Source organism: Micromonospora sp. WMMD712, assembly GCF_029581295.1.
Taxonomy (GTDB): Bacteria; Actinomycetota; Actinomycetes; order Mycobacteriales; family Micromonosporaceae; genus Micromonospora; species Micromonospora carbonacea.
In genome coordinates this window covers 880,672-996,014 of record NZ_CP120743.1, presented here as the reverse complement: position 1 = coordinate 996,014, position 115,343 = coordinate 880,672, and the positions used below count along the sequence as shown (strand labels likewise).

Below are 115,343 nucleotides of genomic sequence, written 5' to 3'. Positions count from 1 at the left end.
CATCCGGATGCCGACCATGGACGGGGTGGAGGCCACCCGGCGGATCTGCGCCGGCCGGCCCGGCGACGGGCCCCGGGTGCTGGTGCTCACCACCTTCGACACCGAGGCCGACGCGTTCGCCGCCCTCCAGGCCGGGGCGAGCGGCTTCCTGCTGAAGAACGTGCCGCCGGAGGAGCTGCTGGCCGCGATCCGGGTGGTCGCCGAGGGCGACTCCGTGGTGGCCCCGTCGATCACCCGCCGGCTGCTGGACCGGTTCGCCGACCAGCTCGGCCCCGGCCCCGCCGCCGACCCCCGGCTGGCCCAGCTCACCGAGCGGGAGCGCGAGATCCTGCTGCTGGTGGCGCAGGGCCTGTCCAACGCCGAGATCGCCGCCCGGGTGCACGTCGCCGAGGCGACCGTGAAGACCCACGTGGGGCGGATCCTGGCCAAGCTGCGGCTGCGCGACCGGGTGCAGGCGGTGGTGCTGGCGTACGAGAGCGGCCTGGTCACCCCCGGCGGCTGAGGAGCGGGTACGCCCCAGGTCGTACGGGGCCGGGCCGCGGGGACGCCTCCGGGCGCAGGCGGGCCGGGCGCACGGGTGGACGCGGCGGGCCGGCGTCGCCCATAGCGTCGACGGTGTCCGCAACCACCACCCGCACGGGGAGCACCGACGTGTCCGTACCACCTCCCGCGTTCGCCGCCGCCGGCGTCGCGGTCACCGCCCGCGGCCTGCGCAAGGAATACGGCGTCGGCCCGGCGCGGGTCGTCGCCCTCGACGGCGTCGACGTCGACTTCGCCGCCGGCCGGTTCACCGCCATCATGGGCCCGTCCGGCTCCGGCAAGTCCACGCTCATGCACTGCCTCGCCGGCCTCGACCGGCCCACCGCCGGCACCGTACGCATCGGCGACGCCGACACCGGCGGCCTCGACGACCGGCGGCTCACCCTGCTGCGCCGCGACCGGATCGGCTTCGTCTTCCAGAAGTTCAACCTGCTGCCCGCGCTGACCGCCGAGGAGAACGTCGTGCTGCCGCTGGCCATCGCCGGCCGCCGCCCCGACCCGGCCTGGTTGCGCCAGGTCGTCGCCGCCGTCGGGCTGACCGACCGGCTGCGGCACCGGCCCGCCGAGCTCTCCGGCGGCCAGCAGCAGCGCGTCGCCGTCGCCCGCGCCCTGATCACCAAGCCGTGGGTGATCTTCGCCGACGAGCCCACCGGCAACCTCGACTCCCGCTCCGGCGCGGAGGTGCTGCGGCTGCTGCGCGAGGCCGTCGACACCCTCGGCCAGACCGTCGTGATGGTGACCCACGACCCGACCGCCGCGGGCCACGCCGACCGGGTGGTCTTCCTCGCCGACGGCCGGCTGGTCCGCGAGCTGGTCGCGCCGACCGCCGAGGCGGTCCTGGACGCGCTCGCCCGCCTCGATGCGGCCCCGGCCGGCGCGGCGACGGGGGTCCGGCGGTGACCGGGCTGACCCTGCGCACCATGCGCGCCGACGCGCTGCGGCTGCTGCTGTCGGCGCTGGCCGTGGTGCTCGGCGTCGCGTTCGTCGCCGGCACCCTGATCCTCACCGACGGGATGAAGCGCGGCGCGTACGAGCGGGCAGGCGTCTTCGACCGGCACACCGACGTCGCCGTCAACGCCGGGGAGGACCCGATCCCGCCCGCCCTCGTGGAGCGGGTGCGCGCGGTCGACGGGGTGCGCGCCGCCGCCGGGGAGCTGACCGGCAGCGGCGGGGTCGTCGGCTCCGACGGCCGGCCCGTCCTCGGCTACGCCGTCGTCGCCGCGATCCCCACCGAGGCGGCCCTCCAGTCGTACGACGTGGTGGCCGGGCGGCTGCCGCAGCGCACCGGCGAGGTGGTCCTCGACGCGCCGACCGTCGCCGAGGAGGGGTTCGTCCTCGGCGGGCCGGTGCGCGTGGGCGGCAGCGGGGGCGCGGCCCGCGCGTACACCCTGGTCGGCACGGTCGACGTGGCCGGCACCGCCCGGGACGTCGGCGGGCCGTTCATCGGCCTGGCCGGGCCCGACGCCCTGGCCGTGACGCAGCAGGAGGGCTACGGGCGGATCATGGTGGCCGCCGCGCCGGGCGTGCCGGCGGCGGAGCTGACCGGGCGGGTGGCGGCCGTGGCCGGCGGCGGCGTGACGGTGCAGGACCGCCGGGCGGTCCTCGACGCCGCCGTCGACGACGCGGTCCGCGACCTGAGGCAGTTCAACCTGCTCCTGCTCACCTTCGCGGCGGTGGCCGTGGTGGTGGCCGGGTTCGTCATCGCCAACACCTTCGCCATCGTGCTCGCCCAGCGCACCCGGCGCACCGCGCTGCTGCGGCTGGTCGGGGCCACCCGGGGGCAGGTGCTGCGGGCGACGCTGCTGGAGGCGGCGGCGACCGGACTGGCCGCCTCGGCGCTCGGGGTGGCGGTCGGCGCGGGCGTCGCGGTCGGCCTGGACGCCCTGCTGGCCGCGTTCGACGTGCCGATGGCCGGGGCCGGGATCGCCGTCACGGCGTCGACCGTGCTGGTCTGCCTGCTGCTGGGCACCGTGCTCACCGTGGCCTCCGCCGCCGTGCCCGCCTGGCGGGGCTCCCGGGTCGCGCCGGTGGCCGCGCTCACCGACGCGGCGGTGCACGCCACCCGCGGGGCCGGCCGGGTGCGGCTGGCCGTGGGCGCGCTGGTCCTCGCCGCCGGGGCGGCGGCGCTCGGGTCGGCCGGCGTCGTCGGCCAGCTTCCGCTGGTCGCGGCCGGCGGGGTGCTGGCGTTCTTCGGCATCGTGCTGTTCGGGCCGGTGCTGGTGCCGGCGCTGGTGCGCCTGCTGGGCGTCCCCGCGCGCCGGCTGTTCGGGGCGACCGCCGGCCTGGCCGTGGCGAACGCCGTGCGCAACCCGCGCCGGATCGCCGCGACCGCCACCGCGCTGGTCATCGGCATCGGCCTGGTGTCGGCGTTCGTGGTGGGCGCGGGCAGCGCCAAGGCCAGCATCGAGCGGGTCGTGGACCGGGAGATCGGGGTCGACGTCGTGGTCGTCGGCGTGGGCGGGAGCCTGCCCGGGCCGCTGGTCGACGAGTTGGCCGCCCGCCCCGAGCTGGGCGTCGTGCACGAGCTGCGCGGCCGGGTCAGCGACGGGGTCGAGCTGCGGACCGCCCACCCGGCGCTGGTCGGGCGCACCCTGACGGCCGTGGACGCCGGTGACGCGGGCCGGCTCGGCCCGGGCCGGGTGCTGGTGCACCGGGAGCTGGCCCGGGCGCGGGGCTGGTCGGTCGGCGACACCGTCACCCTGGCCGGACAGCCGTTCACCGTGGCGGCCGTCGTCGCCGCCGGGTCGGCGTTGGCCGGTGGCTCCGTGCCGGCCGGGCACGTGGTCGACGTGGTCGACGCCGACTTCTCCCGCCTCTTCCCGGCCGAGCGCGGCCATCTCGCCGAGATCGACCCGGCCGCCGGGGTGAGCGCCGAGCGGGCCCGCGAGGTCGTCGAGTCGGTGGTGGCCCGCTACCCGACGGCGAACCTGGTGGACCAGGCGACGTACAAGAAGTCGCTCACCGGCACGATCGACATGGTGCTGGCGTTCGTCGTCGCCCTGCTCGGCCTGGCCGTGGTCATCGCCCTGGTCGGCGTCGCCAACACGCTCAGCCTGTCGGTGGTGGAGCGCACCCGGGAGAACGCGGTGCTGCGCGCGGTCGGGCTGACCAGGGGCCGGATGCGGGCGATGCTCGCCGTGGAGGCGGTGCTGACGGCGCTGGTCGGCGCGGTGCTCGGGGTGGGCCTCGGCACCGGGGTCGGCGCGGGCGCGATGGCGGTGGTCACCCGGCTCAGCGGCGAGTTCACGCTGGTGCTGCCGTGGGGACGGCTCGGGCTGGTCCTCCTGGTGGCGGTGCTGGCGGCGTTGGCGGCGTCGGTCCTGCCGGCCCGCCGCGCCCTCGCCCGCCCGATCGTCGCCTCCCTTGGCGACTGAGCGTCAGAGGCGTTCGACCGTCGGGCCGTGGCAGCGGTTGCGGGTGTCGAAGACGTACCGGGCGTGCCGCACCACCAGGTCGTAGTCGAGGCAGTCGTGGTCGGTCACCACCACCACGGCGTCGGCCGCGCGGATCTCGCGTTCGGTCAGGCCGACCACGACCACGCCGCCGGGCAGGTGGTGCGGCTCGGCGTACGGCTCGACCGCCCGGACCTCCGCGCCGAGGTCCTGGAGGCGGCGGGCCACGTCGACGGCGGGGGAGTCCCGCATGTCGCCGGTGTTCGGCTTGTACGCCAGCCCGAGCAGCAGCAGCCGGGCCCCGCTGACCGCCCGGCCGGCCCGGTTGAGCCCGTTCATGATCCGTCGGACGACGTGCTCGGGCATCTCGTGGTTGACGTCGTTGGCCAGCTCGATGAACCGGAACTGCCGGCCCAACCGGCGCTTGACCTGCCAGGACAGGTAGCACGGGTCGATCGGCAGGCAGTGCCCGCCGACGCCGGGGCCGGGGCGGAACGGCATGAACCCGAACGGCTTGGTCTCGGCGGCCTCGATGGCCTGCCACACGTCGATGTCGAGGTGGTGGCTGAGCATCGTCAGCTCGTTGATGAGCGCGATGTTGACCTGGCGGAAGGTGTTCTCGATGAGCTTGGTCAGCTCCGCGACCCGGGTGGAGTCCACCGGCACGGTCCGCTCGACCAGCCGCCGGTAGAACGCGTCGACCCGCTCCCGGGAGGCCGCGTCGACGCCGGAGACCACCTTCGGGGTGTTCTCCAGCTTCCACACCGGGTTGCCGGGGTCGATCCGCTCCGGGCTGTAGCCGAGGTGGAAGCCGCCGGGGGCGGTCAGCCCGCTGGCCGACTCCAGCAGCGGCCGGAGCAGCTCCTCGGTGGTGCCGGGGTACGTGGTCGACTCCAGGATCACCGTGCAGCCCGGCCGCAGGTACGGCCCGATCCCGCCGCCGGCCTGCTCGACGTAGCTCAGGTCGGGCACCCCGTCGCGCAGCGGGGTGGGGACGGTGATCACGCAGATGTCGAAGCCCTCGGCGTCGGCGTACTCGGTGCTCGGGCGGTATCTGCCGCTGCCCAGTGCCCGGCCGAGCCGGTCGGCGGGGATGTCCTCGACGAAGGACTCGCCCGAGGCGAGGCGCTTGACCCGGTCGGCGTTGACGTCGAGGCCGACGACGGCCATGCCCGCCTCGACGGCGCGCATGGCCAGCGGCAGGCCCACGTATCCCTGGCCGATGACGACCAACTTCTCAGCGCTCACCCGGGACTCCCGCAGCAGACGACGGAACGTACATCATCGTCAGCTTAAGTGAGCTTCTGGGTTTTAAGTCCGATTTGATGAAGGTGGGGCCGGTGGGGTCGGCCCCACCGGCCGGATCCGGCGGACCCGGCCGGGTCAGTCCCCCTGGGCCGGCGGGTCGGCCGGGGTGCTCGCGGTGGTCGGCGGCGGGTCGGCCGGGGTGCTCGCGGTGGTCGGCGGCGGGTCCACCGGCGTGCTCGCCGTCGTGGGCGGCGGGTCGACGGGCTTGGTGGGCGGCGGGCCCGTCGGTTCCGGCGCGGGCGACTCGCTCGGCTGCGGGGTCGGCGTCGGGGTGACCGACGCCGAGGGGCGGCCCCCGCCCGGCCGGAACGTGCGGTCCGGGTCGCCCGTGGCGTCCTCGGTGGCGGCCGGGTCGTCGGAGCCCTGCGTCGGGTCGGCCGCCGGGGCGGTCGGCCCGTAGTTCGTGGCGGGGGCGTTGGCGTTCGTCGCGGCACCGAGCGCCGCGGCCAGCGCGATCCCGGCGACCGCCACCGCCGCGAGCGCGCCGATCAGGGTGCCACGGCGGCCCGGGCGGCCGGTGAGGGTGCGCACCGGCGCGGCCGTCGGCCGCACCGGCGGCAGGTCGTCGCGGGTGCTGTCCAGCCTGTCCCGGGCAGCGGGCGGCCGGCGCGTCGACACCGGCACGGTGCTGGTGGGCGCGGAGCTGTCGGCGATGGTGGCCCGCGCGGCCTCCGCCATCGCCGCGCCGGTCGCGTACCGTGCCGCCGGGTCCTTGGCCAGGGCGCGGGACACCAGGTCCCGCACCGGCCCGGGGATGTCGGCCGGCAGCTCCGGCGGCTCGTCGTCGAGGTGCCGCACGGCGACCTGGAGGGGGTTGTCGCCGGTGAACGGCGGCCCGCCGGTCAGGCAGCAGTAGGCCACCGCGCCGAGGGCGTAGATGTCCGTCGCCCCGGAGACCGGTCGGCCCGCGGCCTGCTCGGGGGCCATGTAGAGCGCGGTGCCCGGCACCGCGTTGGTGCTGGTGATGCTCGTGACGTTGGTCGACCGGGCGACCCCGAAGTCGACCAGGACGACGGTGCCGTCCTCCTGCACCAGCAGGTTGCTCGGCTTGACGTCGCGGTGGACGATGCCGCCGGCGTGCGCCGCGTGCAGCGCCTGGGCGGCCTGGGCGACGATCGACATGGTCTCGGCCACGCCGAGGTGCCCCGCCGCCTCGATCCGCCGGGACAGCGGCTCGCCCTCGACGAACTCCATCACCAGGTAGTCGGCCCGCCCGCCGCTGGGCAGGTCGTCCTCGCCGCAGTCGTAGACCTGCACGATGCCGGGGTGCCGCAGGGCGGCCATGATCCGGGCCTCGGCGCGGAACCGGGCGATGAAGTCCGGGTCGGAGACCAGCGCCGGCAGCAGGACCTTGACCGCGACCCGTCGGCCGAGGACCTGGTCCGTGGCCCGCCAGACGTCACCCATGCCGCCGGTGGCGACACGGTCGTCCAGGCGGTACCGACCGCTGAGCACGACTCCCGAAGACAACACAGCAATACCGTACCCAGAGCGAGCCCGGCTCACCTCCTGCGCTCCGGCCGTGCCGGGCGGGCCGAGGGGGTGGCCGGGGCGGCCGGGCGGCCCGTCGTCCGGGTGGCCCGTGATCGACTCGCGACCGCCCGTCACGGGTCGGCCGGGACGATGGCATGGCCTGGCCGAACGGCGGGGGCCCCGGTGGGCCCGTCCGGCCCGCGTCGTCGGTGGCGTCCGCGGCCCGCTTCGTGTCACATCGACTCGCCGGGTCCACCGCTTGATAATTCTCACTCTTTCTGCGGGACGCATCGCCTTGTCCGCCCGGCACCCCGCTCCTAGCGTTAGCGCGGCTCGGGCCAGCCAGGCTCCCCGGACGGGTCACGCCCGCCGACGGCCGCGCCGGGTGGTGACCGCACGCGCCGCCCGGGCGCGTACGGTGTCGGGCGTGATCAGGGTCAGCGGGGGGCTGATGGTGCGGGAGGAGGTCCGACCGCCGGGCCAGGACGGTGCCGTGCGTGTCTCTTCCGACGGGCCACCCGCCGCCCCCGGCCGGTGGGAACGGCGTACCCATGACGAGTGAACTGAACGAGGCGGTCGTCGCGGCGCAGGCCGGCGACGAGGACGCCTTCCGGTTCCTCTACCGCAGCCTCCAGCCCGGCCTGCTGCGCTACCTCACCGCGCTGGTCGGCGCGGACGCCGAGGACGTGGCCTCGGAGACCTGGCTGCAGATCTCCCGGGACCTGCCCACGTTCACCGGCGGGGAGTTCCGGGCCTGGACCGTCACCATCGCCCGGAACCGGGCCATGGACCACCTGCGCCGGCAGCGCCGCCGGCCCTCGCTGCCCGTGCCGGTGCAGGCGCTCAGCGACCTGGCGGGCGACGCCGACACCGCCGAGCGGGCCGGCGAGACCCTCGGCACCGAGGCCGCGCTGGCGCTGATCGCCACCCTCCCGCCCCGGGAGGCCGAGGCGGTGCTGCTGCGCGCGGTGATCGGCCTGGACGCCGAGAGCGCCGGGCGGGTGCTCGGCCGGCGGGCCGGCGCGGTGCGCACCGCCGCCCACCGGGGGCTGCGCCGCCTCGCCACGCTCCTCCAGCGCCAGGACCCGACCCCGGAGGCCGCCCCGCCCGCGCCGTCGCCCCGCCCCCGCCCCGGCCGGCCGGCGTCCGGCGCGCCGTACGTCGAGCAGGCGGACGGCTGACGTGAGGGGAAACCGATGAGCTTCCGGCAGCCCGACCGGCCGGACCTGCCCGCCGACCGGGCGGAGTCCGACCGGCTCCTCGACGCCGCGCGCGATCCCCGCGCGGGCGACGCCGGCCGTCCCGCCGACCCCCTGACCGACCTGCTCGCCGCGGCGGCGGCCCCGGCCCGCCCCGGCGAACTCACCGGTGAGGAGGCGGCGCTCGCCGCGTTCCGGGCCGCGCGCGCCGCGCCGGCGTCCGCCCCCGCGCGCCCGCCCCGGCGGCGTGCCCGGGGGATCGGGGCGGTCGCCTGGATCGGGGCGGTCGCCGCCACCGCGACCGCCGGTGTCGCCGTCGCCGCGGTCGGCCTGGACCGCCCCGACGACGCCCCGCGCCCGCCCGTCCCGGGCACCGCGCCCGCCGACCCCGGCGTCTCGGGACCCACCGGGGCGGGACCCACCGGCTCGGGGCCGACCGGCGGCTCCTCCGCCCCCGGCGGCGGGGACGCCACGCCGGGCGACGCCGGGCCGGGCGCGTCCCCCGGGGCCGCGCCGCCGCCGACGCCCGGCCGTACCCCCGGGCCGGACGGCACCGGGGCCGCCGCGAATCTGCCGGGGCTGTGCCGGGCGTACCTGGCCAAGCCGGCCGCGCAGCGCGCGAAGGCGCTGACCACCCCGGGATTCGCGCCGCTGGTCGACGCCGCCGGCGGTGCCGCCGAGGTGGAGGGCTACTGCCGACGCCTGGTCCCCGACGCCGGTCCCGCGGATCCGCCGGCGGCCCGCCCCACGCACACCGGTCGACCGGCGTCGAAGGCCACCCCCGCCCCGGACCCCGCCGACCAGGACTGATTCCCGAAACACCTGTTACGGCAAGGCGAGCGGAATTCGTCTGCTAGACAGAAGATGGTCGCAGCGCGGACGCCGGGGCCGGGAAGGGTCAGGCCGTTCCGCCCCGACCGAGGGAGGATCGTCTCGTGGTCACGTCACCGGAGCTGGACCGGACCACCCCGCTGCGAGAGGTGGACGACGCGGTCCGGCACATCGCCAGGATCTGCTTCAAGACCGGCCCACCGACCCGCACCGGTGTCGAACTGGAATGGACCGTGCACGACGCCGCCGACCCCACCCGCCCCGTGGACCGGGAGCGGCTCCGGGCGGCCCTGGGGCCGCACAGCCCCACCACCATCCACGACCCCAGCCCCGCCGCACCGCTCCGGCACGGCAGCGCCGTGACCGTCGAGCCCGGCGGGCAGCTCGAGATCTCCACCGCGCCGCGCTCCTCGGTCGCCGCGCTGGTAGACGCCACGAACGCCGACATCGCCCAGGTCACCGACCTGCTCGGGGCCGCGGGCCTGATGCTCGGGCGCACCGGCATCGACCCGTGGCGGCCGCCCCGGCCGGTGGTCGACACCCCGCGCTACCGCGCCATGCGGTGCGTGTTCGACCGCCACGGCCCCGCCGGCCGGACCATGATGTACAGCACCGCCGGGCTCCAGGTCTGCCTGGACGCCGGCGAACCGGACCAGGTCGCCGCCCGCTGGGCAGCGGCCCACGCGGTCGGTCCGCCGCTGCTCGCCGCGTTCGCCACCGCCGACCGGCACGCCGGGCGGCGCACCGGGTGGGCGTCCGCCCGGATGGCCGCCTGGCTGGCCATCGACCCGGCCCGCACCCGCCCCGTCTGGTCGCCGCAGCGCCCCGACGCCGACCCGGTCGCGGCCTGGACGGCGTACGCGCTGGCGGCCCCGCTGCTCTGCCTGCGCGACGACGCCGCCGACTGGACGCCGCCGCCCGGGGTGACCTTCGGCGACTGGATCGACGGCGCGCTGCCCAGGCCGCCCACCACCGACGACCTGGACTACCACCTGAGCACGCTGTTCCCGGTGGTGCGTCCCCGTGGCTACCTGGAGATCCGCTACCTCGACGCCCAGCCGGGGCCGGACTGGCGGCTGCCGCTGGCGGCGCTCGCCGCCCTGCTCGCCGACCCGGCCACGGTGCGCCGGGCCACGACCATGGCCACGCCGGTCGCTGACCGGTGGCACGAGGCGGCCCGGCACGGCCTCGGCGACCCGCCGCTGGCGCGGGCCGCCGTCGGCCTGCTCGACCTGGCGCTGGCCGCCCTGCCCCGGCTGGACCTGCCGGCCGACCTGCACGACGAGACGACCCGGGGACTACGGCGGCGGCTGGCCGCCGCGGAGAGGGGATCGCGGTGACGACCATCCACGAGCTCGGCGCGGAGCAACTGCGCAGCCGCATCGCCGCCGAGCTGGCGCGCGCCCGGGCCAGGACCGCCGGGCTCACCGAGGCCGTCGACGACGCCGACCTGCTGCGCCAGCACTCGCCGATCATGTCCCCGCTGGTCTGGGACCTCGCCCACGTGGGCAACCAGGAGGAGCTCTGGCTGGTCCGGGACGTCGGCGGGCGGGAGCCCGTCCGCCGGGACATCGACGACCTGTACGACGCGTTCAAGCAGCCCCGCCGCGACCGCCCCGCGCTGCCGCTGCTGCCGCCCGCCGAGGCCCGCGCCTACCTGGCCACCGTGCGGGACAAGGTGCACGACCTGCTCGACCGGGTGCCGTTCACCGACCGGCCGCTGGTCGCCGACGGGTTCGCCTTCGGCATGATCGTCCAGCACGAGCAGCAGCACGACGAGACGATGCTCGCCACCCACCAGCTGCGCGTCGGCCCGCCGGCGCTGCACGCCCCGGACCCGCCGTCGCCGCGCGTGCGGGTGGCCGACGAGGTCTTGGTCCCGGCCGGGGAGTTCACCATGGGCACCTCCACCGACCCGTGGGCGCTGGACAACGAGCGCCCCGCGCACCCGGTGGACCTGCCCGCGTACGTCATCGACGCCGCACCCGTCACCAACGGCCGCTACCGCGAGTTCATCGCCGACGGCGGGTACGACGACCCGCGCTGGTGGAGCGAGGCCGGCTGGGCGCACCGCACGAAGGCCGGGCTGGCCGCCCCGATGCACTGGCGGCGCGACGGCGACGGCTGGGCGTACCAGCGGTTCGGCCGGTGGTCGCCGGTGCGCGACGACGAGCCGGTGGTGCACGTGTGCTGGTACGAGGCGCAGGCGTACGCGGCGTGGGCCGGCAAGCGGCTGCCCACCGAGGCGGAGTGGGAGAAGGCGGCCCGCTGGGATCCGGCCACCGGCCGGTCCCGCCGCTTCCCGTGGGGCGACGAGGAGCCGACCGCCGAGCACGCGAACCTCGGGCAGCGGCACCTGTGGCCCGCGCCGGTGGGCGCGTACCCGGCCGGGGCGTCGCCGCTGGGCGTGCACCAGCTCATCGGCGACGTGTGGGAGTGGACGTCCAGCCCGTTCCGGGGGCACCCGGGGTTCGCCGCGTTCCCCTACCGGGAGTACTCGGAGGTGTTCTTCGGCGACGACCACCGGGTGCTGCGCGGCGGCTCCTTCGGCACCGACCGGGCCGCCTGCCGGGGGACGTTCCGCAACTGGGACTATCCGATCCGGCGGCAGATCTTCAGCGGCTTCCGCTGTGCCCGCGACGCCCGACCCGACGAGTCGGGCCGGTGAGGGCCGGTCACCCCGGGGCCGTCTGATGTGCCGGCACCTGGCGTACGTCGGGCCGCCGGTGAGCCTGCGCGCCCTGCTGTACGACCCGCCGCACTCCCTGGTGCGGCAGTCCTGGGCGCCCCGGGACATGCGGGGCGGCGGGACCGTCAACGCCGACGGCTTCGGCGTCGGCTGGTACCCGCCCGGCGGCGGCGAGCCGGTGCGCTACCGGCGCGGCACGCCGATCTGGGGCGACGCCACCCTGCCGGGGCTGGCGGCGGCGACCACCAGCGGCGCGGTGCTGGCGGCCGTCCGGTCCGCCACGGTCGGCATGCCGGTGCTCGACACCGCCGCCGCCCCGTTCGCCGAGGGGCCGTGGTTGTTCAGCCACAACGGGGTGGTGCGCGGCTGGCCCGACGCGGTGGCCGGGCTCGCCGGCCGGCTGCCCGTACGCGACCTGCTGACCCTCGACGCGCCGACCGACTCCGCGCTGCTGTGGGCCCTGGTGCGGCACCGGCTGCGGGCGGGCGAGGACCCGGCGCGGGCGGCCGCCGCCACGGTGGCCGGGGTCGGGGCGGCGGCCCCCGGGTCCCGGCTCAACCTGCTGCTCACCGACGGGCGCACCGTCGTGGCCACCGCCGTCGGCCACGCCCTGTCGCTGCGGCTGGCCCCGGGCGCGGCGCTGCTGGCCTCGGAACCGCACGACGACGACCCCGGCTGGCAGGCGGTGCCGGACGGGCGGCTGGTGGTGGCCACGGCGGCGGGGGCGCGCGTCGACGCGCTGCCCGCCGGCTGAGCGGCGACCGGCCCGCACGGTGGGGAACGACACGACCGACGGAGGGGACACCCGATGAGCGCGGAACCGCTGGAGATCTACCTGGAGGAGCAGGACCTGGGCCGGAGCCTGCGCGACGACGTCCGCACGGGGCTGACCGCGCGGCCGAAGTGGCTGCCGCCGAAGTGGTTCTACGACGCGCGGGGCAGCGAGCTGTTCGAGGAGATCACCCGCCTGCCGGAGTACTACCCGACCCGGGCCGAGCGGTCGGTGCTGGCACGGCGGGCCGGCGACGTCGCCGAGCTGACCGGGGCCAAGACCCTGATCGAGCTGGGCTCCGGCTCGTCGGAGAAGACCCGGCTGCTGCTGGACGCGTTCACCCGGCGCGGCGGGCTGGGCACGTTCGTGCCGCTGGACGTCTCGGTCAGCGCGCTGCGGCAGTCCACCGAGCAGATCGCCACCGACTATCCCGGCCTGCGGGTACGCGGCATCGTCGGTGACTTCACCCGTCACCTCGACCGGCTGCCCACCGGTGGCCGGCGACTGGTGATCTTCCTCGGCGGCACGATCGGCAACCTGCTGCCGGCCGAGCGGGCCGGCTTCCTCGCCGCCATGCGTGCGTCCCTGGAGCCCGGTGACTGGCTGCTGATCGGCACCGACCTGGTCAAGGACCCGTCGATCGTCGTCCCCGCCTACGACGACGCCGCCGGGGTGACCGCCGAGTTCAACCGCAACGTGCTGCGGGTGGTCAACCGGGAGCTGGGCGCCGACTTCGACCCGGACGCGTTCGCGCACGTCGCGCTCTGGGACCCGGAGCAGGAGTGGATCGAGATGCGGCTGCGGGCCGAGCGGCCGGTCCGGGCCCGGGTGCTCGACCTCGACGTGGAGTTCGCCGCCGGGGAGGAGCTGCGGACGGAGGTGTCGGCCAAGTTCCGCCCGGCGGGCATCGCCGGGGAGCTCGCGGCCGCCGGCTTCACCGCCCGGGAGTTCTGGACCGACGCCGACGGGCTGTTCGGCGTCACCCTGGCCCGCGCCGACTGAGCAGCGGGTTCCGCCCCGCCCCGGCGGCCGGGCGGCGGGCCGGTGGGGTAGGGTGGGGGCGCGAAGGGGAGTAGCCCCCAATGTCGTGGTCGACACACTGGTGCGTTCCGCATCCGGCCACGCGGCCCCACCCTCCGGTGGGGCGGGCGAGACCTTCGACCCAGGCTGTCTACAACAGCCGGGTCGAGGGCGCCCCACACCCCCCGGCCCGGTGTCATCGGGAAGGGTGTCATGGAAGGTTTCCTCGTCGCGCTGGCGGTCAGCTTCGGCGTCATCTTCGTCGCCGAGCTGGGCGACAAGTCCCAGCTGATGGCGCTCACGTTCGCCACCCGGTTCAAGCCGATCCCGGTGCTCGTCGGCATCACGGTCGCCACCGCCGTCGTCCACCTGGCCTCGGTCGCCATCGGCTACGGGTTGGGCGCCGCACTGCCCACCGGCTGGATCTCGCTGGTCGCCGGCCTCGCCTTCCTCGGCTTCGGCGTCTGGACGCTGCGCGGGGACAAACTCACCGAGGAGGAGAAGCGCAAGGCCGAGCGCGGCGGCAGGTCGGCCGTCGTCGCGGTGGGCGTGGCGTTCTTCCTCGCCGAGCTGGGTGACAAGACGATGCTCGCCACCATCACCCTCGCCACCAAGTACGGCTGGTTCGGCACCTGGCTCGGCTCCACCCTCGGCATGGTGGCCGCCGACGCGCTGGCGATCCTGGTCGGGCGGCTGCTCGGGCGGCACCTGCCCGAGCGCACCATCCGCTACGGCGCGGCGATCCTCTTCGCCATCTGCGGCCTCTGGCTGATCTTCGAGGCCGTCGCCGAGCTCTGACCGACAGGGCCGTCGCCGGGCGCCGAGCTGCGGGGCCGTCGCCGGGCTCGACCGGCGGCGGTGACTACCCGCCGGCGCGCCGGGTAACGGCCCCGGGTGAGCTGGGACGACATCCTGCGTACCGGCGACCACCTGGCGGTCGCCGTCGTGGAGGTCGCCGGCGCGGCGGTCATCTTCGTCGGCGCGGTCTGGGCGGCGCTGCGGTTCGTGGTCGAGGGGCTGCGGCACCGCAGCGCCGCCGTCTTCACCCCGATCCGGTTGACCCTCGGCCGGTTCCTCACCCTCGGGCTGGAGTTCCAGCTCGCCGCGGACATCCTGCGTACCGCCGTGTCGCCGACCTTCGACCAGATCGGCAAGCTGGCGGCGATCGCCGCCATCCGGACGGCGTTGAACTTCTTCCTCCGGCGCGAGATCGCCCAGGAGAAGCGCCAGATCGACCCCGACCGGCCGGCGGACCCGGCGGCGGAGCCCTCCCGCGCGGCGCGGCCGGGGGCCCCGGCGTCGTCCGCCGCGGCCCCGGAGCCCGGGGGCCCGTCGTGACGGCCCCGCTGCCGTCGGTCGTCACCGCCGTCGCGCTGCTCGTCGGCCTGGCGACCCTGGCGGCCACCGGGTCGTGGCGGCGCGCGCTGCGGGTGCTGCTGGACCTGCTGACGGCGGCCGGGCTGCTCCGCCTCACCGGCGACCAGGGGTGGACGCAGCTGGCCGGGGCCGCCGCGATCGTGGCGGTGCGCACCGCGCTGTGGCGCGTGGTGGTGGCCACCACGCCGCCGGGCGGGACGGGGCGGCCCGCGGACCGCCGGGGCCGAGCGCGCTGCGGGGCGGACGATCACGCCTTACCGTGAGCGACAAGAGGCGATTATGGCGATATCTGGAGGGAAAAGGTATGAGTCGGCACGACGAGCCCAACGAGTACGGTTTCGCCGGCGGCGCCACCGCCCCCGAGCCGCCGGCCGGCGGCCGGCCCGACGAACAGGACCTCGCCGAGGAGGTGGCGGTGCCCGGCGACGACCTCACCGGGCCGGTCAGCGACGCGCTGAGCGAGGAGACGGAGCAGGCCGAGGAGGACGGGCCGGCCGGTCGCCGCCGCTGAGGCGTCGGCAGGGGGCGAGCCCGCCGGGCGTCGCCGCGAAGCGTCCACAGGGGTCGCCGGGAGTTCCCGGCGGCCCCTGTCCCGTCCGCGCCCGGCGGGACGCGGGGGACGGACGGGCGCGCGCCGTCGTCCGCCGTGCCCGCCCCACGTCACCTCGGCCGTCCGAACCGAGTTGGTTCCGGCGTGGGGAAGGACCTTCGATATCCGGTCGAGTGCCGATTTCATCCTTATTGCCGTCTTTGTGCCTTTGAATCCTCTACAGTCGGTTCGACCGGATGCGCTGGTGGGGCCGGCGGAATGAAGGGCCGCCCCGTGACTGCTGAGGGAGCTTTGGTGCTTGACATGTCGACCACACTGATCGGACGGAGGCTTCGCGCCTGATGGACGTTCGCGATTTCCTCCGGACCGTCCGGCGTAGCTGGTGGGTGGTCCTGCTCTCCGTCATGGTGGGCCTCGCGGTCGCCGCGCTGGTCACGGTCCGGACCGAGCCCCGCTACGCGGCCTCGGTGACCTTCTTCGTCACCACCCCCAACCAGGGCGTCACCGACGCCTACCAGGGCAACGTCTTCATGCAGCAGCGCGTCAAGTCGTACGCCGACCTGTTGCAGAGCGACCGGCTGGCGCAGAGTGTCGTCGGCAAGACCCCGCTCGGGCTGACCGCCGAGGAGGTGCAGGCGCGCGTCAGCGCCGCCGCCCTCCCCGACACCGTCCTGCTGCGCGGCACCGTCACCGACACCGACGCCACCCGCGCGCTGCGGCTGACCGAGGCGATCACCACCCAGTTCGTCGACCTGGTCAAGGAGGTGGAGTCCGCCGGGGAGGGGCGAACCCCGCCGGTCAAGGTCGAGGTGATCAGCGGCCCCCGGGTCGACTCCAGCCCGGTGTCGCCCAACCCGGCCCGCAACCTGGCCCTCGGCGCGCTCGGCGGCCTGCTCGGCGGCATCGCCCTGGCGCTGTTGCGGACGCGGCTGGACACCCGGCTGCGGGACTCGGTCGCCCTCCAGCGCGCCACCGGCAGCCCGCTGCTCGGTGAGATCCCGTTCGACGCCGCCGCCCGCACCGCGCCGCTGATCGTCGGCGACGCGGCCACCTCCCCCCGGGCCGAGGCGGTACGCAAGCTGCGGACCAACCTGCGCTTCGTCGACGTGCACGAGCCCGCCCGGGTGATCGCGGTGACCAGCGCGTTGCAGGGGGAGGGGAAGACCACCCTGTCCTGCAACCTCGCCATCGCCCTCGCCGAGGCCGGCTGGCGGGTCGCCCTGGTCGACGCGGACCTGCGCCGGCCCAAGGTGGCCGAGTACCTGGGCATGGAGGCCGGGGTGGGGCTGACCGACGTCCTGCTCGGCGACGTCAGCGTGGGCGACGTGGTGCAGCGGTGGGGCGACAAGTCCCTGCTCGTGCTGCCCGCCGGCTCGGCACCGCCCAACCCCAGCGAGCTGCTCGGCTCGAAGGCGATGGCGGACCTGCTGCTGGTGCTGCGGGAGTCGGCGGACATCGTGGTCATCGACACCGCGCCGCTGCGCACCGTCACCGACGGCGTGGTCGTCGCCGTCCAGGCCGACGGGGCCCTGATGGTCAGCCGCTACGGCCGCACCGACCGTGGTCAGGTCGGCGCCGCCGCGCAGGCGCTCCAGGCGGTCTCCGTGCGGCTGCTCGGCTGCGTGCTGAACATGGCCAAGCTCGGCCGCGCCGAGACCTACCAGTACGAGAGCTACCGGGTGGAGGTGCCGGCCGGACCGGTGGCGGCCCCGCCGAGCCACGCCGACGCCGCGCCGGCCGCCCGCAACGGGGCGTACCCCGGCCCCGAGCAGACGATCCCCGACCCGACCCAGGAACTCACCCGGCTGCCTCGATGAGCGCCGCAACCGGTGCCAGCGACCGCTCGATCTCCTGCGCGCAGCGCCGGAAGTCGGCTGGCCCGCCGCCGATCGGGTCGAGCAGGTCGTCCTCGTCCGGGGTGGCCGGTTGCAGGAGTCCCCGGGCCAGGGCGGCGGCCCGCACCGCCGCCCGCAGGGCGCCGACGTCCGCGCCGCCCGGCGCCCCGGCCGCCCCGGCGAGCCGCCCGAACTGCCGCAGGGTGAAGGTGCGGTGCAGGGCGGCGGGCAGGCGCGAGACGCAGACCGACCGCTGGCGTCGGGTGGAGGTCAGCACCAGCGCGGCGTCGGCCAGGTGGGCGGTGGTCAGCGCCCGGCTGCGGAAACCGGCCGGGTCGCGCCCCGTCTCGGCGGCCACCTCGGCCGCGTACGGGTGCATCGGCCGGCCGTCGACCGCGTCGGTGCCGGCGCTGGCCACCTCGACCGGCAGCTTCGCCATGAGCTGCGCGGCCAGGAACTCGGCCATGGGCGAGCGGCACAGGTTGGCGTGGCAGACGAACAGGATGCGGTCGGCCATCGGCGGTTCTCCCAGCGTTCCGGTCGCGGTGCGGCCCGTGGAATCGTATGCGCCCGTCGGCACGTTCCGTGTCCGCGCCACGCCGGTGCGTCATCACAGGGCGGGGAGGTCCCGGTGAGGATCGGCATCCTGTCCTACCACTTCCCGCCCGAGCCGGCCTTCGTCCCCGGCAGCCTCGCCGAGCAGTTGGCCGCGCGCGGCCACGAGGTCCGCGTGTTGACCGGCTTCCCGGACTATCCCGGCGGCCGGGTCTATCCGGGCTGGCGGCAGCGGTGGCGGTACGAGACCCGCAGTGAGCGGCTCACGGTGCGGCGGGTGCCGCGCTGGTCGGCCGGGGACGCCTCCGTGCGCGCCCGCGTGGCGGGATGGCTCTCCTTCGCCGCGAGCGCCGGCACGATCGGGCGGGGCCACCTGTCCGGCGTGGACGCGCTCTACGTCCACCAGCTTCCCGCCGCGACCTTCGCGGCGGCCGGCCTGCTGCGGCTGCTGGGCGCGGTCCCGACGGTGCTGCACGTGCAGGACGTCCACCCGGAGCTGGAGGCCCAGGGCGCGACGCCGACCCCCTGGTCCGCCCGGGTGGCCGCCGCGACCCGGTGGCTCTACCGCTCGGCCGACCTCGTCGCGGTCGCCGCGCCCGGCATGCGCGACCTGGTGGTCGCCGGCGGCGCCGATGCGGGGCGGGTGCGGCTGGTGCTCAACTGGACCGACGAGCGGCTGTTCCATCCGGCCGAGCCGACCCGGGAGGCGCGCCGCCTCGTCCGGGGCGACGGCCGCTGCGTGGTGATGCACGCCGGCACCATCGGCGCCCGGCACGGGCTGGACACGGCCGTGCGCGCCGCCGCGCCGCTGCGCGGCACGATGGACCTGGTCCTGGTCGGCTCGGGCCCGGACGAGGAGCGGGTCCGGCGGCTCGCCGGGGAGCTGGGCACCGACAACGTCCGGTTCGTCGCGCGGCGCTCGCCGCTGGAGATGGCCGACCTGTACGCCGCCGCCGACTACCAGCTGGTGATGCTGCGCGACCTGCCGGAGCTGCGCGGGACGGTCCCAGGCAAGCTGCAGGCCGCGTTCGGCTGCGCGTCGCCGGTGGTGGCGTCGGCGGGCGGCGACACCGTCGAGATCGTGGAGCGCGCCCGGGCCGGGCTCTCCTGCCCGCCGGAGGACTGGGCGACGCTGGCCGACCGCTTCTGGCTGGCCGCCACCATCCCGTCGGCGGCCCGGGTGGAGATGGGCCGCCGCGGCCGCGAGGCGTACCTGCGCGACATGTCGCTGCGCGGCGGGGTCGACGAGGTCGAGCGGCTGCTCCAGGAGGCGGTCGCCGCGCGGCGCGTGCGCCGCCCCGCCGAGCGGGTCCGCCGTTCGGAACCTCGGGCCTAAATCCACCATAACGGCGCGAAGCGGGTAAAGCACGTGCTAGAAAATGATGAATCGTCATTTCTGTCCGTTTTCTGAGTGGAGTTGGCGTTGACTGAAACCGAGCAGCCCCGCCACCGAGGGCGACGGTCCCGGCGGCGCGCCAGGGCCCGGGCCCGTCGCGCCCTGCTCGCCGGCCTGGTCGTCGGTTCGCTGGCGCTGCTGAGCGTCGGCTGGGTGGGCTTCCGGGGCTGGCAGGCCCGCACCCACCTGCTCAACGCCGCCGCCCTGGCCCAGCAGCTCAGCTCCGAGGTGGTGGGAGCCGACACCGAGCGGGCCCAACGCACCCTCTCGGCCCTGCAGGTGCAGGCCGGCGCGGCCCGGGACGCCACCGACGACCCGGGCTGGTGGGCCGGGCAGCACGCCCCGTTCGCCGGGGACGACCTGACCGCGGTGCGGCAGATCGCGGTGGCGATCGACGACCTCGCCCGGGAGGCGTTCCCCACCCTGCTGCGCACCGACCTGTCGACCCTGCTGCCCGGCAAGGGACGGCTGGACGTGCGCCGGCTGAAGGCCGTCGCGGCGGAGCTCACCGCCACCAACGAGGTGGTCCAGCGCACCCACGCCCGCCTCGCCGCCGTGCCCGGCGACACCCTGGTCGAGCCGGTACGCGACGCCGTGGCCGAACTGCGTACGCAGCTCGACCAGCTGGCCACGCTCACCCGGGCCGCCGACGGCGCCGCCCGGCTGCTGCCGCCCCTGCTCGGCGCGGCCGGCCCGCGCAGCTACCTGATGGTGTCGCAGAACCCGGCGGAGCTGCGCGCCACCGGCGGCATGTTCGGCGCGTACGCCGTGATCGAGGCCAGGGACGGCCAGCTCCGGATGGGCACCCAGGGCACCAGCGCCCAGCTGGGCCTGTTCGACCCGCCCCTGAAGCTCAAGCCGGAGATCCGCAACCTCTACACCGACCTGCCCGGCATGTACCCGGCGGACGTCAACCTGACCCCGCACTTCCCGACCGCCGCCGCGCTGTTCCGCCAGATGTACCGCAAGCGCACCGGCGAGACCGTCGACGGCGTCCTCGCCGTCGACCCGGTGGTGCTGTCCTACCTGCTCAAGGTCACCGGCCCCGTGCCGGTGCCGGGCCACACCACCCTGGTCGGCGACAAGGCGGTGCGGACCCTGCTCTCCGACGCCTACCAGCGGATGGACGCGGAGGAGCAGGACCAGTTCTTCGCCGCCTCGGCGACCGCCGCGTTCGACACCTTCTTCACCCGCGAGGTGGACCCCCGGGCCTACCTGTCCGCACTGGACCGGGCCATCACGGAACGGCGGGTGCTGTTCTGGAGCGCCCACCCGGAGGAACAGCGGGTCATCGAGGCCAACCGGCTCGCCGGCTCGCTGCCGGAGAAGGAGGACGTGCCCACCGTCGGCGTGTTCCTCAACGACGGCAGCGGCGCGAAGCTCGGCTACTACCTGCGGCCGGCGGCGACGCTGACCGTCGGGCAGTGCCGCCCCGACGGCCGCCGCGAGCTGCGGCTGCGCTTCACGCTGCACTCGACCGCCCCGCAGCGCGGGCTGTCGACGTCGGTGCTCGGCCTCGGCCTCGCCGGCGACCCCTACACCGCCCGCACGCTCGTCTCCGTCTACAGCCCGGCCGGCGGCGCGGTGCTGCGCACCCGGCTCGACGGCGAGGAGGTGGCCGTCGGCAGCGGCACCGAGCGCCGCCGGCAGGTCGTCGTCGCCAACGTCGAGGTGCGTCCCGGTGCCACCCGGACCGTCGAGGTCGACGTGCTGACCGGCAGGAACGGCAGCGCCAGCACCGACGCCGACCTCTGGCTCACCCCGACCGCCACCCCATGGACCACCCACATTGATTCCGCACCACACTGCGATTAGTAGGAGGGAACCCATCATGCGGCTATCCCGCATCATCATGGCGCTCACGATCGGCCTTGCCGTCGTGGCCGCGCCGACCGCGGCGGGGGCGGCGCAGCCGCAGCCGACACCGTCGCCGACCGGCTCACTACAGCCGACGCCGTATCCGCCACAGCCGCCGGTGCTGACGGTGAACCCGTCGACGATCTACGTTGGTGACACGACCACCCTCACCGGCTTCGGGTTCGGGCCGAACGAGGTCGTCGCCATCACCGTCACGATCACGCCGCTGGCCGCCGGCCTGCCCGGCGGGGCGTCGGCACAGCGCAGCGACGGCAGCACCGTGGCGATGGCACCGGTGGCGTTCCAGGCGGCTGCCCCGACGTTCTTCACGGTCGTGACCGACTCGGCGGGGAACTTCACCACCACCTACACGCCGGACACGCCCGGGCAGTACCTGTTCACGGCGGTCGGCCAGACCACGGGCCGGACGGCGAGCGCCACGCTGACCGTGCTCCCGCGGCCCCAGCCGTCGCCGTCGCCGACGTACCACCCGACGCACAAGCCCTGGCCGCCGCACGGCAAGCTGCCCGTGACGGGCGACAACCTGGGCACCCCGCTCGCGGTGGGCGGTGGGCTCGTCGGGGTCGGTGTGGTGCTGATGCTCGCCGGCCTGGCCTGGCGTCGCCGGTCACGCTTCGGCGGGTCGACGCGCTGACCACGCTGAGCCGGGCAGTGCCCGCGCAGTGAGGACGACGGTGCCCGTCCGGGGATCCCCGGACGGGCACCGTCGTCGTGCCGTCACCTCCGCGCGTGCCGGCCGGCCTTCCGGCCGGCCCGCGCGTGCCGGTGGTCGAACAGGGCGGCGACCAGGCCCAACGAGATGATCCCCATGGCCAGCAGCAGCGCGTGCCGCACCGCCGTCGCCCAGTTCCCGTCGCTGTCGGACAGCGCCGAGAACAGCACCGAGCCGACGGCGGCGATACCGGCCGCCGAGCCGATCCGCTGACCGGTCTGGAGCATGCCGGCGGCGCTGCCCGCCTGCGGCACCGGCACCTGGGCCAGGGTGAGGGTCTGGTTGGGCGTGATGACCAGGCCGCTGCCCAGCCCCGCGACCAGCAGCGGCACGGCCGTCAGCAGCGGCACCGACGTGCGTGGGTCGTCGCGCAGCACGAACACCACCGCGCCCAGGCCGAGCAGCACGACCAGCAGGCCGGTGGCGACCAGCGGGCGGCCGTACCGGTCGACGATCCGGCCGCCGATCGCCGACGCGGCGGCCGAGCCCAGTGCGAACGGCGTGATGGCCAGGCCCGCGACCAACGGCCGGTAGCCGAGGCCGTTCTGGAGGTAGAGCGTGAGGACGAAGAAGATCGCGGTGAACCCGCCGAAGTAGAGCAGCGCGATCAGCGAGCCCAGGGCGTACGAGCGGAAGCCGAACAGCCGCAGGTCGAACAGGGGCGGGCCGCGCCGGGCGTACCGGCGTTCCCAGAGCCCGAAGGCGGCCAGCACCACGAGCCCGGCGGGGACCAGCAGCCACGCCCACGGGCTGTGCCACTGCTCCCGCTGCACCAGCGGCAGCAGCACGAGCACGACCCCGACGCCGAGCAGCAGCACCCCGACCGGGTCGAGGCGCCGGCCCTGCGCCGCTCCCGCGGCTTCCGTGACCTCCGCCGGCTGCGTCGGCAGCAGCCGCCAGCCGAGGACGATCGCGACGATCCCCACCGGGACGTTGACGAAAAAGACCCACCGCCAGCCGTCCTGCTCGCCGCCGGCCTGGATCAGTAGCCCGCCGAGCAGCGGCCCGACCGCGGTGGAGACGCCGATGGTCGCGCCGAGCAGCCCGAACGGCCGACCGCGTTCGGGGCCCCGGAAGAGCTGCTGGATCAGGCCGGTGACCTGCGGGTTGACGATCCCGGCGGCCACCCCCTGCAACAGCCGGGCGGCGACCAGCCAGCCGGGGGACCGGGACAGCCCGGCCAGGGCGCTGGTCAGCGTGAACAGGGCGATCCCGACGACGAACGCGGTGCGCCGGCCCCGGGCGTCGCCGAACCGCCCGGCCGGCACCAGCACCAGCCCGAACGTGAGGGCGTAGCCGGACAGCACCCACTGCAGGTCGCTCGGCGTCGCGCCCAGCGCGCGGTCGATCGACGGGACCGCCACGTTGACGATGCTCACGTCCAGCAGGGTCATGAACGCCGCGACCAGGCCGACCCCGAGCGCCTGCCACCGGCGTCGGTCGTCGACCCGGCCCGCCGGCCGGCTCACGCCATCTGGCGGGCGCACCAGCGCGGGCCGAAGTCCAGCCCGGCCATGGGGGAGTCCTCCCGGTGCAGGAGGTTCTTCTCCGTCAGCAGCCGCAGGGGAGCGTGCACCTCCTCCTCGGTCAGGCCCGACTCCTGCGCGATCAGGTCGGGGTAGGGCACCTGCCCGCGGACCTCCAGCGCCGCCACCGCCTCGTAGACCCGCTCCTCGACCTCCGACAGACGCACCTGCTGCATGGCTTCCTCCTCGGTCACCGCCCGCGCGGCGGGCGGAGCTGCGCTGCGCGGTTACCCGCCGGTCCACCGTTGATGCCCGCCCGCGCCGCGGATTCGGCCCGCGTCGCGCCGTTGCGCCGCACGGCCCGGCGACCGGCCGTGCCCTAGGCTGCAACGGTGATCAACTGGGACCTTGTCGTCGTCGGCGGCGGCCCCGCCGGGCTCACCGCCGCCCACGTCGCGGCCACCGCCGGGCTGCGCACCCTGGTCGTCGAACGCGCCGCGCACCCCCGGTACAAGACCTGCGGCGGCGGGCTGATCGGCACCTCCCTCGCGGCCGTCGCCGGCCGGATCGACGTGCCCGCGCACGACCGGGTCGACCGGGTGACGTTCACCCGCGACGGCCGGCGCGAGTTCACCCGCCGGCACGCCGCCGGGCCGCTGATCGCGATGGTGCGCCGCGACGAGTTCGACGACCGGCTGCGGGCCGCCGCCGTCGCCGCCGGGGCGCAGCTGCGCGAGCGGGTCGCGGTCCGCGCCGTGGAACAGGACCCCGACGGGGTACGCCTGCGGCTCGCGGACGGCGAGGTCGTGCACGCGCGCACGGTGATCGGGGCCGACGGCTCCTCCGGGGTGACGGCCCGGCACGTCGGCGTGCGGTACCGGCAGGTCGACCTCGGCCTGGAGCTGGAACTGCCGGTGCCCGAGGCGCAACGGCGTCGCTGGCGCGGCCGGCTGCTGCTGGACTGGGGGGCGATCCCCGGCTCCTACGCGTGGGTGTTCCCCAAGGGCGACACGTTGACCGTCGGGGTCATCGCCGGCCGGGGCGCGGGGGAGCGGACCCGGGCGTACCTGCGCGACTTCGTCGACCGGCTCGGCCTGGCCGGGGTGGACCCGGAGCACGACTCCGGGCACCTGACCCGGTGCCGGGCCGACGACTCGCCGCTGCGCCACGGCCGGGTGCTGGTCGCCGGCGACGCCGCCGGCCTGCTGGAGCCGTGGAGCCGCGAGGGCATCAGCTACGCGCTGCGCTCCGGCGCGCTCGCCGGCGCCGCCGTCGTCGACGGCGACCTGGACGGCTACCGGCGGGCCGTGGACCGGGACCTGACGCCGTCGATGCGCGCCGGGCACCGGCTGCTGGAGGTGTTCTCCCGCCAGCCGGGCGTCTTCCACGCCCTGCTGGCCACCCCGGCCGGGTGGCGGATGTTCGTCCGGTTCTGCCTGGGCCGGGCGAGCTTCGACGAGACGCTGACCCGTGCTCCGGTGCGGGCGGCGCTGGCGCTGCTGGACCGGCTCCCGCAGGCGCGACCGGCGGGGCCGCGATGAGGCTCCTGGACTGAGCGGGCGGCCCCGACCCGACGGGTCGGGGCCGCCCGGCCCGGGGCGGAGCTCAGACGGTCGGGAACTCCACCGGCACGCCCGCCCGCACCAGCCGCCAGTTCGGCACGAAGAAGTCGGCCGGGTCGATGGTGCCCCGCTCCTGCGCCCAGTCGATGAGCAACTGCCGGATCTCCTGCTGCGCGTTGTAGACCTGCGGCTTCACGATGCCCGGGAAGTTGCCGCCGCCGCTGCGCCGGTAGTTGTTCACGGCGACCACGAACCGGGCGTCGTCGGCGACCGGGGCGCCGGTGCCGGGCAGGGCCAGGCGGGTGATCCGCTGGCCGACCGGCCGGCTGACGTCGATGTCGTAGTCGAGGCCGGAGAAGACGTCGTAGTTGTAGTCCGGCACGGCCGGGTCGCTGATCGTCGCCGGGTCCACCGGCGCGCCCACCGCGAGGGTCGTGAAGTACTTCGCCGAGTACTCCAGGTAGGCGCGGACCTCCGCGCCGGTGAGGACCACGGCCTCCAGGGTGTTGTCGTAGACGTACAGCCCGGCCACGTCGCGGATGCGCACGTCACCGGCGGGGAAGACCGCCGTGCGGCTGAACGGCGCGGCGATCGACAGCACCGGCAGGGCCGCGTGCTCCGTGCCGGCCAGCGCCGCGGTGACCACCTCGGTCTGCACGTGGTTGATGAAGTCCAGGATCGGGGTGTCCCGGTAGCGCGACTCGGCCGCCGACAGCTCCACGATGGACCGGGCGACGACCGTGTTGACGTACGACACGGTCTTGGTGTGCTGGCCGCGCACGGCCGCGAGCACCGCCGGATCCTCGACCACCGTGTTGGTGTTCAGCATGGTCGCGTGCTTCGACACGACCTTCCAGCAGCCCCGCTCGCGGGTGAGCGTGAAGTCCATCCGGGTCAGCCGCTGCCCCCACTTGGACGGCTCGGAGAGCAGCACCTGCGCGCCCGTGCGCGCGTTCGTCACGAACTTCTCGACGACCTCGTTGTGCGCGTGCCCGAAGAGGATCGCGTCGATGCCCGGGACCTGCTCGGCGATCATCGCGCACGGGTTCTCGTTCGGCAGCTCCGGGCCGTAGCTGGAGGTGCCGCTGTCGCCGCCGTGCGCCGAGACGATGACGAGGTCCGCGCCGCGCGCCCGCATCACCGGCACCCACCTCGCGGCCGTCTCCACCATGTCGCCGAAGACCAGCTTGCCCTCGACGTTGCCCTTGTCCCAGATCGCCACGCCCGGGTTGGTGAGGCCGAGGATCCCGACCTTCAGCTTCGGCGCGCCGTGCCCGCCGAGCCGGACCTCCTTGATCACGTACGGCAGGTACGCCGGCTTGCCCGTCGCCGCGTTGACCGCGTTCGCGGCGAGGGCCGGGAAGCCGAGCTGGCCGATCCACTTCGCCAGCAGCGGCAGGCCGTAGTTGAACTCGTGGTTGCCCAGCGTCACCGCGTCGTACTTCAGGATGTTCATCGCGTTCGCCATCGGGTGCGTCTCACCGGTGCTGGTGATCGGCTCCTGCTTGGCGTAGTACGTCGCCAGCGGGGTGCCCTGGATCGTGTCGCCCGCGTCGAGGACCAGGGTCGCCCGGCCCGCGCGCTCGGCGCGGATCTGGTTGACCAGGGTGGCCAGCTTCGCGACGCCGACGTCGTTGTGCTTGCTGTCGTCGTACTCGGCGTCGCGGTAGTAGTCCCAGTTGTAGACGTTCCCGTGGGTGTCCGAGGTGCCCAGGACGGTGAGGTCCCAGGTCTTCGGTCCCTTCGCCGTCTTCGGGTCCTTCGACCCGGCCGCCCGGGCCGGGGCGGCGGCGATCAGGGGCGCGGTCGCGGCGGCCGCCGCGACGGCCAGCACCTGGCGGCGCGAGGCGCCGGAGGAGGAGGTCATGAGGTGCCTTTCCAGAGGAAGGGATGCGCCTCGTGGGCGTCGCTGCGCACCATAACGAGCCCCCGTCACTCCCGCCACAGCGACCCGATCCGCCGCCGGTCCGCCGGGCCCCCGCCCGGCTGCGGGCCCGGCCGCCGGGCCCCGCGCGGCTGCGAGCCGGTCCGCCGGGCCCCGCCGCGGCGGGCGTCAGCGGGGCCAGCCCGCCAGCCGGGCCCGCAGCCGGGCGACCTGCGCCCCGTCCAGCCCGTACCGGGCGAAGCGACGGTCCGGCAGCCGGTCCAGGTAGTGACCGGCGGCCCGCACGTCCTGCGGATCCAACGCGGGGTCGAGCTGCCGGGCCAGGCCGAGCACCTCGGCGACCGAATAGTGGTCGAGCACCGCCGCCACGTCGATGAAGTCCCGGACCTCCCGCCGGTTGACCAGCGCCGCCGTCTTGTTGGCGACCAGGTCGCGGACGTCCATCACCGGCCCGAGGTCCATCACCACCGGGCTCCGGTTGCGGTCGAGCCGGCCCAGACTCAACCGGATCCGGCGCGGCCCCCGGCTCACCACGAAGTCCTTCATGTCCCGGTCGAACCCGGCGAACAACTCCGCGAGGTCGCTGTCCGGGTCGGCGTCGCTCACCTCGAACCCGGCGCGCTCCAACGCCGCACGCACCCCGGCCGCCGCCGCGGCCGCCGCCCCCTCGACGTCGGCGAAGAGGTCCACGTCCTCCGTCGGGCGGGAGAACAGCCCGTGCGCGGCCCAGGCGACGCCGCCGCCCAGCACGAACCGGTGCCGCCCGGCGACCGACAGGGCCACCCGGGCGACCTCGCGGTAGAAGTCGTCCGGCGGCGCGGCCCCGGTCACGCCGCCGGCAGGGCCCGGTCGCCGGTCAGGACCGCCGGCCCGCCGCCCTCGTGGCGCAGGACCCGGTGCCGGCGTTCCCACGCCTCGCGGACCCCCCGGGGCAGGTTGAGCAGGCACCACACCTGGCGCAACAGGTGACCGTTGACCAACTGGCGCAGGTCGGCCGCGCGGGTGGTCTCACGCAGGACGTTCTCGTACATCCAGAGCAGGTCGTCCGGGTCGCCGAGGTCGAAGGTGCGGTCCGCGCTCCACATCAGGCGTACGGGCAGCTCGACGACGCCCCGGGTCGGACCCGTCAGCTCGGTCAGGGTGGCGGCGACGACAGCGGGGCGGCCCGGGCGGGCCAGGAAGGCCCCGCCGGTCGCGGTGGGGGAGACGACGCCCTGCATGTTGTCAGGGTAACGCCTGGTCGGGCCGACGCGGCACGACCGCCGCCGGACGACCCGCGCGGCGGGCCCCGCCCGAGTGCCCGAACCGCCCCGTTGTGCGCCGGCCTGGCCGGCTTGATCGACTTCATGTCGGGCAGGTGGGGGTATCCCGCCCCGTTGATGCCCCCACCTGCCCGACATCCCGTCACCCCCCGGTCGGGAGGCAGTGACGTCCGGCGGGCTGTTGCGTTCTGTCTGGTATCGGGTCGCACCGCCTGGTCGGCCCCATGTCGGCGGGAGCGGGCTGATGACATGTGCCGCAGTGCTGATCGTGAGTCTCGTCGCCTGCGGCCAGTTGGCCGCCGGCCCGACCCGACTCGCCGAGCCGGTCCGATCCGAGGCGGGCGCGACGGTGTCCCGCCCGAGCGCGGGTGACGACTTCTCGTTGGCCGTGGTGCCGGGCTCGGCGTCGGTGGTGGCCGGGTACCTGGTCCAGGCCACCGTCCGGACGATCACCACGACCGGGGCGGCGCAGGCGGTCTCCCTCACCGTGGGGGGACTGCCCGCGGGGACGGCCGCGACCGTGGAGCCGGCGGTGGTGGCCTCCGGCGGGTCGGCCGTGCTGACCGTGCGGACCTCGGTGTCCACCCGCGCCGGCACGTACGACGTGGTGGTCGCCGCCGCCGGCGCTTCGGCCCGGCACACCGTCGTCTTCCGCCTGCTGGCGCGGGCCCCGGCGGTGATCAGGGCGGCTTTCTACTATCCGTGGTTTCCGGAGGCCTGGCGGCAGCAGGGCCTGGACCCGTTCACCAACTACGTCCCGGTCCGGGGCCGGTACGCCGTCGAGGAGCCGGTGGTGCGGGCGCAGGTCGCGGACATGCGGTACGGCGGCATCACCATGGGTGTCGCGTCGTGGTTCGGTCGGGGCACGGTGACGGACCGGCACTGGCCGGCGATGGTCCGGGCGGCGCAGGGCACCGGGTTCGTCTGGGCGCCCTACTACGAGCCGGAGGGCACGTCGGATCCGACGCCCGAGCGGATCGCCGACGACCTGCACTACCTGCGGGCCACCTACGGCGGGGAGGGCTCGGCGCTGGCCGTGCTGCCCGACCGGGGGATGCCCGTCTTCGTCTACAACGCGGGGGACGTGACGACCGCGCAGGGCTGCGCCACCGTGGACCGCTGGGTCCAGGCCCAGGCGTTGCTCCAGCGGCGGTTCGGGGAGACGGTGAACGTCAACCTGAAGGTCTTTCCCGGCTACCCGGGCTGTTCCGGCGTGGCGGGGGTGGCCGGGTGGCACCAGTACGGGCCGGCCCGGGCCGAGCACGACTTCAGCGGCGCCCCCGGTGAGGGGTCGTACACCGTCTCGCCGGGGTTCTGGAAGGCCGGACTGGCGTACGGCCAGTCGCCGTTCCTGTCCCGGGACCGGGCGCGCTGGCGGGCGGGGCTGGCCCGGATGAACGCCTCGGGGGCGCCCTGGCAGCTCGTGACGACCTACAACGAGTGGGGCGAGGGGACCGCGATCGAGAGTTCCCGGGCCTGCCGTGGCCCCGCCCCGGCGGGAACGTGGTGCGACTGGAGCGATGCCGGCCGGTCCGACTTCATCAGCGACCTGCACGACCAGTTGCCTCCCGCGAGGGACGCCGGGGCGGTCCCGGGGGCGGCGGCACCCTGACCGACCCCGTCCCCGTGCCGCGTCGCCGAAAAGGAATCAGATTCCTTTTCGGCGACGCGGCATTTCTGTGGAAGTTGCGTGAACCGCCGCGCCGGGAGCGGGTCGCAGAAATGCGTGACCTCGTGGTCGGGCCTTTTCCATGGGCTTGCCTCTCGTAAAGCGGACAACTGCCCGCGCATAATGGCTATGTCATTTTTTGGACTGTTCAGACATTGGACCACTCGCGGTCATTCCCCATAACCTCTCCCGTACCCGAGCGAACCTATGGGCCGACGATTCCGTCGGCTTCGAACCGCGTACGTGAATTGCATTCCTGTGCTCATACGCCGTTTCCCAATGACTGTGAATGGCTCCGGGCTGCTCGGGAACCGGAGGCTGGAGAGGTTTCCCATGATCGGACACGGGCCGGACGCCCGCGAACGGCAGGCCGTCGGAGAAGACGCGGTGCCGGAGCCACGCGAGCTGCGCGCCCCGGACGGTGCGCCGCCGCCCCGGCTGACCGTCATCGTGCCGACCCGCGACGAGGCGGAGAACGTCCCCGTGCTGCTGGGCCGCCTCGCCCCGCTGCTGACACCCCTGCGGGCGGAGGTGCTGTTCGTCGACGACAGCGACGACGGCACCGACCAGGCGATCGCCGCGGCGTGCGCCGGGGCCCCGGTGCCCGTACGGCTGCTGCACCGGCCGCCGGAGGCACGGGCCGGTGGCCTGGGCGGGGCCGTCCTGCTCGGCGCCCGGCACGCCCGGGGCGAGTGGGTCCTGGTCATGGACGCGGACCTGCAACACCCGCCGGAGTCGGCCGCGACCCTCGCGGCGGTGGCCATGCGGCACGACGTCGACGTCGTGATCGGCACCCGGTACGCCGGCCGGGGCTCCACCGCCGGCCTGGACGGGCCGCTGCGGGAGGCCACCTCGTCGGTGGCAACCCGGCTGGTGAAGACCATGTTCCCGCGCCGGCTGGCGACGGTGAGCGACCCGATGAGCGGCCTCTTCGCGTTCCGGCGCGCGGCCGTGCGGCTGGACCGGATGAACCCGCTCGGCTTCAAGGTGCTGCTGGAGCTGCTGGTGCGCCACCCCGGCGCGCGGGTCGCCGAGGTCGCGTACGAGATGGCGCCCCGGCACGAGGGCCGGTCCAAGGCGTCCCTGCGGGAGGGGGTGACGTTCCTGCGGCACCTGTCGCGGCTGCGCGGCCGGCGGCTGGTCGGGCAGATCCGGCGTCGCCCGCGCACCCCGGCGGACCGGCTGCGCCAGCTCGTCCGGATGGTCTGCTTCGGGCTGGTCGGGCTGTCCGGGATGGCGGTGAACACCGCGGCGCTCTGGTTCTTCTACGAACCCGCCAGGCTGCATCACCTCCTGGGCGCGGCGCTGGCCACCCAGCTGTCGACCTCGTGGAACTTCCTGCTGGTGGACAACCTGATCTACCGGCGCACCCGGGTCGGTTCCCTGCCGGCCCGGGCGGTGCGGTTCTTCCTGCTCAACAACGTCCTGCTGCTGTTGCGGCTGCCCGTGTTGCAGGCCCTGGTGTTCGCGGGCGTCGGGGTGCTGGTGGCGAACGCGGCCACCCTGGCGGCGCTGTTCCTGGTCCGCTTCCTGGTCAACGACCAGGTCATCTACGCGGCGCTGGACCGCGGCCGGCGCGACCCGGTCCGGCTGCTGATCGCCTCCGGCGCCGCCGAGGCGGTCACCCCGCCGTCGCGGCGGCGCTACCAGTACCTCAAGTACCGCTACGACGTGGCCGGGGTGGTGACCATCGGGTCCCAGATCATGCTGCCCGAGCTGGAGTTCTTCCGGGCCCAGTGGGTCGCCGACGCCGACGTGGACATCGCGGTGCGGGTCAGCGACGTTGGCGGGCGGGGCCCGCAGCGCCGCGCCGCGCTGACCCAGTACGCCGACCGCTCGGTGCTGCGCTACGAGGAGCAGCTCGGGCGGCTGGGCGCGAACTTCCGCATCCAGCTCGGCTCGCCCATCGAGATCCAGGTCGGCCCGCTGCTGGCCCGGTCCCCGCACGTGGTCTACACGAACATCGTCGAGGCGCTGCTGCGGTTCGTGATGGTCGCCCGGGGCCACATGCTGCTGCACTCGGCCTGCGTGACCCTCGACGGGGTCGGGGTGATGCTCTCCGCGCTCACCGACACCGGCAAGACCGCGACCGTGCTGCGCCTGCTGCGCGACCACGGCGGGCTGTTCCTCTCCGACGACATGACGATCGTGCGGCCCGACGGCACCGCGACCTGCTTCCCGAAGCCGCTGACCATCAGCGCGCACACCCTGCGGGCCGTGCAGGCGCAGGACCTGACGCCCCGGGAGTGGCGGCGGTTGCAGTGGCAGAGCCGCCTGCACTCCAAGGGGGGCCGGTCGCTGGCGCTGGCCCTGGCCCGGTTCAACCTGCCGATCATGGGCATCAACGCCGTCACCCAACTGCTGGTGCCGCCGCCCAAGTACAGCGTCGACCGGCTGGTGCCGTGCCGCATCGGCACCACCGCCCGGGTCGAGGAGCTCTTCGTCATCGAGCGCGGCCGGCCCGCGACGAGCGAGCTCGACCACGACGAGACGGTGACCCGGATGATCCGCAACACCGACGACGCGTACGGCTTCCCGCCCTTCCGGTATCTCGCGCCGTCGCTGGCCATCGACGGCCTGCACTACCCGGAGCTGCGCCTGCGGGAGCGGGAGATCCTGGCCGGCTTCCTGTCCCGGGTCCGCAGCCGGGTGCTCGTCTCCGACCGGTTCGGCTGGGCCGACGACATCCCCCGGCTGCTGCGCGGCGAGCGCGGCGCGGCGGCGGCCCCCGTCGTGCCCGCCCAGGGGTGGCCGCGCTGGAGCGGGGACCTGACGGTCGCCGGGGAGCCCGCGTGAGCCAGCCGGGCACCGCCACGGCCGTCGTGCCGGGCCAGCGCCGGGACCACCCGGACGGCCCGGTCCGCCGCGGGTTCCCGCCGCCGGCGGGGTGGCTGCCGGCCCTGACCCGCCGCCGGTGGGCGGTGGCCGCCGCGCTGGCCGCGATCGGCGGGCTGGCCCTGCTCGTCCGGTCCTGGCGGATCGACCTCTTCGGCTTCAACAGCGACGAGGTGGTCTACGCCGGGCAGGCCGCCTCCCTGGCCGGCAACCCCGGCTACACGGACCTGTTCCCGGTGTTCCGGGCGCACCCGATGCTGTTCCAGGCGGTGCTGTCGCCGCTGCTGCGGTCCGGCGAGGTGGGCATGGGCGGCCGGTGGTTCGTCGCCGTGATCGGGGTGCTCACCGTCCTGGCGGTGTACCCGCTGGGGGCCCGTCTCTACGGCCGGCGCGTCGGGCTGCTCGCCGCGCTGCTGCTCGCGGTCATGCCGTACCACGTGATCGTGACCCGGCAGATCCTGCTGGACGGGCCGATGGTGCTGCTCAGCACGCTGACGCTCTACTGCCTGGTCCGCTACGTGCAGCGGCAGGAACTGGCCTGGTACCTGGCCACCGCCGGGATGCTCGGGCTCACCATGCTGGCGAAGGAGACCAGCGTCGTGCTGGCCGGCAGCGTCTACGCGTTCCTGGCGCTGACCCCGCGCGTGCGGCGGCCGGTGCGGGCCACCCTGCTGGTCCTGCCGGCGCTGGCCGTGGTCTTCGCGGCGCACCCCGTCTCCCAGGCCCTCGCCGGTGGGTCGAACAGCGGCCGCAACTACCTGGTGTGGCAGTTGTTCCGCCGGCCCAACCATCCCATGTCGTTCTACCTGGAGACCGTGCCGGCGGCGCTGGGCGTGCTGCTGCTCGTCGCCGCGGCGGGCGGCCTCTGGTGGGCCCGCAGGCGCAACGGCTGGCGGGAGACGCTGCTGCTGTCCTGGATCGCCGTGCCGGTGGTGTTCTTCGAGCTCTGGCCGGTGAAGGGCTTCCAGTACCTGCTGCCGGTGGCGGTGCCGGTGGCGCTGCTCGGCGCGCGGGCCCTGCTCCTGGTGCCGGTGCCGGCGCGGCTGCGCTGGCCCGGCCGGGGCGGCACCGCCCGCCCGGTGCCGGCCCGCGCCGGCCGGGCGCTGCGGCTGGCCGCCGTCGCCCTGGTCGTCTCGACGCTGGCGGCCTCGTCCTGGGACGCGGTCAGCCACCAGGGCCGCTCGACGTTCCTCGCCGGCTCCGGCGGCGTGCCGGGCGGCCGGGAGGCGGGACGCTGGATCACCGCGCACACCCCGGAGGGCTCGGTGATCCTCACGCTGGGCCCCTCCATGTCGAACATCGTGCGGTTCTACAGCCGGCGGCAGAGCTACGGCCTGTCGGTGAGCCCGAACCCGCTGCACCGCAACCCGTCCTACGTGCCGCTGAACAACCCGGACGGGTGGCTGCGCAACAACAATCTGCACTACGTCGTGTGGGACTCGTTCTCCGCGCGGCGGTCCCCCTTCTTCGCCGACCGGCTGATGACGCTCGTCCGCCGGTACCACGGCCGGGTCGTGCACACCGAGTACGTCGGGACCGCCGACGCCTCGGGTCGCGTGACGCCGGTGCCCGTGGTGGTCGTCTACGAGGTGCGTCCATGATCCGTCCGACCCCCGTCCACCCGTCCGCCGCCGTGCCGCGGCGGGCCCGCCGGACGCCGCTCGTCGCCGTGCTGGCGGGCCTGGCCCTGGCGGCCTGGCCGTCGGCGGCGCTGGCCCGGCCCGCCCCGGCCCCGAGCGCCCCGGCCCCGAGCGCCCCGGCCCCGAGCGCCCCGGCCCCGGCGGCCCCCCGCACGGCCACGCCCGTCGAGCACTTCGTCTTCCTCATGCAGGAGAACCACACCTTCGACAACTACTTCGGCACCCGGCCGGGCGTCGACGGGTACCCGAAGGACGTCTGCATGCCGGTGCGACGGGGCGTGCCGGAGCCCTGCGTCACCCCGTTCCACATCGGCAAGCTAGGCGCGATCGACCTGGACCACTCCGCCGAGGCGTTCCGCACCCAGTTCAACGGCGGCCGGATGGACGGCTTCGTCGAGGGGGTGAGCAAGCAGGGCAAGGACGGCCGGATGGCGATGGCCTACTACGACGAGCGGGACCTGCCCTACTACTGGAACATCGCCGACGAGTACGTGCTGTTCGACCGCTTCTTCAGCTCCTCCAACTCCGGCAGCATCCGCAACCACATGTACCGGGTGACCGGCGGGCCGGGCGCCGCCGGCAAGGCCGAGACCATCCCGGCGCAGGGCTGGGGGGACATCCCCACCATCTTCGACCGGTTGGAGGCCGCCGGGATCAGCTGGAAGTTCTACGTGCAGAACTACGACCCGACGATCACCTTCCGGTCCCGGGTGGAGGAGGAGAACATCGACCGGGGCGCGCAGGTGATCTGGGTGCCGCTGCTCGCGTACGCCCGCTACGTCGACGACCCCCGGCTGTCCAGCAAGATCGTCGACCTGGACGAGTACTACACCGACGCCGCCCGGGGCGACCTGCCGGCCGTGTCGTTCATCGCCCCGGCGGGCAACAGCGAACACCCGCCCGGCAACATCGGCTCCGGCCAGAACCTCGTCCGGGCGCTGCTCACCCAGCTCATGCGCTCCCCGGACTGGCCGTCGTCGGCGTTCCTGTGGTCCTACGACGACTGGGGCGGCTGGTACGACCACGTCACCCCGCCCCAGGTCGACCGCTACGGCTACGGCTTCCGCGTGCCCGCGCTGCTGGTCAGCCCGTACGCCCGCCGGGGGTACGTCGACTCGACCACCCTCGACTTCACCTCCGCCCTGAAGTTCATCGAGGTCAACTGGGGGGTGCAGCCGCTGGCCAGCCGGGACGCGAAGGCGCAGACGTTCCTGGGCGCGTTCGACTTCGACGCCCCGCCGCGCCCCGGCGTGCTGCTCAGCGCCGAGCGGGTGCCGGTGGCGGTGCACCGCCCCGACCCCCGGCCGGTCTACGCCTCGTACGCCGTCGCGGTCGGCCTGGTCGCGGCGCTGGTCGCGGCGGCGGCGCTGCGCGGCCGGCGGAGGCACCGGTGACCGCCCGGCGGCTGCTGCCGCTGCTGCTGGGCGTGCTCGCGGCGCTGCTCCTGCCGACGCCCGCCGTGGCCGCGCCCGCCTCCGCGCTGCCCGGCACGTTGAAGATCCAGATGGTGCCGCCGATCAGGGGCGTGGTGGTGACGGTCGACGGCAACACGGCCCGCTCCGACCCCAAGGGGATGCTGCGCGTGCGGGTGCGCAACTTCACCGGCCTGGACCAGCGGTTCACGGTGGTGCCCACCGAGGTGGGCCCCGACCGCCGGGTGCTGCTCGACCGGTTCCGGGGCAGCCTCGACCACGGGGTGCACAGCCGCACCGTCGAGGTGGGGCTGCGCACGCAGCGCCGCGTCACGTGGCGCTACGCCGACCGCGACGGCGCGCCGGTCCCCGTCGAGCGGGTGACCGAGATGCGGCTGCGCAGCAACACCGGCGAGGTGATCGAGCTGACCGGGGCCGACCTGGCCCGGCCGCTCTGGGTCGCCGAGAGCCGCACCCAGCAGGGCCCCCGGGGGTTGGCCTCCAAGCAGCTCTACTACGTCGTCGACACCGTCATGGTCGACGGCACGTCGGTGGTGAACCGGGCGGGCCACAAGTTCGTCCCGTGGGAACGCCAGGACTGGCTGATCGAGCTGCTCTTCTTCAAGGTGTCCTTCTCCGCCGACGACATGTTCTTCGCCCGGCGGGCCGGCGACGCCATCCGGCTCACCCGCGCCGACGGGCGCGTGCAACGGCTGCCGTTCGCCGCCGACGGCAGCGTCCTGGTGCCCGACCTGCCCCGGGGCACCTACACGGTGACCGTGCTCGGCGGCGGGGTCTCCTTCGGGCGGCCGGTGAGCATCAGCCGCGACCAGCAGGTGACGCTCAGCGTGATCAGCCCCGTCGACCTTGCGCTGGTGGTGCTCGGCGTGCTCGGGGTGGCGGTCGGCCTGGTCCTGGCCGGCCGGCCGGCGCTGCGGCGGCGGCTGCGGGTCCGGCTGCCCCGCCGGGCGCGCGCGGCCCACCAGCGGACCGGCCGGTGGCGGCGGCCGCTGCGGCTCGGGCTGGGGTCCGTCCTGGCGGCGCTGCTGGTGGCCGCCGTCGTCGGGGTGGTCGCGTCGCGGCCCGCCCGGGCGGCGGACGGCGCCGCGCCGGCCACCCCCGCCGCCGCCCCGGTCCCCGTGTTCGCCCATTACTACATCTGGTTCAACCCGACATCGTGGAACCGGGCGAAGATCGACTATCCGCAGCTCGGGCGGTACTCCAGCGACGACACCGAGATCATGCGGCGGCACGTGCGGATGGCGAAGGCGGCCGGGGTGACCGGCTTCCTGGTCTCCTGGAAGCACACCCCGCAGCTCGACGACCGGTTGGCCAAGCTGGTCGAGGTGGCCCGGGCGGAGGACTTCCGGCTCGGCATCGTCTACCAGGGGCTCGACTTCAGCCGCAAGCCCCTGCCCCTGGCCACCGTCCGCGCCGACCTCGACCTCTTCGCCACCCGCTACGCCACCGACGCGGTCTTCGACGTCTTCGACAAGCCGGTGGTGATCTGGAACGGCAGCGACCGGTTCACCGCCGCCGAGGTCGCCGACACCGTCCGCGTCGCACGGCAGCGGCTGCTGGTTCTCGGCGCCGCCAAGTCCACCGAGGAGGTCGCGGCGTACGGCACGGCGCTCGACGGCCACGCGTACTACTGGTCGTCGGGTGACCCGGTCGACGGCCGCACGCAGAACCGGCTGGCGGCGATGTCCCGGGCGGTGCACCTGCACGGCGGGCTGTGGATCGCCCCGGTCGCCCCCGGGTACGACGCCCGCCAGCTCGGCGGGCAGCGGGAGGTGGACCGCCGCGACGGCGAGACGCTGCGGGCGTCGTTCGCCGCCGCGCGGCTGTCCCAACCCGACGCGCTCGGTGTGATCAGCTGGAACGAGTTCAGCGAGAACACCCATATCGAGCCGAGCGAGCGGTTCGGCGTGAGATACCTGGAGGTGCTGGCGGACCTGCTGGGCGTCGACGTCGACGACGACGTGGCGATGGACAGCCAGCAGGAGCACGACGACCACTGGGGCCTGCCCGCCTGGGGCGCCGTGGTGGCCAGCGGCGGCGTCCTCGCCGTGCTGCCGCTGTGGGTGTTCCTCCGCCGCCGGCGTTCGCCGGACGGCGCGGCGCCACCGGCGCAGCGCGGCGCCGACCACGACGTGGAGGCGCCTGTGGACAACTGACGGGGCGGCGTCCCGCCCCGGGCGTCGCCCCGACCTCGTGTACGGGGCTGGAGGAGTCATGACAAGTGAACACCGCAGGACTGCGGGCCGCGCCGTGGCGGTCCTGCTGCTGGCGGGCGCGGCCCTGGCGGGGCCCGCCGCGCCGGCCGCGGCGGCGACCCTGACCCCGGCGGCCGACGCCACCGTGGACGCCGACCACCCCGACCGCAACTACGGCACGGCCGTCTCGCTGCGGGTCGACGGCTCGCCGCGCGAGGTCGCCTACCTGCGCTTCGACGTCACCGGCGCCGGGGCGGAGGCGTCGGCGGTGCTGCGCCTGTACGCCGAGACGGCGAGCAGCACCGGGCTGAGCGTGCACGGCGTCTCCGCCGTCGACTGGCGGGAGGACACGCTGACCTACCAGAACGCCCCGCCGATCGGGCCCGCCGTCGCCAGCAGCGGACCGACCGCGGCCGACACGTGGCTCTCCGTCGACGTGTCGGCGCTGGTCGCCGGGGACGGGCCGGTGACCCTGGCGCTCACCACGACCAACGACACCGGATTCCGGCTCACCGGCCGCGAGGGCACGGACACGCGGATGCCTCAGCTGATCGTCCCCGCCCCGCCGAACCCGTCGCCGTACACGATCAGCCGCGTCGGGGACGCCACCTACCGCGCCGTCTCCCAGGTGACGGGGCAGACCTGGACGGGCAGCCTCAAGAGCGTGGTGGAGAGCGCGGCGGCCGACGTGAACCGGCTCGGCGGCGGCACGATCGTGTTCACCGCCGGCACGTTCGACCTGGGCACGGAGTTCTTCAAGCTGGTGGGGCTGCGCAACGTGACGTTCGCGGGCGCGGGGATGGACCTCACGCTGATCCGCAACTACAGCTCCGCCGCCGCCGACACCGAGCCGTTCAACACGAAAGGGCTGGACGGCGGGGTGGTCCGGGACCTCACCGTGTCGGCCGGCGGCCCGCCCCGCACCACCAGCGACGCCCTCGACTTCGACGACGGCAACAACATGCTGGTGGAGCGGGTGCGGGTGACCGCGTCCCGGGGGCGGGGCATCATCTTCGACGGCAAGAACCAGACCTGGACCTCGATGGGCAACACGGTGCGCGACTGCCAGGTCAGCGGCACCGCCAGCGACGGCATCGAGCTGCTGGCGACCAGCGGGGACACCGTCACCGGCTGCGAGATCACCGATGTCGGCGGGCACGGGATCCAGGTCAACCGGTCGTCGCCGACCGCCGACCAGCCGAACAAGACCGCCGACGACAACCTCGTCAGCGGCAACCGGATCGACCAGGCCGGGCAGGACGGCATCAACGTCGACGGCGGCGACGACAACCACATCGTCGACAACCATGTCGCCAACAGCGCCGACGACACCGCCGGCCGCGACGGCATCCGGATCACCACGGCCCCGGGGGTGCCCTGCTCCGGCAACGTCGTCAGCGGCGACGTGGCCACCGACTTCCAGGCCGTCAAGACCCAGCGGTACGGCCTGAACATCGCCTCCCCGGGCTGCGTGGCGACGGTCGTGGGGCCGGGCAACAACCTCGCCGGCAACCTGTCCGGGGCGATGCGGGACGCCGGCACCGGGACGGTCTTCCGGTAGCCCCGGGCACCCGCCGGGGGCGGGTCGGGTCCGCCGGGCCGACGGCGGCGGTGGACCCGGCCCGGCCTCACCTGCCGACGTACTCGCGCAGGTGGGTGGCGGTGCGCGTGTCCCCGTGGGCGACCAGGTCGGCCGGGGTGCCGGTGAACACGATCCGGCCGCCGTCGTGGCCGGCGCCCGGGCCGAGGTCGATGATCCAGTCCGCGTGCGCCATCACCGCCTGGTGGTGCTCGACGACGACCACGGTGTTGCCGGCGTCGACCAGCCGGTCCAGCAGGGCCAGCAGCCTGTCGACGTCGGCCAGGTGCAGGCCGGTGGTGGGCTCGTCCAGCACGTAGGTGTGCGCCTTCTCGCCCATGTGGATGGCCAGCTTGAGCCGCTGCCGCTCGCCGCCGGAGAGGGTGGTCAGCGGCTGGCCGAGACCGAGGTAGCCCAGGCCGACGTCGGCCAGGCGGTCCAGCACCGCGCGGGCCGGCCCGCTCGGGAAGAAGCCCTGCGCCTCGGTCACCGACATGCCGAGCACCTCGCTGATGTTCTTGCCCCGCAGCGTGTACGCGAGCACCTGCGGGGTGAACCGGCGGCCCTCGCACTCCTCGCACACCGAGGCGACGCCGGCCATCATCGCGAGGTCGGTGTAGACGACGCCGATGCCCCGGCACTTCGGGCAGGCCCCCTCGGAGTTGGCGCTGAACAGCGCCGGCCGGACCTTGTTGGCCCTGGCGAAGGCGGCCCGGACCGGGTCGAGCAGGCCGGTGTAGGTGGCCGGGTTGCTGCGCCGGGAGCCGCGGATGGGGGACTGGTCGACGACGACCACCCCCTCCCGGCGGGGCAGGCAGCCGTGGATCAGCGAGCTCTTGCCGGAGCCGGCCACGCCGGTGACGACGGTCAGCACGGCGAGCGGCACATCGACGTCGACGCTGCGCAGGTTGTGCAGGTCGGCGCCGCGGATCGGCAGGTGGCCGGTGGGCGTGCGGACCCGGTCCCGCAGCCGCGCCCGGTGGTCCAGGTGCCGGCCGGTCAGGCAGTCGGCGCGGCGCAGCCCGGCGACGTCCCCGGCGTAGCAGATCCGGCCGCCGTCCGGGCCGGCCCCCGGGCCGAGGTCGACCACGTGGTCGGCGATCGCGATGGTCTCCGGCTTGTGCTCCACGACCAGCACCGTGTTGCCCTTGTCCCGCAGGCGCAGCAGCAGGCCGTTCATCCGGGCGATGTCGTGCGGGTGCAGCCCGACCGTCGGTTCGTCGAAGACGTACGTGACGTCGGTGAGGCTGGAGCCGAGGTGCCGGACCATCTTGACCCGTTGGGCCTCCCCGCCGGACAGGGTGCCCGACTCGCGGTCGAGGCTGAGGTAACCCAGGCCGATCTCGACCAGCGAGTCGAGCAGCTCCCGCAGGTTGGCCACCAGCGGGGCCACCGACGGGTCGTCGATGCCCCGCACGAACGCGGCGAGGTCGCTGATCTGCATCGCGCTGCACTCGGCGATGTTGCGGCCGGCGATCCGCGCGGACAGGGCGGCCTGGTTGAGCCGGGCGCCGGCGCAGTCGCCGCAGGTCGCGAACGTGACCGCCCGTTCGACGAACGCCTTGATGTGCGGCTGCGTCGGCTCCTTGTCCTTGCTCAGGTAGAGCCGGCGGACCTTCACCGCCAGGCCCTCGTAGGTGATGGTGTGGTTGCCGACCTTCATCTTGGTGGCCGGCTTGTGCAGGAAGTCCCGCCACTGCTGCGCGGTGAAGTCCTGGAGCTTGACGTCGGGGTCGAACAGGCCGGAGCCGACGATGCTCTGCCAGTACCAGGAGTCGACCGCGAAGTTCGGCACGGTGATCGCCCCGTCGTTGAGCGAGCGCTCCACGTCGACGAGCTGGTCGACGTCGAGGTCGGAGACCCGGCCGAGCCCTTCGCAGGTGGGGCACATCCCCTCGGCGAGGTTGAAGCTGAACGCGCCGGCCGGGCCGACGTGCGGCTGCCCCAGCCGGCTGAAGACGATGCGCAGCATCGCGTACGCGTCGGTCGCGGTGCCGACGGTCGAGCGCGAGTTGGCCCCCATCCGCTCCTGGTCGACGACGATCGCGGCGCTGAGGTTGCGCAGCGAGTCGACGTCGGGCCGGGACAGGCTGGGCATGAACGACTGGAGGAAGGCGCTGTACGTCTCGTTGATCATCCGCTGCGACTCGGCGGCGATGGTGCCGAACACGAGCGAGGACTTCCCCGAGCCGGAGACGCCGGTGAAGACGGTGAGGCGGCGCTTCGGGATGTCCACCGAGACGGACGCGAGGTTGTTCTCCCGGGCGCCGCGCACCTCGATCATGTCGTGGCTGTCGGCGATGGACCGTGCTGGCTGCGTCATGCGAACCCTTCACGCGGGCGACGGGTGGAGTGGCCCCGGCCGGTGGTCGGCCCCGGGCCTGGTCGCTTCCATTGTCTCATTCGACCGACCGTGAAGACTTTTCTCGGCGCTTCCCGCGCTGGGGTGCGCCCGATGGTGGAAAAGTCTCAAAGCGAGGGCATCCGGAGCGGGTCCGGCCCCGGCGCACGCCGACGGGCCCCGCCCGGTGGGGGTCCACCGGGCGGGGCCCGTCCGATCGGGTCGGCCCGTCGGTCAGTTCAGGCCACAGGTGGCCAGGTCCAGGCGGGGGTCGGGGCGCTGGCCGGTGACCCGGCCGATGTCGGTGGCGATCCGGTTGAGCACCGCCACCCGCTTGTCCTTCAGCGGGCCGAGGATGGCGTTGTTGACGAAGTTCGGGCCGCCCTCCGGCCGGACCGCGAGCTGGGCGAGGCGGGCGTCGGCCTCGGCGATCTGCTGGTCGAGCTGGTTCAGCTCGCCCTGCACCTGACCGGCGGCGGCAGCGGGCACCGCGCCGAGCTGGTTGCGCACGTTCGGGCAGTTCACCGTCTGCGCCGCGCCGGCGTTGCCGCCGGTGTTGCCGTTGCCCGCGTTGTTGCCGGCCCCCGCGTTGCCGCCGTTGTTGCCGGTGTTGCCGTTGCCCGCGTTGTTGCCGCCGGTCGCGTTGCCGCCCGCCGCGTTGCCCGCCCCGGCGGCGTTGAGGCCGCAGGTGGCGAGGCCGGACAGGTCGGGGCGCTGCCCGCCGGCCCGCGCGATGTTGATCGCGATCCGGTCGAGCACGGCGATCCGCTTGCTCCTCAGCGGGCCGAGGACGGCGTTGTTGACGAAGTTCGGGCCGCCCTCGGGCTTCACGGCGAGCTGGGCGAGGCGGGCGTTCGCGGCGGCGATCTCCCGGTCCAGGTTGGCCAGCTCCTGCTGGACCCCCGCCGCCGCGCCGGCCGGCACGGCCGGCAGCTGGCCGCGCACGTCGGGGCAGTTCACGGTCTGCGCGCCGCCGGCCGCGACCGCGCCGTCGCTGCCGGCGTTGCCGTTGTTGCCGCCCGCGTCGGCCGGGGCCGCGCCGTTGCGCAGCGTGCAGGTGGCGAGCTGGTCGAGGCCGGCCGGGGCGGTGCCGCCGACCCGGGTGATGTTCAGCCGGATCCGGTCGAGCACGGCGCGGCGCTTGCCGGCGATGTCGTTGAGCTGGCCGTTCGCGGCCCCCGGCTCGCGGGCCAGCCGGGCGTTGACGTTGGCGATCTGGGTCTCCAGGTTGCGCAGCTCCTGGTCCACTCCCGCCTTCGCGGCCGCCGGCACCGCGCCCAGCTTGTCGGCCACGGTCGGACAGGTGACCGACACCGCCGTCGCCGTGCTCTCGCCGGCGTTGGCCAGCGACAGCCCGGCACCGAGCGCCAGTGCCGCGAAGGCACCGACCCCGCCGAGCTTCAGGACGGCATTCTTTCGCGTGCGCCTGACCATGCACCTCTCCTTGTCCTGACCGCCGCAGCGTCCGGGGTCAATTTCCGAACGCGTCGCCGACGGTGTGCCGTGACGATTGAAGGAAACCGGAGACCGGCCGGTGGGAACGGCGTCACGCCCGTTCCCGGAATTGTTCCGGACGGTTACACGGACAGGCGGATACGTCGTGACCGACCCGGCATGGCGGTCGTGGACGACCCGTTTTCCTTCGCCCGTGAGTACGGATCCTCCGCAGCGATAGTTCAACCCATTCCCGGGGAGTTTTCGACCCCCGCCGGCCCGCCCGGAGCGGAACCGGGAACGCCCCGGCTCCGGCCCTGGTCCGCCGGACAGCGACCGGTCGCACCGTTAGGGTGCAGGGCATGAGAGCTCCGGTGCTGGCCCTCGCCGCCGCCGTCGTCGTCGTCGGCACGTCCGGGGCGCCCGCGCCGCTCACCGCCCACGCGGCCCCCCGGGCCGCCGTGCCGGCCGCCCCGGTGCCCTGCCCCAAGGCGCGGGCGCCGCAGGTGGAGCGCTCCCCACGGCCCACGCCCCCGCCGTCGGTGCCGCTGCACCGGACGGTGGGCGGCCCGGCGCTGGCGACCCCGGCCCTGGTCGCGCCGTCCGGCGCGCCCGCGCCGCCGCCGGTCACCGCGACCTCCTGGCTGGTCGCCGACCTGGACACCGGGGCGGTGCTCGGCGGCTGCGGCCCACACGAGTACGCCACGCCGGCCAGCGTGCAGAAGCTCCTGCTGACCGCCGCCGCGCTGCCGAAGCTGGACCCGAAGCAGACGGTCACGGTGACCCACGAGGACCTGGACATCGCCCCCGGCAGCTCGGCGGTTGGCCTGCTGGAGGGCGGCCGCTACACCGTCGAGACCGTCTTCCTGGGGCTGCTGCTGCAATCCGGCAACGAGGCGGCCAACGTGCTGGCCCGGCTGATCGGCGGCCCCGACGGCGCGGCCGGCGGGGTGCGCGCGATGAACGCCGAGGCCCGCCGCCTCGGCGCCCTGCAGACCCACGCGGTGACCCCGTCCGGCCTGGACGGGCCCGGCCAGTTCACCAGCGCGTACGACCTGGCGCTGATCGCCCGGGTCTGCTTCGCCGACGCCACCTTCCGCCGGTACACGCTGACCGAGCAGGCCCGGATCCCCGACCAGCCCGCGCTGCGCCGCAAGGGCTTCCAGATCCAGAACGAGAACCAGCTCGTCTACCGCTACCCGGGCGCGCTGGGTGGCAAGACCGGCTTCACCGACTACGCCCGGCACACCTACGTCGGCGCGGCGCAGCGCGGCGGCCGGCGGCTCGTGGTGACCCTGCTCGGCGCCGAGCCCCGGCCGATGCGCGGCTGGGAGCAGGGCGCGGCGCTGTTGGACTGGGGCTTCTCGCTGCCCCGCGACGCCTCGGTGGGCCGCCTCGTCGCGCCGGGGGAGACGGCCGCCAACGGCGCGCCCGTGGCGCCCCCGACGGCCGGCGCGCCGGTCACCCCCGAGCCGCGCGCGGTGGCCGCCCACCGGGCCGTCCCGTCGGGCTGGGCGGCGACCTGGCCGTTCGCCGCCGCTGCCGCCGCCGTGGCCGGCCTGCTCGCCGTCGTGCTCCTGCGCCGCCGCCGACGCCGGGCCTGAACCGCCCGCCCGAGGCGACGCGCCGCGGCAGGGCGGGAGTCAAGCCGCGCCGAACGGGTAAGCGCGCGCGGTGAACGCGCAGCACCGGGGGACGATCGTCGTCGTGTCGGCGGACGTGGGGGCCGGGCACGACTCGGCCGCCGCCGAGCTGACCCGTCGGCTCGCCGACCGGGGCTTCGCGGTGCACCGGGTGAACTTCCTCGACCTCCTGCCCCGCCCGGTGCGGTCGATGTTCCGCGAGGCGTACCGGGGTGTGCTGCGCTGGGCGCCGTGGGGATACGACGCGCTGTTCGCCATCACCGGCCGGTCCCGGCTCACGGTGGCCGTCCTGCGGGGCGCGCTCGCGCCGCTGCGGGGACGCGCCCGGCGGGCCGTCCCGGCCGGCACCCGGGCGGTCGTCACCACGTACCCGTTCGCGAACCAGCTCCTGGGGCCGTTGCGCCGCAGCGGGGTGCTCCCCGTCCCACTGGTCACCTACGTCACCGACTTCGTCGTGCACCCGACCTGGGTCGCGCCCGGCGTGGACGTCTACTGCACCCTGCGGCACGCCCGCCACCAGCCGTCGGGAACCGGCGCGACGCTCGACGTCCGCACGGTCTCACCGCTGGTCTCGGCCGACTTCCCGGCGGCGACGCAGACCACCCGCCGCGCGGCCCGGCGGCGCTTCGGGCTGCCGGAGCGGGAGCGGCTCGTGCTGATCGTGGCCGGGGCGTGGGGGACGGGCGACGTCGAGGCGACCGTCGCCGCCGTGGACGCGGCCGACGGGGTGCGCACCGTGGTCGTCTGCGGCCGCAACGCCGACCTGCGCCAGCGGCTGCGGGGGCCCACCCGGCACGTTCTCGGCTGGGTCGACGACATGCCCACGCTGATGCGGGCCGTCGACGTGGTGGTCGAGAACGCGGGCGGGCTGACCTGCCAGGAGGCGCTGAGCTGCGGACTACCGGTGATCACCTACCGTCCCCTGCCGGGACACGGCCGGGCCAACGCCGCGATCCTCGCCGCCGCGGGACTGACCCGGTGGGCCCCGTCCGCCGAGCAGTTGCGGCGGGCGCTGGCCACGCTGGCCACGCCGGATCCGCCGTCCGTCGGCGGGTGGCCGGGCGGCTGGGCGGACCCCGCCGCCCTGGTGGCCGACGAGGCGGGGCGGCAGACCGGCGCGGGCTGCGCCGCGTACCGCAGGAGGAGGGCCGTGCTCGACGCGGTGGACGAGGCGGTCGGCGTGCTGGCCACGGTGCTGCCGTCGATCCGGTGGGTGGGCGGGCGGTGACCGCGCCGCGCGGCCGCCGCCGCTGCGCCCTCGCGCTGGCCGGCGCGGCCGCCGTCGCGGTCACCGCCCACGCCGGCCCCGCGACCACCGCCGTGGGGCCGGTGCGCCGCCGGTTCCTCCCCCGGCTCGACGGGGCGGGCCCGCCCGGACGGATCGCGCTGACCTTCGACGACGGGCCCGACCCCGAGTCCACCCCGCGCTTCCTCGACGTGCTCGCCGCGCACCGGACGCGGGCCACCTTCTTCGTGCTCGGCACGATGCTCGTGCGGTCACCCTGGCTGGCGGCGGACCTCGTCGCCGGCGGGCACGAGGTGGCCGTGCACGGCTGGGAGCACCGCAACCTGCTGGGCCGGGGCCCGCTGGCCACCTACCGGGACCTGGCCCGCACCCGGGCGCTGGTCGAGGCCGCCACCGGCCGGGCCCCGCGCTTCTTCCGCCCGCCGTACGGCGTGCTGACCGGCCCGGCGCTGCTGGCCGGCGCGCGGCTCGGGCTGACCCCCGTGCTGTGGAGCCGGTGGGGGCGCGACTGGACGGCGGCGGCGACCCCCGACTCGGTCTTCGACACCGTCGCCGCCCGGCTGGCCGGCGGCGACACCGTCCTGCTGCACGACGCGGACTGCGCCGCGGCCCCCGGGTCGTGGCGGGCCACCCTCGCCGCGCTGCCCCGGCTGCTGGCGGAGTGCCGCCGCCGGGGCTGGACGGTGGGCCCGCTCGGCGCGCACCTGGAACCGGCGCGGTGAGCCCGCCGGCGGCGCAGGGGCGCGTGTCGCCGTCGACAGGAGGGCGACCTGATCCATAGACTGCGATCTTTCTGGAGTCACGAGCCCAGGAGGACGTCACGTGTCGAGGTCATCCCGCCGGCGGCCGGTCCCGCCGCCCCCGGCCCGTCCCCGCCGGCCACGGGCGTTGTCCCGGCTCGCCGGGGTCGCGCTGCTCGCCACGGGCCTGGTCGGCGGCAGCGCCGCCGTCGCCGTCGCCGCGCCGCCGTCGGCCACCGGGCGCGCCGTCGCCGAGCCGCCGCCGCAGACGACGCCCGGGCCGTGCGCGTACACCGAGACCCCCGACGAGCCGCCCGCCCGGCCCGTCCCGCTGCCGCCCGACCCGCGCCGGACGCCCGACCACGGCACCGTTCGGGTCACGCTGCGCACCAACCACGGCCCGATCGGGCTGACCCTCGACCGCGAGCAGGCCCCCTGCACCGTGCAGAGCTTCCTGCACCTGGCCCGGCACGGGTTCTACGACCGCACGCCGTGCCACCGGCTCACCGCGTACCCGACGCTGAGCGTCCTCCAGTGCGGCGACCCGTCGGGCACCGGCGAGGGCGGGCCGGGCTACCGGTACGCCGACGAGCTGCCCACCGGCCTGCCGCCCGCGCCGACGGACCCGACGGGCGAGCGCCGCCTCTACGCCCGGGGCCTGCTCGCCATGGCCAACGCCGGCCCCGACACCAACGGCAGCCAGTTCTTCCTGGTATACGCGGACTCGGCGCTGCGCCCGAACTACACCGTCTTCGGCGAGGTGGACGCCGCCGGCCTGGCCACCCTGGACCGGATCGCCGCGGGCGGGATCGCCCCCACGCCCGAGGACCCGGCCCCGGTCGACGGCGCGCCCGCGCTGCCGGTGGAGATCCGTCGGGCGGTGCGCGGGCGCTGAGCCCGCCGCCGGCCACCGGATCCGGCGGGTTGCCGCGAACCGGGCGGAACTGCTGCTAGAACGGTGGCATGGGACGGCGGCGCGGGGCGGATCGGTCCACCCGGTCCACCCGCGCCGCCGCCCCGGCCGTGGTCGTCGTGGCGGTCGCCGCGCTGCTGCCCGGCTGCCCCGCGCCGCAGCGCCCGGCGCCCGCGCCGGCCAGTCCGTCCGCCCTGGCCACCCCGGCCACCCCGACGCCCGCCGGGTCGCGCGCCCCGACCGGGTTCGTCGACCTGTCCGACGTGGACCCGACCGTCGTCACCGACATCCGGTACGCGACCGCCCACAACTTCGTCGGCCGTCCGGTCGCCGGCTACCGGGAGCCGCTGTGCCTGCTCACCCGGCCCGCCGCCGACGCGCTGCGCCGGGCGCAGCAGGCGGCCCGCGCCACCGGCCACCGGCTCAAGGTGTACGACTGCTACCGGCCCCAACGCGCCGTCGACGACTTCGTCGACTGGGCGGGGCGGCCCGGCGAGCAGGAGACGAAGGCCGAGTTCTACCCCGACGTGGCCAAGTCACGGCTGTTCGCCGACGGCTACCTCGGCGCGCCCACCGCGCACAGCCGGGGCAGCACCGTCGACGTGACGCTCGTGCCCGACCCGCCGCCCGGGCAGCCCCCGTGGTTGCCCGACGCGCCCCTGGTGGCGTGCACCGCCCCGGTGGGGGAGCGCTACGCCGACAACGGCGTCGACATGGGCACCGGCTTCGACTGCTTCGACCCGCGCGCCCACACCGCCGACCGCCGGATCAGCGGCGCGGCCCGGGACAACCGGGAGCTGCTGCTGCGGCTGATGGCCGACGCCGGCTTCACCAACTATCCGCGCGAGTGGTGGCACTACCGCCTGGCCGACGAGCCGTACCCCGACACGTACTTCGACTTCCCGGTGGCCCGCTCGTCACTGTGACCGGGCGGTGGGGGAGCGCAGCGGCAGCCAGGCCAGCACGTCGGAGATCTTCTCGTCCCAGTACGCCCAGTCGTGGTCGCCGGGGGAGAAGTCCACGGTCAGCGGCACGCCCCGCCGCCGGGCCGTCTCGACGAAGCGGGTGTTGTCGTCGAACAGGAAGTCCTCGGTGCCGCAGGCGACGTAGAGGGCCGGCAGGTCGTCGCCGGCGCGTTCCAGCAGCGCCACCGTGTCGTCGTCGCTGCCGGGCACCGGCCGGTCGCCGAAGACCGTGTGCCACACCGCCGGGTCCAGCGGGTGGGTGGGGTGGTGCCGCCGGTGGGCGACGTTCAGCGCCCCCGACAGGCTCGCCGCCGCCGCGAACCGCCCCGGCTCGCGCAGCGCCCACTTCACCGCGCCGTAGCCGCCCATCGACAAGCCGGCGACGAAGGTGTCCTCCCGCCGGTCGGACAGCCGGAAGAACGACCGGCAGACCTCGGGCAGCTCCTCGCTGAGGAACGTCCAGTAGCGGTTGCCGTGCTCCTCGTCGGTGTAGAAGCTCCGCGCCACCTGCGGCATCACCACGGCCAGGCCGAGCGGCGCGACGTACCGCTCGACGGAGGTGCGCCGGGTCCAGATCGTGTCGTCGTCGCTGAGGCCGTGCAGCAGGTACAGCACCGGCGGGTCGCCGGCCGGCGCGCCGCCGGCCAGCCCGATGCCGACGCCGGCCGGGTCCGGCAGGAGCACCGTCATCGAGGTGCCCATGCCCAGCGCCTCGGAGTGGAAGTTGCACCGGATCAATGCCATGGGCGTGGATGCTACGCGCCGCAGGGCGGCGGCGAGGCCGGTGGAGCCCGCCGGCCGGGGGCGGGACCCTGGTCCGGTCGGCGCAGGAATTTCGTCCCGAGTCGTCCGCGAGGGTGGCTGCCCGGTTAACCAGGCTGTAACGTCCGCCCTGCTGGATCCGTCACAGAGAAGTGGGAGTCAGTGGTGACCGACGTGTCGACGGCGCTGGGCGTGCGCCTCTATCCCGACCTGGTCGAGCTGGGCGGCCTCGCGTCCGCGCTGGCCCTGGCCGCCACCCGGTGCGGGGCCGACGTGGGCCGCATCAGCGCCCCCGAGCAGGGGCGGGGCCGGTTCACCTGCGCCGAGCTGCGCTCCGCGCGGGGCACCATCTGCGTGGGCCTGGGCTCGCAGGCCCGCTACTTCATGGTCGACATCGCGGGCGCGGACGGCTGCCGGGCCGACGGCGACACCACCGACCTGGACCAGGTCGTGCGGATCGCCGACGCCTGGCGCGGCGGGGCGAGCCTCGGCGAGCTGCGGGCCCGCTTCCCGTTCCTCGACCACGTCTCCGAGCCGGTCGTCGAGGGCACCGCCCGCGCCTGATCCGCCGGCGGCGGGGCCGATTATCCGTTGCCGGGCCTCCCGCCCCCGGCCTACCTTTCCTCATCCGACGGGGAGGGACTCCTCGTCCGACGAGGAGAGAGACGATGGCCTTCACCCCGCTGCCCGGCACCCGCGCGCCCGTCCGGGTCTGGACCGACCCCTACGCGATCGAGCCGCAGGCCGCCCGGCAGCTGCGCAACATCGGCGCGCTGCCGTGGGTCGAGGGCGTCGCCGTGATGCCCGACGTCCACTTCGGCAAGGGCGCGACCGTCGGCTCGGTGATCGCCATGCGGCAGGCGGTCTCCCCGGCCGCCGTCGGCGTGGACATCGGCTGCGGCATGTCGGCCGTGCGCACCTCGCTCACCGCCGCCGACCTGCCCGACGACCTCGCCGGGCTGCGCTCGGCGATCGAGGCCGCGATCCCGGTCGGCTTCGCCAAGCACGACGACCCGGTCGACCCGCGCCGGGTGCGGGGGCTGGAGCAGCGCGGCTGGGCCGACTTCTGGGCGGGCTTCGCCACCCTCGACGAGCGGGTGGCCCCGCTGGAGGGCCGCGCCCGCCAGCAGCTCGGCACCCTCGGCGGCGGCAACCACTTCATCGAGGTCTGCCTCGAGTCCGGCGGCCCCGACGCCGGCCGGGTCTGGCTGATGCTGCACTCCGGTTCGCGCAACATCGGCAAGGAGTTGGCGGAGCGGCACATGGCCGTCGCCCGGCGGCTGCCGCACAACGCCGGGCTGCCCGACCGGGACCTCGCGGTGTTCCTCGCCGGCACCCCGGAGATGGCGGCGTACCGGCGGGACCTGTGGTGGGCGCAGGAGTACGCCCGGCGCAACCGCGCGGTCATGCTGGCCCTGCTCTGCGGCGTGGTGCGCGACGCGGTGGGGCAGGTCGGCTTCGACGAGCCGATCAGCTGCCACCACAACTACGTCGCCGAGGAGACCTACGACGGGGTGGACGTGCTGGTCACCCGCAAGGGCGCGATCCGGGCCGGCACCGGTGACCTGGGCATCATCCCCGGGTCGATGGGCACCGGGTCGTACATCGTGCGCGGCAGGGGCAACCCCGACGCGTACTGCTCCGCCTCGCACGGGGCCGGGCGGCGGATGTCGCGCGGGCAGGCGAAGCGGACGTACGGCACCGCCGACCTGGTGGCGCAGACCGCCGGCGTGGAGTGCCGCAAGGACGCCGGGGTGGTCGACGAGATCCCGGCCGCGTACAAGGACATCACGCAGGTGATGGCGCAGCAGGAGGACCTGGTCGAGGTGGTCGCCCACCTCAGGCAGGTGGTCTGCGTGAAGGGCTGACCGGGGTCGCCGCCGGGGCTCGTCCGGGCCTACCGGCGGCGGCCCTGGGCGCCCTTGAGGCGGCGGCCCAGCTCCCGGGCGATCTCCCGCTTGGCGTCGCGCTCGGCGAGGGCCTGCCGCTTGTCGTAGGACCGTCGGCCCCGGGCCAGCCCCAGCTCCACCTTCGCCCAGCCGTTGGAGAAGTACAGCGACAGCGGCACGAGCGTCAGCCCGCCCTCGCGCACCCGGTCGAGGATCCGGTCGATCTCGATGCGGCGCAGCAGCAGCTTGCGGGTGCGCCGGGGCTGGTGGTTGGTCCAGCTGCCGAAGCCGTACTCGGCGATGTGCAGGCCGTGCAGCATCAGCTCGCCGTCGTGCTCCTGGGCGAAGGCGTCGACCAGCGACACGTACCCGGCGCGCAGCGACTTCACCTCCGTGCCGGCGAGCACCAGCCCCGCCTCGTACGTCTTGAGGATGTCGTAGTCGTGGCGGGCCTTCTTGTTCGACGCGACGAGGGTGCGTCCGGTCTCCCTGGGCACGGTCGGCCTCCCGCTGCTGGTTGCGCCCCGACGGCGAGAGGCTAGCAGCCGCCCGCCCGGTAATCGGGTGGAGCCGCGCGGCGGCGCCGGCCACAATGCCGCCATGGACCACCGCACCATGGTCAAGTTGAGCAAGCGGATGTCGAAGGCGCTGCGGCACGAGCCGTACCGCCTCGGCCTCACCCCGGACCGGGCCGGCTGGGTGCCGGTCGACGACCTCCTCGCCGCCCTGCGGGTGGGGCGGCCCGACCTCGACGCGGTCGTGGCCGGCAACGACAAGCAGCGCTTCGCGGTCGAACGCGGCCCCGACGGGGTCGAGCGGATCCGCGCCAACCAGGGCCACTCGATCCCCGTCGAGCTGGGGCTGCCGGCCGCCGAGCCGCCCCCGCGGCTCTACCACGGCACCGGCGCGGCGGCCCTCGACTCGATCCGGGCCACCGGGCTGCACCGGGGCGGCCGGCACCACGTACACCTGTCGGCCGACGTGGAGACGGCCCGCCGGGTCGGCGCCCGGCGCGGCGGCCCGGTGGTGGTGCTCGCCGTCGACGCGGCGGCCATGGCCCGCGCCGGGCACGCCTTCCACCGCAGCGCCAACGGGGTCTGGCTGACCGACGCCGTCCCGGCCCAATACCTGAGCCCGGGCGGGTAGGGCACCCCGCAAACCCCGGCGCGGCATTGAAAGTCGTCCGTCCGCCCGGCAAGATCGTCGGAACCGGGGCGACGACAGTGACGGGGACACTCAGTGGCGAAGGCGGCCGACGCGGGGCGCGCCGCGCGTGACCTGCGGCTGGTGGTGGCCGCGCACGCGGTCTCCACCTACGGCAGCTACCTGAATTTGGTGGCGCTGGGCCTGTTCACCCTGGAGCTCACCGGCTCCGCCGCGCAGACCGGTCTGTTCATGGCCGTCCGGCTGGCCGCCGGATTCCTCATGGGGCCGGTCAGCGGGCTGCTCGCCGGCCGGCACCGTCGCACCCGCCTGATGATCGGCGCGGACCTGCTCTCGGCGGCGACCCTGGCGCTGCTGGTGGCCGCCCCCGACGGGGCGCGTCCCGTGGCGGTCTACCTGCTCGCGGTCGTGCTCGGCTGCGGGCAGACCCTGTGGGGGGTCGCGCTGCGCAGCGAACTGCCCGACCTGGCCGGGCCGGCGCGGCGGGCCCGCGCGAACGCCCGGCTCGTCGCGGCCCGGTCGGTGGCGATGCTGCTCGGCTTCGCCTCGGCGGGCGTCCTGGTCGCCTGGCTCGGCTACGAGGTGGCGTTCCTGCTCGACGCCGGCACCTACGCCCTCTCCGCCGGGCTGCTGGCCCGGGTGCGGGCCCGCCGGCCGCTCGCTGCCGCGCCGGAGGCCGCCGGGCCCACCGGCCCCCGGGCCCGGGCGGGCGTCGGGGTGCTGCGGGCGGTCGCGCCGGTCGTCGCGGCGATGATCGGGGTACGCGCCGCCGACGCGTTCGGCTCGGCGGCCCACAACGTCGGCATCCCGGTGCAGGCCAGCCTGGTCCGCCCCGACTCGCCGGCCGCGTACGCCGCCGTGTTCCTGACCTCGTGGGCGGTGGGCAGCCTCGCCGCCGGCCGGTGGTGCGCCCGGCTGGCCGCCCGCACCGGTCAGGTGGGCTCGCCGCGCGCCTTCGGCGTGGCCACCTGCCTCATGTCGCTGTTCTTCGTGCTCGCCTTCACCGATCCGCCGCTGTGGCTGCTGATCCCGCTGACCCTCGCGGCGGGGGCGGCCGACGGCTACGCCGAGATCAGCTACACCACGCGGCTCCAGGGCGTCGACGAGTCCCGGCGGGCCCGGCTGTTCGGGTTCGCCAGCGCGGCGCAGAACGCCGGCTTCGGCCTCGGCATGATCGGCTGTGCCGTCGCGCTCGACCGGGTGGCCCCGTTCCCGGTCGTCGCCGTCGCCCACGGGATCGCCTGCGCCGTGGCCCTCGTGTTCCTGCTCGCCCAGACGGTGCGGCCCCCGGGCCGGCGTGACCCACCGGGCCGGGCCGACCGGCACGACGACCCCCCGACCCCCCGAACCGCCGAGGTGACGCCGTGACGACCGCCAGCCCGCCGGCCCGCCGCCCCGCCGTCAGCCACGGCGGCGAGTTGCCCGCCGACCCGGCACACCCCCGGACGCTGGGCGCGGCGCTGCGGCGCGCGGCGCGGGACTTCCCCGACGCCGGCATCCGGGTCGTGGCCGAGGACGGCACCGACACCCTGCTCGACCACGCGACGCTGCTCGCCCGCGCCCGCGCCGTGCGGGCCGGCCTGCGGGCCCGCGGGGTGGCCCCCGGCTCGGCGGCGATCCTGCGGGTCGACTCCGGTGTGGACTACTGGCCGGCGTTCTGGGGCTGCGCGCTCGGCGGCGTCGTGCCGTTGACCGTCGGCGCGCCGGCCGGCTACGACGCGGACAGCCCCGCCGTCGCCGCGCTGTTGCACGCCTGGCGGGCCCTCGACGCCCCGGTCGTGCTCGCCGGGGCGGCGGACGCGGCGGGGCTGGCCGGGCTGCCGCTGGCCGACCGGGTGGTCGACGTCGCGGAGCTGGCGGCGGCGGGCCCGGCGGGCCCGGCGGCGGGTCACCCGGCGGCCGATCCGGCGGGGGAGCCGCCCGACGCCGACGCCGAGCCCGGCCCCGACGAGGTGGCGGTGCTGCAACTCTCGTCGGGCAGCACCGGCACCCCGAAGATCATCCCGCTGACCCACCGGGGCCTGTCCGAGTACGCCGTCGGCGCCCGCGTGCTGCTCGACGTGCGCCCCGGCGACGTGCTGCTCAACTGGCTGCCCCTGGACCACGTCGCCGGCCTGCTCCTCTACCACCTCGGCGGGGTGTTCCTCGGCGCGTCCTCCGTGCACGTCGCCACCGGGCTGGTGCTGGCGGACCCGACGCGCTGGCTCGACCTCATGGCCCGCCACGGGGTCACCCACGGCTGGTCGCCGAACTTCGGCCTGCGGCTGGTGGCCGACGCGGTCGGCCGGGCCCCGGGCGGCCGGCGCTGGGAGCTGGGCGGGGTGCGGCGCATGGTCAGCGGCGGCGAGCAGTGCCTGCCGGAGACCTTCCGCGCGTTCGTCGCCGCGACCGGGGTGCCGGCGGCGGCGATGACCCCGGCGTGGGGGATGTCGGAGACGTCGACGGGGATCACCTTCGGGTCGTTCACCGAGCCGGGCTGCCGGCAGGTGGTCCGCACCGCCAGCCTGGACGGCGACGTGGAGTGGGTCGAGGACGCCGCCGGCGGCGACGTCACCGAGCTGCTCTCCGTCGGGCGGCCCGCGCCCGGGGCGACCCTGCGGATCGTCGACGCCGACGGCGCGGTGCAGCCCGAGGGGCGGGTCGGCCGGGTGCAGGTGCGCTCGGCCCGCGTCACCCCCGGCTACCTCGGCGACCCCGAGGCCACCCGCGCCGCGTTCCCCGACGGGGACTGGCTGGACACCGGGGACCTGGGCTACCTGCGCGACGGGGCGCTGACCGTCACCGGCCGCGCCAAGGATTTGGTCATCCTCAACGGGCAGAACATCCCCTGCCACGAGGTCGAGCGCGTCGTCGGCGCGGTCGCGGGGGTGCGCGCCGGGCTCGTCGCCGCCGTCGGGGTGCCCGACGCCCGCACCGGCACCGAGGCGCTCGTGGTGTTCGCCGTCACCGACGCCGAGGGGGGCCACGCCGTCGCTCCCGCCGATCCGCACGCCACGACCGGGTCGGCGGCGGAACGGGTGGCCGGGGCCGTGTCGGCGGCGGTGGCCCGGCGCTGGCAGCTCGCCCCACGGCGGGTGGTGATCCTCGGCGAGGCCGACTTCCCCCGTACCACCGGGGGCAAGATCCGGCGCGCGGAGCTGCGCCGCCGGTTCCTCGCCGACGGCTTCCCGCCGCCGGTCCGGCCGGGCGACGCCGCCGCCGACGGGCCCGGGGCGGCCCCGGCGGGGGAGGAGGGCCCGGTGGCCCCCGGCCGGGCGGCGGTCCGCGCCGTCGTCCGCGCCGCGCTCGCCGACGTCCTCGGCCGCCCGGCGGAGACGGACCGGCCCTTCTACGAGCTGGGCGTCGGCTCCGTCGAGATCGTCGCGCTGCGGGCCAGGCTGGAGGAGGCGCTGGGCCGCCCGGTGCCGCAGCCCGCGCTGTTCGCCCACCCGACCGTCGACGCCCTCGCCGCGCACCTCGCCGCCGCCGGCCCGGCCCCCGCCGGAGAGGCGGCGGCGCGGCCGGCGGACCGGCGGGTCGCCGTCGTCGGGATGGCCGCCCGCTTCCCCGGCGCGACGGACGTCGACGAGTTCTGGGCGGCGCTGCTGGCGGGGGTGGAGAGCGTCCGCGCGTTCACCCCGGCGGAGCTGGCCGCCGCCGGGGTGCCCGAGCACCTCGCGGCGGACCCGGGATACGTCGCGGCCAGCGGCGTGCTGGACGACGTCGCCGGCTTCGACGCCGCGTTCTTCGGCGTCAGCCCCCGCGAGGCCGAGCTGCTGGACCCGCAGCACCGGCTGTTCCTGGAGACCTGCCAGCACGCCCTGGAGGACGCCGGCTGCCCCGGCGAGGCCGACGGCCGGCGGATCGGCGTCTTCGCCGGCGGCGGGATGAACCTGTACCCGCACCACACCTACCTGCGCCACCAGCTCCCGCAGGCCGTCGCCTCCGCCGACCCGGCCACCGCCATCGGCGCGGCGCTGGGCAACCAGCCCGACTTCCTGGCGACCCGGGTCGCGTACCGGCTGGGGCTGACCGGACCCGCCGTGACCGTGCAGACCGCCTGCTCCACCTCGCTCGTCGCGGTCCACCTGGCCGCCCGCGCCCTGCTCGCCGGGGACGCCGACGTCGCCGTCGCGGGCGCGGTGGCGGTGCACGTCCCGCAGGTCACCGGCTACCGGCACACCCCCGGGTCGATCCTGTCGGCGTCCGGCCGGTGCCGGCCCTTCGACGCCGACGCCGACGGCACGGTCGGCGGCAACGGGGTCGCCGCGGTGGTGCTCAAGCCGCTGGACCGGGCGCTCGCCGACGGCGACCGCATCCACGCGGTGCTGCTCGGCTCGGCCGTCAACAACGACGGGTCGGGCAAGGTCGGGTGGACCGCGCCCGGGGTGGCGGGGCAGGTCGACGTGGTCCGGCGGGCGTTGCGCGACGCCGGGGTGCCGGCCGCCTCCATCGGGTACGTCGAGGCGCACGGCACCGGCACCGCCCTCGGCGACCCGGTCGAGCACCACGCGCTCGCCGAGGCGTACGCGCCCGCGCGGGCGTTCCTCGGCTCGGTGAAGGCCAACATCGGCCACCTGGACAGCTGCGCCGGCATGGCCGGGCTGATCAAGGCCGTGCTCGCCGTCCGCTCCGGCCGGGTGCCGCCGCAGATCAACTTCGCCCGGCCGAACCCCGCGCTGCGCCTAGCCGACGGGCCGTTCACGGTGACCACCGTCGCCGCCGACTGGCCGGCGACCGGGACGCCCCGGCGCGCCGCCGTCAGCGCCCTCGGCGTCGGCGGCACCAACGCCCACGTCATCGTCGAACAGCCGCCGCCCCCGCCGCCGCGCGCCGCCGACCCGCCCGACGCGGTTCCCGGGCTGCTGCCGATCTCCGCCGCGGACCCCGCCGCGCTGGCCGCGCTCGCCCTGCGGCACCGGGACCGGCTGCGCGCCGACCCCGACCTGGCCCTGGCCGACGTGGTGCGCACCGCCGGCACCGGCCGCCGGCACCTGCGCCACCGGCTCGTCGCCCTCGGTGGGTCGACCGCCGCCCTCGCCGAGGCCCTCGACCGGCACGCCGCCGGACTGCCGGCCGACGTGCTGACGGGCGAGGCCGGCGGGGACGCCGCCGGGCCGGTCGCCCTCGCCTTCCCCGGCCAGGGCGACGTCGGCGACGCGCTGCTCCCGCTGGCCGCCCGGTTCCCGGTCGTCCGGGCGGTGCTCGCCGAGGCCGCCGCCGCGTACCGGGAGGCCGTCGGCGGCGACCTTGTCGCCCGGCTGCGCGCGGACCGGCAGACCGTCGCCCGGCCCACCGACGTCGCCCAGCCGGCGCTGGTCGTCGCCGGGGTGGCGCTGGCCCGGCTGTGGCGCTCGTGGGGCCTGTCCGTGGGCCACGTCCTCGGCCACAGCGTCGGCGAGTACGCCGCCCTGGTCGTCGCGGGCGCGCTGCCCCTCGCCGACGCCGTGCGGCTCGCCGCCCACCGGGGCCGCCTGATGGCCGACCACCTGCCGCCCGGCGCGATGCTGGCGGTGCTGGCCGACCGGCCGACCGTGGACGCGCTGGCCGCCGGGTCGCCGCTGGAGCTGGCGGCGGTCAACGGGCCGACGCAGCACGTCCTCGCCGGCCCGCCCGACGCCGTCGCCGCCGTCGCCGACCGGGCCGCCCGGCTCGGGGTGGCGACCCGGCGGCTCCCCGTCGACCGGGCGTTCCACTCGGCGGCGGTCGCGCCGGTGTTGGGCCCGCTGCGCGAGCTGGCCGCCACGGTCGAGTTCCGGCCGACCCGGCTGCCGCTGGTCAGCGCCCTCGACGGCCGGGTCCGCCCGCCCGGCTGGCGGCCCGACGCCGAGCACCTGTGCCGGCACGCCCGCGAGCCGGTGCGCTGGCACGACGCGGTGTCCACCCTGTCCGCCGAGGCGGTCGCGACGGTGGTCGAGGCGGGCGCGGGCGGCCTGCTCACCGCCCTCGCGGGCGCGACCGGAGCCGCCCCCGGGGCGACCGGCGCGGGGCCGCGCTGGGTGCCGTCGCAGCGGCGGGGGCTCGACCCGGTGGCGGGGCTGTGGCGGGCGGTGGCAGAGCTGCACGTCGCGGGGACGCCGGTGGACTGGGCGGCGCTCGTGGACGGGCACGGCGGACGCCGGGTGACGCTGCCCGGCTATCCCTTCCAGCGCCGCCCCTTCTGGGCGACCCCGGAGCCCGCAGCCGCACCGGTTCCCGTCGTGTCCCCGGTTCCCGTCGTGTCCCCGGCTTCCGCCGCGTCTCCTGCTCCCGCCGGTGACAGGCGGGGGGACGCGGTGCCGGCGGCGTCCCCGGCGGGGCCGGCGGGCGGGGCGGACGCGGTGCTGGAGCGGGTCCGGGCGCTGACCGCCGAGCGGCTCGGCCTGGCCGCCGCCGAGGTCGATCCGGACACCGGCTTCTTCGCCCTGGGCGCGGACTCGCTCCTGCTGATCACCATGTCCCGGGAGATCGAGCGCGACTTCGCCGTCCGGGTGCCGGTGCGGGACCTGTTCACCACCGTCGACACGCCGCGCCGGCTCGCCACGGCGATCACCGCCGCCGCGCCGCCGACCGGTCCGGACGCCACGGCGTCGGCGGCGTCCCCACCCGCCGCCGACGGCGGACCGTCCGGCGACGCCCGCCGGCCGGTGCCGGGCGAGCTGGTCGACGTCGTCCGGCAGCAGCTCGACCTGATGCGTCAGCAGCTCGCCCTGCTCGGTGTCGCCGCCGGCCTGCCGGCGGACCCGCCCGCCGCCCCGCCGGAGCCCGCCGCCCCGCCGCGCCCCGCGCCCACGCCGGCCCCCGTCCACGCCCCGCCAACCCCCGCTCCCACCCCTGCGCCCCCGGCCCCCGCTCCCGTGCCGGTGCCTGCCGACGCGCCGGCCGTCGCGGACCCGCGCCCGGCGGCCGGCGCGGCGACGACGCCGGACACCGTCGACTTCAGCCTCTACTTCTTCGGCGACTACCCCGACCAGGACCGCGACGACAAGTACGGCGTCATCGTCGACGCGGCGGAGTTCGCCGACGCGCACGGCTTCCACGCCGTCTGGCTGCCCGAGCGGCACTTCCACTCCTTCGGCGGCCTCTTCCCCAACCCGTCGGTCCTCGCCGCCGCCCTCGCGACCCGCACCCGGCGGGTTCGGCTCAACGCCGGCTCGGTCGTGCTGCCGCTGCACCACCCCGTCCGGGTCGCCGAGGAGTGGTCCATGGTGGACAACCTCTCCGGCGGCCGGATCGGGCTGGGCTGCGCGCCGGGCTGGCACGCCAACGACTTCGTCTTCCACCCCGAGCACTTCGGCCGGCACAAGCAGGTGATGTACGAGCACCTGGAGACCGTCCGGCGGCTGTGGCGCGGGGACGCGGTGCCGGCCCGGTCCGGCAGCGGCGAGGCGCTCGACGTGCGCCTGTTCCCGCGCCCGGTGCAGCCCGAGCCGCCGGTGTTCACGGCGATCGTCGGCAACCCCGACAGCTACCGGGAGGCCGCCCGCCGCGACGTCGGGGTGGTGACGAACCTGATGACGCAGGACGTGGCGAGCCTCGCCGAGAACGTGGCGCTCTACCGGCGCACCCGCGCCGAACACGGCCTCGACCCGGCCGGCGGGCGCGTGGTGGTGCTGCTGCACACCTACCTCGGCGAGGACGCCGACCGGGCCCGCGCCGAGGCGTTCGAGCCGTTCTGCGCGTACCTGCGCTCGTCGTTCAGCCTGCTCGGGCAGGTGGTCAACAGCCTCGGCATGAACATCGACCTGGCCGGCACCCCCGACGAGGACGTGCGGTTCGTGCTGGGGCGGGCGTACGAGCGGTACTGCGCGCAGCGGGCCCTCATCGGCTCGCCGCAGAGCTGCCGGTCCGTGGTGGAGGCGGTGCTCGACGCGGGGGCCGACGAGATCGCCTGCTTCGTCGACTTCGGACTGCCCGCCGACGCCGTCCGCGCCGGCCTGCCGGTGCTCGACGCGCTGCGCCGGGCCACCCCGCGCCGACCCGTCGGCGACCCGCCGCACCCCGGCGGGCGGACCGCGCCGCTGTCGTCGGCGCAGCGCCGGCTGTGGCTGATGGAGCGGCTGCACCCGGGCACGCCCGCCTACAACGAGGCGGCGGCCGTGCGGCTGGTCGGCCCGCTCGACCACGCCGCGCTGCGGGGCGCGCTGCGCGACGTGGTCGACCGGCACGCCCCGCTGCGCACCCACTACGCGGAGGTCGCCGGGGAGCCCCGGCAGGTCGTCCGCGACCGGGTGCCGGTCGAGCTGCCGGTGCGCGAGCACCCCGGCGGGGCCGAGGAGGAGGCGGTCCGTGCCGCGCTGGCCGCCGAGAGCCGCCGGGTGTTCGACCTGGCCGCCGGGCCGGTGTTCGCGTTCACGCTGCTGCGCTTCTCCGCCACCCGGCACGTGCTGGTGCTGGCCTTCCACCACCTGGCCACCGACGGCGGCTCGTACGCCGTGCTGACCGACGAGGTCTCGGCCCGCTACCGGGCCCGGGTGACCGGCGTCGCGGCGGAGCTGCCCCCGCTGCCGGTGACCTACCCGGAGCTGGCGGCGGCCGGCGACGGCGAGCCCGACGACAAGGACCTGGCCTACTGGCGGGGCCAGCTCGACCCGGCCCCGCCCACCCCCGTCCTGCCCTCCGACCTGGCCCGCCCGGCGCTGCCGTCGGCGGCCGGGGAGAGCGTCTTCCGCGAGCTGCCCGCCGAGCTGGCGCGGCGGGTCCGGCGGTTCAGCCGCGCCGAGGGGGTCACCCCGTTCACCACCCTGCTGAGCGCGTTCGGGGTGCTGCTGTCCCGGTACGCCGGCCAGGACGACCTGGTGGTCGGCACCGGCACGAGCGGCCGGGACGAGCGGACCGCCGGCCTCGTCGGGTTCTTCGTGCGGACCCTCCCGCTGCGGCTGGACCTCACCGGCGACCCGAGCTTCCGCGAGCTGCTGGCCCGGGTGCGGGTCACCGCCGCCGACGGGTACGAGCACGACCGCGTCCCGTTCGACGCGCTGGTCGAGGCGGTCGCCCCGCACCGGGAGGCCGGCCGGCACCCCCTGTTCGACGTGGTGGTCGAGTACGAGAGCGGGCCCGGGGCGTTCGCCTTCGACCTGCCGGGCGTCACCGCCGAGCCACTGCCGCTGGGCCTGGCCAAGGCCCCCGTCGACCTGATGGTCTACCTGTCGCACGGCGAGACGCTGCGCTGCCACGTGGAGTACCGCACCGACGTGCTCGACCGGGCGACCGTGGACCGGCTGCTCGACCACCTGCACCGGCTGCTCGACGTGCTGACCCGCGCGCCGGGCGAGCCCCTGTCCCGGCTGGCCGCCCGGCTCGACGACCCCGCCGCCCGGCCGGTCGGCCCGCGTCCCGCGCCGGCCGCCGACCGGTTGCACGACCTGTTCCTCCGGCAGGCCGACCGGACCCCCGACGCGGTGGCCGTGGTCGACGGGGAGCGGCGGTGGACGTACCGGGAACTGCGGGACCGGGCGCGGGCGCTGGCCCGCCGGGTCGCGGCGCACGGCGTCGGCCCGGACGACCTGGTGGCGGTGCTGCTGCCGCGCCGGGCGGAACTGGTCGCGGCGCAGCTCGGCGCGCTGCTGGCCGGCGCGGCCTTCCTGCCGCTGGACCCGGACCTGCCGGCGGCCCGGCTGCGCGACCTGCTCGCCGACAGCGACGCCCGCCTGCTGCTGACCGCCGCCGACGTCGCGGACCCCTTCCCGGCGGCCGGCTCCGGCGTCGGCGGACCCGCCCCGGGGGCCGCCGGTTCCGGAGCCGTCCGGGTGGCGCGGGTGCTGGTGGACCGGCCCGGCGACCCCGGCCTGCCCGACCCCGTCGACGCCGCCGGCCCCGGCCACCTCGCCTGGTGCGTCCACACCTCCGGCTCCACCGGCCGCCCCCGGCTGGTGGGCGTGCCGCACCGGGCCGCCGTGGACGTCGTGGACTGGCACGTCCGCGCCCTGGCCCTCACCGGCGCGGACACCGTGGCGCACGCACTCGGCCTCGGGTTCGACGCGAACCTCGCCGAGATCCACCCGACGCTGGCCGCCGGGGCGACCCTGCACCTCGTGCCCTCGCGGGCGCGCGCGGACCCGGCGCGGCTGGTCGACCGGTGGCGGCGGGCCGGGGTGACGGTCGCCTACCTGCCGGCGCCCCTGGCGGAGCTGGTGTTCGCGGTGCCGCCGGCCCCGGCCGTCCGGGTCCTGGTGGTCGGGGGCAGCCAGCTGCGCCGCCGCCCGCCGGCCGGGTACCCGGCGGAGGTCCTCGACGCCTATGGCCCGACCGAGGCCGCGATCGTCACCACCGCCGGCCCGGTGCCGCCCGCCGGGACGGGCCCGATCGACATCGGCCGCCCCGTGGACCACCGCCGCCTCTACGTGCTGGGCCGCGACGGGACGCCAGTGCCGGCCGGCGCGGTCGGTGAGCTGCACGTCGGCGGCACCGGCCTCGCCCGCGGCTACCTGGGGCGGCCCGGCGCGACGGCGGCGGCGTTCCTGCCGGACCCGTTCGCCCCCGTGCCGGGGGCCCGGATGTACCGCACCGGCGACCTGGTGCGGCTGCGCGGCGACGGCACGGTCGAGTTCCGCGGCCGGGTCGACGACCAGGTGAAGATCGCCGGGCACCGGGTGGAGCCGGGCGAGGCGGCCGCCGCGCTGGCCCTGCTGCCGGGGGTACGGCAGGCCGCCGTCGTCGCCCGGCACGACCGGGCCGAGCCGTACCTCGTCGGCTACGTCGTCCCCGACGCCGCTGACGGCCCCGGCACCGCTGACGCCGGCGGTGCCGGGCCGCCGGACGCCCGCACCGCCCGGCTGGCCGCCGAGCTGGGGGAGCGGCTGCCGGCGCACCTGGTGCCGCGCGCCTGGGTGGTGCTGGATGCGCTGCCCGTCGGCGACACCGGCAAGGTCGACGTGTCCCGGCTGCCCGCGCCCGCCGCGCCGCCCGCCGGCGAGGAGCCACGGCCGGGCGTGGAGCGGCTCGTCCACGACGCCTGGTGCGCGGAGCTGGGCGTGCCCCGGGTGCCGCTGGACGTCTCGTACTTCGCCGCCGGGGGCGACTCCCTGGGCGCGGTGCGGCTGGCCAACCGGCTGCGCGAGGCGCTCGGCGTCGACGTCGGCGTGGACCGGGTGCTGCGCAGCCCGGGGGTGCGGGCGATGGCCGCGGCCCTCGACCCGGCCGGCCGGGCGCCGGCGACGTACCAGCAGGAGCTGATGTGGCACCGCCAGCGCCAGGCCCCGAACCCGGCGGCCGTGCACATGGCCGTACGCGTCGACCTCACCGGCCCGCTCGACGTCCCCGCCCTCACCGCGGCGGTCGACGCCCTGGTGGGCCGGCACGAGGCCCTGCGCACCCGGGTCGTGGCCGGCGACGGCGGGGCGGTGCAGGAGGTGCTGCCGCACCGCCCGGTGGCGGTGCCCGTGGTCGACCTCCCCGCCACCGACGCCGACGCCGCCGCGGTGCGGGCGTGGTGCGTGGCGGTCGGCCGGGAGCCGTTCCCGGCCGACGGGCCGTGGCTGCGCGCCCGGCTCGCCCGGCTGGCCGCCGACCGCTGGGTGCTGTCGCTGGTCGTGCACCACCTGTGCGGGGACGGCTGGTCGATGCTCCAGCTCCTCGACGAGCTGGCTCGGGCGTACGCGGGCGCGCCGCCCGCGCGCGTCCCGGCCCTGCGCTACGTCGAGCACGCGCGCCGGCAGCGCGCGGCGCAGGTGCCGCCGGAGGCGCTGCGGCACTGGCGGGAGACGCTCGCCGACCTGCCCCGGGCCGTCGCGCTGCCCACCGACCGGCCCCGCCCGGCCACGCCCTCGGGCGTCGGCGCGGAGTACGCCTTCACGCTGCCGGCCGCGCTGACCGGCCGGCTGACCCGGCTCGCCGCCGACGCGGGGCTGACGCTGTTCCCGCTGCTCGCGGCCGCCTACGCCCGGTTCGTCGGCGCGCTGACCGGCACCCGCGACGTCCTGCTGGCCTGCCCCTACGCGCACCGGGACCGCCGGGAGCTGGAGGCGGTGGTCGGCCTGTTCACCGGCACCCTGCCGCTGCGGGTGCGGCTGCGCGACGACGAGCCCCTGGTCGACCTGGCCGCCCGGTTCGACGCGGTGTTCCTGGCCGCGGTGCGGCACCAGCCGGCCCCGCTGCCGGCCCTCTACGCCGCGGTGGAGCCCGGCTGGCGGATGGGGGACCCGCCGCCGTTCGCCGGGGCGCTGTTCACCTGGAACCCGGGGATGCCGCCGGTGCGCCTGCCGGGGCTGGCGGCGGAGGTCACCGACCAGGGGTTGGACTGCGCCCGGCGGGACTGGTCGATCATGCTCACCCCCGCCGGCGACGGCCTGCTCGGCGTCGTCGAATACTCGACGGACCTGTACGACGAGTCGACCGTCGCCGAGCGCTGCCGCCGGTACGTCGACATCCTCGTGCGGGCGGCCGGGTAGCCCCGGACCGGCCACCGTGGACGGTTCTTGTCATACCCCCGTCGCAGTATGGAGTCATGGCTGCTCCCGCACTGGCTCACGAGCCCACCCCGCCGCGTGCCCTGTCGCTGCGCGAGACCCGCACCCGGCTGACCCAGCTCATCGCGATGGCCGAGCTGACCGACACGGTCACCCTGGTCACCCGCGACGGCGACCCGCGCCCGATCGCCGCGATCGTGCCCGCCTCGGCCGCCCGCACCGCGGCCCAGGCGCGGGCCGACGCCGACCGGCTTGCCACCGTGACGGCGGGCTGGGCCCGCCGCCTGGAGGAGTCCCACCGGCAGAGCAGCCGGCGGCACGCCGCCGAGCTGCGCGCCGTCACCGAGGCGCTCGCCGAGGTCTGGGCCGAGCTCGACCGCCGGGTCGCCCCCGGCGACCCGGCGCTGGCCCGGCTCCGCGCCGCCCACGCCGACCTCCTGCGCGACTGACCCCGTCGCGTCGCGCGCCCGGCCCCGGCGGCCCGGGCGTCGGACGCCTGCGCTCCGAGGGCCTGCGCCTTCAGGGCCCGAGCGCCGCCGCGCCCCTCGTTTCCCGGCGGCCGGCCGCCTGCGGCCGGGCCGGGTGTGTCCGCACGCCCGGGTATGGTCTGCTGGACCGGTCCGCCCTGCGTCCCCGGGAGGCCCGGTGTTCGTTCGCCCCCTGACCGCCGACGCCGAGCTGCGTCCGCTGGAGCCGTGGCGGGCCGAGGAGTTCCTCCACCACCTCGACCGCGCCCGGGAGCACATCGCGCCCTGGGTGGGTGCGTCGTTCGTGGCCACCGACCTCGCGTCCGCGCGGGCCGTCCTGCAACGCTACGCCGACGCGTGGGCCCGCGACGCCGGCGGGATCTGGGGCATCTGGCTCACGGGTCCGGCCCCGCGGCAGCCGACGCTGGTCGGCGGGGTCATGTTCGTCTCGTTCGACACCGCGCTGGGCGTGTGCGAGGCCGGCTGCTGGCTGGAGCCGGGCGCGCAGGGGCGGGGCCTGATCACCCGCGCCGCCGGCCTGATCGTCGACTGGGCGGTGCGGGAGCGGGGCGTCCACCGGGTCGAGTGGCGGACGAACCCGCGCAACACCCGCAGCATCGCCGTGGCCCGCCGGCTGGGCATGCGCCGCGACGGCACGCTGCGCCAGGCGGTCCCCGGGCCGCGCGGGCGGATCGACATCGACGTCTGGTCGGTCCTCGCCGACGAGTGGCGGCCACCGGCCTGACGGCCCGTGACGGTTCGGCCACCGGCCTGGCGGCTCGGTGGCCGGCGGCACCGTCGCGCGGCGCGCCGCCGCGCCGCCGCGCGGGGCGTGGCCGGGTCGTTCCGGGGGTTGACCGGGCCGCTTCGGGGACTGGCCGGGCCGCTTCGGAAGGCGTGGCGGCTTCCCGACAGCCACGGGCCCGTCGGGGCCGGCCGCTGTCGGCCCGCCCGGGGCATCGGCCCTGTTCAGGGTCCTCTCGCCCGACGCGCCGCTCAGGCGGTCCCGGGAACAGCTAGTTCGAAATCCGCCACTGGTGTCCCGCATTTCGGGAGGGCTCTTGGCATTCCCATCGGCGCTCGTGGAATCTCTCACCGGAGAGCAAGCGATCGATCGCTGTAAGTAGCAGAGCGTGAGGGCTCTGGGGTGCTGACCTGCCGAAGGGTCATCCAGGGCACACGTACCGTTACGATCTTGGGGGCCGTCCGTGTTTTGCTGCACGCGCACGACGAATCGCGGGCGGAAGTGACCATCTCCGCCCGGCCCGGGCCGGTGCGCCGGGCCGGTGCGCCCCGCGTCCCCGGCGTGCCACTCACCGGCGCCTGCCTGCACCGCCTGGTCGAGGCCCAGGCCGACCGGACCCCCGACGCCGAGGCGGTGCGCGCCGGCGACCGGGCGCTGACCTACCGGCAACTCGACGAGGCGGCCAACCGGCTCGCCCGGGTCCTGCTGGCGCACGGCGTCGCCGGCCAGGACCGGGTCGGCGTCTGCCTGCCCCGCGACACCGACCTGGTGGTGGCCCTGCTGGCGGTGCTCAAGGCCGGCGCGGCGTACGTGCCCCTCGACCCGGCGTACCCACCCGCCCGGGTGGCGTTCATGACCGAGGACTCCGGCGCCCGGCTGGTGCTCACCCGCACCGGCCTGGCCGACCGCTTCGGCCGCGCCGCGCTTCCCCTGGACACCCTCGACGTGGGCGCGGCACCCGCCGACCGGCCCGACGTGGACGCCGATCCCGCCGGGCTCGCCTACGTCATCTACACCTCCGGCTCCACCGGCCGGCCCAAGGGCGTGGCCATCGAGCACCGCTCCGCCTCGGCGCTGATGGGCTGGACCCGGTCCGCCTTCTGCGCGCAGGAGCTGGGCGGCGTGCTGGCCGCCACCAGCGTCTGCTTCGACCTGTCGGTGTTCGAGATCTTCGGCCCGCTGTGCTGGGGCGGGCGGGTGCTGCTGGTCGACAACGTCCTCGCCCTCGCCGGCCCCGACGCCGCCGCGCTGCCGGTCACCCTGGTCAACACCGTCCCCTCGGCGATGAGCGAGCTGCTCGCCGCCGACGCGCTGCCGGCCGGCGTACGCACCGTCTGCCTGGCCGGCGAGCCGCTGACCGCGGCCCTCGCCGCCCGCGTCCTGGCCCGCCCCGGGGTGCGCCGGCTGCTCAACCTCTACGGCCCGTCCGAGGACACCACCTACTCGACCTGGGCGGAGGTCACCGCCGACGGGGGCGTCCCGCCGATCGGCCGGCCGCTGCCGCACACCCGCGCGTACGTGCTGGCCGCCGACGGCATGCCGGTGCCGCCCGGCACCCCGGGGGAGCTGTACCTGGCGGGCGCGGGCCTGGCCCGGGGCTACCTCGACCGACCGGAGGAGACCGCCGCCCGGTTCCTCCGCGACCCGTTCCGCCCCGGCGAGCGGATGTACCGCACCGGCGACCGGGTCCGGCTGCGCCCCGACGGGCAACTGGAGTTCCTGGGCCGCCTCGACGACCAGGTCAAGCTGCGCGGCTACCGCATCGAGCTGGGCGAGGTCGCGGAGGCCCTGGCCGACGTGCCCGGCGTGCGGGAGGCCGCCGCGGCCGTGCGCACCGGGCCCAGCGGCGACCCGCTCCTGGTCGGCTACCTGGTCGGCGCGCGCCGCGACGATGTGCCGGCCCGGCTGCGCGAGCGGCTGCCCGCCCCGCTGGTGCCGGCGACGGTGGTGTGGCTGGACCGGATGCCGACCACCCCGAGCGGCAAGGTGGACCGGGCGGCCCTGCCGACGCCCGGGTGGGAGGCGGCCGACGCGCCGTCCCCGGCCGACGCCGCCCCCGCACCCGTCCCTGTCGCCGATGTCGCCGCCGCCGTCGACCCCACCGGTGCCGAGCTCGCCCGGGAGGTCGCCGCCGTCTGGCGGGACGTGCTCGGCGTGCCGGTAGCCGGGCCGCAGGCCGACTTCTTCGACCTCGGCGGCGACTCCCTGCTCGCCCTGCGCTGCGCGACCCGGCTGGCCACCGTCACCGGGGTGCCGGTGCCGCCGGCCGCGCTGTTCGACCATCCCACCGTGGCCGCCCTCGCCGCGCACCTGGCCACGTCGGCCGTCGCCTCGTCGCCCCCGGCCGCCGCCCCGCCGGTTGGAGACCCGGCCGCCGCCCGGACCGCCCCCGACCCGGCCGCCGACGGCGGGCCCGTGGCCGACGGGCCCGCCCCGCTGTCGGCGGCGCAGCGCCGCCTGTGGTTCCTGCACCAGCTCGACCCGACCGACACCTCCTACCTGGTGTCCTACGTGGTCGAGCTGCACGGAGTCGTGGACCGGGCGGCGCTGGCCCGGGCGCTGCGCCGGGTCGTCGCCCGGCACCCCGCGCTGCGCACCGTGTTCCCCAGCTCCGACGCCGGCCCGGTCCAGCGGGTGCACGACGATCCGCAGGTCGAGCTGTTCCTGGAGCGGCCCGTGCCGGGGGTGCCGCTGGCGGAGCGGGTCGCCGGGGTGGCCGCCGCGAGCGCGCGTACGCCGATGGACCTGGCCACCGGGCCGCTGCTGCGCGCGCACCTCGTCGCCGACGACCGCCCGCGCTTCGCGCTGCTGCTGGTGGCCCACCACATCGTCTGCGACGACTGGTCGTTCAGCGTGCTCGTGCGCGACCTCGGCCGCTGCTACGACAGCGAGCGGGAGGCCGCCGTGCGGGTCACCCGGCCCCGCCCACCGTGGCCGGCGCGCCCCGTGCCGGGGCCGGCGGCGTTCGCGCTGGCCCAGCGGGAGTGGCTGGCCGGCCCCGCCGGCCGCCGCGCCCTGGAGGAGGTGGCCGCCGGACTGCGCGACGCGCCCACCCTGCTCGACCTGGCCGCCCCGGTGACCGCGCCCGCCCCCACGTCGCCTCGACCCGCCCCCACATCGTCTCCGACCGGCCCCGCCGGCCCGCCCGCGCCGGCCCCGCGCGCCGCCGACCGCCCCCAGGGGGCCAGCCTGCGCAGGACCGTGGACGCCGCCGACGCCGACGCCGTGCGGCGGCTCGCCCGCGCCCACCGGGCCAGCCTCTACATGGTCGGGCTGGCCGCGTTCGCCGCCCTGCTCGGCGCGCGCACCGGGCGCACCGACCTGCTCGTCGGCACCGCGTTCGCCGGGCGCACCGGCGTCGCGGCCGAGGACAGCGTCGGCTGCTTCGTCAACACGATGCCGCTGCGGTTGCGCCCCGCCCCGCAGCGCGGTTTCGCCGACCTGCTCGCCGAGGCCCGCGCCGCCGCCCTGTTCGCCGGCGAGCGGCAGGGCGTGCCGTTCGACGCGGTGGTGGAGCGGCTGCGCCCGGCCCGCCACCCGCACCGCAACCCGCTGGTGCAGGTGGCCTTCGGCGTGCAGAACGCCCCGGCGGCCACCTGGCACGGCGCCCAGGGGCTCGACCTGGCGGGCGTGGAACTCGCGCCGGACGCCGCCCGGCTGGACCTCACCTGCTGGCTCGACGAGCGCCGGGGCGACCTGGAGGCGCTCTGGACCTACCGCACCGACCTGTTCGACGGTGCCCGCGCGCAGGCGTGGCACCACGACTTCGTCGGGGTCCTCCGCCGGGCGGCGGCCGACCCCATGCGCAGCCTCGCCGAGTGTGTCGCCGACCCCTGGGGGAACGAGAGATGACTGAGCAGAGCCGGGTGGCGTCGGCCATCGGACGCCGTCGGCGCGACCGCTCCCTGGTCGACGTACGCCCCGACTGGCCGGACGGCCCGCTGCCGGCCCTGGTCGAGGCCACCGTGCCGGACCTGGACCTGGCGGCCTGGCTGGCCGGCAACCGGGACACCGTCGACGAGCTGGCCCGCCGGCACGCCGCCGTGCTGCTGCGGGGCTTCGCCGTGACCGGCCCCGCCGACTTCCGGGCCGCGATGGCCGCCCTCTCCGGCGACGTGCTCAGCTACGGCGAGCGGTCCTCGCCGCGCAGCGAGGTCACCGAGGGCGTCTACACCTCCACCGAGCACCCCGCCGACCAGCCGATCGTGTTGCACAACGAGCAGTCGTACACGCTGAACTGGCCGCTGCGGATCGTGTTCTTCTGCGAGACCGAGCCCGCCGCGGGCGGGCGGACGCCGCTGGCCGACAGCCGGCGGGTGCTGGCCCGGCTGCGCCCCGAGACCGTCGCCGGCTTCGAGCGCCGTGGCGGCGTGTGCTACCAGCGCAACTACCTGCCGGGGATCAGCCTGTCCTGGCAGACGGCGTTCCAGACCGACAGCCGCGCCGAGGTCGAGGCATACTGCGCCCGCGCGCGCATCGAGGCGCAGTGGGTGGGCGAGGAGCAGCTGCGCACCCGGCAGGTCCGGCCCGCCGTGCGCGAGCACCCGGTGACGGGGGAGCGCACCTGGTTCAACCACGCGCTGTTCTTCCACGTCACCTCGCTGCCCGACGAGGTCAGCGCGGGGCTGCGCCGGGCGCTGGCCGAGGAGGACCTGCCCTACCAGACCGCGTACGGCGACGGCACGCCGATCGGCGCGGACGTGCTCGCCGAGCTGCGGGCCGCGTACGCGGCGGAGACCCGGTCGTTCCCGTGGCGGCGCGGCGACGTGCTGCTGGTGGAGAACATGCTCGCCGCGCACGCCCGGGAGCCGTTCACCCCGCCCCGGCGCATCCTCACCGCCATGTCCGACCCGGTCACCGCGCCCGAGCTGGCGGCGACCGCCGGGGGCCGGTCGTGAGCGGGCCGGGGCCGCGTCGGCGCGGGGCCGCGCCGGCCGCCGCGCCGGTCACCCGCCGGGTGCTGGTCGACGACTCCTTCGTGCTGCTGGTCGAGGCCGCGGTGGCCGACCTCGACCTCGCCGGCTGGCTCGCCGGCCGCCGCGACGAGCTGCTGCGCGACCTGGACGCCCACGGCGCGGTGCTGTTCCGCGGCTTCGAGGTGGCCACCGCCGACGACTTCAGCCGGGCGGCCCGCGCGGTCACCCCGGACCTGCTCGGCTACCTGGAGCGGGCCGCGCCGCGCACCGAGGTCGCCGACCGGGTGTTCACCTCCACCGAGTTCAACGCCGAGCAGTGGATCCCGCTGCACCACGAGATGTCCTACTCGCACAACTGGCCGACCCACCTCTACTTCTGGTGCGCCCAGCCGGCCACCGGCAGCGGCGGGGCCACCCCGCTGGCCAGCGAGCGGGTGGTGACCCCCCGGATCCCGGCGCAGGTGCGCGAGCGGTTCACCCGTGACGGGGTGTGCTACGTGCGCAACTACGGCCCGCACCTGGACCTGCCGTGGCAGGAGGCGTTCCAGACGGTCGACCGGGCGGAGGTGGAGGCCTACTGCGCGGCGTCGGCGACCGAGTTCACCTGGCTCGGCGGCGACGGGCTGCGCACCCGGGCCCGCCGGCAGGCCGTGGCCACCCACCCGCGCACCGGCGAGACGTTCTGGTTCAACCACGCCCACCTGTTCCACAGCTCCAACCTGCCGGCCGAGGTGTCCGCCGCGCTGCTGCGCGAGTACGGCCCCGAGGGGCTGCCGCGCAACGCGTACCACGGTGACGGCAGCCCGATCGACGACGAGGTGGTCGCCGGCATCCGGGACCTCTACCGGGAGCACGCCGTGTCGGTGCCGTGGCAGCGCGGCGACGTGCTGGTGGTGGACAACTTCCTCGCCACCCACGGGCGGGAGCCCTTCTCCGGCGACCGGCAGATCCTCGTCGCCATGTCCGACCTCTACGTCAACCGGAGCGTGGTGTGAACGGCTACCGACTCTCCCCGGTCCAGCGGCTCGCCTACACCGGGGCGCGGGAACTCGTGCGGGCCCGGGTCCGGCTCGACCGCCCGCTGGACGCCGCCCGCCTCCAGGCCGCCGTCGACGCGGTGGTCGCCCGGCACGAGGCGCTGCGGCTGACCCTGGTGCACCACCCCGGCCTGCGGGTGCCGTTGCAGGACGTCGACGACGCCCGCTCGGTGACCGTCGGCGCGGCCGGCGAGGTGTCCGTGACCCTCACCGACGACGCCCTGGAGCTGGCCGCCGCCCCGCTGGTCGCCGACCCGGCGAGCCTGCGGCTGGTGCTGGCCGACCTGGCGACCGCGTACGCGGGCGGGTCCCTCGCCGACGACCCGGACGCCCTCCAGTTCCTCGACGTCACCGAGTGGCAGTTCGACGAGCGGCAGCAGGCCGGCGAGCCGGCGGCCCCCGCCCTGCCGGCCGCCCGGCTGGTCACCCCGCACGGCGACGACGCGGCCGAGGAGTCGGTGGCCGAGCTGCCGCTGGGCCCGCTGGCCGCCGCCGCCGACGCGGCCGGGGTGACGGTGCCCAGCCTGCTGCTGGCCGCCTGGGCGCTGGCCCTGTCCCGCCGGGCCGAGCCGCCCGCCGGGGCCGACGACGCCGAGCTGGTGCTGGCCCGCTGGAGCGACGGCCGGCACGCCGACGGCACCGCCGCCGTGGTTGGGCCGCTGGGCGGCTACGCGCCGGTGCGGCTGCGCCTGCCGCTGCCGGCCGCGCCGAAACAGCTCCTCGACGAGGTACGCGGCGCGGAGCGCCCCGCCGAGGAGACGTTCCACCTGCTGGAGCCGGTGGGCGTCGACTCCGCGGCGGTGGCCGGCTTCGCCGCCGTGCCGGCCGTCGACCCGGCGACCCTGGCTGCCCTCGGGGCCACCGACGTGCGGGTGAGCGCCCCGCCGCCGGTCGGCGGGCCGCACCTGGCCGCCCTGCTCGACGCCGGCACGGTGACCCTGCGGGTGACCGGCGGGCGGCAGCTGCACGAGGGCCTGCTCGCCGTGCTCGGCACGCTGCCCGCCGCGCTGACCGACGGGGCCCCGCTGGCCCTGCTCGGCGGGGCGGAGACGCGCTGGCTGGTCGAGGCGGCCGGGCCGGCGTCCGACGCGCCGACGCTGACCCTCGCCGAACTGCTCGACGGTGGGCTGGCCGCCGCCGACCCGGACGCCGAGGCGGTGGTCGCCGCCGACGGGGCGTACACCTTCGGCGAGCTGCGCCGGCTCGCCGACGGGGTGGCCGCCGGCCTGGTCGAGCGCGGCCTGCACGGCGGCCGGCGGGTCGGCGTGCTGGCCACCCGCTCCCGGGACACGGTGGTGGCGTTCCTCGGCGTGCTGCGCGCCGGCGCGGTGTTCGTGCCGCTGGACCCGGCCGCGCCCCCGCGTCGCCTCGCCGAGCTGGCCCGCGCGGTCGACGCCGGCCTGGTCCTCGGCGACCGGCCCGTGGCGGGCGTGCCGCACGCGCCCGTCGCCGAGCTGGCCGCCACCGCCGCCACCGCCGCGCTGCCCGAGACGCGGCCGACCGACCCGGCGTACGTCATCTTCACCTCGGGGTCGACCGGCACGCCGCGCCCGGTGCTGGTCTCGCACGGCAGCGCCGCCCACCTGGCGCACGCCCTGGAACGCGTCGTCTACCCGAACGCCCCGGCCGGGACGCGGGTGGCGGTCAACGCCCCGCTGACCTTCGACGCCTCCGTCAAGCAGCTCGTCCAGCTCGGGCACGGCCGCGGCCTCTACCTGGTGCCGGAGGAGGCCCGCCGCGACGGGGCCGAGCTGGCCGGCCTGCTCGCCGCGCACCGCGTCGACGTGCTGGACCTGACCCCGTCGCAGCTGCGCATCCTGCTCGCCGCCGACGGGGTGACCGCCGGCCGGGCCCGGCTGCCGGGGGTGCTGCTGCTCGGCGGCGAGCCGGTGCCGGCGGACCTGTGGGACGCCGTGGCGGCCCTGCCGGGGGTGCGCGCGGTCAACCTGTACGGCCCGACCGAGGCCACGGTGGACGCCACCAGCGCCGAGATCACCGCCGGTGACCCGCCGACGATCGGCCGCCCGCTGCCGGGCACCGGGGCGTGGGTGCTCGACGGCCAGCTCCGCCCGGTGCCGCCCGGGGTGGCCGGGGAGCTGTGCCTGACCGGCCCGCAGCTCGCCGACGGCTACCTCGGCGACCCGGAGGCCACCGCCCGCCGGTTCGTGCCGGCGGCGCTGCCGTCGGGCCGCGTCGAGCGGGTCTACCGCACCGGCGACCGGGTGCGCTTCGACGCGCGGGGGCGGCTGACCTACCTGGGCCGGCTCGACGACCAGGTCAAGGTCAACGGCTTCCGGATCGAGCCGGGGGAGGTCGCCGCCGTCCTGCGCGAGCACCCCGGGGTGGGCGACGCGGCGGTGGTGGCCCGCGACGACGACGGGCACGGCGCGCGGCTCGTCGCGTACGTGACGCCCGCCGGGGGCCCGCCGGCGGTCGACGTGGACCGGGTCGTGGGCATCAACCCGCACGAGACCCGCTACCTGTACGACGAGATCTTCCGCCAGCAGGTCTACCTGCGCGACGGGGTGGCGCTGCGGGCCGGGGCGACGGTCTTCGACGTCGGCGCGAACATCGGCATGTTCTCGCTGTTCGTGCACGCCGTCTGCCCGGACGCCACGCTCCACGCGTTCGAGCCGGTGCCGTCGGTGGTCGAGGCGCTGCGCCGCAACGTGGCCGCCTTCGGCGTGCCCGCCACCGTGCACCCGCACGGGCTCGCGGCGGCGCCCGGCGAGGTCGACTTCACCTACTATCCCGGCTACGCGATGATGTCCGGCCACGCCGCGTACGCCGACCCGGCCGCCGAACAGGCCGTCATCCGCCGCTTCCTGACCAACGAGCGGGACCGGGGCGAGGCCGACCGGGACGCCCTGCTCGACCGGGTCGACGAGCTGCTGACGGAGCGCTTCGCGCCGGACCGGCTCAGCGTGGCCGTCCGGCCGCTGTCCGACGTGATCGACGAGGTGGCCCCCGACCGCATCGACCTGCTCAAGATCGACGTGCAGCGGGCCGAGGCCGACGTCCTCGCCGGAATCCGGGAGGACCACTGGCCGTTGGTCGCGCAGGTGGCGATGGAGGTGCACGACGGCGTCGGCACCGCCACCGAGGGCCGCCTCGACGAGCTGATCGACTTCTTCGAGGCACGCGGCTTCACCGTCGTCACCCGACAGGACGACCTGCTCGAGGGCACCGACCGGTACACCCTGCACGCGGTGCGCCCCGAGTACGCCGACGACCCCCGCCCCGCGGTGACCGCCGCCCCGGCCGACGGCGAGCCGCTGGACGCCCGCCTCGCCGCCTGGCTGCCCGAGCGGCTGCCGGCGCACCTGGTCCCCGCGGCCGTGGTGGTGCTCGACGCGCTGCCGCTGACCGGCAACGGCAAGCTGGACCGCGCCGCCCTGCCCGCCCCCGAGCGGGGCCGCCGCGCCGCCGGCCCGGGCGTCGCCCCCGCCAACCGGGCCGAGGAGATCCTCGCCGAGGCGTGGCGGGAGGTGCTCGGCCTGGAGACCGTCGGCGTGACCGACAGCTTCTTCGCCCTCGGCGGCGACTCGATCCGCAGCATCCAGATGCAGGTCGCCGCCGCCCGGCGGGGCCTGTCGTTCCGGCTGCGGGACATCTTCGCGCACCAGTCCATCCGGGAACTGGTCACCCACGGCGAGATCACCCTCGCCGACCCGGACGCCGCCGAGACGTCGCCGACCGCCGGGGCGCTGCCGGCCGCCGCGCCGCCGGCCGACGGGGTGCGGCCGGTCGACGGCGGCCGGTCCACCGGGCCCGCCGCCGGGCGGCCCGAGCGGGGCGCGGACACCCTCCTGACCCCCGCCGACCGGGACCGGCTGCCCGCGTCGGTGGCCGACGCGTACCCGATGACCGCCCTGCAACAGGGCATGGTCTACCACTGCGAGCTGACCGGCGACCCGGCGATGTACCACAACGTCACCGCGCACCGCGTCGACGCGCCGCTGGACCCGGCCGCGCTGCGCGCCGCGTTCGCCGCGCTGGTGGCCGCGCACCCGGTGCTGCGCACCGGCTTCGCCCTCGACGGGTACGCCGAGCCGCTGCAACTGGTGCACGCCGACGCGCCCGCCGACGTGCCGGTCGACGCGCTGCCCGACGCCGACCCGGCCGCCCGCGCGGCCCACGTCGACGCGCTGGTCGCCGCCGAGCGGGCCCGCCCGTTCGACTGGGAACGCCCGCCGCTGGTCCGGCTGCACGCCGTCGACGAGGGCGTCGACGGGTTCACCCTCGTCGTCGCCGAGCACCACGCCGTCCTCGACGGCTGGAGCCTCGACCTGTTCCTGCGCGCCCTGCTGGCCGACCACGAGCGGCGGCGCGCGGGCCGACCCGCCCCACCCGCTCCGGCGGCCCTGCCGCCGTACCACCACGTCGCCGCCGAGCGGGCCGCCCTCGCCGACCCGGCCACCCGCCGGTTCTGGCTCGACGGCCCCGGCGCGGCGGCCCCGCTGCTGCTCGGCGGGCCCGGCCCCCGGATCACCGTCACCCGGCCGGTGCCGCTGGACGACGACGTCACCGACCGGGTCGCCGGGGCGGCCCGCGCGGCCGGGGTGCCGGTGAAGTCGTACCTGCTGGCGGTGCACCTGCGGGCGCTCGGCGAGACCGCCGGCCGCGACGACGTGGTCTCCGGCCTGGTCGTCGGCGGCCGGCCCGAGGGCGCGGGCAGCGACGCCACCCTCGGCCTGTTCCTCAACACCCTGCCGGTCACGGCGACCCTGCGCGGCCGACCGCTGGCCGAGCTGGCCGGGGACGCCTGGCACGCCGAACGGTCCCTGATGGGCCACCACCGGTTCCCGCTGGCCGAGATCGTCCGGGCCGGCGGGGCGGGGCCCCGCTTCGACAGCTTCTTCAACTACACCCACTTCCACGCCGACGACCGCGCCGGCCCCCGCGTCGTGGCCAGCCGGGTGACCACGGTCGACGTCGGGTTCAGCCTCGCCGTCGACGTGGCGGTGGTCCCCGACACCGGCCGGCTCGTCCTCGCCCTCCAGTACGACGGCCGCCGCTTCGACACGGACTGGGCCGACCGGCTCGCCGCGACCTTCACCCGGCTGCTGGCCACCGAGCCGACCGCCGCGCTGCCGCCCGCCGGGCCGCCGGCAGACCCGACGCCCACCGACGCCCGGTCCCGCTGGTCGGCGCGGGTCGCCGGGGCGTGGCGCGACGTCCTCGGGGTGACGCCGCGTTCGGCCGCCACCACGTTCGCCGCCGCCGGCGGGGACTCGCTGCGGGCGCTGCGCCTGGTCCGCACGCTGCGCCAGCGGTACGGCACCGGGCTGACCCTGGCCGAGTTCGCCGACCTGCCCGACTTCGGGGCGCTGGTGGAGCGGGTGGCCCGCGATGGCTGACCACGACCCGTGGCTGGTGGTCCGCGCGCCGGTGCCCCGCCCCGCGCTGCGGCTGTTCTGCCTGCCCTACGCCGGCGGCAACGCGGGCGCGTTCGAGAGCTGGCGCACCGGGCTGCCCCGGTCGGTCGAGGTCAACGCCGTGCAGTACCCGGGGCGGCGGGAACGCGCCGCCGAGGCCGCCCCGCGCCGGATGACCCCGCTGGTGCAGGCCCTGGAGGCGGCGCTCGCCCCCCACCTCGACCGCCCGTACGCCGTCTACGGCGACTGCCTCGGCGCGTACGTGGCGTTCGAACTGGTCCGGCGGCTGGCCCGACGCGGCCACCGGCCCGCCGACGCGCTGGTGGTCTCCTCGGCGGTGCCGCCGCACCGCAGCGGCGTCGAACCGGACTACTCCACCCTGGACGACGCCGCGTTCCTCGCCGAGTTGGTCGCGCTGGGCACCATGCCCCCGGCGGTGGCCGGGCACCCGGACCTGGCCGCCGCGGCGCTGCCGGCGGCCCGCGCCGACTTCGAGCTGGGCCGCAGCTACCGGCTGCGCGACGCCGAACCGGTGGCCACCCCGGTCACCGTCGTCGTCGGCGACGCCGACCCGCACGTGTCGGCGGTGGACGCGGCGGCCTGGGCCGACCTGACCACCGCCGGCTGCACCACGCTGACCGTTCCCGGCGGGCACGACCTGCTCGCCCGGGCCGACGCCGGGCTGCTGCGCGCCGTCCGGACCGCCCTGACCGGCAAGGAGCCGTCTTGACCCGCACGACACTGCTCTGCTTCCCGTACGCCGGCGCGGGCCCGTCGGTGTACCAACCGTGGCGGCGCGTCGCCCCGCCCGAGCTGGACGTCGTCCCGGTGTCGCTGCCGGGGCGGGAGAAGCGGTTCGTCGAGGAGCCCTACCGCCGCCTGGAGCAGGCCGTCGACGGGCTGCTCGACGAGGTCCTCGAACTGGTCGCCGGCCGCGACCGGGTGGCCCTGTTCGGGCACAGCATGGGCGCGGTGCTCGCCTACGAGATGACCCGCCGGCTCACCGGGGCCGCCGGGGTGGCCGTCACCCACCTGTTTGTCAGCGGTTCCCCGGACCCGTGGTCGGGGCGCGAGCGTACCGCCGCCGGGCTGCCCGACGACGAGTTCGTCGCCCGGGTGGAGGAGTTCGCCGGTTACACCCACCCGGCGCTGGCCGACCCCGACATGCGGGAGCTGTTGCTGCCGGTGCTGCGCGCCGACGTGGAGCTGCACGAGGCGTACCGGCCGGCGGGGGAGAAGCGCGTCGACGTGCCGGTCACCGCCCTTCGGGGGGCGGACGACACGCTCGTCGCCGACGAGGCGCTCGCCGGCTGGGGGCGGGTCACCTCGGCCACCTTCGCCGTGCGGCGGCTGCCCGGCGGCCACATGTACCTGGCCGACTCCCCGGCTGCCGTGCTCGACCTGGTCGGCGCGGAGCTGGCCCGATGACCGACGCGCCGACCCGCCCCGCACCGGTGGTCACCGGCGACCGGCTGGCCGGCAAGACCGCCATCGTCACCGGGGCCGCCCGGGGGCTGGGCCGCGCCTGCGCGGTGACGTTCGCCGCCCAGGGCGCCGACGTGGTCCTCGTCGACCTGGCCGGCGACCTGCCCGGCGTGCCGTACCCGCTGGGCTCGGCGAGCCAGCTCGCGCACACCGCCGACCTGTGCGCCGGGTACGGGGTGGCCGCGTACCCGGTCGAGGCCGACGTGCGGGACCTGGCCGCCGTCCGGGCCGCCGTCGCGCTTGCGGTGGCGCGCTTCGGCCGGGTCGACGTGCTGGTCAACAACGCCGGCATCGCCGCGCCGTCGGGCAAGCCGACGCACGAGATCACCGAGGCCGAGTGGCAGCTCATGCTGGACGTCGACCTGTCCGGGCCGTGGCGGATGATCAGCGCGGTCGGCGAGGTGATGTGCCGCCAGCGCGCCGGCAGCATCGTCAACGTCGCGTCCACCGCCGGGCTGGTCGGCTACCGGCACTTCGCCGGGTACGTCGCCGCCAAGCACGGCCTGGTCGGGCTGACCCGGGCCGCCGCGCTCGACTACGCCCCGCTGCGGGTGCGGGTCAACGCGCTGTGCCCCGGCTCGGTGCGCGACGACCCGCACGTCGAGGGCCGGATGCTCGCCGAGATCGCCCGGTCGCTGGAGGTGCCGGTCGCCGAGCACGAGGAGACGTTCGTGCAGGCCCAGCCGATGAACGCGCTGATCGAGCCCGGCGCGGTGGCCCAGGCGGCGCTCTGGCTCGCCTCGGACGAGTCCGCGCAGGTCACTGGCTCGGTCATCACCGTCGACGGAGGGTTCACCACCCGATGAGCGCCCCACACACCCCCCACCCGACCGAGGCGGCCCGGTTCTGCCACGCCGCGAGCGCCCGGGTCGCCCCCGACGCCGACGCCGACGGCCTCCCCGAGGCGTACGCCGTGCTCACCCGGCGGCACGGCCTGGCCGGCGGGCGGCTGTGGGTGGAGCGGGTGCCGGCGGGGCTCGCCGCGCGCCGCCGCGACGCCGAGCTGGCCCGGCCGCTGCCGGTCGGCGGCCCGGACCTGCGGGCGGTGCTGCTGCGCCACGAGGGCGGGGACGACCTGGTGCTGGTCGCCCGCCGGCACGCCGTGGGCCGGCACCGCCTCGGCGCCCTGCTGGCCGAGCTGACCGACCCGGCCGCCCCGGCGATCCCGGTCGTCGTCCCGGGTCAGCTCGTCGCGCCGGGTCGGCCCGCGCCCCCCACGGCCGCCGCCCACCCGACCACCGCCGGAAGCGGCGGGTCGGACGCCGGCGGCGCACCGAACACGGCCGCCCCCGCCGTCGTCGTCGACGTTGCCCCCACCGACGACGACGCCGGGGACACCGGCTGGCTGCGCGGCGACCCCGGGCCGGACCGCCCCGCCGCGCACACCGTCGCCGTGCCGGCCGGGACCGACCTGACCGCCCTCGTCGCGGCCGTCGGCGCGGTGCTGGCCCGGTACCGGGGCGTGCGCCGGGCCCGGGTCGGCGCGGTCGTCGACGAGCGGCTGGCCGTCGTCGGGGTGCCGGTCGACGGCGGGGCCCGCGACCTGCTCGCCACCGCCGCCGCGACCGGACTGCCCTGGCCGGCCCCCGGCGGCGCGCCGCCCGCCGGGCTCCTCGACGTCGAGGCCGGCGTGCTCGACGCGACCAGCCCAGCCGACGCGTACCGGCCCTGCCTGGCCCCGCTCTGGCCGCTGACGCTGGCGCTGGCCGGCACCACGCTGACCTGCCACCACCGCACCGCCGGGTGGGCGTCCGACCTGGTCGCGGCGTTCGCCCGCCAGGTCGTGCGGGTGCTCGGGCAGGTCCTCGCCGACCCGGACCGCCCGCTTGCCGGTCACGACCTGTTCGACGCCGCCGAGCGGGCCGCAGTCGTCGCCCTCGGCCGGGGCCCCGGAGGGCCGCCCCCGGCGGTCGACACCATCGCCGGCCGCGTCGCCCGGCACGCCCGGCGGCGACCCGACGCGCCGGCCGTGTCCTGCGCCGGCCAGCGGCTGACGTACGCGCAACTGGACGCCCGCGCCACGCGGGTGGCCCGCGCCCTCGCCGCGCGTGGGGTGGCCCCCGGTGACCGGGTGGGCGTCTGCCTGGACCGGTCGGTCGACCTGATCGCGGTGCTGCTCGGCGTGCTGCGGGCGGGGGCCGCGTACGTGCCGGTCGACCCGGCGTACCCGGCCGAGCGGATCCGCTACACCGTCGAGGACTCCGGCGTCGCACTCCTCGTCGGCGGTGGCGGGATCGACCCGGACGGGTTGACCGCCGGGCCGGACGACGCGGCGGGGGAGGAGCCGGCGGCGGGCGGGCCCGACGACACCGCGTACGTCATCTACACCTCCGGCTCCACGGGCCGGCCCAAGGGGGTGTGCGTCCCGCACCGCAACGTGCTCGCCCTCGTGGACGCCACCGCCGGGGACTTCGGGCTCGGCCCGGCCGACGTGTGGACGATGTTCCACTCCAGCGCCTTCGACTTCTCCGTGTGGGAGATCTGGGGCTGCCTGCTCACCGGCGGGCACCTGGTGGTCGTCCCGCACCTGGTCACCCGGTCCCCGCAGGAGTTCCACGCGCTGCTGGCCACCGAGCGGGTGACCGTGCTCAACCAGACCCCGTCGGCGTTCGCGCAGCTCCTCGACGTCGACCGGCGCGCCGCCGACCGGCTCGCCGTGCGGCTTGTCGTCTTCGGCGGCGAGCCGCTGGACGCCCGGATGCTCACCGGCTGGTTCGACCGGCACCCGGAGCGGGAGTGCCGGGTGGTGAACATGTTCGGCATCACCGAGACCACGGTGCACGTCACCGCGCAGACCCTCGACCGGGGGCTGGCGCTGGCCGGCAGCCGGTCGGTGGGCCGCGCCCTGCCCGGCTGGTGGGTCTACGTGCTCGACCCGGACGGCCGGCTGCTGCCACCCGGCGCGGCGGGGGAGATCCACGTCGGCGGCGCGGGGGTGGCCGACGGCTACCTGCACCGCCCCGAGCTGACCGCGCAGCGGTTCCGGCCCGACCCGTGGGCGGGCGGGCGGATGTACCGCAGCGGCGACCGGGGCCGGCTGCTGCCCGACGGGCGGCTGGAGCACCTGGGCCGCCTCGACGACCAGGTGAAGGTGCGCGGCTACCGCATCGAGCTGGACGAGATCCGCCAGGTGCTGCTGGACGACCCGGGGGTGCTGGCCGTGGCCGTGGTGGTGCGGACCGGCGCGGAGTCCGCCGACACCCGGCTGCACGCCTACGTCGTGCTCGCCGGCCCCGCCGCCGGCACCGCCGAGCCTGCCGCCGAAGCCGAAGCCGAAGCCGAAGCCGAAGCCGAAGCGGCCGGCAGCGCAGCCGCCGCGACCGCCGCCGCGCTCGCCGGGGTGCGCCGCCGCGCGGCCCGGATGCTGCCCGACTACATGGTCCCGGCGACGGTCACCGCGCTGCCCGCCCTGCCCCTGACCGGCAACGGCAAGCTCGACGCCGCCCGGCTGCCCGCCCCGGCCGAGCCGCCCGCGCCGGCCCCCGCGCCCGCCGCCGACGCCACGTTGGACGAGCGGATCCGGGCGGTGTGGCAGCGGGTCCTCGGCGCGGAGGTCGGGCCGGAGGACAACTTCTTCGACCTGGGCGGCAACTCGCTGCTGGCCCTGCGGCTGCTCAACGAGCTGCGCGACCAGGGCCTCGCCGACCTCACCCCGCGCCACCTGTACGTGCACCAGACCGTGCGCGGGCTGGCCGAGGCGATCGGAGCCGCCCGATGACCCCCGACGTGGACACCCTCGCCCGGCTCTGGCCGCAGGTCGACCGGGTCGCCGTCAAGGACGGCTGCGTGTACGTCGTCGCCGACGACCACCTCGACCCGCTGGCGCTGCGCGGGCAGCTCGCGCGGGAGCTGCCCGACGGGGAGCTGCCCCGGCACATCGTCCAGGTCGACTCGCTCGATCCGGCCGACCTGGTCGCCCCCGACGACCGGTACGGGGCGTACCAGCCGCCGGGCGACGACACCGAACGGCAGCTCGTGCGGGTGTGGGAGGGGGTGCTGGGGCTGCCCAAGCTCGGCGTGCTCGACGACTTCTACGCCGCCGGCGGGGACTCCCTGGCCGCCGTCGCGCTGGCCGTGGAGGCGCAGCGGGTCTTCGGCGTGGCCGTGTCGCCGGCCGCCGTGCTGCGCCACCCGACCGTGGCCGCCCTCGCCGCCGAGGTGCGCCAGGCCCGCGCCGCCGCGCCGCTGCCCCGGGCCGCCGCCGCGCGGGCGTACCCGCTGTCGCCGCAGCAGCGGCGGGTGTTCCTGGCCCAGTCCCGCGACCCCGCCTCGGTGGCCTACCACCTGCCGCTGCTGCTGCCGCTGCCCGCCGACACCGACGCCGCCCGGCTGGGCCAGGCGCTGCGGCACGTGGTGGCCCGGCACGACATCCTGCGCACCGCGTTCGGCACCGAGGCGGGCCGGCCGGTGCAGCGGGTGCTGCCCGGCGTGGTGTGCGAGCTGCCCGAGGTGGCCCGCGCCGCCGACGAGCCGGTTTCGGTGACCCCGTTCGACCTGGCCGCCCCGCCGCTGCTGCGCGCCGAGCTGCGGCGCACCCCGGCCGGGGCGGCGCTGGCCCTGGAGCTGCACCACATCGTCACCGACGGGCTCTCCCTGGCCCTGCTGCTGCGCGAGGTCGACGCCCGCTACGCCGGCCGCGACCTGCCGCCCGTGCCCGCCCAGTACGCCGACTACGCGGTGTGGACGCACGCGCAGGAGCCGCCGGGGCGCGACTGGTGGCTGGCCCGGTTCGCCGACCCGCCCACGCCGCCGCGCCTGCCCACCGACGCCGAGCGGGTCGCGGGGCCCGACGCGGGCGGCCCGTCGACCGCCGCCGCCGGTGTCGTGGAGTTCTCCGTGGACGCCGCCCGCACCGCCGCGCTGCGCGCGCTGGCCCGCCGCGAGGGCGTCACCCTGTTCCACCTGCTGCTCGCCGGCTACGCGACGTTCCTCGCCGCCGCCACGGGCGGCCCCGGCGGGGCCGACGGCGTCGACGTGACCGTCGGCACGCCGGTGGCCGGGCGGGGCGCACCCGGGCTGGACGCCACCATGGGCATGTTCGTCAACACCGTCTGCCTGCGCCACCGGGTCCGCCCCGACGTGCCGTTCCGGGCGCTGCTGGCCGAGGTGGCCCGGGACGCGGTGGACGCCTTCGCCCACCAGGACTTCCCGTTCGACAGCCTGGTCGAGGCGGTGCTGCCGGTGCGCGACCCGCACCGGCACCCGCTGTTCGACACCCTGTTCGCGATGCAGCACGCCGAGGTGGCCCGCGTCGAGTTCCTCGGCCGGCCGGTGGAGCTGGCCGTCGCCCCGACCGGGCAGGCCATGTTCGACCTGGACATGCAGGTCTACGAGCGGCCCGACGGGCTGACCGTGCACTGGGCGTACCACGCCGGGCTGTTCCTGCCGCAGACCGTGCGCGCGTTCGCCGACCTGTACCTCGACCTGCTCGACGCCGTGCTGGCCGACCCGGGCCGCCCGGTCGGCGAGCTGACCGGCGCGCCGGCCCCGGTGGCCGCCGCCCCGACCACCATCGACATCGACCTGTAGCCGGGAGAGCTCATGCAGTCGCTGATGACCCGGGGCCAGCTCAGGATCGCCGCCGCGCGGCGGCCCGACCACGCCCGGCACTGGCACGGCGTGCTCGCCGCCGGGGCGGAGCGGGTGGGCTTCCCCGACGACCACGCCGCCGCGCCGGGCACCCCGCCGCGCCCGGAGGCGGTCACCGTCCCGCTGGGCGCCGCGCTGGCCGACCGGCTCGCCGCCGCCAGCCGGGGCGCCGAGGCGGCCCGGTTCGTGCTGGTCGCCGCCGCCGTGGCGGCCCTGCTGCGCCGCTGGACCGGCGCGACCGAGGTGCTGGTCGGCCGCCCCGCCGGCGCAGACGCGCTGGCCGGGCTGCTGCCGCTGCGGGTGGCCGCCGGCCCGGACCGCAGCTACCGGGACCTCGTCGGACAGGTGCGCGCCGCGCTGCCCGAGGCCGAACGGTACGCCGACTACCCCGTCGAGCTGCTCGCCGAGGACCTCGCCCCGCACGCCGAACCGGGCCGACACCCGTTCCTCGACGTCGCCGTGCACACCACCGACGCGGCCGTCGACCCCCGCGTCGGGATCACCGTGGCCGTCGCCGACGCCGACCTGACCGTGCACCACGACGCCGCCCGCCACGACCGGGCCACCGCCGAGCGGATCGCCGCCCACCTGCTGCTCCTGCTCGCCGCCGCGCTCGCCGCCCCGGACGGCCCCGTCGACGACGTCGACCTGGTGACCCCGGCCGACCGGGCGGTGCTCGCCGCCATGAACGACACGACCGTGGACGTCGCCGCCGGCCCGCGCCCCGACGCGTGGGTGGCCCGGCGGGCCGCCGACACGCCCGAGGGCGTCGCCGTGCGTACCGACGAGGGCGCCTGGACCTGGGCGGAGCTGGAGCGGCGGGTCGCGGCGCTGGCGGCGGACCTGCGCGCGGCCGGCGCGGGCCCGGAGACGGTCGTCGCGGTGCTGGCCGCGCGGTCGCCCGCGCAGCTCGCGGCGATCCTCGCCGTGCACCGGGCCGGCGCGGCCTACCTGCCGGTGGACCCCGGCTACCCGCCGGCCCGCGTCGGCTACCTGCTGCGCGACAGCGGCGCGGCCCTGGTGGTGGCCGCCGACGCCACGGCGGTGCCCGACGGCGTGCCGGTGGTCGCGCTGCCCCCGGCCGACGTCGACCCGGCGGCGACCCCCGACCCCGCGCCCGCGCCGCCCGGCGGGCCGCCGCCGGCCCCGGCCGGCGACCCAGGCCCGGCCGCCGGCGGCGACGACCTCGCCTACGTCATCTACACCTCCGGCTCCACCGGCGAGCCGAAGGGGGCGATGATCGAACACCGGGCCCTGGCCAACCGGCTCGCCTGGATGCAGCGGCACTACCCGATCGGCCCGGACGACGTCGTGCTGCACAAGACCCCCACCACGTTCGACGTGTCGGTGTGGGAGCTGTTCTGGTGGGCCCGCGAGGGCGCGTCGGTGTGCCTGCTGCCGCCGGGCGCGGAACGCGACCCGCGCGCCATCGTCGCCGCCGTCGCCGAGCACGGCGTGACCGTCCTGCACTTCGTGCCGTCGATGCTGGGCGCGTTCCTCGACTGGCTGGCCACCGCCGACACCGCCGGTCTGGCCGGGCTGCGGCGGATCTTCGCCAGCGGCGAGGCCCTCGGCGCGCACCACGTCGACCGGCTCGCCGCGCTGCTGCCCCACGTCGAGCTGGTCAACCTGTACGGGCCGACCGAGGCCACCGTCGACGTCACCCACCACCCGTGCGCGCCCGGCGCGGAGCGGGTGCCGATCGGCCGCCCGGTGGACAACACCCGGCTGCACGTGCTCGACGGGCGGCTACGGGCGCAGCCCGTCGGCGTGCCCGGCGAGCTGTGCATCGCCGGGGTGCAACTGGCCCGGGGCTACCTCAACCGGCCCGAGCTGACCCGGGACCGGTTCGTCGCCGCCCCCGCCGTCGGGGAGGACCGCGTCTACCGCACCGGCGACCTCGCCCGGGTGCTGCCCGACGGCACCATCGACTACCTGGGCCGCCTCGACCACCAGGTGAAGGTGCGCGGCTACCGGGTCGAGTTGGGCGAGGTGGAGGAGGCGCTGCGCGGCCACCCGGCCGTCAAGGACGCCGTGGTCGTCGCCCGCGACGGCAACCTGCTCGGCTACGTGCGCACCGCCTCCCCGGTGGCCGAGCGGGCGCTCACCGACCACCTGGCCGGGGTGCTGCCCGCCTACCTGGTGCCGGCCCGGGTGGTGGAGCTGGCCGAGTTCCCGCTGTCGGCCAACGGCAAGCTGGACCGGCGGGCGCTGCCCGACCCGCCCGCCGACGACCGGCCGTACGTGCCGCCGCGCACCGACGCCGAGCGGATCCTCGCCCAGGTGTGGGCCGACGTGCTCGGCGTCGACCGGGTGGGGGTGGAGGACAACCTGTTCGCCCTCGGCGGCAACTCCATCCACTTCGTCACCGTGCTGGCCCGGGCGCACGCCGCCGGCCTGGACCTCAGCTTCCAGCAGATGTTCCGGCACCCCACGATCGCCGCGCTCGCCGCGGCCCCCGCCGACGGGCAGCGACCCCCGGCGTACGCGCCGTTCGACCTGGTGTCGCCGGCCGACCGGGCGCTGCTGCCCGACACGGTGGTCGACGCGTACCCGCTGGGTCAGCTCCAGGCGGGGCTGATCTTCCAGAACGAGCTGGCCCGGGGCGCGGCCCAGTACCACGACATCATCAGCTTCCTGATCAGCGCCCCGTTCGACGAGGCCGCGTTCGCGGCGGCCGTGCGCCGGCTGGTCGCCGACCACCCGATCTTCCGCACCAGCTACCACCTCACCGGCTACTCGGAGCAGCTCCAGCTCGTGCACGCCGACGCGCCCACCCCGCTGTGGGTGACCGACCTGCGCGGGCTCGCCCCCGCCGAGCAGGAGCGCCGGTACGCCGACTGGCACGACCGGGAGCAGTCGTACCGGTTCGTCTGGCAGGAGCCGGGGCTGGTCCGCATCCACGTGCACGTGCTCGCCGACGACCTCTACCGCTACAGCCTCAGCCAGCACAACTCCGCCCTCGACGGGTGGAGCATCACCCTGCTGCACACCCGGCTGTTCGACACGTACCACCGGCTGCGCGCCGGCCGCCCGCTGCCCGAGCCGCCGGCCGGCAACCACTTCCGCGACTACATCGGCCTGGAGCGGCGGGCCGTCGCCTCGGCCGGGGACCGGGAGTTCTGGCGTGACGTCCTGGCCGCCGGCGGGGTCACCGAGCTGCCCCGCTGGGAGCCGCCCGCCGAGCCCGCCGCGCACCCCGTGGTGTTCCACGAGGTGGACATCCCCGCCGCGCTGTCCGAGCGGCTGCTGCGGCTGGCCGACCGGCTCGCCGTGCCGCTGAAGACCCTGCTGCTGGCCGCGCACGTCAAGGTGGTCGGCGCGCTGGCCGCCGACCCGGCCGTGATCACCGGGTACGAGCAGAGCGGCCGGCCCGAGGCCGAGGGCGCCACCGCCGCGCTGGGCCTGTTCCTCAACACCGTGCCGCTGCGCGTCGACACCGGCGACGGGAGCTGGGCCGACCTGGTGGGCCGGGTCTACCGGGCCGAGGCGGACCTGCTGCCGCACCGCCGCTACCCGATGGCGCAGATGAAGGCCGACGCCGCCACCACCGACACGCTGTTCGAGACGGTCTTCAACTACACCCACTTCTACCTGCTCAAGCAGCTGCGTGAGCTGCCCGGCTTCGATCTGCTCGACGTGCGGGTCAGCACGGAGACCGAGTTCGCGCTGCGCGCCGAGTTCATGCGGGACTTCTTCACCGACCAGGTCCGGCTCAGCCTGCACTACCACAGCGCCGAGTTCACCGCCGAGCAGGCCGCCGGCCTCGGCGCGGCGTACCGGCGGGCCCTGGTGGCCCTGGTCGACGACCCGGACGCTCCGCACGGCGGCTACGACCCGGGGCTACCGCCGGCCCGCCTCGTCCCCGCCCGCCGGGCGTTCGCCCGCCCCGCGCCGGCCGCGCCCGCCGCCCCGGCCGGGCGCACCCCGCCCGGCACCGACACGGCCCGCCGCATCGCCCGGGCGTGGGCCGACACCCTCGACGTGCCGGTGGCCGACATCGCCGAGGAGGACAACTTCTTCGACCTCGGCGGGAACTCCCTGGCCGCGATGCGGGTCGTCGCCGCGCTGCGCCCGCTGGTCACCCTCCGGCAGCTCATGACCCACTCCGACCTGGGCCCCCTGGCCCGCGCCGTCGACGCCACCGCCGCCGATGCCGCCGCCACCCCAGCCACCGCCGCCGCCGGCACCGCCGCGCCGCTGCTGCAGCCGCTGTCGCCGCCCGGCGTCGCCGCCGACCGGGTCCTGGTCTGCTTCCCGTACGCCGCCGGCAACCCGCTCGCCTTCCGGCCCCTGGCCGAGGCGCTCGCCGCGCGCGGCGTGGCCGTACTCGCGGTGGCCCTGCCGGGGCACGACCCCGGCCGCCCCGAGCCCCTGGCCGACCTCGACGAGGTGGCCCGCCGGGTCGTCGCCGAGCTGCGCGCAGCCGCGTGCGGCGAGGTGCTGCTGTGGGGGCACTGCGTCGGCGCGGCCCCCGCCGTGGAGGTCACCCGGCTGCTCGCCGCCGCCGGGTCACCGCCCGCGCGGCTGTTCCTCGGCGGCAAGCTGCTGCGCGACGCCGCCGACATCGACGCCAGCATCGCCGAGGTACGCGCCCTCGACGAGGCCGGGGTCGTGGACTGGCTCGTCGGGCAGACCGGCTTCACCGACCTCGACGGCCTCGACGCAGGGCACACCTCGGCGCTGGTCGCCGCGTTCCGGCACGACGCCCTCGGCTCGCACACCTACCTGCGGGACCGGCTCGACCCCCTGGCCGACCGCCCGCTGACCGTGCCGGTGACGGTGGTGCTCGCCGCCGACGATCCGCTCACCGCCGAGCCGGGCGACGCGCCCGCCGCGTGGCGGCGCATCGCCGCCGACGTGACCCTCACGGAGATCGACGGTGGGGGACACTACTTCTGCCGCACCCGCGCCGGGGAGGTGGCCGACCTCGTCGCCGGCGCCGGCCCGGCCATGCCGCGCGACAGCCGCCCCGGGGAGGACCATGTCTGACCGCACGCCCACCGGCGCCCCCGAGCGCCCCGCCACGCCGCGCGGCGAGTTCGTCGCCGGGGCCCGCTCGATGGTGCCGTTCCTGCTGTCCGCGTTCCCCCTCGGCGTGATCGGCGGGACACTCGGCCTGGCCAGCGGGCTGTCCTACCTGGAGACGTTCGGGCTGGCCATGGTGGTCAACTCCGGCACCGCCCAGTTCATCGGCTTCAAGCTGATCGCCGAGGGCGCGGCGTGGCCGGTGATCGTCCTGACCACCCTCATCCTCAGCCTGCGCATGCTGATCTACTCGACGCTGCTCGCCCCGCACGTGCGGGAGCTGCCGCAACGGTGGCGGCTGCTGCTCGGCTTCGGGCTGATCGACGCGGTCTTCTTCGTCGCGTTCGACCGGATGAAAGGCGGCGAGCCGGCCCGCCGCAAGAGCATGTTCTACTTCGGCGCGTCCGCCGTCATGTACGTCAACTGGGCCGTCGCCACCGTCGTCGGCATGGTCGCCGGGCACCTGCTGCCCGAGCGGTGGCGCGCCGGCCTCGACTTCCCGATGACCGCCGTCTTCCTCGTCGTGCTCGCCGGGGCGCTGGCCGGCTGGAAGATCTGGAGCGCCGTCGTGTCTGCTGGTGCGCTGGCGATGCTGTTCCTCGGGCTGCCGTACAATCTGGGGTTGATCGTGGCCGCCCTCGGCGGCGCGTGCGTGGGGATGGCCTGCGAGCGGATCGAACGCCGCTGGTTCCCGCCGAAGCCGCAGGAAGCGCCGCCCGCCGGGGAGCCGGCGCGCGACGACGACCCGGCGGTCGCGCCCGCCGCCGACGGCGACGGAAGGTGACCACGATGTCCATGCTGCTGCTCATCCTCGGCATGGGGCTGGCGACCTTCGCCCCCCGCTACGTCCCGCTGCTGGTCTTCCGCGACCGGGAGCTGCCCGCCGACGTCAAGACGTTCCTCGGCTACCTGCCGGCGGCCCTGCTCGCCGCGATCGCCGTGCCGTCCGTGCTCGCCCCGGTCGACAACCGGGTCGAGGTCACCGTGGTCACGATCCCCTACCTGGTGGCCGGGGTGGTCACCCTGGTGACCGGCCTGTTCGTCGAACGGTTCATGATCGTGTGGACGGTCGGGCTGGCGGTCTTCTTCGGGCTGCGCTGGTGGTTGGGGGCGATGTGACGGGCGACGACGACCCGGTGCGCGAGCCGCTGCGGGTCGCCGCCGCGCAGATCGAGGCGGTCGGCGGCGACCTGGCCGGCAACGCGGCGGCCCACGTGGCGGCCGTCGCCGAGGCCGCCGCCCTCGGCGCCCGCGTGGTCGTCTTCCCCGAGCTGTCGCTGTGCGGGTACGACTACCCGTTGCTCGCCGCCGACGTCGCCCGCTGCGAGGTCGAGGTGGGCGACGCGGTCCTGCGGACGGTGGGCGGGGCCTGCCGGGCGCACCGGGTGACCGCCGTGGTCGGCGGCTGCGCCCGGCGCGCCGAGGGGTGGGCCATCGCCGCGTTCGTCGTCGGCCCCGACGGCGCGGTGGCCGCCACCTACCACAAGCGGCACCTCGACGCCGACGAGCGCGCGGTGTTCGTCGCCGGCCACACCGACACGATGGTGCAGGTCGGCGGCTGGCGGCTCGGCCTCGGCGTCTGCTACGACGCGAGCTTCCCCGAGCACGCCCGGGGCCTGGCCCTGGCCGGCGCGGACGCCTACCTGGTGCCCGGCGCGTTCACCGTCGGCGACTCCGACCACCGGCGCGGCGTCTACTTCCCCGCCCGCGCCCTGGAGAACACCAGCTACGTGCTGTTCGCCAACTACGCGGGCGCGCACGGCGGCTGGCGCTTCGCCGGCCACAGCGCCGTGTACGGCCCCGATGGCCGGGCCCTGGCCGCCGCCGGCACCGCCGCCGGGCTCGCCGTCGCCGACCTCGACGACGCGGTGCTGCGCCGCCAGCGCGACAACCAGCGGATGCTGCGCGACCGGGCCGCCCCCGCGCCCGCGCCGAGCCCCGTCGTCATCACCCCGCCCGACCCCGGGCAACGACCCGACCAGCGTGAGGAGCACCGGTGACCGGCATCGGCACGACCGCGATCCACGGCGACGACGGCCTGCACCCGCCGGGCGCGGTGTCGCCCCCGATCGTGCAGAGCGCCACGTTCGGCGCCGAGAGCGACGAGCGGTTCACCGAGGTCGCCACGCAGGTGCGCCCCGACGCCTTCTACACCCGCTACGGCAATCCCAACCACGCCCAGGTGGCCGCCGTGGTCGCCGAGCTGGAGGGCGTCGAGACGGGCCTGGTCACCGCCTCCGGCATGGGCGCGGTCACCACCATCGCGCTGGCCCTGCTCAGCGCCGGGGACCACGTGATCGTGCAGCGCAGCACGTACGGCGGCACCACCTCGCTGGCCACCGGGCTGCTCACCCGGTTCGGGGTGACCTGCACCCAGGTCGACCAGACCGACGTCGACGCGTTCGCCCGCGCCCTGACCCCGCGCACCCGGCTGCTGCTCGTGGAGACCCCCAGCAACCCGCTGCTGGAGCTGACCGACCTGACCGCCGTGATCGAGCTGGCCCACGCCCACGGCGCGTACGCCGTCGTGGACAACACCTTCGCCACCCCGGTCAACCAGCGGCCGGCGGCCCTCGGCGCGGACCTGGTCTGGCACAGCGCCACGAAGTTCCTCGGCGGCCACTCCGACGTCACCGCCGGGGTGGTCGTCGGCTCCGCCGAGCTGGTCGACCGGGTCTGGCAGACCGCCATCGTCACCGGCGCGACGCTGGGCCCGATCGACTCCTGGCTGCTGCTGCGCGGCATCCGCACGTTGCCGCTGCGGATGGCCCGGCACAACGACAACGCCCTCGCCCTGGCCCGGGAGCTGGAGGCGCACCCGGCGGTCGCCCGGGTCCGCTACCCGGGGCTGCCCAGCCACCCCCAGCACGACCTGGCCGCCAAGCAGATGAGCGGCTACGGCGGCGTGTTCAGCCTCGACCTGGCCGGCGGCCAGCCGGCGGCGGCCACCCTCCTCGCCGAGCTGCGGCTGGCCAAGCGGGCCGCCAGCCTCGGCAGCGTCAGCACCCTCGTGGTGCACCCGCGTTCCATGTGGGCGGGGATCGTCGACACCGCGCAACTCGCCGCCACCGGCATCGGGGAGGGCCTCGTGCGGGTCTCCACCGGCATCGAGGACACCGCCGACCTGCTCGCCGACTTCACCCGCGCCCTCGACGCCGTGGCCGCGCGGGCCGGCTGACGGAGCAACCGCCGGTGGAGCCGTACGACCGGGGGATGCTCGACGCGGGTCAGCGCGATCGTCCTCGTCGGGGTCAGGGTGAGCCGCCGGTCGGAGATCAACTGGCTGTACCGCGACCAGCCCAGGTGGTAGGCGACCCGCACGCCCCCGCCACGATCGTGCAGCTCGCGCTCGCCCTCGGCGTCGCCTGAGCGGGCGGGTGTCGCGACGGGCAGCGACTGCTCGTATCCTGTGCGCGAAGGCACCACAAGGCGCGTGAAGTCACTGAAGGGGGTCGGTGTGAGCAACCGGATCGAGACGCTGGAGTTCCAGGCGGAGGCGCGCCAACTGCTCCAGCTGATGGTCCATTCGATCTACTCGAACAAGGACGTCTTCCTGCGGGAGCTGATCTCCAACGCCTCCGACGCGTTGGACAAGCTCCGCCTGGAGTCCCTGGTCGACAAGGATCTCGCAGCCGACGTCTCCGACCTCCACATCGAGATCGAGGTCGACCGCGACGCGCGCACCCTCACCGTCCGGGACAACGGCATCGGCATGTCCCGCGAGGACGTCGTCCGCCTGATCGGCACGATCGCCAAGTCGGGCACCGCCGAGCTGCTGGCGAAGCTGCGCGAGTCGAAGGACTCGGCGGCGTCGGCGGATCTGATCGGGCAGTTCGGCGTCGGGTTCTACGCCACGTTCATGGTCGCCGACCGGGTCACCCTGCTCACCCGCCGCGCCGGGGAGAGCGAGGGCACCCGCTGGGAGTCGACCGGCGAGGGCACCTACAGCGTGGAGACCGTCGACGACGCGCCGCAGGGCACCGCCGTCACCGTGCACCTCAAGCCCGAGGACAGCGACGACCACCTCTACGACTACACCGCCGAGTGGAAGATCCGCGAGATCGTCAAGCGATACTCCGACTTCATCGCCTGGCCGATCCGGATGACGGTCGAGCGTAAGGGCGAGGGCGACGAGACCACCCGCGAGGCGCAGACCCTCAACTCGATGAAGGCGCTGTGGGCCCGGCCGCGCAGCGAGGTCGACGAGGCCGAGTACAAGGAGTTCTACAAGCACGTCAGCCACGACTGGGCCGACCCGCTGGAGACCATCCACATGCGGGGTGAGGGCACCTTCGAGTACGAGGCGCTGCTGTTCCTGCCGTCGCACGCGCCCGTGGACCTGTTCGCCCCGCAGGCCCGCCGGGGCGTGCAGCTCTACGTCAAGCGCGTGTTCATCATGGACGACTGCGAAGCGCTGATGCCCAACTACCTGCGCTTCGTCAAGGGCGTCGTCGACGCGCACGACCTGTCGCTCAACATCTCCCGGGAGATCCTCCAGCAGGACCGGCAGATCCAGGCGGTGCGCCGGCGGCTGGTGAAGAAGATCCTCGCCACCGTCAAGGAGCTGAAGGCCAACGAGGCCGAGAAGTACCGCACCTTCTGGTCGGAGTTCGGCCCGGCGCTGAAGGAGGGCCTGCTCGACGACCCGGACAACACCGACGCGATCCTCGACGTCGTCTCGGTCGCCTCCACCCACGACCCGGCCGAGCTGACCGGCCTGCGCGACTACGTCGAGCGGATGAAGGACGGCCAGTCCGACATCTACTACGTGACCGGCGAGTCCCGCTCGATGATCGAGAACTCGCCGCACATGGAGGCGTTCCGCGCCAAGGGCTTCGAGGTGCTGATCCTCACCGACCCGGTCGACGAGGTCTGGGTCGAGCGGGTCGGCCAGTTCGACGGCAAGCCGCTGCGTTCCATCGCCAAGGGCCAGGTCGACCTGGACACCGAGGAGGAGAAGAAGGAGGCCGAGTCCGCCCGCGAGCAGCAGCGCCAGGAGTACGCCGGCCTGCTGACCTGGATGTCGGAGAAGCTCGCCGACAGCGTCAAGGAGGTCCGCCTCTCCACCCGCCTGACCACCTCCCCGGCGTGCGTGGTCGGCGACGCCCACGACATCACCCCGACGCTGGAGAAGATGTACCGGGCGATGGGGCACGAGGTGCCGCAGGTCAAGCGGATCCTGGAGCTCAACCCGGGGCACCCGCTGGTGGAGGGGCTGCGCAAGGCCCACGAGCAGGACGCCGCCGCCGACGGGCTCGCCGACACGGCCGAGCTGCTCTACGGGATGGCGCTGCTCGCCGAGGGCGGGGAGCTGGCCGACCCGTCCCGGTTCACCCGCGTCCTCGCCGACCGGCTGGCCCGTACCCTCTGACGTCTTCCCTCTGACGTCGCGGGGCTCCGTGCGGCGGTGCTACAGCGTGACCCAGTACCGCCGCACGGGGCCCAACTCGGTGACCCGCACGTCGTCGAGGACGCCGCCGTGGCGTTCGATCGTCCTCACCGACCCACCGGTATGTGCCCGGCACCCGTCCGGCGGCACGGCAGCCGCGCCGCCGGACGTCGCGGGGGCTCAGACCGACGGCGGTGCCTCCGGGTCGGCGTCCGGCGTGAAGTGTCGCCTCAGGGTGCGCCGCCAGCGGGCGCAGGGCAGTTCGGGGCGTAGGGCCGCCAGCCCGGTGGCGTACTTGGAGACGGCCGTCGGGCGGTGGCCGTGGCTCCACAGCAGGCGGTCGACGTGCGAGGCGGTCGACCCGGTCTTCGTCTCGACGATGGCGAGCCCGGGCAGCTCCAGCCGGACGCCGTGGCCGACCTCCCAGCACAGGGCCAGGTCGATGGTCGCCCGGCTGGCGGTCGCCGGGAGGAAGAGGGTGCTGCGCAGGTACCTGGTGGTGAGCGTCGAGGCGAACGTCAGGCCGCTGCCGCTGCCTCCGCCGTTGCCTCCGCCGCTGCCGACGGTCGCGAGGATCCCGTCGACGAACGACCGCCCGGGGGACAGGGTGCCGCTGTCGTCGGGGTGGTAGGGCAGCCGGTGCTTGACCGTGCCCCCGCGGGTGCCCTCGGTCTTCACCTCCAGCCAGCACAGGCCCGAATCGACGTACGTCCGGGTCCTGATCTTGAACCGGCGGCGGCGTCGGTGGGCGGTGAGCCGGTAACTGACGAGGTCGGGGGTGTCGAAGTACACCGACTCGTAGCGGAACGACCGCCGGCCGTCGATCTCCAGCACCCGGGTGGCCGGGTCGAGGCCGGCGAGCAGCGCCGGCACCTCGGCGACCGGGAGCAGGTACTTGCGGTCGAACCGGGTTTGCAGGGCGGCGCGCCCGGTCAGCTCCACGAGGTCGATCGGCGCGAGGCCGGCCAGCGCCGTGGTGGGCGTGGCGACGGCGCTCACCGCGTCGCGCCCGTCTCGGCCGGCTGGCGGGCGGCGCTCGCGGCGGCCTTCGGCCGGGAGTAGCGCACGTCGACGACGGTGGTGTCGTTGACCAGGTCGACCCGTTCCACGTTGACGGCGTGCACCCGCGCGCCGAGCTGCTGTTCGAGGTGGGCGGTGAGGGCGACCGGGTCGGTCAGCACGGTGTCGAGCACCATGATGTGCCGCCGGTAGCGGCGCAGCAGTCGCGGGTGGTCGCCGACGTACATGACCGCGAGGATCAGCGCCGTCAGGCCGGCGACCGTCCAGATCGAGGTGCCGGAGAGCGGGCCGAGGATGCCGAGCGCGAGGGCGGAGAAGTAGTACGCCACCTCGTGCTGGTCGAGCTCGGTGGAGCGGAGCCGGATGATCGAGAGTACGCCGAACAGGCCCAGCCCGAGGCCGGCCCCGACGGTGCCGCTGCTGAGCGAGCTGGCCACGGCGAAGACGCCGACGTTGACGCCGAGGTAGGCGACCACCAGGTCCCGCCGCCGGTGGCGGGGGAAGTACAGGGCGAAGACGAGCAGGCCCACGGCGACCAGGTTCATCCCGGTCAGGACCAACCGCGACATTGATGCTCCTCAGGGGTGTGCCCGGCGTCGCGGCGCACGGGGCCGACGCGAGGGCTGCGGATCGGTGCGGATCGGTGCGGGACGGGGTGGGGTGGGCTGCCGGCGGGGGCCGCCCGGCCAGGACCGCGCTGTCCTGGCCGGGCTGGCCCGAGGTCAGGGGCGGATGCCGCCGCCGCTGTACTGGCCGGCGGTCACCCCGGTCAGCACCCGCGTCGCGCCGGAGATGCTGCCGCCGGTGTACAGGCCGCCGACGTTCGTGCCGCTGACGCTGCCGCCGGTGTAGACGTCGTACCGCTGGCCATTGGTGATGCGGTTCGACGAGATGACGACCTCCCGGAAGCTCTTCGACGCCCGGAACGAGGCCAGCACGGTGCTGCCGGAGACGACGTGCACGATCGTGTTGGCGGCGTAGGTGGTGCTGAAGCGGGGCGCCACCCAGCCCTGGCCGGTGTTCGGCACCGCCTTGAACACGGCCATGGAGGTCAGGCCCGCGCCCACCACCGTGCCGCCGGTGAAGGTGAGCGTCGCGTCGGTGTCGAGCGCGCCCTCGCCGCCGCCCCGGGTGCTGGAGCCGTTGGCGACCACCGTGCCGCCGGCGAAGGTGAGTTCGCCGTTGGAGTCGAACCCGTCGGTGCCGCCGGTGGCCACGACCGTGCCCCCGGTGACCCGGATGAACGCGTTCGGGGAGGGCTCCATGTGGCCGAGGCCCTCCTCGGCGGCGTTGACGGCGTCGTCGCTGGCCACGACGGTGGAGTTGCCACCGCTGATGGTGAGCTTCAGCGCCTCCAGCGCCTCGTACGACCGGGTCACGTTGATCGTGCCACCGGAGATGTTCAGCGCGTTCTCGCCCTTGATGCCGTCGTCGGCGACGGAGACCGAGATCGTGCCGTTGGTGATGTTGACGACGCCCTTGCCGGCCTCCGTGTCGTTGGACTTGAGCCCGTCGCCGCCGGTCGAGGTGACGGTGATGGTGCCGCCGTTGACGGTGAGCGAGTCCTTGCCCCGGATGGCGTCGTCCACCGCGTTCACGGTGATCGTGCCGGACTGGATGACCAGGTCGTCCTTGCTGACGATGCCGTCCTGGTAGCGGGCCTGCACGGTCAGCGACCCGGTGCCGCCGATGGTCAGGTCGGCCGCGCTGAACAGCGCGGCGTCCGGCTCCCCGGCGTTGGTGTAGGTGGTCGCGTCGGTGAGCCTGTTGGTGGTGCCGGCGGCCAACGTGACGGTGACGGCGTCGGCGTCGGTCACGTACAGGGGCGAGGACGCCGAGTTCGTGATCGAGGCGCCGCTGAGAATGAGCTCGACGGTGCCGGCGGCGGCGGTGTCCACCTTGACGTAGCCGTTGTTCAGCGTGCCGCTGATCTGGTAGGAGCCGGGAGCCGTGATGGTGATGGCGCTGCCGGAGACGGTGACGTTGCTGCCCGACACGCTCGCGCCGGATCCGGTGAGGGTGATCGTGGCGGTCGGGGCGGCGACGGCGGCACCGGCGAGCGGCCCGGCCAGCAGGGTGGCCGTGAGCCCGGCGAGGGCGGCGGTTCTGCGGGTGGTCGAGGTCATGGTGATCCCGTTCTTCGAGGGCAGGTGGGTGCGGTCCTGAACGCCGGCCGTTCGGTTGGTGAACGGCCGGTGAATACGCCATGGCATCGAGAATCATAAATAGATGTCTGGTCGACTCAAAGGTCTCGCGACGGAAAAGCCGGTCATCGCCCCGAATGACAGGTGGCTGACAGTGAACGTTGACGAAACTCTGAGCTACGGGCGCTTGACGACGCCGGCGAGGTGTCTTCGGCCGCTCCGTCGCCCCGGACGGGACGCGAGGCTTGGGCGGCTACCGTCGGCGGCGGACGGGAGCTGTCCAGGGGCCAGCGGGCAGCCCCGCCGGTCCGCTGCCCGGCGGGTGGCTCGACCCGCATTCGGCCGGCCCGGACCAACCCTGGCCGGTGCGGGCTGGTGGGAGCTGGCGGGGGCCGGCACGCGCTACCTTTTCCGGCCTCTTTGCTCTGCACCCACCGGCGCACCGCTTCCCCTGGCGCAGTCGCGCGCCGCACCCGTCCCGCCGCCCTTTTGCCCTTTGCCCGCCGCCCGTCTTGGGGTGTAAGCGCAGGTCGGACCGCCTGTTGCGCGGATGGGTGCAGAGCAAAGGGGGCGCGAGGCGGCAGGCAGGGTCGAATGGTCGTCGCACCGGGTGACCACGGCTGCCCCCGACGCAACGCGGGTGGCCGACGCGGCGACGGAACGGGCCCGCCGGTTGTGCCAGCGTTCCGCCATCCGGACCGCCAATGGGCGCTGACCTGGGCCTGTGGCACCCTGGACCGGTGCGGGACCAGACCCTGACCGGCGTGCTGCTGGTCGTCGGCGTGCTCGGGGCCGCCACCGGCTTCGGCTCGTGGCGGCGTCGCCGCGACGGCCGGCTCCGGCCGGTGGTCGCGGCGGCCCCGCCCGCCCCGCCCGCCCACCCGGACCGGTGGACGCCTGCCGTCGACGGCGGCACCGTGCCGCAGGATCCGCGCCGGGCACTGCTCGCGCGGCTGGGCGCGCGCCCCGGCGCGGTGACCCTGGTCCAGTTCTCCTCGGCCGTGTGCGCGCCCTGCCGCGCCACCCGCCGGGTCCTGGAGCAGGTCGAGGCAGCCGTTGCGGGTGTCGTGCTGGTCGAGGTCGACGCCGAGCGGCACCTCGACGCCGTCCGTGAGCTGGACGTCTGGCGGACGCCCACCGTGCTGGTGGTCGACCCGACCGGGCGGGTGGTGCTCCGGGCCTCCGGGGTGCCCGTGCGGGACGACCTGGTCGCGGCCGTCACGAAGCTGCTGGCCGGGGCCGACCGGTGACGGTCACGCGGTCACCCGCACGCGGATCGTCCGTGCCGTCGCCAGGGCGGGCCCCCTCCCGGTTGCCGGGGCGTGCGTCGTCGGGGCATGTGTCGTCGGGGTCGCCGCGCGGGGCGCGACTGACCCGGCGGCGGGCGGTGGACCACGGGCGGCTGGCGGCGAGCCTCTGTCCGGCGTGCCGCCCCGCCTGACCGCCGCCCGCGCGCCACGGCGCGCCCCCTCGCCGATCGGACTCCTACCGCCATGCTGCTCGATCCACGCGGCCCCCGGTTCGCCGCCGCCGTCACCACCGTCGTCCTCGCCGCCGCGCTGATCACCGGCTCGCCCGCCCTGGTGCTCACCCAGGCGGTCGTCTTCGCCGTCACGGCGGCCAGCCCGCGCCTCGGCCCGTACGCCCTGGCCTACCGGGCACTGGTCGCGCCCCGGCTCGACCCGCCCGCCGAGCGGGAGCCGGCCGCCCCGGTGCGGTTCGCCCAGCTCGTCGGGTTGACGTTCATGCTGCTGGCGGCCGCCGGCCACCTCGCCGGCCTGCCGGCGCTCACCCTGACCGCCACGGCGGCGGCCCTCGCCGCCGCCTTCCTCAACGCGGCGTTCGACGTCTGCCTCGGTTGCGAGGCGTACCTCGCGGCGCGTCGACTCACCGGGCGGCCGGTGCCCGCCCGGGTGCCGACCGGCTCGGCCTGATCTGGGCGGCACCGGGCGGGCTGCCCGGCTTGGCCGTCGGGGCCGTCCCGTGCGGGTGCTGCCCGGCGCGGCCTTCGGGGCCGTCCGGGGTGGGGTGTCGACCGGCTCGGCCTGGTCGGGGCGGTCCCGTGCGGGACCTGACCTGCGCGGCCGCCGCCCGCGCGGGCCCCGCCCGGCGTCGCCCCCGGAGCCGGCGCGGGGCAGGTCGGGGCCGGGTGGCCGGGCCGGTGCCGAAATCCCTACTTTTCAAGTAGGGTTTGCGGGTGGTGGGGGTGGTCGGTTAGCGTCGGGGGCACCGGACGCCGCATCGATGTGCGTCTCGGCCGATCCGGGGCGGCCCACCCCGGGCTGCACCGTGCGATCCTGGGAGCCTCCGATGACCGCCGACCCGCAGCAAGAACCCATCGTCGACGCCGACACGAGCTCGCTGCGGAGGGTCCTGCGCCAGCAGGCCAACACCGTGACCGTGGTGACGGCCCCCGGCGCCCCGCCGGTCGGCTTCACCGCGACGTCGTTCACGTCGGTGTCCCTGGAGCCGCCCGTGGTGTCCTTCTGCCTCGGGCTCGCCTCGTCGGCGTGGCCCACGGTGGCGCGGTCCCGGCACGTCGCGGTGCACCTGCTCGCCCAGCACCAGCGGGACCTGGCGCGCACGTTCGCCGCCACCGGGATCGACCGCTTCGCCCATCCGACCCGGTGGCGGGTCGGCCCGGAGGCGGTGCCGATCCTCGACGACGCCCTGGCCTGGCTGCTCTGCCGCGTGGTCGACCGGGTGGTCGTCGGCGACCACGCGATCGTGCTCGCCGAGCCCGAGCTGTTGCGGCACGCCCACGTCGGCTCGCCGCTGCTCTACCACCGGGGCGGCTTCGCCGGCGTGGACCCGGTCGACCGGGCCGCCGTGGCCTGAACGGCCCTGGCGGGCGACGCCACCCCGCCGGCGGGTGCGTCGCCGGGCCGACGACTCCGTGGTGTGCGGGACGACTCCGTGGTGTGCGGCACGACGCCGCGCCGCCGGGTGGCGCGCGGTGGCGGTGCGCGGCGCGGTCCGCGCGTACGCGGGCTGACGCCCGGCGGAGTTCCCCCCTTGGCGTGACGCCGCCCGCGGAGGGGTCGGGTGGCGCGGAGCGCGCGATCACTGGCCGGTCGTGGTGCAACCGTGCCGGCGTGTCGTGCGCCGGAGGCGGCCAGCGTTCCCGGTCGTCGCTTTCCCGCGCGGACGATGCCTTCCCGCGCGGACGATGCCTTCCCGCGCGGACGATCTTCCCGCGCGGTGGGTGGTTTCCCGTGCGGTCGTCGTTCTCCCGTGCGGTGGATGCCGGTGCCCCGTGGCGGCGGCGCGCAGGGTCGACCGCCGGCGCGGCGGACTTTACAACGAAAACCGTTTCCAACAAGATGTACGCGGGACGCCACCGCAACAGGACGGGAGTCGTTGATGGGTCACCTGCTGGTCATCGAGAGCTGGGTGGGCGCGATGAGCGCCCTGCTGCCGAGGGCGATCCGGGAGGACGGCCACCGGTTCACGTTCCTCACCCGCGACCTGCACCACTACCTGCGGGCGACGCCGCCCGGCGAGGTCCACCCGCTGCTCGCCGCCGACAACGTGGTCACCGCCGAGACCAACGACCCGGCGGGGCTCGCCGCACACGTCGCCCGGCTGCACGCCGCCCTGCGCTTCGACGGGGTGCTCACCTCCTGCGACTACTACCTGCACACCGCCGCCGAGGTCGCCGCCCACCTCGGGCTGCCCGGCCCCGACCCGGCGGCGGTGCGCCGCGCCTGCCGCAAGGACCTGGCCCGCGAGGCGATGCGCCGGGCGGGCCTGCCCGGGCCGGCGTTCGCGGTCACCGGCGGCTGGGCGGACACCCTCGCCGCCGCCGAGCGGCTCGGCTTCCCGCTGGTCGTCAAGCCCGTCGACCTGTGCGCCGGCATGTACGTGCGCGCCGTCGCCGACCCCGCGCAGCTACGCTCGGCGTACGACGCGCTGGCCGGCTTCGCCGTCAACGCCCGCCGGCAGCCCCGGGTGCCGCTGGTGCTGCTGGAGGAGCTGCTCACCGGCCCCGAGGTCAGCGTCGAGACCGTCACCCGCGACGGCGTCACCACGGTCGTCGGGGTCACCGACAAGAGCCTCGCCGGCACGAGCGCGTTCGTCGAGAGCGGCCACATGTTCCCCGCCGACCTGCCCGCCACCGCCGCCCGCGCCGCCGCCGACACGGCCGTCGCCGCGCTCGCCGCCGTCGGCCTCACCCACGGCGTCACCCACACCGAACTGCGCCTTACCCCGGCCGGGCCCCGGGTGGTCGAGATCAACCCGCGGCCCGCCGGCAACCAGATCACCGAACTCGTCCGCCGGGTCACCGGCATCGACCTGCCGATGGCGTACGCGCGCCTCGCCCTCGGCGAGCACCCCGACACCACGCCGGTCGACACCGGGGTACGCAGCGCCGCCATCGCGTTCCTGCTGCCGCCCCGGGCGGGCACGGTCGACGCGGTCACCGGCACCGACCGGCTCACCGGTGATCCGTCCGTCGTGGACTGGGCCGTCAGGCCCCCCGGGCACCGCACCGGCGACGCCAGCAGCAACAACAGCTACCTCGGCCACGTCATGACCGTCGACACCGAGGGGTCGGGCGCGCGGGCCCGCGCCGAGGCGCACGTCGCCGCCCTCGACGTCCGGTACGCCGACGAGCTCGCCGGGACCGCCGCGTGACCGCCCCCGCCCCGGCCGCCGAACCCACCGCCCCCGACAGCCTCGACGACCTGGTGGCGGCGGCGCTCGCCGGCCGGCTCGGCCCCGACCCGGCGGGGGAGCGGGTCAGCGTCGGGTTCGTCACCCGGCAGGGCGCCCGCCACCCCGGTCGCGCCCGGGGCTACCGCAACCACGTGCTCAGTCTGCGGGTCGGCGTCGCCGTCGGCTCCTGCGCCGTCGAGCCCGACGAGCTGCCCGACGACGTCGCGTACGACTGCGTGGGCGTGACCGTGGCGGAGCTGCTGGCCCACCCGAGCCGGCCGGTGCGGGTCGCCGCGCTCGACGCGTACCTGATGGGGGTGCGCCCGCACGCGGGCGCGGCGACCGACGTGGTGACCGTGCCCGGCGGCACGTCGCTGGCCAAGTCGGCCGCCCGCGCCGCCGCCGTGGTCGACCTGCTGCCCGCGGAGCCCGGGCGGACCGTGCTGGTCGTCGGCGTGGTCAACTCCCTGCTCGCCGAGCTGCGCCGGCGCGGCCTGCGCTACCTGCCGTGCGACCTGGCCGGCGGGCGCACCGAGTGGGACGAGCCGTGCCTGCCCGACGCGGCGGCGCTGCTGGCACGCTGCGACGCGATCCTCGCCTCCGGCATGACCCTGGGCAACGGCACCTTCGCGCCGCTGCTGCGCCACGCCCGGGCCACCGGCGTGCCGCTGGTGGCGTTCGCCCAGTCCGGCAGCGCGGTCCTGCCGCGCTTCCTCGGCGCGGGGCTGACCGCCGTGTCGGCGGAGCCCTACCCGTTCTTCTGGCTCGACGGCGGCCCCACGCCGCTCTACCGCTACCGCGCCGACCGGGCGGGCCGATGACCGCGCCGCAGCTGCTCGACCTCGTCGGCCGCACGCCGGTGGTCCTCGTGGACGCCCCCCTGCCGCACCCGCACCCCGGCTTCCTCGCCAAGGTGGAGTGCCTGAGCCCCGGCGGGATGAAGGCCCGCGCGGCGGTGTCCATGCTGGCCGGCGCGCGCTCGCGCGGCGAGCTGGCCCCGGGGGCCCCGGTGGTGGAGTCGACCAGCGGCACCATGGGCGTCGGCCTCGCCTTCGCCGGGCAGGCCCTCGGTCACCCCGTGGTGCTGGTCGTCGACCGGGAGCTGGAGCCGTCCATGCGGGCGCTGCTGCGCGCCCACGGGGCCCGGCTGGAGGTGGTGGACGCCCCGCATCCCGTCGGCGGCTGGCAGCAGGCCCGCCTCGACCGGCTGCTCCGCGTGCGGGCCGCGCTGCCCGGCGCGTACTGGCCCGACCAGTACCGCAACCCCGACAACGCGGCCGGCTACGCCGGGCTCGCCGACGAGATCGTCGCCCAGGTCGACGCCGTGGACACGCTGGTGTGCAGCGTCGGCACCGGCGGGCACAGCGCCGGCCTGGCCCGCGCGCTGCGCCGGCACTGGCCCCGGCTGCGCCTGGTCGGGGTGGACACCGTCGGCTCCACCATCTTCGGCCAGCCCGCCCGCGTCCGGCTGATGCGCGGCCTCGGCAGCAGCATCCACCCCCGCAACGTCGACTACGCCGCCTTCGACGAGGTGCACTGGGTCGCCCCCGCCGAGGCCGTCCAGAGCTGCCGGCGGCTGGCCCGGCACGCGTTCGTCACCGGCGGGTGGAGCACCGGCGCGACCGCCCGGGTCGCCGCCTGGGCGGCCCGGACCCGGCCCGGCGCGCGGGTCCTCGCCGTCTTCCCCGACGGCCCGCACCGCTACCTCGACTCCATCTTCGACGACGACTACTGCGCCCGGCGAGGGCTGCTCGGCCCCACCCGGGGCCACCCCGTCGAGATCCCCCATCCCCGGGCGGTGGAGGTCACCCGGTGGAGCCGGTGCCGCACCGTCGTCGACCCCCGGGCCCGGACCGTCGAGCCGGCCCGGGGACAGCGGGTGCCGGCATGAACCTCGACTGGCGGGTCTACCCGCTGCCGCTCGCCGAGCCGCTGCGCATCTCCCGGTCGGTCATGGCCCGCCGCGACGCGGTCGCCGTGCGGCTGACCCACGACGGCGACGCCGGCCACGGCGAGGTCGTCACCAGCGCGTACCAGCGCCTCGACCTGGGCCGCATCGACGCGCTGCTGACCGCCCTGCGCCCCCAGGTCACCGGGTACGCCGACCCGGAGGCGCTGCGCGCCGACCTCCCGGCCCTCGCCGTGGACCTGGCCGACGCGCCGGGGGTGCTGGGCGCGCTCGACGCCGCCGTGCACGACCTCGTCGGGCGGCGCGCCGGCCGGCCCGTGTGGCGGCTCGTCGACGCCCCCGCGCGGGAGGCGGTCTCGACGGCGTACACGATCGGGCTGGTGCCGCCCGCCGTCGCCGCCGCCACCGCGCGGCGGCTGGTGGCGGCCGGCTTCACGGTGCTGAAGGTCAAGGCCGGGGCGGACGACGACGTCGCCCGGGTCGCCGCCGTGCGGGCCGCCGCCCCGGCGGCCCGGCTGCTGCTCGACCCCAACGGGGCGTGGACGCCCCAGCGGACCGTCCGGGTCCTCGACGCCGTCGCCGCCTGCGCCGTGGACGCCGTCGAGCAGCCCGTCCCGCCCGGCGACCCGGACGCCCTGGCCTGGATCGCCGCCCGGGTCGCGGTGCCCGTCGTCGCCGACGAGGACGTCGCCACCGTCGCCGACGTGCACCGCCTCGCCGGGGCCGTCGCCGGCATCAACGTCAAGCTCGCGAAGTGCGGCGGGGTGGCCGCCGCGCGCCGGCTGATCGACGCTGCGGCCGGGAACGGCCTGGACGTGCTGCTCGGCTGCCTGGTCGCCAGCACGCTCGGCATCGCCCCGGCGCTGCACCTGGCCGGGCACGCCCGCTGGGTCGACCTCGACGGGCACCTGCTGCTCGCCGACGACCCGTGGACCGGCATCGGCGGCGGCGACGGCGTCCTGCGTACCCCCGACGGGCCCGGCCTGGGGGTGCGCCCGGCGCGGGCCGACGACCGGGCGGTGGCCCGGTGATCACGACCTGGACGACGCTGCGCGGCTTCCCGCCGGCGATCCGGCTGCTGGTGGTCAACCAGCTCGGCGTCAACGTCGGCTTCTACCTGCTGCTGCCCTACCTCGCCGGCTACCTCGCCGACGACCTCGGCCTGTCCGCCGCCGTGATCGGCCTGGTCCTGGGCGTGCGCAACCTCAGCCAGCAGGGCCTGTTCCTGCTCGGCGGGTCCGCCTCCGACCGGCTCGGCGCGCGCGGGGTGATCATCGTCGGGTGCGCGCTGCGCGCCGTCGGCTTCGGCGTCTTCGCCGTCGGGGTGTCGCTGCCGGCGCTGCTGGCCGCCTCCGTGCTCTCCGGCCTGGCCGGCGCGCTGTTCAACCCGGCGGTGCGGGCCTACCTCGCGCAGGCCGCCCCGGACCGGCGGGCCGAGGCGTTCGCGCTGTTCAACGTGTTCGCCAGCGCCGGGGCCCTGCTCGGGCCGCTGCTCGGCAGCGCGCTGCTGCTGGTCGACTTCCGGGCCGCCGCCCTCGCCGCGGCCGGCGTCTTCGCGGCGCTGACCGTGGCGCAGGCCCTGGTGCTGCCGCCGCAGCCGGCCCGCAGCAGCGGGCAGAGCGTGCTGGGGGACTGGCGCGAGGCCGTCACCGACCGTCGGTTCCTCGCCTTCACCCTCGCGCTCAGCGCGATGTTCGCCCTGCAGAACCAGCTCTACCTGGTGCTGCCCGTGCAGGCGGAGCAGGCCGGCGGGCATCCGCTCGCCGTGGCGTCGCTGTTCGTCGTCTCCACCGCGGTGACCCTCGCCTGGCAGGTGCCGGTGACCCGCTGGCTGCACCGCCGCCTCGCCCGGGGCCCGGCCATCGCGCTCGGCCTGGCGGTGATGGGCGGGGGCTTCGTGCTGCCGCTCGCGCCGGTCGGCGGCCCCGCCGGCCCCGTCCGGCTCGCGCCGGTGCTCGGCGCGGCCGTGCTGCTCGCCGTCGGGGTGCTGATCGCCCAGCCGTTCGTGCTGGAGCTGATCCCGGCGTTCGCCCGCGACGGGCTCACCGGCACCTACTTCGGGCTGTTCTACCTGGTCTCCGGGGTGGTCGCGGCGGCCGGGACGACCGCCGTCGGCCGCGCCATGGACGACGGGTCCGGCTCCGGGGTGCCGGCGGTGGCGTGGCTGCTCTGCGCCGCGCTCGGGCTGGCCTCCGCGGCGGCCGTCTGGGCGCTGCACCGCCGGGGCGCGCTCGACCCGACGCTCGCGCCCGCCCCGTCGGCGGTGCCCGCGTGAGCGGCCGGCGGGCCCGGCAGGCCGCCGGCACCGGCTTGCGCGGCGGTGCCGGCACGAGCGGCGACGCCGGGGCGGCCACCGCCGGGGCCAACCTGCTCACCGACAACCCCGCGCTGTACGAGGCGCAGTTCCCCGACCCGCAGCACCTCGCCGCCGGCTTCGTCGACGACCTGCTGCGCCGGTACGCGCCCCCCGGCCGCCGGCTGCTCGACGTCGGCTGCGGCACGGGCCGCGACGCCGGGTGGCTCGCGCAGCTCGGCTGGGCCGTCACCGGCATCGACACGTCGACGGCGATGCTCGCCCACGCCCGCCGCCGGCACCCGCGGGTCCGGTTCGTGGCCGCCGACATGCGCGGCTTCGACCTCGCCGACCGGTTCGACGCGGTGACCTGCCTGGACAGCGCCCTGCTCTACTGCCACACCAACGCCGACCTCACCGCGTTCCTGGCCCGGTGCCACGCGCACCTGGCCCCGGGCGGGCTGCTGCTGGCCGAGCTGCGCAACGGCGCGTTCTTCCTCGGCAACACCGAACTGCTCGACGGCACGTCGGTGCGCACCGTGCCGTGGCGCGGCGTCGCCTACACGTCCCGGACCCGGCTGTGGATCGACCACGCGGCGCAACTGCTGCGCCGGGAACGCGCCTGGAGCTGGCCGGGCGCGCCCGAGCCGCTGGTGCAGACCTCGGCCTGGCGGCTGCTGTTCCCCCAGGAACTGCGTCACCTGCTCGACACGGCCGGCTTCGACGTGCTGGCGATGTTCGACGCGCCGGGCCCGCGCACCGAACCGCCGTGGCGGCCCGGCGCGGCGCTGTCCACCACCCTGCGCGGCGACCGGCTGCACCTGCTCGCCCGCCGCCGCCCCTCTCGACTGGAGGAGACCCCGTGACATCCGTCATCCCCACGCCCGCCGCCCGGCTGACCCGGCGCGGGCTGCTCGGCGGCGCAGCCGCCGTGTCGGCCACCCTGCTGGCCGGGTGCGGCGACCGCCCCGCCGACACCGCCTCCGACCAGCCACGCCGGGGCGGCCGGCTGCGGGCCGTGTTCGCCGGCGGCGGCGCGCAGGAGACCCTCGACCCGCACCTGGCGAACCTGTTCAACGAGGCGTCCCGGGCCAAGGCCATGTTCGACAAGCTCGCCGACTACGGCCCCGACGTGTCGATCCGGCCCCGCCTGGCCAGCGGCTGGGAGCCCAACGCCGACCTCACCCGGTGGCGGGTCACCCTGCGCGAGGCGACCTTCCACGACGGCCGCCCCGTGCGCGCCGCCGACGTGCTGCACAGCTACGCCCGGATCACCGACCCGAAGCGCGCCTTCCGGGCCCGGGCCAGCCTGGAGCTGATCGACCTGCGCGGCAGCCGGGCCGTCGACGACCGGACCGTCGAACTCGCGCTGCGCCGGCCGTTCGCCGAGTTCCCCAACGTCCTGGCGGCCTTCGGCGCGTACGTGGTGCCCGAGGGCGCCGACGCCTTCGACCGGCCCGTCGGGTCCGGCCCGTTCGCGTTCGACGCGTTCCAGCCCGGCCGGTCCCTGCTGCTCAGGCGGTACGCCGACCACTGGGACGGCGCGCCGCACCTGGACGAGCTGGAGTACCTCGTGGCCAACGACGAGTCCGCCCGGATCAACGCGCTGCTCGGCGGGCAGGCCGACTACGCCCACGACGTCACGCCCACCACCGCCCGCACCTACGCGGGCGACGCGCGGGTGCGGATCACCCGGATGGCCAACAGCACCATGCAGGCCCTGGCCATGAAGGTCGACCGGCCGCCGTTCGACAACCGGGACCTGCGCGAGGCGATGTTCCTGCTCACCGACCGCCGGCAGCTCGTCGACACCGTGCTGTCCGGCGCCGGCCAGGTCGGCAACGACCTGTTCGGCAGGGGCTACCAGCACTACGCCGACGACATCGCCCAGCGCGTCCCCGACCTCGACCGGGCCCGCTTCCTCGTGGACCGGGCCGGCGCCAGGGGGCTGCGGATCCCGCTGGACACCGCCCCCGTGGCCAGCGGCTTCGTGGAGACCGCGAGCGTCTTCGCCGAGCAGGCCCGGCAGGTCGGCCTGACCGTCGAGGCGCGCAGCGGCAACAAGGACACCTACTGGAAGGACATCATGACGGGCGGGGTGCTCGCCTGCTACCGTTCGGGAGCCATGCCCATCGAGACTCATATATCTCAGCGGCTGCTGAGCACGTCCACCACCAACGCCACCGGGTGGCGGCGGCCCGACTTCGACGCGCTCTACGCCCGCGCCGTGTCCAGCCCCGACGAGCGGACCCGCCGGCAGGCGTACGGCGACATGCAGCGCGTCCTGCACGCCGAGGGCGGCTTCCTGGTGTGGGGGTTCGCCGACTTCCTCGTGGCCACCAGCCCCCGCGTGGGCGGCGTGTCGGCCGCGGCCCCGGCCAACACCCTCGACTGGGCGCGCTTCGACAAGGTCTGGCTGGGTTGAGCCTGCCCCGCTACGCCGCCCGCCGCCTCCTGGCCGGGGCCGGGCAGGTCGTCGGCGTCGCCACCGTCGTCTTCGTCCTGACCGAGGCGCTGCCCGGGGACGCCGCCGTGGTGATCGCCGGCGACCAGCCCGACCCCGCGCGCATCGCCCTCCTGCGCGAGCAGCTCGACCTGGACCGGCCCGCCTGGCACCGGTACCTGGACTGGCTCGCCGACCTGGCCGGGGGCGACCTGGGTGTCTCGCTGGTCTCCCAACGGCCGGTCACCGGGGTCCTCGCCGCCGGGGCCGCGCCCACCGTGCTGCTCGCCGGCGCGACGCTGCTGCTGCTCGTCCCGCTCTCCGTCGGGCTCGGGACGCTCGCGGCGCGGCGCGAGGGCGGCCGCCTCGACCGGGCGCTGTCCGCCACCGCCGTCGGCCTGTACGCGGTGCCCGAGTTCGCCCTGGCCCTGCTGCTCGTCGCGGTCTTCGGCGTACGGCTGGCCTGGCTCCCGCCCACCGCCGTCGGCACCGGCGGCGACCTGCTGTCCCGCCCCGCCGTGCTGGTGCTGCCCCTGGCGGTGCTGCTGGCCCGCCCGTTCTGCTCGCTGAGCCGGCTGACCCGCGCCGGCATGGTCGAGGCGATGCGCGCGGAACACGTCGCGCACGCCCGCCGGCTCGGCGTGCCCGAGCCCCGGTTGTGGCTGCTCCACGCGCTGCCGAACGCCCTCGCGCCCGTCGCCCAGCAGCTCGCCCGCACCACCGACTGGCTGCTCGGCGGGGTGATCGTCGTCGAGGCGGTGTTCGTCGTCCCCGGCCTGGGCACCGCCCTGGTCGACGCGGTGACGGCCCGCGACGTCCCCACCGTGCAGGGGCTGTGCGTGCTGGTCGCCGTGACCACGGTGACGGTGAACCTCGTCGCCGACCTGGTGGCCTTCCGGCTCGCCCCGCGCGCCGGGGCCGCCACGTGAGCCCACCCGGTCGGCGCCACCGCATCCCGTCGCGGCTGCGCCTCGCCGTCGGCGTCGCGCTGCTCGCCGTGCCCCTGCTGGTCGCCGTGGTGGGGCCGGCCCTGGCCGGCGACGCGGCACCGCGCGGACGGCCGTTCGACCTGGGCGGCGCGTTCGGCACCGACTTCGTCGGGCGCGACGTGCTGCGCCAGGTGCTGCTCGGCGGGCGCTCCGTGGTAGGCGTGGCGCTCGCCGCGACCGCCCTGGCGTACCTGGCAGGCGTGCCGTTGGGGCTGCTCGCCGCGCTGACCCGCCGCCGGTGGGTCGACGAGCTGGTCATGCGCCCGGCGGACCTGCTGCTCGCCGTGCCGTCGCTGATCCTGCTGATCCTGCTGGCGGCCACCGCGCCGCGCGGGCCGGCCACCCTGGTCGGCATCGTCGCGCTGATCGGCCTGCCCGAGGTCGCCCGGATCAGCCGCGCGGCGGCGCTGCCGCTGGCGCACGGCCCGGCCATGGAGGCGATGCGGCTGTACGGGGAGACGTGGTGGCGGCGCGCCGTCGGCCACGTCGTGACCGGCAGCCGCCGGGTGCTGCTCGCCGACGCGGGCGTACGGTTCGTCGGCGCGCTGTACCTCGTCGCCACGGCCAGCTTCCTCGGCGTCGGTGTCGCCCCCGACGCCGCCGACTGGGCGGTCATGGTGGACCGCAACCGCGCCGGGCTGCTGCTGCAACCCTGGTCGGTGCTGGTGCCCGCCGCCCTCCTCGTCGCCCTCGCCGTCGGCGTCAACCTCGTCGCCGACCGGCTGCTGACCACCCGCGGCGACGCCACCGGCCGGGCCGCGGCCGGCGGGGACACCCCCCGCGACGCCGCCGGCCACGACGCCGGCCGTGGCGGGGCCGCCCCCGAGGACGCCGCCCGCGAGGACGCCGCCCGCGAGGACGCCGCCCGCGAGGACGCCGCCCGCGAGGACGCCGCCCGCGAGGACGCCGCCCGCGAGGACGCCGGCCCCGTCGGGCCGCCCGGCCGCGCCGTGCCCGGGCCACGCCGGCCCGCCGGCCCGGAGCGCCGGGCCGACCCGACCGCCGCCGGCAGGCCGACGTCGCCGGTGGACTCCCGCCCGCCGGTCCGGGTGGTCGGGCTCGAGGCTGGGGTCGCCGGACGTCGCCTGCTCGCCGGGGTCTCGTTCACGGTGGCGGCGGGCGAGGTGCTCGCCCTCGTCGGCCGCTCCGGCAGCGGCAAGACCACCGCCGGTCGGGCCCTGCTGGGGGAGGCCGGCCCCGGCGTCCGCCTCGCCGGCCGGGTGGAGGTGGCCGGCCGTCCCGTGTCCCCGGCGACCCCACCACCCCCGGGCGTCGTCGGCTACGTCCCGCAGCAGCCGTCGGCGGCGCTCAACCCGGTCCGCCGGGTCGGCGCGGTGCTGCGCGAGGTCGCCCGGCGGCACGCCCGGCCGGTGCGGCGGACCCCCGGCCGCCCGTCGCGCGGCGCGGCGGCCCGCACGACGGTGGCCGGGCGGGAGGCGGTGCGTCGGGCGGTGGCCGACGTGCTGGCCCGCGTCGACCTGCCCGCCGACCGGGAGTTCCTGCGGCGCTTCCCGCACCAGCTCTCCGGCGGCCAACAGCAGCGCCTCGTCGTCGCCCACGCGCTGCTGGCCAGGGCGCGCGTCCTGGTCGCCGACGAGCCGACCACCGGGCAGGACAGCCTCACCCGCCGGGACGTCGCCCACGAGTTGCGGGCCCTCGCCGACGCCGGGCTGGCGGTGGTGCTGCTCAGCCACGACCTGCACCTGGTGCGCGCCGTGGCCGACCGGCTGGTCGTCCTGGACGCCGGCGTGGTCGTCGAGGCCGGCGCGGCGGCCGACGTGCTCGCCGCCCCCCGGGACGAACGCACGCGCCGCCTGCTCGCCGCCGCCCCGGCCGCGTCGAGTGTCCCCGCCCCGGCCGCGTCGAGTGCCGTCGCCCCCGCCTCGTCCCGCGTCGCCGTGCCGCGTGCCGCCGCTCCCGCCGGAGCACCGGCGCTGCGCGTGCGCGACCTGGCCGCTGCCCACCGCGCCGGCGCCCGCCGCCGTGGCGTGCTGCACGCGGTCACCACCGCCGTCGCCCCCGGCGGGTGCCTCGCCGTGGTCGGCCGCTCCGGCAGCGGCAAGACCACGTTCGCCCGCTGCGTCGCCGGACTGCACCCGCCGCGCGCCGGAACGGTGGGCCTCGGCGACCGGCCGCTGGCGGCGACCCTGGACCGGAGAACCCGGGCGGACCTCGCCGCCGTCCAGTACGTCTTCCAGGACGCCCGGGCCAGCTTCCACCCCCACCGGTCGGTCCTGGAGCAGGTGTCCCGGGCCGCCGTGCGGCTGCGCGCCCTGCCGCCGGCCCGGGCCCGCGACGCCGCGCGCCGCGTCCTCGGCGAGACCGGGCTCACGGCGGACGTCGTCGCCCGCCGCCCCGACCGGCTCTCCGGCGGCGAGCTGCAACGCGCCGCCCTGGCCCGGGCGCTGCTCGCCGAGCCCCGCGTGGTGATCTGCGACGAGATCACCTCGGGGCTGGACGCGGTCAGCCGGGACCGGATCGTGGCCCTCGTCGACCGGCTGCGCCGCACCCGGGGGCTGGCCCTCGTGATGATCAGCCACGACCGCGACGTCGTCGCCCGCCTCGCCGACCACGTCGTCGTCCTGGACGCGGGGCGGGTCGTGGAGGCCGGGCCCGCGGCCGTCCTGCTCACCGCCGCCCGGCACCCGCTGACCCGGGCGCTGCTGCACACGTCGCAGCCGGCCGCCTGACCGGCCCCGGCCCGGCGGACCCGTCAGGCGGAGTCGGAGCGGCCGGCGGTGGCCGCGACGAGGACGACGCCGACCCCGGCGACCCCCGCCTGCACGACCACGTCGACCAGGCGGAACCCCTGACCGTTCGCGCCGGCGAGCCGGGCGACGACGCTGCCGGCCAGCGCGGCGACCACACCGACGACGAGGGTGAGCCACAGCGGCGCGGTCGGCCGGCCCGGCACCGCGAGCCGGCCGAGCACCCCCACGGCGAGCCCGACGACGACGGCGCTGACCAGCGTGGCGACGGTCACGCCCACTCCGCCGGCCGGCGGACGCGCCCCTGCCCGGCCGGTGCCGGGCGACGGCTGCCACCCCCGCCGCCCGGCACGACCGCCCGGCCGACCGGCGGTGCCACCGGGCCGGGCCGCTCGGGGGACCCGGCCGCCGCGTCGTCGACGACGACCGGCAGCACCTGGTCCAGCCGGGCCGACTGGAGGATGCGCCGGATCCGGGGGTTCGGTTCGCGTACGACGAGCACCCCGTCGGCGCGGGTCAGCCGCCGGTGCACGTCCAGCAGGAACCCGATGGCGGCGGCGTCGATGTGCCGGCAGGCGGACAGGTCCACCACGACCTGCGCGGGGCGCAGCGCGAGCAGCCGGTCGAACACGGCCCCGGTCTCCAGCAGGCAGGCCAGGTCGAACTCGGTCACGGCCACCTCGACCAGGGGGATCGTGCACTCCCGGCGTGCCAGCGGCGTCGTCACGGCCGTACCCCTTCCTCTCGCCCGACCGGTCCAGGCCACCGTGCCGGCCGGGGTTGGCGGGCACCGCGCGGACATGTGACAGTTGCGTGACAAATCCGTCGTACGCCGGACACGGTTGGCCGCCGGGCGACGGCCTTGGGGATGATGCCGTCATGACGGCCGTACTGGTGATCGAGGACGACGACCGCATCCGGCTGGCGCTGCTGCTCGCCCTGGAGGACGAGGGCTACGACGCCCGGGGCGCGGCCACGGCCGAGGAGGGGCTGCGCGCCCAGCGCCGCGACCCGGCCGACTACGTCCTGGTCGACCTGATGCTGCCCGGCCTCGACGGCTTCGAGTGCATCCGGCAGGTGCGCCGCGACGACGACGTGCCGATCGTGGTGGTGAGCGCCCGCGACGACACCCACGACATCGTCGCCGCCTTGGAGGCCGGCGCGGACGACTACCTGGTCAAACCGGTGGCGATCAAGGAACTCACCGCCCGGCTGCGGGCGCTGCGCCGCCGCGCCCGGGCCGCCGCCCCGGTCGCCGCCGAACCGGTGCCGGTCCTGGCGTTCGGTGACCTGGAGGTCAGCCCCGAGGCGGGCGAGGTGCGCCGCGCCGGGCAGCGGGTGCCGGTGACCCGCACCGAGTTCCGGCTGCTGTGCGAGCTGGCCGAGCACGCCGGCCGGGTGCTGTCGCGCCAACAGCTGCTGCAACGCGTCTGGGGCTACGACACCGGGGACGAGCGGCTGGTCGACGTGCACGTCGGCCGGCTGCGGCAGAAGATCGAGTCCGACCCCGCCAACCCCGAACACCTGGTGACCCTGCGCGGGCTCGGCTACAAGCTGCGCCGATGAGCCCGCTGCGCCGCCCGCCCCGGCTCCGCCTCGGCCTGCGCGCCCGGGTCATGGCCGCCTTCGCCCTGGGCGCGCTGCTGCTCGCCGCGTCGATGGCCCTGATCTCCTACGAGCTGACCCGCCAGTCGCTGATCGACGAGCGGGAACGCACCGCCGTGCGGGCCGCGTACTTCGACGCCGCCGTGGTGCGCAGCGGCCTCGACACCGACAACCCCGACGTGGTGGAGGTGCTGCGGTCGCTGGACACCGGCAGCAGCCGGCGGGCGCTGCTGCACCTGGACGGCAGGTGGCACGCCCGCATCGCCGACTCGGGCCTCACCGCCGCCGTGCCGCCGGAGCTGCAACAGCTCGTCGGCTCGGGGCAGCCGGCCGTGCAGCGGGTCCGCGTCGACGGCCGGACCGCCCTGCTGGTCGGGGTGCCGCTGTCCGGCTCGGCCACGTACTACGAGGTCACCTCCCTGTGGGAGCTGGAACGGACCTTCCAGGCGCTGGCCCTGGCCCTGACGGCGGTGGCCATCCTCGTGGCCGGCTCCGGGGCGGCCCTGGGCTGGTACGCGACCCGTCACGGGCTGCGTCCCCTCACCGCGGTCGCGGACGCCGCGGAGAGGATCGCCGCCGGTGACGTCACCGCCCGCCTCGACCCGGCCACCGACCCGGACCTGACCCGGCTGTCCACCTCGTTCAACCACATGGTCGACCAGTTGGCCCGCCGCATCGAGCGCGACCGCCGCTTCGCCGCCGACGTCAGCCACGAGCTGCGCTCGCCGTTGCAGACCCTCGCCGCGGCGGCCAGCGTCCTGCAACGGCGGCGGGAGCACCACGACGAGCGCACCGCCGTGGCCGCCGGCCTCGTCGCCGACGAGATCGACCGGTTCCAGCGGCTGGTCAACGACCTCATCGACCTGGCCCGCAGCGACCAGCCCGCCCACCGCGCGCCCGTCGACGTGGTCGACCTGGCCCGGCGGGCCTGCGCCGGCCGCGACCTGCCGGCCACGCTGGTCCGGCTCGCGGCCGGCACCCCGGCCACCTGGCAGGTGGAGCGGCGGCGCGTCGCACAGGTGCT

At 76.3% G+C, this 115,343-nt stretch carries 82 protein-coding genes (2 of these 82 only partly in view); 65 read left to right on the top strand and 17 right to left on the bottom strand.

The window, feature by feature from the left end:
• The 3 genes from O7633_RS03945 to O7633_RS03935 form a co-directional block, all read left to right on the top strand.
• Positions 1–502 carry the 3' portion of a response regulator transcription factor gene (locus O7633_RS03945; RefSeq protein ID WP_282326082.1) on the top strand. Its footprint begins 164 nt before the window's first position, so 502 of the gene's 666 nt are visible here — the last part of the coding sequence; its start codon lies beyond the left edge, outside the window; its stop codon occupies positions 500–502.
• A gap of 149 nt (positions 503–651) precedes the next feature.
• A complete protein-coding gene (locus tag O7633_RS03940; protein WP_282326081.1) occupies positions 652–1,440 on the top strand; it encodes an ABC transporter ATP-binding protein in 789 nt (262 codons plus the stop codon).
• Positions 1,437–3,914 (top strand): ABC transporter permease, encoded by a 2,478-nt coding sequence (locus O7633_RS03935; RefSeq protein ID WP_282326079.1) that lies wholly within the window; start codon positions 1,437–1,439, stop codon positions 3,912–3,914. Before O7633_RS03940 ends, O7633_RS03935 begins: the two co-directional genes overlap by 4 nt.
• Before the next feature lie 3 nt (positions 3,915–3,917).
• On the opposite strand, the gene O7633_RS03930 is transcribed toward O7633_RS03935, so the two are convergent.
• Both O7633_RS03930 and O7633_RS03925 read right to left on the bottom strand, forming a co-directional pair.
• Entirely contained in the window at positions 3,918–5,180 is a 1,263-nt protein-coding gene (locus O7633_RS03930; RefSeq protein ID WP_282326077.1) for a nucleotide sugar dehydrogenase, read from the bottom strand.
• A gap of 135 nt (positions 5,181–5,315) precedes the next feature.
• A complete protein-coding gene (locus O7633_RS03925; RefSeq protein ID WP_282326075.1) occupies positions 5,316–6,713 on the bottom strand; it encodes a serine/threonine protein kinase in 1,398 nt (465 codons plus the stop codon).
• A gap of 551 nt (positions 6,714–7,264) precedes the next feature.
• On the opposite strand from O7633_RS03925, the gene O7633_RS03920 reads away from it, so the two are divergent.
• The 11 genes from O7633_RS03920 to O7633_RS03870 all read left to right on the top strand — a co-directional run bounded on the left by O7633_RS03920 (position 7,265) and on the right by O7633_RS03870 (position 16,968).
• Entirely contained in the window at positions 7,265–7,894 is a 630-nt protein-coding gene (locus O7633_RS03920) for an RNA polymerase sigma factor (RefSeq protein WP_282326073.1), read from the top strand.
• A 15-nt stretch (positions 7,895–7,909) separates the two neighbouring features.
• A complete protein-coding gene (locus tag O7633_RS03915; RefSeq protein WP_282326072.1) occupies positions 7,910–8,722 on the top strand; it encodes a hypothetical protein in 813 nt (270 codons plus the stop codon).
• A gap of 125 nt (positions 8,723–8,847) precedes the next feature.
• On the top strand, positions 8,848–10,083 hold the full coding sequence (gene egtA, locus O7633_RS03910; protein WP_282326071.1) for an ergothioneine biosynthesis glutamate--cysteine ligase EgtA: 1,236 nt from the start codon (positions 8,848–8,850) through the stop codon (positions 10,081–10,083).
• Positions 10,080–11,411, top strand: coding sequence for an ergothioneine biosynthesis protein EgtB (gene egtB / locus O7633_RS03905; protein ID WP_282326070.1), 1,332 nt, complete (start codon positions 10,080–10,082; stop codon positions 11,409–11,411). Before egtA ends, egtB begins: the two co-directional genes overlap by 4 nt.
• Before the next feature lie 25 nt (positions 11,412–11,436).
• Positions 11,437–12,186: an ergothioneine biosynthesis protein EgtC gene (gene egtC / locus O7633_RS03900; protein WP_282326069.1), complete on the top strand. Its 750-nt coding sequence runs from the start codon at positions 11,437–11,439 to the stop codon at positions 12,184–12,186.
• 54 nt (positions 12,187–12,240) lie between these two features.
• Complete coding sequence (egtD, locus tag O7633_RS03895; protein WP_282326067.1) at positions 12,241–13,206, top strand: L-histidine N(alpha)-methyltransferase; 966 nt, start codon at positions 12,241–12,243, stop codon at positions 13,204–13,206.
• Positions 13,207–13,437: 231 nt separating this feature from the next.
• Positions 13,438–14,022: a TMEM165/GDT1 family protein gene (locus O7633_RS03890; protein ID WP_178065282.1), complete on the top strand. Its 585-nt coding sequence runs from the start codon at positions 13,438–13,440 to the stop codon at positions 14,020–14,022.
• A gap of 96 nt (positions 14,023–14,118) precedes the next feature.
• Positions 14,119–14,562 carry a DUF1622 domain-containing protein gene (locus O7633_RS03885; protein WP_178065283.1) on the top strand — a complete coding sequence of 148 codons (444 nt, stop codon included), beginning with the start codon at positions 14,119–14,121 and terminating at the stop codon, positions 14,560–14,562.
• Positions 14,559–14,864 (top strand): hypothetical protein, encoded by a 306-nt coding sequence (locus tag O7633_RS03880; RefSeq protein WP_282326064.1) that lies wholly within the window; start codon positions 14,559–14,561, stop codon positions 14,862–14,864. The genes O7633_RS03885 and O7633_RS03880 overlap by 4 nt, the downstream gene beginning before the upstream one ends.
• A gap of 41 nt (positions 14,865–14,905) precedes the next feature.
• Positions 14,906–15,112, top strand: a complete 207-nt coding sequence (locus O7633_RS03875) for a hypothetical protein (RefSeq protein WP_282326062.1) — start codon at positions 14,906–14,908, stop codon at positions 15,110–15,112.
• A 380-nt stretch (positions 15,113–15,492) separates the two neighbouring features.
• Positions 15,493–16,968 carry a polysaccharide biosynthesis tyrosine autokinase gene (locus O7633_RS03870; RefSeq protein WP_282326060.1) on the top strand — a complete coding sequence of 492 codons (1,476 nt, stop codon included), beginning with the start codon at positions 15,493–15,495 and terminating at the stop codon, positions 16,966–16,968.
• On the opposite strand, the gene O7633_RS03865 is transcribed toward O7633_RS03870, so the two are convergent.
• Positions 16,949–17,503: a low molecular weight phosphatase family protein gene (locus O7633_RS03865; protein WP_282326058.1), complete on the bottom strand. Its 555-nt coding sequence runs from the start codon at positions 17,501–17,503 to the stop codon at positions 16,949–16,951. The genes O7633_RS03870 and O7633_RS03865 overlap by 20 nt on opposite strands.
• 114 nt (positions 17,504–17,617) lie before the next feature.
• Between O7633_RS03865 and O7633_RS03860 the strand changes: the two genes are divergently transcribed.
• The 3 genes from O7633_RS03860 to O7633_RS03850 all read left to right on the top strand — a co-directional run bounded on the left by O7633_RS03860 (position 17,618) and on the right by O7633_RS03850 (position 21,449).
• Positions 17,618–18,877: a glycosyltransferase family 4 protein gene (locus O7633_RS03860; RefSeq protein WP_282326057.1), complete on the top strand. Its 1,260-nt coding sequence runs from the start codon at positions 17,618–17,620 to the stop codon at positions 18,875–18,877.
• An 87-nt stretch (positions 18,878–18,964) separates the two neighbouring features.
• Positions 18,965–20,752 carry a DUF4012 domain-containing protein gene (locus tag O7633_RS03855; RefSeq protein ID WP_278135554.1) on the top strand — a complete coding sequence of 596 codons (1,788 nt, stop codon included), beginning with the start codon at positions 18,965–18,967 and terminating at the stop codon, positions 20,750–20,752.
• A gap of 16 nt (positions 20,753–20,768) precedes the next feature.
• Positions 20,769–21,449 carry a hypothetical protein gene (locus O7633_RS03850; protein ID WP_278135552.1) on the top strand — a complete coding sequence of 227 codons (681 nt, stop codon included), beginning with the start codon at positions 20,769–20,771 and terminating at the stop codon, positions 21,447–21,449.
• Positions 21,450–21,532: 83 nt separating this feature from the next.
• On the opposite strand, the gene O7633_RS03845 is transcribed toward O7633_RS03850, so the two are convergent.
• Both O7633_RS03845 and O7633_RS03840 read right to left on the bottom strand, forming a co-directional pair.
• Positions 21,533–22,996 carry an MFS transporter gene (locus tag O7633_RS03845; RefSeq protein WP_278135550.1) on the bottom strand — a complete coding sequence of 488 codons (1,464 nt, stop codon included), beginning with the start codon at positions 22,994–22,996 and terminating at the stop codon, positions 21,533–21,535.
• The gene (locus O7633_RS03840) at positions 22,993–23,229 is read right to left on the bottom strand and encodes a hypothetical protein (RefSeq protein ID WP_074477385.1); all 237 of its coding nucleotides are present in this window, start codon (positions 23,227–23,229) and stop codon (positions 22,993–22,995) included. Before O7633_RS03840 ends, O7633_RS03845 begins: the two co-directional genes overlap by 4 nt.
• A 156-nt stretch (positions 23,230–23,385) precedes the next feature.
• Here O7633_RS03840 and O7633_RS03835 point away from each other — a divergent pair, with 156 nt between their 5' ends.
• The gene (locus tag O7633_RS03835; RefSeq protein ID WP_282326053.1) at positions 23,386–24,534 is read left to right on the top strand and encodes a geranylgeranyl reductase family protein; all 1,149 of its coding nucleotides are present in this window, start codon (positions 23,386–23,388) and stop codon (positions 24,532–24,534) included.
• Positions 24,535–24,598: 64 nt separating this feature from the next.
• On the opposite strand, the gene O7633_RS03830 is transcribed toward O7633_RS03835, so the two are convergent.
• From O7633_RS03830 to O7633_RS03820, 3 genes are all read right to left on the bottom strand, one after another.
• On the bottom strand, positions 24,599–26,422 hold the full coding sequence (locus O7633_RS03830) for a 5'-nucleotidase C-terminal domain-containing protein (RefSeq protein WP_282326052.1): 1,824 nt from the start codon (positions 26,420–26,422) through the stop codon (positions 24,599–24,601).
• A 186-nt stretch (positions 26,423–26,608) separates the two neighbouring features.
• Positions 26,609–27,271, bottom strand: a complete 663-nt coding sequence (locus tag O7633_RS03825; protein ID WP_282326051.1) for a nucleotidyl transferase AbiEii/AbiGii toxin family protein — start codon at positions 27,269–27,271, stop codon at positions 26,609–26,611.
• Positions 27,268–27,660, bottom strand: coding sequence for a hypothetical protein (locus tag O7633_RS03820; RefSeq protein WP_282326050.1), 393 nt, complete (start codon positions 27,658–27,660; stop codon positions 27,268–27,270). Before O7633_RS03820 ends, O7633_RS03825 begins: the two co-directional genes overlap by 4 nt.
• 286 nt (positions 27,661–27,946) lie before the next feature.
• Here O7633_RS03820 and O7633_RS03815 point away from each other — a divergent pair, with 286 nt between their 5' ends.
• The 6 genes from O7633_RS03815 (at position 27,947) to O7633_RS03790 (ending at position 39,035) form a co-directional block, all read left to right on the top strand.
• Positions 27,947–29,314 carry a hypothetical protein gene (locus tag O7633_RS03815; RefSeq protein WP_282326048.1) on the top strand — a complete coding sequence of 456 codons (1,368 nt, stop codon included), beginning with the start codon at positions 27,947–27,949 and terminating at the stop codon, positions 29,312–29,314.
• Between the two features lie 444 nt (positions 29,315–29,758).
• Positions 29,759–32,167 (top strand): glycosyltransferase, encoded by a 2,409-nt coding sequence (locus O7633_RS03810; protein WP_282326046.1) that lies wholly within the window; start codon positions 29,759–29,761, stop codon positions 32,165–32,167.
• Positions 32,164–33,807 carry a glycosyltransferase family 39 protein gene (locus tag O7633_RS03805; RefSeq protein ID WP_282326044.1) on the top strand — a complete coding sequence of 548 codons (1,644 nt, stop codon included), beginning with the start codon at positions 32,164–32,166 and terminating at the stop codon, positions 33,805–33,807. The genes O7633_RS03810 and O7633_RS03805 overlap by 4 nt, the downstream gene beginning before the upstream one ends.
• Complete coding sequence (locus O7633_RS03800) at positions 33,804–35,240, top strand: alkaline phosphatase family protein (RefSeq protein WP_282326043.1); 1,437 nt, start codon at positions 33,804–33,806, stop codon at positions 35,238–35,240. The genes O7633_RS03805 and O7633_RS03800 overlap by 4 nt, the downstream gene beginning before the upstream one ends.
• Positions 35,237–37,435 (top strand): hypothetical protein, encoded by a 2,199-nt coding sequence (locus tag O7633_RS03795; protein WP_282326042.1) that lies wholly within the window; start codon positions 35,237–35,239, stop codon positions 37,433–37,435. The genes O7633_RS03800 and O7633_RS03795 overlap by 4 nt, the downstream gene beginning before the upstream one ends.
• 58 nt (positions 37,436–37,493) lie before the next feature.
• A complete protein-coding gene (locus tag O7633_RS03790; protein WP_282326041.1) occupies positions 37,494–39,035 on the top strand; it encodes a DNRLRE domain-containing protein in 1,542 nt (513 codons plus the stop codon).
• Positions 39,036–39,102: 67 nt separating this feature from the next.
• Here O7633_RS03790 and O7633_RS03785 read toward each other — a convergent pair whose 3' ends face one another.
• Both O7633_RS03785 and O7633_RS03780 read right to left on the bottom strand, forming a co-directional pair.
• Positions 39,103–41,376: an excinuclease ABC subunit UvrA gene (locus tag O7633_RS03785; protein ID WP_282326040.1), complete on the bottom strand. Its 2,274-nt coding sequence runs from the start codon at positions 41,374–41,376 to the stop codon at positions 39,103–39,105.
• Between the two features lie 252 nt (positions 41,377–41,628).
• A complete protein-coding gene (locus tag O7633_RS03780; RefSeq protein WP_282326039.1) occupies positions 41,629–42,828 on the bottom strand; it encodes a hypothetical protein in 1,200 nt (399 codons plus the stop codon).
• A gap of 362 nt (positions 42,829–43,190) precedes the next feature.
• Here O7633_RS03780 and O7633_RS03775 point away from each other — a divergent pair, with 362 nt between their 5' ends.
• From O7633_RS03775 to O7633_RS03755, 5 genes are all read left to right on the top strand, one after another.
• Entirely contained in the window at positions 43,191–44,432 is a 1,242-nt protein-coding gene (locus O7633_RS03775; protein WP_282326038.1) for a serine hydrolase, read from the top strand.
• 70 nt (positions 44,433–44,502) lie between these two features.
• On the top strand, positions 44,503–45,699 hold the full coding sequence (locus O7633_RS03770; protein WP_282326037.1) for a glycosyltransferase: 1,197 nt from the start codon (positions 44,503–44,505) through the stop codon (positions 45,697–45,699).
• Positions 45,696–46,439: a polysaccharide deacetylase family protein gene (locus tag O7633_RS03765; protein WP_282326036.1), complete on the top strand. Its 744-nt coding sequence runs from the start codon at positions 45,696–45,698 to the stop codon at positions 46,437–46,439. Before O7633_RS03770 ends, O7633_RS03765 begins: the two co-directional genes overlap by 4 nt.
• A gap of 100 nt (positions 46,440–46,539) precedes the next feature.
• Positions 46,540–47,352: a peptidylprolyl isomerase gene (locus tag O7633_RS03760; RefSeq protein ID WP_278135526.1), complete on the top strand. Its 813-nt coding sequence runs from the start codon at positions 46,540–46,542 to the stop codon at positions 47,350–47,352.
• Positions 47,353–47,420: 68 nt separating this feature from the next.
• Positions 47,421–48,296, top strand: a complete 876-nt coding sequence (locus tag O7633_RS03755; RefSeq protein ID WP_282326035.1) for a M15 family metallopeptidase — start codon at positions 47,421–47,423, stop codon at positions 48,294–48,296.
• On the opposite strand, the gene O7633_RS03750 is transcribed toward O7633_RS03755, so the two are convergent.
• Complete coding sequence (locus O7633_RS03750; RefSeq protein WP_282326034.1) at positions 48,288–49,079, bottom strand: alpha/beta hydrolase family protein; 792 nt, start codon at positions 49,077–49,079, stop codon at positions 48,288–48,290. The two genes, O7633_RS03755 and O7633_RS03750, sit on opposite strands and share 9 nt — an antisense overlap.
• Before the next feature lie 183 nt (positions 49,080–49,262).
• Between O7633_RS03750 and O7633_RS03745 the strand changes: the two genes are divergently transcribed.
• Together O7633_RS03745 and O7633_RS03740 are read left to right on the top strand one after the other, a co-directional pair.
• Positions 49,263–49,661 (top strand): hypothetical protein, encoded by a 399-nt coding sequence (locus O7633_RS03745; protein ID WP_282326033.1) that lies wholly within the window; start codon positions 49,263–49,265, stop codon positions 49,659–49,661.
• Between the two features lie 104 nt (positions 49,662–49,765).
• Positions 49,766–50,965: an RtcB family protein gene (locus O7633_RS03740; protein WP_282326032.1), complete on the top strand. Its 1,200-nt coding sequence runs from the start codon at positions 49,766–49,768 to the stop codon at positions 50,963–50,965.
• 29 nt (positions 50,966–50,994) lie between these two features.
• Here O7633_RS03740 and smpB read toward each other — a convergent pair whose 3' ends face one another.
• A complete protein-coding gene (gene smpB, locus O7633_RS03735; protein WP_074479328.1) occupies positions 50,995–51,483 on the bottom strand; it encodes an SsrA-binding protein SmpB in 489 nt (162 codons plus the stop codon).
• A gap of 103 nt (positions 51,484–51,586) precedes the next feature.
• Between smpB and O7633_RS03730 the strand changes: the two genes are divergently transcribed.
• The 20 genes from O7633_RS03730 (at position 51,587) to htpG (ending at position 94,531) form a co-directional block, all read left to right on the top strand.
• Positions 51,587–52,132, top strand: coding sequence for an RNA 2'-phosphotransferase (locus O7633_RS03730; protein ID WP_282326030.1), 546 nt, complete (start codon positions 51,587–51,589; stop codon positions 52,130–52,132).
• 93 nt (positions 52,133–52,225) lie between these two features.
• The gene (locus O7633_RS03725; protein WP_282326029.1) at positions 52,226–53,518 is read left to right on the top strand and encodes an MFS transporter; all 1,293 of its coding nucleotides are present in this window, start codon (positions 52,226–52,228) and stop codon (positions 53,516–53,518) included.
• A complete protein-coding gene (locus O7633_RS03720) occupies positions 53,515–64,497 on the top strand; it encodes a MupA/Atu3671 family FMN-dependent luciferase-like monooxygenase (protein WP_282326027.1) in 10,983 nt (3,660 codons plus the stop codon). The genes O7633_RS03725 and O7633_RS03720 overlap by 4 nt, the downstream gene beginning before the upstream one ends.
• Before the next feature lie 56 nt (positions 64,498–64,553).
• Positions 64,554–64,964 carry a type II toxin-antitoxin system Phd/YefM family antitoxin gene (locus tag O7633_RS03715; RefSeq protein WP_278135518.1) on the top strand — a complete coding sequence of 137 codons (411 nt, stop codon included), beginning with the start codon at positions 64,554–64,556 and terminating at the stop codon, positions 64,962–64,964.
• A gap of 196 nt (positions 64,965–65,160) precedes the next feature.
• Positions 65,161–65,727: a GNAT family protein gene (locus O7633_RS03710; protein ID WP_074479325.1), complete on the top strand. Its 567-nt coding sequence runs from the start codon at positions 65,161–65,163 to the stop codon at positions 65,725–65,727.
• Positions 65,728–66,228: 501 nt separating this feature from the next.
• A complete protein-coding gene (locus O7633_RS03705; protein ID WP_282326026.1) occupies positions 66,229–69,579 on the top strand; it encodes an amino acid adenylation domain-containing protein in 3,351 nt (1,116 codons plus the stop codon).
• The gene (locus O7633_RS03700) at positions 69,576–70,625 is read left to right on the top strand and encodes a TauD/TfdA family dioxygenase (protein WP_278135513.1); all 1,050 of its coding nucleotides are present in this window, start codon (positions 69,576–69,578) and stop codon (positions 70,623–70,625) included. Before O7633_RS03705 ends, O7633_RS03700 begins: the two co-directional genes overlap by 4 nt.
• Positions 70,622–71,638 carry a TauD/TfdA family dioxygenase gene (locus O7633_RS03695; protein ID WP_278135511.1) on the top strand — a complete coding sequence of 339 codons (1,017 nt, stop codon included), beginning with the start codon at positions 70,622–70,624 and terminating at the stop codon, positions 71,636–71,638. Before O7633_RS03700 ends, O7633_RS03695 begins: the two co-directional genes overlap by 4 nt.
• The gene (locus O7633_RS03690) at positions 71,635–77,040 is read left to right on the top strand and encodes a non-ribosomal peptide synthetase (RefSeq protein ID WP_282326024.1); all 5,406 of its coding nucleotides are present in this window, start codon (positions 71,635–71,637) and stop codon (positions 77,038–77,040) included. The genes O7633_RS03695 and O7633_RS03690 overlap by 4 nt, the downstream gene beginning before the upstream one ends.
• Positions 77,033–77,788, top strand: coding sequence for a thioesterase domain-containing protein (locus O7633_RS03685; protein ID WP_278135507.1), 756 nt, complete (start codon positions 77,033–77,035; stop codon positions 77,786–77,788). Before O7633_RS03690 ends, O7633_RS03685 begins: the two co-directional genes overlap by 8 nt.
• Entirely contained in the window at positions 77,785–78,486 is a 702-nt protein-coding gene (locus tag O7633_RS03680; protein ID WP_282326022.1) for an alpha/beta fold hydrolase, read from the top strand. Before O7633_RS03685 ends, O7633_RS03680 begins: the two co-directional genes overlap by 4 nt.
• Positions 78,483–79,349, top strand: coding sequence for an SDR family oxidoreductase (locus O7633_RS03675; RefSeq protein WP_278135504.1), 867 nt, complete (start codon positions 78,483–78,485; stop codon positions 79,347–79,349). Before O7633_RS03680 ends, O7633_RS03675 begins: the two co-directional genes overlap by 4 nt.
• The gene (locus tag O7633_RS03670; protein WP_282326020.1) at positions 79,346–82,261 is read left to right on the top strand and encodes an amino acid adenylation domain-containing protein; all 2,916 of its coding nucleotides are present in this window, start codon (positions 79,346–79,348) and stop codon (positions 82,259–82,261) included. Before O7633_RS03675 ends, O7633_RS03670 begins: the two co-directional genes overlap by 4 nt.
• Positions 82,258–84,072, top strand: a complete 1,815-nt coding sequence (locus tag O7633_RS03665; RefSeq protein WP_282326019.1) for a condensation domain-containing protein — start codon at positions 82,258–82,260, stop codon at positions 84,070–84,072. Before O7633_RS03670 ends, O7633_RS03665 begins: the two co-directional genes overlap by 4 nt.
• Before the next feature lie 12 nt (positions 84,073–84,084).
• Positions 84,085–89,124: a non-ribosomal peptide synthetase gene (locus tag O7633_RS03660; protein ID WP_282326018.1), complete on the top strand. Its 5,040-nt coding sequence runs from the start codon at positions 84,085–84,087 to the stop codon at positions 89,122–89,124.
• Entirely contained in the window at positions 89,117–89,944 is an 828-nt protein-coding gene (locus tag O7633_RS03655) for an AzlC family ABC transporter permease (protein ID WP_282326017.1), read from the top strand. The genes O7633_RS03660 and O7633_RS03655 overlap by 8 nt, the downstream gene beginning before the upstream one ends.
• Positions 89,945–89,949: 5 nt before the next feature.
• On the top strand, positions 89,950–90,279 hold the full coding sequence (locus O7633_RS03650) for an AzlD domain-containing protein (RefSeq protein WP_282326015.1): 330 nt from the start codon (positions 89,950–89,952) through the stop codon (positions 90,277–90,279).
• Positions 90,276–91,160, top strand: coding sequence for a carbon-nitrogen hydrolase family protein (locus O7633_RS03645; RefSeq protein ID WP_282326013.1), 885 nt, complete (start codon positions 90,276–90,278; stop codon positions 91,158–91,160). Before O7633_RS03650 ends, O7633_RS03645 begins: the two co-directional genes overlap by 4 nt.
• Complete coding sequence (locus O7633_RS03640) at positions 91,157–92,338, top strand: PLP-dependent aspartate aminotransferase family protein (protein WP_282326012.1); 1,182 nt, start codon at positions 91,157–91,159, stop codon at positions 92,336–92,338. The genes O7633_RS03645 and O7633_RS03640 overlap by 4 nt, the downstream gene beginning before the upstream one ends.
• Positions 92,339–92,617: 279 nt before the next feature.
• The gene (gene htpG / locus O7633_RS03635) at positions 92,618–94,531 is read left to right on the top strand and encodes a molecular chaperone HtpG (protein WP_282326011.1); all 1,914 of its coding nucleotides are present in this window, start codon (positions 92,618–92,620) and stop codon (positions 94,529–94,531) included.
• A 198-nt stretch (positions 94,532–94,729) separates the two neighbouring features.
• On the opposite strand, the gene O7633_RS03630 is transcribed toward htpG, so the two are convergent.
• From O7633_RS03630 to O7633_RS03620, 3 genes are all read right to left on the bottom strand, one after another.
• Entirely contained in the window at positions 94,730–95,548 is an 819-nt protein-coding gene (locus tag O7633_RS03630) for a polyphosphate polymerase domain-containing protein (protein ID WP_282326010.1), read from the bottom strand.
• Positions 95,545–96,138 (bottom strand): DUF4956 domain-containing protein, encoded by a 594-nt coding sequence (locus O7633_RS03625; protein WP_282326009.1) that lies wholly within the window; start codon positions 96,136–96,138, stop codon positions 95,545–95,547. The genes O7633_RS03630 and O7633_RS03625 overlap by 4 nt, the downstream gene beginning before the upstream one ends.
• A gap of 153 nt (positions 96,139–96,291) precedes the next feature.
• Positions 96,292–97,695: a carbohydrate-binding domain-containing protein gene (locus O7633_RS03620; protein WP_282326008.1), complete on the bottom strand. Its 1,404-nt coding sequence runs from the start codon at positions 97,693–97,695 to the stop codon at positions 96,292–96,294.
• Positions 97,696–98,453: 758 nt separating this feature from the next.
• On the opposite strand from O7633_RS03620, the gene O7633_RS03615 reads away from it, so the two are divergent.
• The 12 genes from O7633_RS03615 to O7633_RS03560 all read left to right on the top strand — a co-directional run bounded on the left by O7633_RS03615 (position 98,454) and on the right by O7633_RS03560 (position 112,696).
• Positions 98,454–98,963 (top strand): thioredoxin family protein, encoded by a 510-nt coding sequence (locus tag O7633_RS03615; protein WP_282326007.1) that lies wholly within the window; start codon positions 98,454–98,456, stop codon positions 98,961–98,963.
• Between the two features lie 243 nt (positions 98,964–99,206).
• Entirely contained in the window at positions 99,207–99,647 is a 441-nt protein-coding gene (locus tag O7633_RS03610; RefSeq protein ID WP_282326006.1) for a DUF4395 domain-containing protein, read from the top strand.
• Positions 99,648–100,023: 376 nt separating this feature from the next.
• The gene (locus tag O7633_RS03605) at positions 100,024–100,551 is read left to right on the top strand and encodes a flavin reductase family protein (RefSeq protein ID WP_278135474.1); all 528 of its coding nucleotides are present in this window, start codon (positions 100,024–100,026) and stop codon (positions 100,549–100,551) included.
• A gap of 525 nt (positions 100,552–101,076) precedes the next feature.
• Entirely contained in the window at positions 101,077–102,351 is a 1,275-nt protein-coding gene (locus O7633_RS03600) for an ATP-grasp domain-containing protein (protein WP_282326002.1), read from the top strand.
• Positions 102,348–103,193 (top strand): DUF364 domain-containing protein, encoded by an 846-nt coding sequence (locus O7633_RS03595; protein WP_282326000.1) that lies wholly within the window; start codon positions 102,348–102,350, stop codon positions 103,191–103,193. Before O7633_RS03600 ends, O7633_RS03595 begins: the two co-directional genes overlap by 4 nt.
• The gene (locus O7633_RS03590) at positions 103,190–104,263 is read left to right on the top strand and encodes a PLP-dependent cysteine synthase family protein (protein ID WP_282325998.1); all 1,074 of its coding nucleotides are present in this window, start codon (positions 103,190–103,192) and stop codon (positions 104,261–104,263) included. The genes O7633_RS03595 and O7633_RS03590 overlap by 4 nt, the downstream gene beginning before the upstream one ends.
• Positions 104,260–105,312 (top strand): enolase C-terminal domain-like protein, encoded by a 1,053-nt coding sequence (locus O7633_RS03585; protein WP_282325996.1) that lies wholly within the window; start codon positions 104,260–104,262, stop codon positions 105,310–105,312. Before O7633_RS03590 ends, O7633_RS03585 begins: the two co-directional genes overlap by 4 nt.
• Positions 105,309–106,556 carry an MFS transporter gene (locus O7633_RS03580; RefSeq protein ID WP_282325994.1) on the top strand — a complete coding sequence of 416 codons (1,248 nt, stop codon included), beginning with the start codon at positions 105,309–105,311 and terminating at the stop codon, positions 106,554–106,556. Before O7633_RS03585 ends, O7633_RS03580 begins: the two co-directional genes overlap by 4 nt.
• Complete coding sequence (locus O7633_RS03575) at positions 106,553–107,440, top strand: methyltransferase domain-containing protein (RefSeq protein WP_282325993.1); 888 nt, start codon at positions 106,553–106,555, stop codon at positions 107,438–107,440. The genes O7633_RS03580 and O7633_RS03575 overlap by 4 nt, the downstream gene beginning before the upstream one ends.
• On the top strand, positions 107,437–108,999 hold the full coding sequence (locus O7633_RS03570) for an ABC transporter substrate-binding protein (protein WP_282325992.1): 1,563 nt from the start codon (positions 107,437–107,439) through the stop codon (positions 108,997–108,999). Before O7633_RS03575 ends, O7633_RS03570 begins: the two co-directional genes overlap by 4 nt.
• A complete protein-coding gene (locus O7633_RS03565; RefSeq protein WP_282325991.1) occupies positions 108,996–109,946 on the top strand; it encodes an ABC transporter permease in 951 nt (316 codons plus the stop codon). Before O7633_RS03570 ends, O7633_RS03565 begins: the two co-directional genes overlap by 4 nt.
• Positions 109,943–112,696, top strand: a complete 2,754-nt coding sequence (locus O7633_RS03560) for an ATP-binding cassette domain-containing protein (protein ID WP_282325990.1) — start codon at positions 109,943–109,945, stop codon at positions 112,694–112,696. The genes O7633_RS03565 and O7633_RS03560 overlap by 4 nt, the downstream gene beginning before the upstream one ends.
• Before the next feature lie 23 nt (positions 112,697–112,719).
• Here O7633_RS03560 and O7633_RS03555 read toward each other — a convergent pair whose 3' ends face one another.
• Entirely contained in the window at positions 112,720–112,989 is a 270-nt protein-coding gene (locus O7633_RS03555; protein ID WP_278135454.1) for a GlsB/YeaQ/YmgE family stress response membrane protein, read from the bottom strand.
• Positions 112,986–113,441, bottom strand: coding sequence for an STAS domain-containing protein (locus tag O7633_RS03550; protein ID WP_282325989.1), 456 nt, complete (start codon positions 113,439–113,441; stop codon positions 112,986–112,988). The genes O7633_RS03555 and O7633_RS03550 overlap by 4 nt, the downstream gene beginning before the upstream one ends.
• A gap of 152 nt (positions 113,442–113,593) precedes the next feature.
• Between O7633_RS03550 and O7633_RS03545 the strand changes: the two genes are divergently transcribed.
• Positions 113,594–114,280, top strand: a complete 687-nt coding sequence (locus tag O7633_RS03545) for a response regulator transcription factor (protein ID WP_074476286.1) — start codon at positions 113,594–113,596, stop codon at positions 114,278–114,280.
• A protein-coding gene (locus O7633_RS03540) for a HAMP domain-containing sensor histidine kinase (protein WP_282325987.1) crosses the window boundary here: on the top strand, positions 114,277–115,343 show its 5' portion. It continues 313 nt past the right edge of the window; the window shows 1,067 of its 1,380 coding nt (coding positions 1–1,067); its start codon is at positions 114,277–114,279; its stop codon lies off the right edge, out of view. The genes O7633_RS03545 and O7633_RS03540 overlap by 4 nt, the downstream gene beginning before the upstream one ends.

What these genes read in the sequence shown, in the direction of transcription:
- O7633_RS03920 (WP_282326073.1), top strand. Translation starts at nt 7,265, where the DNA reads ATGACGAGTGAACTGAACGAGGCGGTCGTCGCGGCGCAGGCCGGCGAC.
- O7633_RS03915 (WP_282326072.1), top strand. Translation starts at nt 7,910, where the DNA reads ATGAGCTTCCGGCAGCCCGACCGGCCGGACCTGCCCGCCGACCGGGCG.
- egtC (WP_282326069.1), top strand. Translation starts at nt 11,437, where the DNA reads ATGTGCCGGCACCTGGCGTACGTCGGGCCGCCGGTGAGCCTGCGCGCC.
- egtD (WP_282326067.1), top strand. Translation starts at nt 12,241, where the DNA reads ATGAGCGCGGAACCGCTGGAGATCTACCTGGAGGAGCAGGACCTGGGC.
- O7633_RS03890 (WP_178065282.1), top strand. Translation starts at nt 13,438, where the DNA reads ATGGAAGGTTTCCTCGTCGCGCTGGCGGTCAGCTTCGGCGTCATCTTC.
- O7633_RS03875 (WP_282326062.1), top strand. Translation starts at nt 14,906, where the DNA reads ATGAGTCGGCACGACGAGCCCAACGAGTACGGTTTCGCCGGCGGCGCC.
- O7633_RS03870 (WP_282326060.1), top strand. Translation starts at nt 15,493, where the DNA reads ATGGACGTTCGCGATTTCCTCCGGACCGTCCGGCGTAGCTGGTGGGTG.
- O7633_RS03865 (WP_282326058.1), bottom strand. Translation starts at nt 17,503, where the DNA reads ATGGCCGACCGCATCCTGTTCGTCTGCCACGCCAACCTGTGCCGCTCG.
- O7633_RS03850 (WP_278135552.1), top strand. Translation starts at nt 20,769, where the DNA reads ATGCGGCTATCCCGCATCATCATGGCGCTCACGATCGGCCTTGCCGTC.
- O7633_RS03840 (WP_074477385.1), bottom strand. Translation starts at nt 23,229, where the DNA reads ATGCAGCAGGTGCGTCTGTCGGAGGTCGAGGAGCGGGTCTACGAGGCG.
- O7633_RS03830 (WP_282326052.1), bottom strand. Translation starts at nt 26,422, where the DNA reads ATGACCTCCTCCTCCGGCGCCTCGCGCCGCCAGGTGCTGGCCGTCGCG.
- O7633_RS03820 (WP_282326050.1), bottom strand. Translation starts at nt 27,660, where the DNA reads ATGCAGGGCGTCGTCTCCCCCACCGCGACCGGCGGGGCCTTCCTGGCC.
- O7633_RS03815 (WP_282326048.1), top strand. Translation starts at nt 27,947, where the DNA reads ATGACATGTGCCGCAGTGCTGATCGTGAGTCTCGTCGCCTGCGGCCAG.
- O7633_RS03800 (WP_282326043.1), top strand. Translation starts at nt 33,804, where the DNA reads ATGATCCGTCCGACCCCCGTCCACCCGTCCGCCGCCGTGCCGCGGCGG.
- O7633_RS03790 (WP_282326041.1), top strand. Translation starts at nt 37,494, where the DNA reads ATGACAAGTGAACACCGCAGGACTGCGGGCCGCGCCGTGGCGGTCCTG.
- O7633_RS03785 (WP_282326040.1), bottom strand. Translation starts at nt 41,376, where the DNA reads ATGACGCAGCCAGCACGGTCCATCGCCGACAGCCACGACATGATCGAG.
- O7633_RS03780 (WP_282326039.1), bottom strand. Translation starts at nt 42,828, where the DNA reads ATGGTCAGGCGCACGCGAAAGAATGCCGTCCTGAAGCTCGGCGGGGTC.
- O7633_RS03775 (WP_282326038.1), top strand. Translation starts at nt 43,191, where the DNA reads ATGAGAGCTCCGGTGCTGGCCCTCGCCGCCGCCGTCGTCGTCGTCGGC.
- O7633_RS03755 (WP_282326035.1), top strand. Translation starts at nt 47,421, where the DNA reads ATGGGACGGCGGCGCGGGGCGGATCGGTCCACCCGGTCCACCCGCGCC.
- O7633_RS03750 (WP_282326034.1), bottom strand. Translation starts at nt 49,079, where the DNA reads ATGGCATTGATCCGGTGCAACTTCCACTCCGAGGCGCTGGGCATGGGC.
- O7633_RS03740 (WP_282326032.1), top strand. Translation starts at nt 49,766, where the DNA reads ATGGCCTTCACCCCGCTGCCCGGCACCCGCGCGCCCGTCCGGGTCTGG.
- O7633_RS03730 (WP_282326030.1), top strand. Translation starts at nt 51,587, where the DNA reads ATGGACCACCGCACCATGGTCAAGTTGAGCAAGCGGATGTCGAAGGCG.
- O7633_RS03715 (WP_278135518.1), top strand. Translation starts at nt 64,554, where the DNA reads ATGGCTGCTCCCGCACTGGCTCACGAGCCCACCCCGCCGCGTGCCCTG.
- O7633_RS03700 (WP_278135513.1), top strand. Translation starts at nt 69,576, where the DNA reads ATGACTGAGCAGAGCCGGGTGGCGTCGGCCATCGGACGCCGTCGGCGC.
- O7633_RS03685 (WP_278135507.1), top strand. Translation starts at nt 77,033, where the DNA reads ATGGCTGACCACGACCCGTGGCTGGTGGTCCGCGCGCCGGTGCCCCGC.
- O7633_RS03675 (WP_278135504.1), top strand. Translation starts at nt 78,483, where the DNA reads ATGACCGACGCGCCGACCCGCCCCGCACCGGTGGTCACCGGCGACCGG.
- O7633_RS03670 (WP_282326020.1), top strand. Translation starts at nt 79,346, where the DNA reads ATGAGCGCCCCACACACCCCCCACCCGACCGAGGCGGCCCGGTTCTGC.
- O7633_RS03665 (WP_282326019.1), top strand. Translation starts at nt 82,258, where the DNA reads ATGACCCCCGACGTGGACACCCTCGCCCGGCTCTGGCCGCAGGTCGAC.
- O7633_RS03660 (WP_282326018.1), top strand. Translation starts at nt 84,085, where the DNA reads ATGCAGTCGCTGATGACCCGGGGCCAGCTCAGGATCGCCGCCGCGCGG.
- O7633_RS03655 (WP_282326017.1), top strand. Translation starts at nt 89,117, where the DNA reads ATGTCTGACCGCACGCCCACCGGCGCCCCCGAGCGCCCCGCCACGCCG.
- O7633_RS03650 (WP_282326015.1), top strand. Translation starts at nt 89,950, where the DNA reads ATGTCCATGCTGCTGCTCATCCTCGGCATGGGGCTGGCGACCTTCGCC.
- O7633_RS03625 (WP_282326009.1), bottom strand. Translation starts at nt 96,138, where the DNA reads ATGTCGCGGTTGGTCCTGACCGGGATGAACCTGGTCGCCGTGGGCCTG.
- O7633_RS03620 (WP_282326008.1), bottom strand. Translation starts at nt 97,695, where the DNA reads ATGACCTCGACCACCCGCAGAACCGCCGCCCTCGCCGGGCTCACGGCC.
- O7633_RS03610 (WP_282326006.1), top strand. Translation starts at nt 99,207, where the DNA reads ATGCTGCTCGATCCACGCGGCCCCCGGTTCGCCGCCGCCGTCACCACC.
- O7633_RS03605 (WP_278135474.1), top strand. Translation starts at nt 100,024, where the DNA reads ATGACCGCCGACCCGCAGCAAGAACCCATCGTCGACGCCGACACGAGC.
- O7633_RS03600 (WP_282326002.1), top strand. Translation starts at nt 101,077, where the DNA reads ATGGGTCACCTGCTGGTCATCGAGAGCTGGGTGGGCGCGATGAGCGCC.
- O7633_RS03590 (WP_282325998.1), top strand. Translation starts at nt 103,190, where the DNA reads ATGACCGCGCCGCAGCTGCTCGACCTCGTCGGCCGCACGCCGGTGGTC.
- O7633_RS03585 (WP_282325996.1), top strand. Translation starts at nt 104,260, where the DNA reads ATGAACCTCGACTGGCGGGTCTACCCGCTGCCGCTCGCCGAGCCGCTG.
- O7633_RS03545 (WP_074476286.1), top strand. Translation starts at nt 113,594, where the DNA reads ATGACGGCCGTACTGGTGATCGAGGACGACGACCGCATCCGGCTGGCG.